Source organism: Exiguobacterium sp. KKT215, assembly GCF_055635335.1.
The window spans coordinates 2,876,613-2,971,152 of the sequence record NZ_CM145756.1; the positions used below are offsets into that span (position 1 = coordinate 2,876,613).

Genomic DNA, 94,540 nt, shown 5'->3' on the forward strand with positions numbered 1-94,540 from the left:
TGCTGCGCCAATTCTCCGCTCGTTTGACCGACGTGTTGCGCAACCAAGATGTGATCGCCCGCTTCGGCGGTGACGAATTCTCAGTGCTCATCCGCTACACAGAAGCAGACGCACCAAAACGGGTGGCCGAAAAACTGATCACCGCCCTACAACACCCATGGCAACTAGAAAACCATTCGTTCGTCACGACTTCAAGCATCGGTGTGGCCCCGTACCGTGCTGGCATGTCGACGAAATTGTTGCTTAAACAGGCAGACTTGGCCCTTTATCAGGCGAAAGCCAACGGGCGCAATCAATACGTTGTGTATGAAGACCGCTCTTAAAGCGGTCTTTTTTCACGTGAAACATTTTAAATTATCATCTAAACACGAACATTAAATACAATTAAACGAAAATCATAAAGAATTTTTACCTTCTATCACCATATTCCTTTGACATATATCTCGATTTAAGTTACATTACCGAATGGGCGAAGTATTTACCAATCAACAAATCAAATTGTTCGTAAATAGGGGTGTGACAACATGGATAAAGTATTTGATTATGAAGATATTCAATTAATTCCCGCAAAATGTGTCGTTGATAGCAGATCTGAATGTGATGCGAGCGTGACGCTCGGAGGCTTTACGTTCCGACTGCCGGTCGTTCCAGCCAACATGCAAACGATCATCGATGAGAAAGTGGCGTTATCACTCGCCGAGAACGGCTATTTCTATATCATGCATCGCTTTAACCCGGAGACGCGACTTCAGTTCATTGAAGATATGCATGGACGCGGTTTGTATGCATCGATCAGTGTCGGTGTGAAAGAGGACGAATATCGCTTCGTCGAGATGCTCGCGGAAGCCGGACATACGCCGGAATTCATCACAATCGATATCGCCCACGGCCACTCGAATGCGGTCATCCGGATGATTCAACATATCAAACACCATCTTCCAGGTTCGTTCGTGATCGCCGGGAATGTCGGGACACCAGAAGCGGTCCGAGAACTCGAACATGCCGGGGCGGATGCGACGAAGGTCGGCATCGGGCCAGGTAAAGTCTGTATCACGAAAATCAAGACGGGCTTCGGCACGGGCGGGTGGCAACTCGCCGCGCTCCGTTGGTGTGCCAAGGCGGCGACAAAGCCGATTATCGCGGATGGGGGCATCCGGACACATGGAGACATCGCCAAATCGATTCGCTTCGGGGCATCGATGGTCATGATCGGTTCGCTGTTCGCCGGACACGACGAGTCTCCGGGTGAGGCGTTCGAACAAGACGGAAAATTGCTCAAAGAATACTTCGGGTCGGCTTCTGAATTCCAAAAAGGGGAACGGAAAAACGTCGAAGGCAAGAAAGTGTTCGTCGAGCATAAAGGGGCGCTCCAAGACACGTTGACCGAGATGGAACAAGACCTCCAATCGGCCATCTCTTACTCGGGTGGGGACAATCTCGATGCATTGCGCACTGTCGATTACGTCATGGTGAAAAACTCCATCTTTAACGGGGATAAAGTATATTGAAAAAAGGCGACTCGCGCGAGTCGCCTTTTTTATAACCGTTTCGTCATCATATAGTAGTCCGAACCCGGCGGATAATCACGGAGCACACCGGCGACTTCATAGCCGAAGCGTTCATAAAATGCCTTCGCCTGAAACGAGAATGTCGTCAACTTGACGCGCGTCGCTCCGAGGTCACGGGCAAACCGCTCCCCTTCCTCGAGCAGACGGCTCCCTAGGCCGGTCCCCGTATGTTCTGACGCGACCCAGAGCCGGTCCAAGTCGAACCAGCCCCAATAGACGCTCCCGAACAATCCTGCGATCACGTCCCCGTCCTGTTCCACTTTCAGCTGGACGACCGGCACGTCCGCGTTGCGGATCTCACGATGGTGCACCGAGTGGGTGTCATTGAACATCCGCAATCGACTCGTCAAAAACTGTTGAAATGCTTCGGCCTCGTCGTGAATCCGTATGATGTCCATCACCGTCCCTCGCTCGAACCGTTCACGAAGAACGAGATCAGCTCTTGCACTTCCTCGTCGACGGCCCGACCTGTCAAACGCTCGTACTGAGCGGTTATCGCCTCTTTATTTCCCGGGAAATCGAGGGTGATTTGGGCCAAATGACGTAAAACATCTCGGTCTTTCTCATATTCCAGGCGGGTCACGACTTGACCGTGCGACCAGACGTACGCCTCGGCCTCGAACTGGTCGAGTACATCCAGGAGACGCAACGTCTGCGTCGGGCTCATCCGCCAAGACGGCGCGTACAAGTTTGCATAGAGCGCATCTCCTAAAAACAACACCTTTTCCTCTGGCACGTAAATCACGACTGCATCAGCGGCGTGATCGCCGCCGACGTGCTTCAAAATCACGTGCGCCCCGCCAAGGTCGAGGGTGAGCGTATCATCGAACGTCATCGTCGGTAAGACGACGCGCATCGATCGCTCCGCGCCGTATTCGAGTTGAATCGCTTCTGCGCAAAACGCAATCTCGCGTCCGTCCTCGACCCGTTCGGCTAACGAAGCATCATCCCACGCGTAGGGTAACAGTCGTTCCATCCCGGCTTTTGTTGCCGTGCTCGCGATGGAGACGGCGTCGGTCAGCGCCGACAAACCAAAGATGTGATCCCAATGCCAATGCGTCAACGCGACGAGCGTCGGCCGCTTGATGCCCCGTTCAGCCAAGGCGTCTAGAAATAAGTTCGTGTGCGCCTCAGAATTCCCTGCATCAATCATGAGCGTATGGGTGTCGCCGACGACAGCCCCTAAAATGGGACGATCGGTCTCCGCGACCGGGTCCATATACCAAAATCGGTCCGAATGCTGTTTAAGTGACTGCATGATTGGCCCCCTCCTTCATCTGTAATACTTTAAATGCCTCCGTATCAATTTTCTTGATGTGAGTCGTACACGTAATAGCCATCTCCCCCGCATTTTTTGGCGACATACATCGCCGCATCCGAGTGATGGATCATCGCATCGAGCGAAGCGTGGTCTTGTGAGCAAGCGACGCCGATACTGGCCGACAACCGCAAGGACAAGCCATCTCCGACGTTCATTTCCTGGGAAATGATAAGATTCAACTCCTCAAATCGGTCTGCTCCAACTATTTCTCGTTCCGCATCGATGACGATTAAAAACTCGTCGCCTGCGAAGCGATACGCCTTCCCGTCATACGTTTGACTGAACGAGCGAATCCGTCGTGCCGTCTCGATGAGCACTTCGTCCCCGATCAGATGACCGTAGGAATCGTTTACTTGTTTAAAATCATCCAAATCGATGAACAACAGCACGACCGACTGCTTCCGATTCATCTTTTGTCTCATGTCGGTCATGAACGAGTGCCGGTTCGCCAGTTTCGTCAAACTGTCTTGGGTGATGAGTTCGATGACTTCCTGATGCTTACGTTCGCGCCGAATCTCGTTCTCCATCCACCGGGTCACGAGCAATATCGTATCCGTCATCTCGTTGATCGTCGCTGCGTCGACGACGTCGTTCAAGCTGCCCTGTTCGGCCAAGAACACGACCCAACCGAACGTCTTGCCATCATTGGACAACGGCAGACTGATCATCGAGCTAAACTCGATTCCATCGATCACAAGTTCGGCACGACCTAATTTTTGGTGCCCGATTGTCGTCAAAGCATGAAGTTGTTGCAGGGCATCACTCGTCCAGTCGAGCTTGCCTTCCCCGTCCTCGGATAAGACGCGATGTTTCGACTCCGTCGAGAAGACGACGGCATGGGAATAGCCGATCCAGCCGCGGAGCACCGTCTGAATCCGTTTTAGTTTATTGCCGAACGGTTCATGAAGTGCCGTCACCTCATAAAGTGACTCGAGCGTCTGTTGACGTTGGGCCTGGGCCCGTGTCTGTTCCGTCAATTCGATTTCAGCCATGACCCAACGCGCGAAATCTTCAAGCGACTGCAACGCTGCCTCGTCAAACGTGCGAGCTCGTTCGTCCGTCACACAAAGCGTGCCGATGACATGTCCGCTTCGCGTCGTGAGCGGAACACCGGCATAAAAACCGAGGTTTTCAAGCAACGGATTGTTTGTCCCGGCCTCAGACGTCTGCACATCCTCGATGACAACCGACGATTGGCCAGTCACGACTCGATCACACAGCGTCCATTCCTGGTCCACGTGTGGGCTCTCAAGCAAGGGACCCGCACAGGACTTGAACCATTGTTGGTCTGTCGTCAAAATCGAGATGAGCGCGACCGGCATGTTCAGCGTGCGCGCGACAAGTCGCGTAATCCGATCATAGCGCTCCTCTCGCGGAGTGTTTAAAATCTCAAGGCGCAGAATCGTCTTCAATCGCTCAGCTTCTTGTTCATCAAGTACCGTCGACGGAGAAGTCGTGGCCAACTCGAGTTGCCGTAGCGCCGCATGTTGATAGACGAGCGCATCGAGTGCCTGTTGGAGCTCATTCAGCGGGAGCGGACGACTGAAGAAATACCCCTGAATCTCATCACACCCGAGCTGTTCCATCACCCGATACTGTGCTTCCGTCTCGACCCCCTCGGCCGTGACCTCTAAATTCAATTTTTTAGCGAGTGAGACAATCAATTTGACGATTTCATATTCTTTCAGGCCGTTGTCTTTATCTAATTGACTGATGAATGAGCGGTCGATTTTAATGCCGTCAATCTCAAACATCTTCAAGTAATTGAGGGAAGAGTAGCTGACGCCGAAGTCGTCAATCAACACGCGAAAGCCTTTCGTTTTCAAATAGTCGACCGTCTGAATGCCAAGGAGCGGTTCTTGCATAAGCGTATGTTCCGTGATCTCAAACTCGAACTGTTCTGGTCTCAACCCGTATGTCGCGAGCACCTGTAATAACTGTTTGATATAGTCTTGCCGAAACAACACCGGGGATACGTTGACCGCGACACGTCGCCCTGCAAACAGGTCCGGTTGCTCGATCATGTCACGACAGACGCGGTCGAAAACGAACCCGGTAATGTCTTCAATCAAGAGCGACGTTTCGGCAATCTTAATAAACGTTTCCGGTGAGACGTTACCGAGCGCCGCACTATGCCACCGCACGAGCGCCTCAAAATGAACCATCCCGTCCTGACAGCCAACTTTCGGTTGATAGACGACGCTCAGTTCATCTGCTTTCAGTCCCTTGATGAGTTCCATCTCAATCGTCATCTCATCGATATAATGTTGGACATAATCGTCCTTTTCGTACACTTTGATAATTTGCTTGCCCGCTTGTCTCGCTTCGAGGAGCGCCGTTGACGCATTCATGATGACCCGGTCGGCGTCCTCGCTCCCCGCGCTGATTCCGAGACAACCGGATAAAGCGAACTCGGTCTCGGCCACTTGGTACGTGTACGCTGCGATGGCCGCAAGCAATCGTTCCCCATGTATCGTCGCTGTCTCGATTGAGGTGTGGGGCAGCACAGCGATAAAATCTTCACCGTCTACGCGTCCGATAATCGATCCTTTCGGCAACAGGTCCGATAAGTGCCGCGTCATCTCTTTAATCAGGCGATGGGACTGTTCCACACCTTGAAGAGATAAGATGATTTTAAAGCGATTGATGTGCAAGCGCATGACACTCGTCGCTTCCGCCCCTTCTTGTTTCGTGAACAGCTTCTCGAGCTCGAGCTTCACTTTCATCAAGTTTGGCATCCCGGTCAAATAATCGATGTTCTCGATGCTACTCAATAGCTTCATTTCTGCCTCTTCCGACAAATCGGTCGTCAGCCCTAATACATAGCGCACGTTACCCGCCTCATCTTCAAGCGGCATGAGAACCGAGGAAGCAAAACGGGCGGTATTGGTCTCGATATTCATTTGTGACATGAAATAGACCGGTGCGTGCGTCGCGACGACTTCGTCATAATGCACGATTAACTCGTTGGCGACATCGACCGCATACATATCATGTAAATACAAGCCACTCACATCGTCCGGGAGCGAGGACGCCAGTTTCCCCTGTTCACTGACGCGTGCGTACCGATATCCCTCAGGCGTCACTTCCATCAAAAACACCATTCGATATAATTGAACGAATACGTCAAACAAATAGTGCGGGTCGATCTTCATCTGCTGCATACTGTACCTCCAGGCAATCTCCGTTTCTTCTAGTTTAGTGGTTTTAGCCGGTCTTGTTCACGAAACCGTTTAAAAAAAGGGGAAGACGTTTTTAACGAGCGGTCAATAATCGGGTATAGATAAGTAAAAGTCGCAAAAGTGAGGTGAACCATCATGCTCAGTCGAAACGTCTATCCACAAACACGGCCTGGAAAATGGTCGGTCCTCTTGTTGCTTGCGGTGTTCGTGCTCTTACTCGTGTCTGCTCTCATCGTCCAATCCGCTCAACCATTCAACTTCGACACGTTATTCGACAACACGTGGGCGGCTATCGTATCGATGTTGGCCATCGCCGCCGCACTCGGTGCGTTCGTCGTGGGGGTGTATACAATCTTACGCAATCACGAACGTTCGGTCGCCGTCTTCTTTACCGTCTCGCTCGGCGGGCTTGTCGCTTTGTTCGTGCTCATGCAACTGTTCCTCTAACTGACAAACGCACCTTTCCGTTAGGAATAGGTGCGTTTTCGTCATAGAAGTTCTTTGGCGAGCAACCGATAGACGTTCAAGCGGCTCTCTTGTGTATGCTGGATGCTGCAAATCATCGCCTCATCAAATCCATAATGGGCTGATTCTTCCTGCAGTTGCGTCGCAATCTGCTTCGGTGTCCCGACGAGATGGATTTTTCGGTTATTGGCGATTTGAATCTTGTCGATTTCGGTGAGCGGATAGTCGTGTGCCGCCTCCGGACTCATCAATTGGCGGAGCTGGCCTTTCATCAAGAACAGGCGCGATAGATCGGATGGACGTGCCAAATACTCGGCCTCTTCTTCCGTCTCGGCCGTCGTGACGAGATACGTGACGCTGATGTCCGGCTTCTCCATGAAAGCGGACGGGGTGAAGTGCTGACGATACGCGTCAAGCGCCGCGACACTCAGCTCCCCATTGAAGAATTGAGCGAAGGAATAGCCGAGCCCCATCCGTCCTGCTTGGATGGCGCTGTTCCCGCTCGACCCGAGGAGCCATGCCTCAGGGAGCTTCACACCCGTCGGCGCTGCCGGCGTATTCTTATACCATCGTTCTTCCGGCGCCTCATCGTTGATGAGTTGGAGTGTCGTCCCGAGTTTTTCATACAGGCCGTCCATCATCGGTTTTTGCCCTTGCGACATCGCGTAAATGGCGTTGGCGTCTCCACCCGGTGCCCGCCCGACTCCAAAGTCGATGCGGCCCGGTGCGAGCGCACTGAGCGTCTTGAATACTTCGGCCATTTTGAGCGGTGAATAGTGCATCATCATGATGCCACCTGACCCAAGACGAATTCGTTCTGTCTTGGCCGCAATATAAGCCGCGACGACTTCCGGTGCCGAGCTAGCGAACGACATGCCGCCGTGATGTTCGGCCATCCACATCCGGTAATAGCCGAGCTCTTCTGCCAATTGGGCCAGTTCGACCGCACTTTGTAACGCATGTTCTGACGTATGTCCGGATGTCACCGGCGCTTGATCCAATACACTTAATCTCATCTGTATCGCTCCGTTCCTAAAGTATATATGGTGAATATCTCGATTTTGTAAGACTCGCCGTCATCATACTAAAGTGAGCCGGAGAATACGAATAGTTCGCTCTTGAGAACGCTTTCTTTTTTCAGAAAATTACAACGGGTTGTTGCCTGCTGGATGTTCACTTCTCTATAATGAACGAGAAGAAGCTATTCCTTCATAGCAATTCACGTAACGCACGATGGGGACGTGCCAGTGAAGCGCACACTACACTTTCGGGGAAAAGGGGTAAATTGAATGAATCACACACCAAACCGGTCCGGTCATGACGGGCCCAGATTCACATCAGCAGATTACATGAAATTCATCATTCCATCGTTAATCGGGATTCTATTCTTCATCGTCCCAATCCCGTCTGGTGACGGGTTCACCATTCCCGTTGCCTTTTTATCGAACTGGCTGATTGATTTGATTGGCGACTTCGTACCGACGATTGCCGTCATCATGATGGGAATCTCGGTCGTCGGTTCACTCATCACGTACGCGGTCAAACCGGCGTTCATTTTAGAGCGTCCACACATGAACACGTTATTCAACGTCACACCGTTCTGGTTTGTAATGCGCGTCATCGGTTTCATCGCCGGCGTCATGACATTACTCGTCATCGGTCCCGAGGCGATCACGTCCGAGTTCACGGGTGGGTTGTTGTTATATGACTTAATCCCGATTTTGTTCGCGACGTTCCTGTTCGCCGGGATGTTATTGCCACTCCTGTTGAACTTCGGATTGCTCGAGTTCGTCGGCACGATGCTCATCAAAGTGATGCGCCCGCTGTTCCGTCTACCGGGTCGGGCCTCGCTTGACGCGCTCGCGTCTTGGGTCGGGGACGCCACAATCGGAATTTTATTGACGACAAGACAATATGAAGAAGGCTACTACACGAAACGGGAAGCCTCGATTATCGCCACGACGTTCTCTGTCGTCTCGATCACGTTCACAATCGTCATCTTGTCGTACATGAAACTCGACGCCTACTTCCCGCATTATTACGGAACTATTATCTTGTCTGGTATCGTCGCCGCGCTCATCATGCCGCGCATCTATCCGTTGTCCCGTAAGCCCGACACGGCATATGAAAAAACGGAATTGAAATCGGAAGAACCGGTGCCGGCGAATGTCCCAATGCGCGTCTGGGCACTACGTCAAGCGTTGCTCAAATCAAAATCGAGTAAAGGCGCCGGCGCCACGTTCAAAGACGGGTTCCAAAACGTGCTCGACATGTGGCTCGGCATTTTGCCGGTCGTCATGGCCGTCGGAACGATTGCGCTCGTCATCGCCGAGCACACGTCATTGTTCACGATTCTCGGCAAACCGTTCGAACCGATTCTCATGCTGTTGCAAGTGCCAGAAGCAGAGGCCGCGGCCCAAACGATGGTCGTCGGGTTCGCCGATATGTTCTTACCAGCCGTGCTCGGCAGCGGCATCGAGAGCGAGTTGACGCGATTCGTCATCGCCTGTGTGTCCGTCACCCAGCTCATCTTCATGTCTGAGGTCGGTGGATTGTTGCTCGGCTCAAAATTGCCAATCTCGTTCTTCGATCTCGTCCTCATCTTCTTGTTGCGGACGATCATCACGTTACCGATTATCGTCGGGATCGCCCATCTCATCTTTTGACGACGACACGCCCGTTCTCTCATTCCAGAGGACGGGCGTTGTTTGTATAATAAAGAAAAAGGGAGGTGCGTCATGGACGAACATTATGCCGGACAGCTCGAAGTAGCGAAGAAAGGCTATGCTGGAATCATCGACCCTAAGGCCTACGTGAACGACCGCTATCACGGCCATTGGACGGTCAAAAGCGAGAAGCGCATCAGCGGGGTTCCAGTGTTGCTTCAAAAAGCGTTCAGCGGGGGCAAGAACAATTGTACGCTCACCTCGATGACGGCCATTTTCCGCTATTACCATGACCTTGGCTATGAGCGCATCCCAGAGGACGTAATCGAGATTCAACGAGACGCGCGTGAGATTGCGCTCGCCCATCAGTTCAAAGACGAGAAAGGCACACCGCCGACTCGAATCAGTACGATCGTCACGAAACTATGGGCCCATTACGGCTACAAAGGGCACAGCAGCTCACGTTATCTATGGAAATGGTCGACATTCGAGCGTGAACTCGCGGCCGACCGCCCCTTCATCTTGAATATGGCGAACGGATTTTATAAAAATCACTCCGTGACCGGAATCGGGTACATCATCTTCCACAAGCCCGGCTTTCCAGACGTCATCTTGCTCGAGGTGCTCGATAACCGCTCCCGCGACATCCGCTATATCGATTTCAACGAGTTCAACTTTTGGGGCAGTATCACACGCGTCCAGCCGCCAAAGCTTGACGTTCAGCCAAAATAACGACGAGCGCTCGCTTCGATGGCCGCCCCGATTTGCATCAGATGCTCCCGTTTCGCATACGAGCCATGGTGAAGCCCGAACGCGTCTCGACCGTTCCCGAGACCGACGAACACTTCAGACGGTTTGAAATGTAACCCGATTATCGGGATACCGAGCGTCATGTGATAACCGAGTTCGAACCGGGCACTCGGATACGCGTCGAGCCGTTCACTGTGCGTGAACCCAGTAAATGCCGCACAGTTATCCCGCCCCAGGACGATCAAACGGGACGGGGTCACATAACGAATCGTCCGTTCGAGCAAATCGAGCGATGTCGGGTGCTCCATCCACTGGCGTCCCGTCTGCAATTGGCCCATCTGACGCGACGTCGCATATTTGAAGAAGTCGATATGGAGTGCCGACCCATCGTAGAATGAGCGTCCCATGCCCTCAAGCAGAGCCTCGAGCTTCGCCCCGCCCGGTTTGCCGAACCAACTCGTCGTCGCCCGTCCGCCCTCAAAGTAAGTCGCAGCATAGTCAAGCGTCGCTTCGAGCGCACTTTCATCTTGTAAGTAGGTATCGAGTGATTCGTCACGCCAATAGAACTTTTGCGATTCCCCACTTCTGACGGTGCCGTCCCGTTCGTAAAATTCGCCGCGCGACGGGTTCGTCCCGACGGTGAGCCACTGTTGCTCCGTCGGGCGCCCATACCATAAGACCGGCGAGGCGCCATCAATCAGTTCCGCCTGAAACGACGACGTCATGAGCGCTTGTTGAAATCGAATTGCGTCTTGCAATAGCACACATGCCTGATCCATCGTGCCACATCCTCTCTACTCGGTCGTTTCCCGCTTTCAGGCACATGTAAAATAAGTTATAGTGAGAGGACGAAGCCAAAAAAAGGACGTGGATCTATGCGTATCAACAAATTCATCAGTGAATCCGGCAAGGCGTCCCGCCGCCAAGCCGACCGTCTCGTCGAAGAAGGACGGGTCACCATCAACGGGAAGAAAGCGAAAATCGGCGACCAAGTGAACCCAGGAGACGAAGTGCTCGTCAACGGTTCGGCCGCCCGCGTCGCACGAAACAACGTCTATATCGCCGTCCATAAACCGGTCGGGATCACGAGCACGACCGAGAAGAAAGTCAAGGGCAACTTGGTCGACCTCGTCAACCACCCGCTACGCATCTTCAATATCGGCCGTCTCGATAAAGACTCGGAAGGGCTCATCTTGATGACGAACGACGGTGATATCGTCAACGAAATCCTTCGCGCCGAGGGCGAGCACGAGAAAGAATACATCGTCTCGGTCGATAAGCCAATTACCCCGGAGTTCGTCGAACAGATGGAAGCCGGCGTCAAAATCCTCGGCCAGAAGACGTTGCCGTGTAAAGTCCACCAACTGTCGAAGTTCGATTTCAACATCACGCTGACGCAAGGACTCAACCGCCAAATCCGTCGCATGTGTGAAGCGCTCGGCTACGAGGTGTACCGTCTTCAGCGCGTACGTGTCATGAACATCACGCTCGGCAAGCTCCCGCCCGGACAATGGCGCGACCTGTCGAAGAAAGAGCGCGAGCAGTTGTTCCGCGAATTGAATTACGAACCGAAAGAATGGTATTAAAACAAGCCCAGACGCTTTTGTCTGGGCTTGTCATCGTTCATAGAGCGATGCGACATGGTCGGTCTCTCGTCGGATAAAGCATTTGAGTTGGGCGCATAAGTCATCGAGTTGCCCCATCGTCGTCTTGAACTTGAAGGTCGCATGGAAGTGGTCGAACGGATCGTGTTGCCACTCGTCATGGATGAAGACGTCGACTTGAATCGTGCCTGTCCGATCAATCATCGTGAACGTGAGGCTGATTTTATGGTCATCCGCATCAGGGTCCAACAACTGCCAAATCACGGGTTCCTTGCCCCAGGTGTTGTTGAATCCAGCAATCGAGTCAATCAGTTCTTGCAGTGTCTCATCCTGCATATATACATCTTGATTGCTCGAACAGACAGATGCATGGAGCTGAAGCCTAATCTGATAGAACAGCTCCGTCTCGTCCATCCAAATCCGTTCCATCTCGAATTGAGTTTTCATTTTCTATACCCGCTTTCTCGTTTTGACCTAGCCACTTATTCCGGACGAAGCGATTCGACCAGGTCGGTTTCGCGCGCCAAGAAAACAGACAGTTGTCGCTGCAAATCATCCATCTGCCCCATCGTCGTCTCAAACGAGAACGTCACCTGCATGTCCCCGCCATCGCCTTTCATTTGCTCGACCACGGCGTTGACTCGAACGGTCCCTCGCCCATTCGCCAGTTCGAACGTCAAGGAGACATGAACGAGCGGGACATCGAGTGTCCACGTCTGGGGCGACTTCCCATTTCGTGCATTGAACGCGGATAAGGTGGAGATCAGCGTGTCGATGTCGGATGCGGGTACATACTCGTCCACCGTGACCTCGCACCATTTCCCTTTCAGGGTCAATACGACTTCCATTTCCAAACCGTCTTCCCACATCCGTTTCATGTTGAACTGTTCCACTGTTCCCATCCCTCGCTCTCTCATTTCGACTATATCATGTCGTTTCCACGAAATCCGCCAACTTTTCGTCAAAACGGGAATAGTTCTATGCAGATGATTTCGCAACGAAAAGAGGTGAATCGTCATGAATGGCGCCTTGTTCCCTCGTACCTCGGTCGGCAAGTGGTCGATCATCCTCATCGGCTTGTTCCTAGCCATGTACGTGCCGTTCCTCCTGCTCGATAACTTCGATACGACCTTCCACTCGGCGCTTTGGAGCGACAACGCCGCGAACATGCTCCGGCTCAGCTATATGACCACGTTCTCCGTCCTCGGGCTCGGAGCGTTCGTGACCGGATGGTGGGCCATCTTGAAACAAAAAGAGTACGCCGTGCTCGTCTTCTTCGCTGCCGCGCTCGGTTCCGGACTATTCGTTTTATTGGTCATGGAGCTCCTCGGCATCCTCGAGTAGAAAACAAAACAAGGAGTTCGCCGCGGCGAACTCCTTGTTGCTTGCGCACTTATTTGACGATGACTTGCTTCATCTGGCTGGCGCGGCCTTTCGCATCTTCAATATGAACCGAGAGACGCTCTCCTTTTTTGAGCGTGCGTGTCTTCGTGACGAACGATCCTGTGAGTCCAGTCGTCCCTTTCCCGATGACGCGGCGCTTCGCATCACGCACGATGACCGTCATTCCAGCATCGGCGCGACCCGTCACTTGCTTCGCGTTCGCACGCGGCGTCGTGACGACCGGCTGTTTCGGACGAGCTCCTTTCGTGACAAGGAGACGTTCGCTCGAAACGAGCTTGCCGTTGCGATAGACGACACGGAGTGTCGTGCCTGCTTTTTGTGCCCCGACGTTCAAGGCGACACGAGCCTGTTTCGATGTTCCTGTCGCAAGACGTTTCTCGCCGTTATAGACCGTCACGTTCGTCCCGCTCTGCACACTCGCGGAAAACACAGTCGAATTGTCACGGACGATCCCTGGCTTGGCGTAGAGACGTAGCATCGAAGCCGCATAATGCACGTTCACTTTGCCGTATCCGCTGATGTAATCGTAGTTGAACGGAAGCTCTTCTTCAGACTCATCCATGAAATAGCTGAGTCCATCTTCGTAGCTCATTCCGCCAGTCGCGTCGCCACCTGAGAACGCGACCGGTTGCGCTGTACGATGGAGCAATTGACGTACTTCTTCCACTTTGAGTGTCGGACGTGTCGATAACAACAAACCAACGACGGCCGAGACGTGCGGTGTCGCCATGCTCGTTCCGTCCATATAGACGACGTTACCGTTTGGCACGAGGCTCGCGACTTTCGTTCCCGGTGCCACGACGTCGACGCCGTATCCGTGGTTCGAGTAATCCGAGACGATGCCGAACGTGTTCGTCGCACCGACCGAGATCGTGTATTTCGATGAAGCTGGGTATGACACACTTGAATCGCCATCGTTCCCGGTTGCCGCCACGACGACAACACCGCGGTCATACGCGTACTTCAACATGTAACCGATTGTCCGGCTCTCGCTTCCGCCTAGGCTCATGTTGATGACTTTTGCTCCCGCATCGACAGCATACTTGATGCCGAGCGCGATTTGTTCTGTGTCTCCAGAACCGCTCGCATCGAGCACTTTGACCGGGAGAATCGAAACGGCCGGCATCATACCGCGCATCGATGTCCCGTTGTTTTGAATCGCACCGATGACGCCGGCGACATGTGTCCCGTGGCCGTGGTCATCGATGGCACTGCCTTCCCCGTTCGGGTCGACAAAGTTCTTCTCGTTGGCAATATCGACGCGTCCTTTGAAGTCAAGGAGGCGATAATCGACACCCGTATCAAGCACGGCCACTTTGACCGATCGTGCCGGCAAGTTGAGTGCCTCGTAAGCGTCAATGCCGATTCCAGCATCTTGGAACGGCGCCAATACCGATTTTGAATTGAGTGACCATTGATAGTCGTAACTCGTGTCGGCCATGAACGCTTGATACGTCTGGACCGGCTCGATGAATTCGACGTTCGCGTCACGCTCGAGCGTCGACTTGGCCGTCGCTTGCGTTTTCGTGTTCGCCGCTTCGATGTCGACGACCGCGAAGTGGTCACCCGGGCGACCGAGATCGACTTTCTCCGCTGAGACGTTCGACAATGCGTTCATCTTGCCGAGCGACTTGCTCGGTGACGACTTGTATTTGACGATATAACGCGGCGCGTCATCGACTTCAATCGATACCCCGAATTTACCCATTACATCTTGGAGCGGTGTTCCGGCAAGCGTACCCGTTCCAAGCTTAGCTGCTACCTTGTCGACTTCTGCTTGCAATGCTGTCGGCACGCTTGACGTCACGAGCGTCTGTAACCGTTCGATGGCCGCTTCATCCGCTTGCGTGAGCGTGTATGATTTCCGGTCGACGAGCGCGTTCATGAGTGGCTGTAATGCCTTCAAATCGTTGTACGCTTGTTGGCGTTTCGCGCCGTCTTTCACCATCGCTTTGATGAGGTATGGCGACGTCCGATAGTACAAGGCGGCCAAATCGTTGCCTGACTCCGATTGTGCCAACACTTCCGTCTGAATGCGACGGATGAGTTTCAACATCGAGTCGCGCTCTGGTGCCGGATTTAAAATCGATTCGACGGCACACATGCCCGCCTCCGTCTCAATGTTTTCATACTTGACCGGCAATTTGACCGGGTTGTAGACGAGTTTGATGTCTGAAGGCGACACCGTTTCTTCTTCCATCATCGGGAGATACTCCACTTTGATGTAGTACGGGCCTTCCCATGCATACGGGAAACGAATCGTCGCCGTTTGCTGTCCCTCTTCTTGTGTCGCGCTCGAACGATACTGCTCGAACGTTTCATCTTTTGCGGCCAAATCGGCGCTTGGATAGACCGAGATGTTCGCGAGTTTCGTCGAATCGAACTGAACTTCCATATGCGTCATCGCTGATGGAGTCCCCCGTTCCATTTTGAACCAGTATGTATTCGTGGCGTCTGTCCCGGTTTCGAACGTGACTTCTACCCCTGGGCTGAGCGTCTTCGCCTCTTGCATCCCCGCTCCAGCGTCCGCACTCGCTTGTGGTGGAATCAATGCCAATACGAGCATGAGCACCGTGACGAATGATAAAACCTGTTTCCATGTTGCTTTCATCTGTTCTCCTCATTTCTATATGTCCAAAGCTTCAACCGACGGATCCGTCAATTCATGTATACGTGATAATAGCTTGAAGGTTCCAACAATTAACTACAAAAAATCACTTAATTTCATTATTTTAGGAAACTCTCGATTTGTCTATCTCTAATATGGTTTTTTCGAAAAATAATTTAAAAAAAGGTCAGAGGAAAATTCCTCCGACCTGAACGAGTGGTATAGCTTATTTTGCTGTGACGCCCCCATCGACCGGAAGTTCGATTCCCGTGATGTGATTTGCTTCATCCGACGCGAGGAAGAGGACGGCCGTCGCCACTTCTTCAGCCCGACCGAGATTCGGCAAAGCGATTTGATTCAAGAAATGTTGTTTATAGTCCGGGTGCTCCATATGCGGCGCACTCATCGGTGTCACGATATAGCCCGGATGGACCGAGTTGACGCGAATGTTGTGCTTGCCGTAATCGACGGCCGCCGCTTTCGTGAGCGACCGGACGGCTCCTTTCGAGGCCGTATAGGCACCGGCACCGGCCATACCTGTGAGCGCTGAGATGGACGAGATGTTGACGATTGACCCGCCGCCGTTTTGCTCCATGAGCGGAATCGCATATTGCGTTCCGAGCATGACGCCATCGATATTGATTCGATACGTGCGCGCCCAGTCTTCCTCCGTCTGATCCAAGAACGGTTTTGCGAGCGCGATGCCCGCATTGTTGACGAGCACGTCGAGCTTGCCGCACACGGACTGGACTTCGTTATAAATGTTTTCCCAATCGTTGCGTGACGTGACGTCGTGTTGAAGCGCGATCGCTTCTCCTCCGTTTGACCGGATCATTTCCACGACGCGCGTCACCGCTTCAAGATTGATATCTGTCGCGACGACGGTCGCCCCTTCGCGTGCGAACAGCTTGGCCGTCTCCTCACCCATACCACTGCCTGCCCCCGTAATGACCGCTACTTTCCCCGTTAACCGCATAATTCCAGCTCCATCCCCTTAAATGTGATAGTCTAACTATCACTATAGTAGTCGATGCACATTCGATTCTCAACGAAACTGCCTCGACACGGTATAATAACGAGATACAAAGAGGTGATTTTATGAGTAAACGACAACAAAATAAAGAAGAACGTTTGAATCGTATCATCGAGCAAGCCGAGGTGCTCTTTTTACAAGACGGGTTTGAATGGGTGCAAATGCAGGATATCGCTGACGCGTCCGAGCTCGGGGTCGCGACGTTGTTCCGTTACTTTCCGAAAAAAGACCAATTGATCGTCGCTGCGGCCGTTCGCAATTTGGCACCGACGCTCGATGCGTTCAAACAACTGACGAACCGACCGGGAGATGCCTACTCGCGACTCGAGGCGATTCTCGACTATCTGCTCGACCAACAAGTGAAGCGGACGAGCCACTCTCGTTTCCGCGAGGCGTTCGAAAGCTATGCCTCATTCGTCGCAAGTCCCCTCCCTGGGATTGACGACTATATCGAGTTGCAGCGCGAGATCATGGAGACGCTCGAACCGCTCATCGCGGACGGGAAGACGGACGGTTCGCTCCGGAGCAATCTCGACGTGAAAGCAACCGTCGTCACCATCATCAACGCGTTCGGTACGTTCGGTAACAATATCATTTTGAAGTCTCACATCAGTTATTTAGAGGACGACATCGAGCCCCTCATCCAACAGCGGGTGTTGCGAGAGATGCTCTTGTCTTACGTGCGCCCATAACAAAAACCCCTTCGCTTGAAGGGGTTTATTCGTGCAGTTCGAATGGCAGACCGTCCGGGTCGAAGAAGAACGTCATCTTCTCGCCCGTGAACGTGTCAAACCGAATCAGTTCCGTCGTGACACCGTGCGTATTCAGTTCGGCGACGACCGACTCGATGTCGTCGACTTTAAAAGCGAGATGACGGAGTCCACACGCCTCCGGGAAGCTCGGCCGTTTCGGACTGTCCGGTTTGATGAACAGCTCGAGCTCGTACGCGCCGAGCCGCAGGTCGATCTTGTGATCGCCTTTGTCCGGACGATGATGCTCGCGGATGACGTCGAAACCGAGGATATCGATGTAGAACCGTTTCGCCTCGTCATAATTTGAGGCGATAATCGCCACGTGATGGATGGTATGTAGTTGCATCATAATCCCCCATATACAAAAAAATGAGCACCTCTCACTAGAGGTGCTCTCGAAAAGTCTACCGCGTCGAACCACGCTCCACAACGTGCTCCCGAAGGAATGTCCGCCGTCTTACATAGACCAGCTCATCGCATGTACTCAACTATAGGCGAATCCGAGCCCCGCGTCAATCTTTTGTTTGAATCGGGTTGACATCTTCCTAAAAATTAGGATAATCAATAGTGTTAGCACTCTTATGAATAGAGTGCCAAAAATGAACAAACAAAAAGGAGAACGATCATGACAAAGAAACAGTTTCAAGCCGAATCGAAACGAATTTTAGAGTTGATGGTCCACTCAATCTATAAGCATAAGGACATCTTCCTCCGTGAGCTCATCTCGAACGCGAGTGATGCCATCGACAAGATGTATTACCGGGCCCTGTCGGATGAGGCAATCGACTTCAACAAGGACGACTACTTCATTAAAGTCGAGCTCGACAAAGACGCCCGCACGATCACCATCCGCGACACCGGAATCGGGATGACGGCCGACGAGCTCGAATCGAACCTCGGGATTATCGCCAAGAGCGGCTCGCTCGCGATGAAGCAGGCGACGAAGATGGAAGAAGACCACAGCCTCATCGGCCAGTTCGGGGTCGGTTTCTACTCGGCGTTCATGGTCGCCGACCGCGTGACGGTCCGCACCCGCTCGGTCGACAGCGAACAAGGCTACTTGTGGGAATCGGAAGGTACGGATGGCTATACGATCGAGCCGACCGACAAGACCGACGTCGGGACCGAAATCACGTTACATGTGAAATCTGACACGGACGACGAGACGTACTCGACGTTCCTCGAAGAGTACGAGATTCGTTCGCTCATCAAGAAGCACTCGGACTTCATCCGCTATCCGATTAAGCTCGATGTGACGAAGCATCGTCAAAAAGACGGCTCGGAAGAATACGAGGACTATGTCGAAGAAGAGACAATCAACAGCATGGTGCCGATTTGGCGCAAACGGAAGAGCGAACTCTCGGACGAGGACTATAAGGCGTTCTATCATGAGAAACGTTACGGCTTCGACGAGCCGCTCAAGCACCTGCACTTGAACGTCGACGGCACGATCCGCTACCAGTCGATCCTCTACATCCCATCGACGGTCCCGTTCGACTATTACACGAAAGAGTTCGAGAAAGGGCTCGAGCTGTACTCGAACGGCGTCTTGATCATGGAGAAGTCGCCTGACCTGCTCCCGGACTATTTCGGTTTCGTCAAAGGGATGGTCGACTCGGAAGACCTCTCGCTCAACATTTCCCGGGAGATGCTACAACAGGACCGTCAACTCCGCGTCATCGCCAAAAACGTGAAGTCGAAAATAAAAGGCATGCTCGAGAAGATGCTCCAAAACGAGCGCGAGGACTACGAAAAATTCTTCGAATCGTTTGGCCGTCAGCTCAAGTTCGGCGTTTACGACCAGTTCGGCGCCGCCAAAGACGACTTGAAAGACTTGCTTTTGTTCCACTCATCGAACGAGAAGAAGCTCGTCACGCTGAAGGAATACGTCGAGCGCATGAAAGACGACCAGAAGTACATCTATTACGCGACGGGTGAATCGATTCACCGCATCGACCTCCTCCCTCAGGCGGAACGTTTGAAAGAAGAAGGCTTCGAGATTCTCTACTTCACTGAAGAAATCGACGAGTTCGCCATCAAGATGCTCCAGTCGTATGACGATAAAGAGTTCAAGTCGATTGCGAGCGGTGACCTCGGTCTCGATGATGAGGCGGCCGATTCGCTCAACGAGGACAACAAAGACTTGTTCGCCTTCATGAAACAAGAGCTCGGCGACCGCGTCAAAGAAGTGCGTGCTTCGACCCGCCTCAAGTCACATCCGGTCTGCTTGACAGTCGCGGGTGACGTCTCAATCGAGATGGAGAAAATTTTGAACGCGATGCCGAACGGCGGCGGCATGAAAGCGGAGAAAGTGCTCGAAGTGAACGCCGACCACGCCATCTTCCAGACGTTGCAACGCGTCTATACAGAAGATGAGGCGAAAGCGAAACAGTATACCGATTTGCTCTATCAGCAAGCGCTCCTCATCGAAGGGCTACCGATCGAAGACCCGGTCGCCTATTCGAATGCGGTGTGCGCGTTGATGGCAGAATGATTGAAAGGCAGAGGGCGACCTCTGTCTTTTTCATTTATTCGTATGAAGACGTGATACAATTTAACGTAGAAGAAATTCTTGGGATTGAGGTGTCATATGCTGTTCGAAAAAAATAAGTTGTATAAACGCTCTGAACTTCACGATCGTTACGGTGGAAGTCGACAACGAGGGATTAGTACCCCAAACAAACATAAACTCATCTTTATATTCGATAGTGGAATGGACGAAGAGTTTGGCTATAAAAATGGCTGGAATGAAGATGACGGTCTCTACTATTACAGCGGAGAAGGACAGGAAGGGAATCAATCGTTTTCTTTCGGAAATAAAGCTCTCCTCAACCATGTAGAAAATGGCGAAGACGTTTATTTATTCGAATCGCTTGGACGAGGGACTTACCGCTTTGTCGATCAACTCATTTTAATTGGTTTTGATATTCAATTTGGAATTGATAAATATCACAATCAACGAGAAGTGATCGTCTTTGCGTTTGAACCACTGCATGTAATTCAGGAAGAAGCCCATCAGTTCTCATCGACGATGCGCTATAAATCAATTGAAGAGTTAGAGGAAATTGCATCTCGCGATCCAAAACGAGCAACTGGTTTAAGTATGTCCGCTCGAAAGTTACAAGTTCGCGAACAAACAGCAGCACTTCATTATTATGTGCTGGCTCGTGCCAATAACTGTTGCGAAGCTTGTGAGCAACCAGCTCCGTTTGAAACGGAAAACGGACCTTATCTCGAGCTCCACTCGCTCTACAAAGAATCCGATGATGGCTTGTCGCAACCTGACCAAGTTGTAGCAGTTTGTCCGAACTGTCACGCTCGCCTCCATAAAGGCATAGATCGAGTAGAATTTAATCAAGACATCATCCATAAGATTCAGCAACCTTGATCTGCCTTCAGATTAAGGTTTTTTTATTTGTAATTGATAATCTAGTGATTTATGACGAGAATCAAGGATTCATTTCTTCATCGAACCTATGTCTCTGAATTAGGTTTTATTTTTTTTGCATAGGTTATTGAAAACAAAAGCACATTTATTTTGTAATCGTTTTCTTTCCTTTCATCAAGCGATTTATCCATTTAACGTTGATATATCAACATTTTACCAGACATGCAAACGCCTTGACATTTTTGGCGGGTTATATGAAGTTAGTATTACATTATAATTATTCTAGTAGAGACGAAAGTCCACTAGAGTAAAAAAACCAAGGAGGACATATCCCATGTCATTAATCGGCAAAGAAATCTTACCTTTCAAAGCACAAGCATTCCAAACAGGTGAATTCCTCGAAGTATCGGACAACGACTTCAAAGGTCAATGGAGCGTCGTTTGCTTCTACCCAGCTGACTTCACATTCGTCTGCCCGACTGAACTTGAAGACCTTCAAAACGAATACGCGACACTTAAAAACCTCGGCGTCGAAGTCTACTCAGTATCGACTGACACACACTTCACGCACAAAGCATGGCACGAAACGTCTGAGAAAATCGGCAAAATCGAGTACATCATGATTGGTGACCCATCACACACAATCTCACGTAACTTCGACGTCTTGAACGAAGAAGATGGCCTTGCTGACCGCGGTACGTTCATCATCGACCCAGACGGCGTCATCCAAACAGTTGAAATCAACGCAGGCGGCATCGGCCGTGATGCGAGCACACTCGTTAACAAAGTCAAAGCGGCACAATACGTCCGCAACAACCCAGGCGAAGTTTGCCCGGCTAAATGGGAAGAAGGATCTGCAACACTTCGCCCAAGCCTCGACCTCGTCGGCAAGTTGTAAGGAGCGGATTTCATGTTAGAAGCAGATATTAAACAACAGTTGGACCAATATCTCCAGCTCATGGAGGGCGATGTCGTCCTTCGTGTCAGCGCTGGAGACGACGCGGTCTCAAAAGAGATGCTCGACCTCGTGAACGAACTCGCGAGCATGTCGTCACGCATCTCGGTCGAGAACGTCACGCTCGAACGCACACCGAGCTTCAGCGTGAGCCGTCCGTCTGAAGAGACAGGAATCGTCTTCGCGGGCATCCCGCTCGGTCACGAGTTCACGTCACTCGTCCTCGCGTTGCTCCAAGTGAGCGGCCGGGCGCCGAAAGTGGACGCAGATGCGATCAAACAGATTCAAAACATTCAAGGCACGTACCACTTCGAATCGTATATCAGCCTCAGCTGTCATAACTGCCCGGACGTCGTCCAGGCACTCAACGTCATGAGCGTCCTCAACCCGAACATCTCACACACGATGATTGACGGTGGCGCGTTCAAGGCAGAAGTGGAAGCGAAAGAGATCATGGCTGTCCCGACCGTCTTCTTGAACGGTGAGGCGTTCGGCAACGGACGCATGTCACTTGAAGAGATTTTGGCGAAACTCGGAACTGGTCCTGACGCTTCGGCATTTGACAACAAAGAACCGTATGACGTCCTCGTCATCGGTGGCGGCCCGGCTGGTTCGAGCGCAGCGGTTTACGCGGCTCGTAAAGGTATCCGGACCGGCATCGTCGCGGAACGCTTCGGTGGACAAGTGATGGACACGATGGGGATTGAGAACTTCATCGGCACATCTTACACGGAAGGCCCGAAACTCGTCGCGAGCTTGGAAGAGCACGTGAAAGAGTACGGCATCGACGTCATGAACCTCCAGCGCGCGAAGCGCCTCGAGAAGAAAGACCTCGTCGAAGTCGAACTTGAGAACGGTGCCGTCTTGAAGAGTAAGAGTGTCATCCTGTCGACTGGTGCACGCTGGCGCAACGTCAACGTCCCAGGTGAAGCTGAGTTCAAAAACAAAGGTGTGGCCTACTGCCCGCACTGTGACGGCCCGCTCTTCGAAGGCAAGCGCGTCGCAGTCATCGGTGGCGGTAACTCTGGAATTGAAGCAGCCATCGACCTCGCTGGAATCGTCAAACATGTGACGGTGCTCGAGTTCGCTGCCGAACTCAAAGCCGATCAAGTGCTTCAAGACCGTCTCCACAGCCTCCCGAACGTGACCGTCGTCACGAACGCACAGACGACAGAAATCACGGGTACGGATAAAGTGAACGGCATCTCGTACTTGTCGCGTGAGACGAACGAGACGCATCACGTCGAACTCGAAGGCGTCTTCGTCCAAATCGGCCTCGTCCCGAACACGGACTGGCTCGACTCGGTCGAACGCAACAACTTCGGTGAAATCGTCGTCGACCGTCATGGCGCGACGAACGTCCCAGGTGTGTTCGCAGCAGGTGACTGCACGAACAGCGCCTACAAACAAATCATCATCTCGATGGGATCTGGTGCGACTGCCGCACTCGGTGCTTTCGATTATATGATTCGCAACTAATCAGAAACGCGTCCTCACATTGGAGGACGCGTTTTTATAATGTCTCCTGAATCGGGTAAAAACAAGACTCGGTCCCCTGAATCGATTTCAAATAAATAGACACGGTTTGGTTGAAACGGATTCCAGCCTTCGTTCACCACCCCGACATCATTCACATAGTTCACGTTCTTATGTACTTGTTTCAGGTTATGTTCTGCCTCAGCGACCGAATAATTCGGCAACCCGAAGTAAATTGCTCCAGCAATCAATAATGAAAAGATGACTCCCATTCTTATCCGATATCGGTTTTCTAAACTCTTTAGGCCAATCAACGTCACGATAATCATACTGGTCGCCGTTCCAAACGCCGCCGAGTTTCCATACCAAGCCTCATTTACGACCATCATTCCTCCAATGGCCAATATCCCGAACATCCACCACCACTTCATCCCCATCACCTCTCTTCAATTATCCCAAAAACAGGAAAATAGGCAACTTCATTTTGGTTTACTCCAACCGATTCAAACGTTTGATTCCCCGGGAAAGTGGAATATCGGACAAGAGAACGGATTTTGAATGAGGAGGCATTTTATGAACATCCCAACCATTAAACTACATGATGGCTACGAGATTCCGGCCATCGGGCTCGGCACCGTCTATTTACGAGGTGAACCGGGCGTCGACGCCATCACGAGCGCCATCCGCAACGGCTATCGTCTCATCGACTCGGCGATTCGCTATGACAATGAAGGTGCCGTCGGCGAAGCCGTCCGCCAATCTGGCATCCCGCGCGAGCAGCTGTTTTTGACGTCGAAGCTGCGGGCTCAATATTTTAATTATGATGATGCACTCGAGATGATTCGTGAGTCACTCTATCGGGCGAACCTCGACTATTGGGACTTGTTCCTGTTGCATTGGCCGAACCCGAAACAAGACAAATACGTGGAGGCGTGGCGCGCACTCATCCAAGCGAAAGAGAACGGGTGGATCCGCTCAATCGGCGTCTCGAACTTTATGCCTGAGCACCTCGACCGTTTGATTGAGGAGACGGGTGAGACACCGGTCATCAACCAAATCGAGCTCCACCCATACTTCTCCCAAGTGGAACAGCGTCAAGCTGACAAAGAGCGCGGCATCATCACTGAGGCATGGAGTCCGTTGAGCCGAGCCCGGACCGTCACGCATGACGAGACGATTGCGGAACTAGCAAGACAAAAAGGCAAGACCGTGTCTCAAGTCATTCTGCGTTGGCACGTCCAACTCGGTGTCATCCCGCTCCCCCGTTCGTCGAGCGAGTTGCACCAAAAAGAGAACCTCGACGTCTTCAACTTCGAATTGACCGAGGACGAGATGGAGACGCTCAACGCACTGACGAAGCCGGACGGCCGTATCGATAATCAAGACCCGAGAGAATACGAGGAATACTAAAAAAAAGATTGAGCCGTCTGGGCTCAATCTTTTCTCGTTAAAACGCCGGAATCGCCGTTTCTTCGTAATTCTCTTCCAAGAACGCGCGGACTTCGTCACTTGTGAGTGCTTCTCCGAGTTTCTGGATCGCTTCTTCATCTTTGTTGTCTTCACGAGCAACAAGCGTGATGGCGAAGTCGTTCTCGACACCTTCCGTCAAGAGAGCATCGCTCTTCGGCGTCAAGCCGAGTGGAGCCGCGTAAGCCGGCGTCATGAGGACCGCATCGACGTCATCATACGCACGCGCGAGCATGAGCAAATCGACTTCCTCGAACTTGAGATTCTTCGGGTTTTCGGTGATATCGGCTTGCGTGTAATACGAACCGTTCTTCTCACCGAGCTCGATCACATCATGCTGTGCGAGCAACGAGAGCGAGCGGTCGATGTTCGACACGTCGTTCGCGATGGCAATCGTCGCGCCTTCCGGGATATCGTCCATGTTGTCATACTCTTTCGAGTAGACACCGTAGTTGGCGAAGTAAATCGGTTCGATTGGGACGAGGTTGGCGTCATTGCTGCGGTTGAACTCTTCCATGTACGGGACGTGTTGGAAGAAGTTCGCGTCGACTTCTTTTGCTGCGAGCGCCGTGTTCGGTTGGACGTTGTCACCGAGGACGACGATTTCGAGCTCGATGTTGTCTTCTGCGAGTTGCTCTTTCGCGATTTCAAGCATATCCGTCATCGGTGGGATGAGCGATGCGACTTTGAGCGTCTGCGGCTCGTTTGACGGGGCTTCCGTCGTGTTCGTTTCTGAATCGTTCCCACACGCCGCGAGGACGAGTGTGAGTGAGGCGAAAAGCGCCAATAATTTTTTCATAAGTTCTCCTTCTTTCTTTAGGTAATTAGCGTTTGTCGATGAGCCGAGCCACCGTCGTACCGGTGAACTGAATCATCTGAACGAAGACGAGCATGATGAGAATCATGTACATCATCAGCTCCGTCTTGAACTGTTGATAGCCGTAGCGGATGGCAAAGTCGCCGATGCCACCGCCCCCGACCACCCCCATGATGGTCGAGTACGAGATGAAGCTAATGATTGACGTCGTAAGCCCGAGGACGAGACCGGAACGGGCCTCGACGTACAAGAACTTGAAGATGACGTCTTTGATGGACGCCCCCATCGACACGGCCGCCTCGACGACGCCGCGCGGGACGTCAAGGAGTGACTGCTCGACGAGTCGCGAGTAATGGGCGATGGCGATGATGGCGAGCGGAACGGTTGCCGCCGCCGTCCCGATGGCCGTTCCGATGATGAGCCGCGTAAATGGAATCAAAAACACGACGAGTAACAGGAACGGGAACGAGCGGACGATATTGACGATCAAGTTGAGCACGGAGAAGACGGCCCGATTCTCTAACAGCTGCCCTTTCCGTGACAAATAGAGCCACGTCCCGAGCGGCAGACCGAGCAGGACGGCCGCGAGAATCGAGACGCCGACCATGATGAACGTCTCCCCGATTGATTGCCAAATCTCAGTCTGATATTGCTGGAGCACCTCAGGCATGTGGTTCACCCGCCTTCTTCAGTTGGTCGACGAACCAGGACGGGTTGTCGTCGATGTCTGCGACCCCGCTCGGAATGACGTCAATCGTCTCATACACCGAACCGTCCGTCATGACGGTCACGCGGTCGCACACTTGTTTGATGACGTCCATCTCATGCGTCACGATGACGATGGTAACGCCGAGCCGCTCGTTAATCGACTTCAACACGCCGAGCACTTCGGCCGTCGTGTTCGGGTCGAGCGACGACGTCGGCTCATCACATAACAAGACGTGCGGTTCGTTCGCGAGCGCCCGCGCGATGGCGACGCGCTGCTTTTGACCACCGCTTAGTTGTGCCGGGTATTTGTCTTTGAATGACTCGAGCCCGACGAAACGCAGGCACTCGAGCACCCGGGCCTCATGCGTCGCCCGTGGTCGACCGGCCAGCTTCAACGAGGCGGCCACGTTGTCAAAGACGGTCTTGTTCGCGACGAGATTAAACTGTTGGAAAATCATGCCGATGACGTGACGCTTCTCGCGTAGTTGTCGACTCGACAGGCCCGTCAACTCATCGCCATCAATCGTGACTTGCCCTGTATCCGGTGTCTCGAGCAGGTTCATCAGTCGGAGCAACGTCGATTTGCCGGCTCCGCTCGCGCCGATGATGCCATATACCTCGCCACGCTCGATTTGAAGCGAGACGTCACGGACGGCTGCGTCGCGGCCGAACTGTTTGCTGACATTCGTTAACGTGATCATAGATGGTTCCTTTCTCTCATGGGAAAACTGGGTCAACCTCGTAACCCATTTTAGCGAACTAAAGCAGACTTGTCAGGTGAGGTGCTTCACAAAAAAAGAACCGCACGTGGCGGTTCACTTTAACGGGTGCTGTTTGAAATGCTCAGCGATGTGGCGCCGCATCGATTCACGATTCTCGGCAAAGATTCGATGTCGATGGCCGTTCCCCCCTGATGGATGTGGAAATCCGCTCACGACGCGTTCTGGCGCGATAATGCCCTTGTCGACGAGCGTCTCGACGGCACGACGGACGTTAATCCCCATCGGCAAGATGAGTGCGTCCTCGAGGACGGCCATCTCGTCGGCGAACCCTCCTTCGACATAAGACCGAAATAAATCCGTCTTCAACATGTCTGGACTCGACCCGTTGTAGTTCTTCCCTTTATAAAAGACCGGATACGGCAGCACCGCCGTATTCTGCACGAGATGGTTCGCCTCGCCGAACAAGTCGAGCGTCGTCGGAATCCCAAGGTGGTGATGCAACTCCAAGTCGTCGAGCATCGTCACCAAGTTCTTGCGAATCGGTCCGGAGAAGCTGCCTCGTTGTTTGACAGCTCGGAGCGCCTCCTCGTCGGGTGCGTCCGCCAAATCACGAATCGCCTCGAACGATTGCCGCATTTGATACAGTCCCGGCGTAATCCCTGCGATGACGACTTTGGCGTTCGGGTTGATGTATTCGAACGGCGCATAATAAATCGTGAGTTGCTTGTTCGGGTCCTCCTCGAGCAGGAACGGTTCACTCTTCAGTGTCGTCTCCTCCAGGTCGGGCAGTTCGAGAATATGTTGTTTATAGCGTTGAAATAAATCGGTACGTGTCGGCATGATTGTCCCTCCTCTGTTTCTGTTCTTTCCCCAAACCGCCAAATCCTATCAGAGGATGGCGAACTCATTTCGCGCATTGACGCGGCACATCCGCTTTTGTATAGTTAGGAACGACAAAACGAATAGGAGTGACCAATTTGACTCCAACAGAACCGACGACACGACTCCTCGACCTCCTCAGTGAGCGACATGACCAAATCCGTCGCATTAGCGAGCGGGCTTGGAACGAGCAACACGATATCTACATCTCCAACTCCGAATGGTACGTGCTCGCCCGGATTTATCAAACAAAACCGACCATTGCCGAAGTGACGCGCAACGTCCACATCTCCCGTCAAGCGATCCATAAGCTCATCAAGAACTTGAAAGCGAAAGAACTCGTCACGGTGACCGATCATCCGACGAGTCGAAAAGATAAATGTATCGAGCTGACCGAGCTCGGGGTCCGTTGCTACGAACAGAACGAGTCACTGAAAGCCGAACTCGAACAAAAAATAGCCGATTCACTCGGTGATGACGCGTTCCGACAACTGAAAATGTTGTTGAAAGCCGACTGGAATTTGTAATCTCTCCTAACGATTGGGAGGGATTTTTTTGTGTCATATCTCACCTCAAATGTCAACCGAGTTGACATTTCGTGTCATGAACTACTATACTTGATGAAAGGAAGAGGTGATCGATTTGTTCAAAACTGGTGATTTAATCATCTATTCGACCCACGGAGTTTGCCGCATTGACGACATTTCCGACATGACGGTCGCGGGTGAGACGAAGTCGTACTACACGCTCCATCCCATCAATAACGCACAGAAGTTGCAAATCAGTATCCCCGTCGATAGTGATAAAGTGATGATGTTGACGCTCCTTGAAGCGAAAGAAGCAAAAGAGATCCTCGAATCGTTCCGCTCGCCGGGTGTCGAATGGAATCCCCATCCGAACAACCGCAATCGCGAATTCTTGAACGTCGTGCACTCGGGTAACCGTCACGAGATCGCTCAAGTCATCAACACGCTTGCTCGCCGCCAAAGCGAAGCTCTCTTGTTGAACAAAAAGTTATATGAACAGGACCGTAAGATTCTAGAGAACGCTAAAACGATCCTCGTGAAAGAACTTTCGCTCGCGCTTGAATTATCGGAAGAAATTATCGATCAACAAATTGCTGCTTATTTGAGCGAAGAACCTGTCGCCACTACTTGATTGGCCCCTTCCGTGCGAAGAGGTCTTTTTTTATTGTTTAAAGACGGCCAGCACCTGTTCTTTCAGCGGCTGGAAGCTTTGTCCCACATGTCCGTGATACATAAAGTGCTTGGAGCAAAAAATCGTTCCGCTTGTTCCATCTTTATATGTGAAAGTGATTGGCCCGGCTGCAATCCAATCCACCAATCGTACTTTAGGATTGAAGGTTACAGAGGGGTTCAGCTTTTCTGTTTCCAATAACGCCAGCAATTCGCCCAGTGCTTGCTTGCTGTGGACGATTATTGCTTTTGGTTGGTAGGCGACTAATAGCTCACGGAAAATTTGCCTGCCATGTCGGGTCAAATCAGGGTCCACTTGACGCAATTCTTTTGCTCGCCTCGTCGGGTATGCATTCATGTTCGTCTCAATGACATCAATCTTTCCTATAGACTTTTCCTCTAAATCATTCACAAATTGATTCAAACCAACCCGCGTACGGGATAGTGGACTTTTTCCTTGAGACAACCGAATCGTCTTTATTTGCTCAATGAAGCGTTCACGGTCGCAAAACGTTTTAATGTAGTCCTCGACACTTGAAAACGCATCTTTTGAAATCGGTGTGGCCGGATTGATCCCCACTATAAAAACATTCCCTTTTGAATCAAATGATTTACTGACGAATGGACGAAAATAGATGTCGTGGGAAGGTACTTCGACCCATGCCTGTAGCTGTTCATGTGTTTGCACAATCATATCCCCCTTTATTCACTCTCGACAATGACATCTTCCGCGAGCCCTGTGTTATTGATTTTCTTATACTGATCATACACATCCGCCACATCAACGAGCTCTTCGGGATCCACAAGCAATGTCTTCAATCCTTTTTCAATCAAGAGAAGTGGATGGTCTTTGAATTTGATTTGTTCAATCACATCATTCGCGTGTGAGATTAGAAGCGTCTCTGTTGTCGGTCTCATGCAACGCACTTCCCAGCGGTCAAGCCATTCTAACACTTGTCTCGTTTCCCATTCGACATCGAACAGGATGGCAACAAGGATATAGTGATCCGCATGCCTCATCAAGACTGCGAAACAATCGCCCAACTGGATACATTCCGTCTGTGCGATCTCCATATGGTCTTCGTAGTTGGGAACCACACAATACTCGAAACAGTCCGGGTACTCTCGAAGTTTGTCGACATAATCACCGTATTTCATACGCTCCCATTCAGAAAGAATGATTTTATTCATGCAGCACCTCCTATTTTTATGTAGACACCTACTTACTTTTAACCAATATATGGATTAATTGTCTTACAATCACAAAGAAAAAGCGAGAATATGAACATATCCTCGCTTGTACTCGCTTAATTGTGGACGACGCCTTTCTCTTTCAGGCCGAGCGCCATCGCTGTCGATTCGTGAATCGTCTTGAACAGTTCCGGGTGATCGGAGAGTGATACGCCATAAGACGGCACCATCTCTTTGATTTTCGGTTCCCATTCCGGCATCCGGCTTGGGAAGCACTGCTCGAGTACTTTTAACATGACGTGCACGGCCGTCGATGCGCCCGGTGACGCACCGAGAAGTGCTGCGACCGATCCATCTTCGGCGCTGACGACTTCCGTTCCGAACTGGAGTGTCCCTTTACCGTCCGGCGTGTCTTTGATGACTTGGACGCGTTGTCCGGCGACGACAATTTCCCAGTCCTCATTCTTCGCGGTCGGAATGAATTCGCGGAGCTCGTCCATCCGTTTGTTGTGCGACAAGAGCACCTGCTCAATCAAATATTTCGTGAGCGGCATCTCTTTCGCCCCAGCCGCGAGCATCGTCACGACGTTGTATGGTTTGACCGATTGGAGGAGATCGAGGTTCGAGCCCGTCTTCAAGAACTTCGGCGTAAAGCCGGCGAACGGTCCGAACAACAATTCTTTGCGCCCTTCGATGAAGCGCGTGTCGAGGTGCGGCACCGACATCGGCGGTGCGCCGACTTTCGCTTTGCCGTATACTTTCGCGTTGTGCTGTTCGATGACGTCACGGTTCTTACAGACGAGGAACAGACCACTCACCGGGAATCCGCCGATGTGCTTCGACTCCGGGATGCCCGTCTTTTGAAGGAGCGGTAGGCTACCGCCACCGCCGCCGATAAACAGGAACGGCGCCGTGTGCGTCTCAATCGTGTTCGCCTCGATGTCTTTCACTTTCACTTCCCACAAACCGTTCGCCAACCGTTTCACGTCCTCGACGCTATGCTTGTAATTGACCTCGACGCCTTGGCCGGTCAAATGGTCAAACAGCATCCGTGTAAGCGCACCGAAGTTGACGTCGGTACCTGAATCGATTTTCGTCGCCGCGATCGGCTCATCGACGGAACGTCCTTCCATGACAATCGGCATCCAGTCACGGAGTTGTTCCGGGTCATCCGATAAAACCATCCCTTCAAACAACGGATTATTTGTTAGCGCTTCCAAACGTTTCTTCAAGAAGCGGACATCATTCTCGCCTTGGACCATACTCATATGTGGAATCGAACGGATGAACGCTTCCGGGTTTCGAATCAAGCCTTTGTTGACGAGATGCGCCCAAAACTGACGCGAGATTTGGAACTGCTCATTGACGTTGATCGCTTTCGAGATGTCGAGCGTACCATCCGGCTTCTCGGTCGTATAGTTCAACTCGCAGAGGGCGGCATGTCCCGTCCCGGCGTTGTTCCATTCGTTCGAACTCTCTTCCCCTGCACTTTCGAGCTTCTCAAACACTTTGACTTCCCACTCTGGTACGAGCTCTTTAAAGAGCGACCCGAGCGTCGCACTCATGATGCCTGCACCAATCAAAATGACGTCTGTTCTCTTTTGAACACTGCTCATGAAAACCCCATCCTTCTCCCCTGGATTTGTGTATGAGACGATTCGGTAAATCCCCATTCGCCGACTCGCCCCGTTTATAATTGTTATATTGATTATAACGCTTTTGTGATGTTTGATAAGGGTTAAGTACGGATTTCATCCATGAAACTTTTGAAGGGGGGAATGCAATCCTTGAAGCGCGGCATCCGTTTTAAAATCCCGAATACATATGGACGCTTTCTGGCCGACATGTTGAGTCCCATCGATATCACCTCTTACAGCTGGTTCGTCGGTGGTGAGGAATCGTATCGTGTGAAGAACGGCGACCTCCATCAACCGTTGTTTCCTGGAGAGACCGAGGTAGATGGAGAAACGTTTTCTCATTTGATTCATCAGGATGAGCACTATCTCATCTTCGCGAATTTAAAGGCCTTTTCGAAAGGACCGGTGAAAGACATTGAGACGTATGAGGCGTTTCGTGATAGCCATTGTGACCTTGCCCTGCTCATCGTCGACTCCACGTTCGTCGATATGTACTGCAAAGATCAACAAATGATTGAATCACTCTATACGCACGCCCTATCCCGTTCCTTTGAGGACGTCGCCTATTTGACCGACGCCAACGATACGAGGACGAGTTTGACCGTCTGGTAAGAACCCAACCCTATAACGAAGGAGGATTCATCATGTCTACGTTCTATCTCATCCGTCATTGCTCGGCGACTGGCCAAGAGCCGGACGCCCCACTCACCGAAGCCGGCGAACAACAAGCACTCGCCCTCGCTGACTTCTTTCGAGACATTCCCGTCGACCGCATCATCTCGAGCGACTATACGCGAGCTACTGCCTCGATCGCACCGCTCGCCACATCCAAGCAGCTGACCATCGAGACGAATCCGAAGTTGCGCGAACGCATCCTCTCGCTTGAACCGCGCGACGATTGGTTCGAACTGCTCCGCCATTCGTTCACCGACACCTCGTTCCGTTTGCCGGGCGCCGAGTCGGGTCAAGATGCGACGGACCGGATTTTGAGCGTCATCGATCCACTCGACGACATAAACGGTGCGACCGTCCTCGTGACGCACGGCAACCTGCTCGCGTTGCTTCTTCAACATGTGGATAACCGCTATGACTTCGACACGTGGCGCAATCTCAGCAATCCCGACGTCTATCGCCTTAAAATTGTGGATAACTCTTGGTCTGTGGAACGTGCCTGGCCCGTCCCTGCCTGTGGATAACGTTATCCACAGAAAAAGCCGTCTCATTCCCGAGACGGCTTTCGTTTTTTATTTCTCCACAAAGAACATCGAGATGGCACCAAGACCGACGTGCGTTCCGACCGAAACGCCCATCTGCATGAGGTAAATCTCGCCTTTGAAGTCGGATTCGGCTTGAATCTTCGCCTTCAAGTTCTCAGCAATCTTTTGATCCGACGTATAGCCGATGATGACGAAATTGGTGATATCCTTGTCGCAGCGTTTGATGAACTCGTCCGTATAGTGCTTGAGCACTTTACGCGTTCCCCGTTCTTTCGCGACGATGGCCCCTTTGCCATTCTTCATGCTCATGATTGGCTTGACCATCAACAGCTTGCCGATGATGGCGCTCGCATTCGAGATGCGGCCGCTCTTAATCAAGTGGTCCAAGTCGTCGACCGACAAGAAGTGCTTCACTTTCAGCTTATACTTCTCGTTGAAATCTACGAGCTCCTCGAACGTCGCCCCAGCTTCACGCATCTGGGCGCTCTTCATTAACAACCAGCCGCTCCCGTGGCTCATCGAACGTGAGTCGACGATATGAATCTTCACCGTCGAATCCGGATGCGCCTCTTCGAAGTATTCTTTTCCGAGCACGGCCGATTGATACGACCCGCTCGTCCCGCTCGACATACAGATACATAGAATCTCATCATGTCCGCTCTCGACGGCCTCTTCCATCAACTTCATAAATGTCGCCGGGCTCGGCATCCCCGTCGTCGGGAATTCCGGTAGCGCTTCCAACATTCCGTAAAACTCATCGGGCTGGATGTCGACACGGTCCTCATACGATTTATTGTCAATCGTAATGATGAGCGGCGCGACGCCAATCTCATATTTTGCTAAAATCTCATCGGATAAATCACAAGTTGAATCTGCTAGTAATTTTATCATGGTACCCTCCAAATAATCGCCCCTAAATGACGAGAATCGTCCTAGACCACTACGTCGATTCAGACGTCACGATAGGACTTCTCCATTGTATCAGATATGGAGGGGTAGATGTTTTTTTGCCAGGCCCGAATATGCGTTTGTTTGCTCGTGTCGAAGCAGCCATTCCTTTCGCCAGAGGCCGCCCGCATAGCCCGTCAACGTCCCGTTCGATCCGATGACGCGATGGCACGGGATGACGATGCTCAACCGATTGCGCCCGTTGGCACTGCCGACGGCCCGCACGGCGCGGTCCCGGCCGAGTGTCACGGCCAGTTCGCGATACGAGGTCGTCTCGGCGTATGGAATCATGACCAGCGCCTGCCACACGTCCTGTTGAAACACCGTCCCCTCGACTTCAAACGGGAACGTGAACGATTGGCGACGTCCGTTGAAGTACTCCTCGATTTCTCGGTAGCACGTCTTCAACACGTCCGGCGTCGTCTCATCCGCTTCAAAGCGGACATCATTCCGTTCGACGAACAGGATGGAGCAGATGGCCGTCTCTGTCCCGACAATCTCTAGAATTCCAATCGGACTCACATAGTCCAGTCTATACGTCTCCATACAACGACCTCCATAAATAGAATGTGGCGTACGCTTCCCATCCGGCAAAGCGTTCCCCGTACTGCCTCACTTCGTCTGTCGTCAACTTGTCGCTTCGCCCAAGATGATGCTTCAACGCCTGATGCAGACCAGCGTCCGCAACCGGGAACGCCGTCGGATCTTGGAAACACTTCATCCGGACATACGCGGCCGTCCACTCCCCGACACCGCGTAAGCTTAACAACCGTTCATGCATCACGTCGGGTGGCTCGCTGCGTAACTGCTGTTTCGACAATCGTCCGTCCGTCATTTCCTGGGCGATGCCGATGATATATTCTGCTTTTCGGGTGCTGAATTGGAGCGGTCTCAGTTCACTCGGGTCGAGCAGCGCAATCGTCTCAGGATTTGGGAACGCCCAGTACGTCACGCCGTCCACTTCCCGGGATGGTCCATACTGCTCGACGAACCGTCGTTTCAACGTATAGGCGAACGACAGCGTGATCTGTTGACCGATGACGGCCCACGCGAGCGCCTCGAACAAGTCCGGGAAGCCGATCAGGCGTAGCCCCTCGTACTCTCGGACGAGCGGACGCAACAGTTCATCCGTCTCGGCCATCCGCACAAACGCCGCGACGTCTTGGTCGAGGTCGAACCAGTCGCGGACGTAGCGCTCCACGTGTTCCTGTTCCGAGCTCGTGATGTCGTCTTCCGGGAACGTGATGACGAGGCCGTGAGCCGTCTCCTTGATGTCCCCTAGCAGCAATCGTCCGTCCACATCGAACAGCTTGGAGACGGACGTTTCACTGGCGACATGCATCACTTCATCGTTTGAGCGGCGCAAAAACTGCAGACATTGTTGAAAATCAAACGGAGCGGTGACGTGAATCTCGAACGATGAGCGACTCATCGGCTCCCCCCTTTCGATACATGCTCGGTGAACAACCCTTTAGCCGTCGGAAGACGCGATAAAAGTTGGATGGGGTTTGAAAGCCGACCTCATAACAGATGGCGAGATTGCTCATGTCCGTCGTCCGCAACAGATGGGCCGCCTTGTCGATGCGAACCTTTTCGAGCAGACGGCGCGGCGTCTCGCCCGTCGCTTGCGTGAACGTCCGCTCGACGTAGAACGGGCTCAAGCTGACGTGCTCGGCAATCTCCTCAAGCTTGAGCGGCCATTTGTAATGCGTGAGCACGAACGCCGTCACGTCATGGACGAGCGCGCTCGCCGGACTACGGTCGACCTCGGGCTGACATCGTTTGCACGGCCGAAAGCCAGACGACTCCGCTTCCGCTTTCGTCTCATAAAAATCGACATTCTCCCGCTTCGGCTTCCGCGAGCGGCACGAGGGCCGACAGTAAATCCCGGTCGTCTTGACCGCGGTATAAAACTGTCCGTCATATGTCGCGTCACAGGCGAGCACTTTCTCCCACTTCTCTTCAAACGTCAGCATCTCGTCACCCCCTTTGTTCCACTGTATCAGATTGATTTTCGTTCACTCGTCCTATTTCTTGCGTTTACAGTCTACATTCCCGCGATTCACGAATCTCATTTATTTTGAATCCGTCTTCCCGTCTGACTCGTACTATGATTACACGACTCAATTGAGTACACTTTAGCTAATCAAGATTTCGATAGTTTGTCAGAAGGAGCACATACGATGCAAAAGCGATTTTCCTGGAAACAACTGAAATGGTTGCTTCCATTCCTATTGATTGGATTGATTCTTTATCAGAGCGGTCAGGAGCTCCAAAACCTGTCGCTCGCCGCGGCGTTTCAAACGTTAGAGGCGTTGACGGGCTTCGAACAGATTGCCTTGATCGGACTCGGACTCGTCGCCGTTTTGACGATGACCGGATACGACTACTTTCTACTGCGCTCGCTCGACGTCCAGCTCCCGCTCTCGAAGCTGCTTCGCGCGGCATGGATCACTAACGCGATGAACGGCATGATCGGGTTTGGCGGCGTCATCGGCATCGCGCTCCGGACGTCGCTGTATCGACCGTATACGGATACGAAGCGTTTGCTCCGGGCCATCGGTTGGATGACCCCGACGCTCATCAGCGGCTTGTCGCTGCTTGCCGCAGGAGTGCTCATCGGACTTTTCCCGGCCGGCGTGCTCACCGGAACGAAACAATGGATTTGGCCCGTGCTCCTCGCGACACTCGCCGTCCTGCCGCTCTACATATACGTGACGCGGAAACGCTCGAACTTAGATTGGACGACATTGCTCGGCTATATCGCGACGTCGCTCGCCGAATGGGTGACGGCCGGACTCGTCGCCTTGTATGCCCTGCATTTGCTCGGAGGCGAAGCACCGCTCACAGCCATGATGGGTGTCTTCATCGTCGCGACTATCGTCGGGGTCGTCTCGCTCGTCCCGGGTGGTGTTGGTTCGTTTGATCTATTATACCTCGTCGGGATGACCCAGCTCGGCATCGACCAAGAGATTGTTTTGTCTTCTTTGATCGTCTATCGCTTTGTCTACTTCATCGTCCCGTTCATGATCGGCCTGTTCTTGGCGGCTCTCGTCTTCGGGGACCAGGTCGTCAAACAGATCGAGTATAAGCCGATCATCGGGTCGTCTTATGAAATCGGAACCGTCGTCTGGCGCATCGTGTCGCGCACACTCGCCAAGACCGGACGGCTCGCCGGAAGCCTGATTGCATTGATGACGAGCCTCGTCTTGTGGTTCCAGACGCTGTTACCGAGCGTGTCACCGCTCTATTCGACCGCCCTCTGGTTACAGTGGGTTGGCACGCTCGCGCTGTTCACGGCGGGTCTGTTGACGCTACTGACCACGTTCGGGATGTACATTCGGACGAAGCGTGTGCTCTGGCTCGTCGGGGTCGCAGTTTTCATTGCCAGTATCGGTGTCATCGCGCGCGGCTTCAATCTGTTTGAAGCGTTCGTCGTCGGTGGGTTCGCCTTGTTTGTCTGGTTGACCCGGACCCAGCACAAACGCTATCGCTCCATCGTGACCGTCAGCCGCTTCGTCCGCAACGTCGCCTATGTCGGCCTCTATGTCGGTACGCATGCGTTCCTGCTGCAGTCGTTCAGTCAGACCGACACGATTTTCTTCGATCCGGAAGCTGCCGCCGCGTTGAGCATCGCCGCCGTCGTTTTGTCCGGACTGCTGTTGATTGGCATCTTCACGCTGTTCAACCGGTTGAAACGTCCAAAGCTCGGCACGTCGTTTGAACCGTCCCGCTTCGCGGCGTTTCAAGCCACGCATGTGACGACGAGCGCGTTCGACTTGGCCTATATGAACGACAAACTCGTCTATTATGGGCCGGACGACGAGGCGTGTCTCTTGTTCGCCGTATCTGGCAATCACGCCATCGTCCTCGGGGATGTGCAAGGAGCGCGAGACGCCGCGTCACACCTATTGCTCGCCTTTATCGAAGAAACGGACCGGCTCGGCTATATCCCGCTCTTTTATCAAGTCACCCCGGACTGGATGCCGCGCCTGCACGACGCCGGGTTCACCTTCTTCAAGCTCGGTGAAGAGGCGACGGTTGATGTCGCCACGTTCTCGCTCACTGGCAAAAAGCGTGCCAACATGCGCTCGCTCCACAACCAATTTACGAAGCGAGGCTATACGGCTGACATCGTCATGAATCCGTCTTTCGAGCTGACTGCATCATTGCGCGGCATCTCGGAAGACTGGCTCGGTAATCGAAGTGAGAAAGGGTTCTCGCTCGGCTTTTTCAACGAGCAGGCCTTGTCCCACTATCCGGTCGCCCTCCTTCGTGACGAGACGGGACAAGTCGTCGCCTTCATCACGTTGCTCCGCGGCAGTGATACTGTCTCCATCGATTTGATGCGCTCTCACGGTGACGCCCTGCCCGGATCGATTGAGGTGCTGATTCTGCACGTGATCGAGTGGGCACGGGACAACGATTATGCCCACGTCGGCCTCGGCATGGCACCGCTCGCCTCGGTCGGTGAGCACACATTCGCGTACTGGCCAGAGCGGATTGCGGCCGACATCTTCGAGAACATCAGTTACATCTATCCGTTCAGCGGGCTCCGTCAATTCAAACGAAAGTTCACACCGACGTGGGAAGCCAGATATTTGGCCATCCGCAAGCGTCGGAAACTGCTCCCGTCCTTGCTCAGGACGGCACGGTTGATCAGCCGGAAACGAGAATCTTAAAACGTCAAAGAGCGCCTCGCATGCGAGGCGCTCTTGCTTTCGATTATTTTACGGTCACGCTGACGTTGTCGATCGTCACATCGTGCGCGCCGAGCGGCGAGCCTTCCGTGCGACCGAGCAAGAATTTCATAGCTGTCATGTCTGTCTGCCCCATCGTGAGTTCGAACTCGTACGACTTCGTCTCAGGAGTAACTTGGACGATTTCGCTCAAGTAACGCGTGTAGGCTGCGTTCTCGATCGTCACTTCCATGTTACGGGCTACTGTCGATTTGGCGTCAAAGCGCACGACATAAGTTTGACCTGCATGTAACTCGAGACCACCCTGCTCCATGAGCACGCTCCACGGCTCTTGTCCTTCTTGCGTGATTGACAATTGAGCCGCCTCGTTCACCGCTTCGACCGCCGCTTGAGCGTCAAAGTGGACGTACGAGCCCCAATGCGTCAATCCTTCAGTGAATGAACCGTTCTTGAGAGGTGATGGATCAACATCGATCGGTGTCACATCCAGTAATTGCACATCGTCGAGTGTGATTTCACCTTTAGCCGAACCAAGCACGAATTGGAGTTGGCTCAACAAATCCGACTCTTGTTCCATCGTGAACGGGATTTCAATTGATTGGAAGTCGCGCGTCAACGCCACGTCTTGGAGCGGGAGATACACTTGTCCGTCCAATCCATTCAAGCCGACTTGAAGCGATTTGATGCGTTCCGACTTCGCGTTGAACCGAAGCACGTACTCACGGCCTTCCGTCAATTGAATGCCGTTTTGGACGAGCGTTGCCGGTTGCCCTTTCTTCGCGTTCGTCACGAACTCGAAGTGACGAGCTTCCTCATCAACTGTGCCTGTGCCTTTCGTTGCGCCTGGGTCAAACTGCCAGTACGTCAAGCGGTCCATTGCCCCTTGATCGAACGTGCCGTTATAGACATGGTTGCCGTCTCCGAGCGCCGGTTTCGTCGCGTTCGGGTCGAGCGCTTCACGCGGTGTCTGTTCGACGCGCACGTTCCCGATTTGAACGCCTGCCGTGCTGAGGCCGACGTTGAACTCGAGGCGTGCCGCGAGGTCCGTGTCTTCTGTCATGTCGAACGTCATCGAGTACGTCTGGACGTCGGTCGTCAAATCGAACGAACCTTCATCCGAATATTTGGCGTAACCACGGTCTGGTCCACCGCCGACTTTGACAGCGATTGAGCGGGCCGAGTCTGCACTCGCGTCGAACGTCACTTTGTAGTGACCGCCTTTACCGAGGGATACGTTTTGAATCAATTGGTGCGAGTACGGCTGACTGCCTGCTTGCGTGATCGAGATATCCGCGAAGCGTGAACCTGCCTGCTCAATCACATCGATGGATCCGACCCCACCGAAGTCCGGTAGCGCCACATAGTTCCAATTCACTGGATCGAGCGCCTGCGAACCGTTTGTCACGGTCGTGATTGGCTCTGTGTAGTCTTGATCGTAGACGAGGTTTCCGTCTTCAGACGGTTGTTTCGCCCCGTCCGGAAGCACAATCGTTTCGTCGGTATACACCGGTTCGACCGCTTCGCGATAGTCGCGGTTCTTCAAATCGAAGACGCGAACGTAATCGACTTTCATATCGGCCGGGAATGGTGTCGTCGCATCGACGTCTCCATCAAACCAGCCGCCGACGGCCAAGTTCATAATCAAATAGAAGTTTTGGTCGAACGGTGCCGGATAGCTGTATTTCGTCGCTTGGTTCAACCCTTTCGAGTACCAATCGTTTTGAGTCTGATACAATTTCCCGTCGACGTACCAACGCAACTCGCCTGGCTCCCACTCGACCGCATATGTATGCCATTTGTCGATGCCGTCGCCTTCTTCGAAGTGATAGTCTTTGCCGGTATATTTATTGTTCGGCCAGTTCTCGCCATAATGGATTGTTCCAGCGACCTTGTCAGGCTGGCTGCCCCACGATTCCATGATGTCGATTTCGCCAGACGCGGCCCAGGCGCCGTAGCGGTCTTGTTCCGGCAACATCCAGAACGCCGGCCATAGCCCTTTTCCAGTCGGGAGCTTCGCACGCATCTCATAACGGCCATACGTTTGACTGAACTTGCCTTTGGTCGTCAACTTCGCTGACGTGAAATCGTATGACCCGAGTTCGTCCGTCACTTGTTCTTTTTTCGCACGGATGACGAGGTTCCCGTCTTCTACGAAAGCGTTTTCGTTTTTGTCCGTGTAAAATTGCTTCTCATTGTTTCCCCAACCTGGTGTGACCGGTGTGCCTTCGGCGTCTTTCAACCAATTCCCCGTGTCAAAGTTCCATTTGGTCTGGTCGATCTCTGATTTGTTGAACTCATCCGACCAGACGAGCTTCCATTTCGTGTTGTCTTTCTTCTCCGGCTTTTCGGCAGATGCGCCTTGTGCGGCAGATAAGACAAGCCCAGTCCCGAGTGCAAGTGCGACCCATTTCTTCATTACATTTCCTCCCTTGGCATGAATGAAGGCAGGGACGACGCGATCGACCTTGCCTCTTCTAGTGACGTACAGATTGAAACCGCTTTCCGAAAGCGCTTTCGGTAATGTCATTATAAATTTTTCCATGCCTCGATTCAACCATTTTCTTAAAGTGAAATGAAAATGACTTGAACTACCCCCACCTACGCTTCGCTTGGGGGTGGAGGATTCCTGAGTGATCCGACCTAACAGTCGAAACCTGATCAGGCTAGCCCCGTCGTCCTGACGGTTGAAGAGGCGAGGATGCGTTCGGCCTCTCGTTTGAGGTTCAGTCCTGCGTTCACATCGCGGTCGTGGTGGGTCCCGCAACCCGGGCATGTCCACTCACGCAGACCGAGATGCTTCACGTCTCTGTGTCGATGGCCGCAACTTGAACAGAGCTGGCTCGAGGCGAAGGTCTTCCCGACCTTCACGACGGTCTTGCCGTACCAGTCCGCCTTGTACTCGAGCATGTGGAAGAACGCCGACCAACTGACATCGGAGATGGCTTTGCTGAACTTGCGGTCCTGTTGCATGTCTTTCACCTGCAGAGTCTCGATGCCGATGACGTCGTGGTTTTTGACGATCTCGGTCGACACCTTGTGCAGGAAGTCGGTACGTTTGTTCGCGATCTTCTCATGGATGCGGGCGACCTTGCGTTTTTGTTTCTGGTAGTTCTTCGCCTCGGACAGCTTGATGTTCTTGTTCAGGGCGATGAGCTGACGACGGGAGAGTTTTCGTTGCTCGCGCGCCAGTTTCTTCTCGAGCGTGCGAAAATAGCGGTCGTTTTGGTACACCGTGCCGTCGGACAGGACGGCGAAATGCTTCAGTCCGACGTCGACGCCGACGGTTGAGCCGGTCTTTGGCAGTTCGTCGATCTCCTGCTCGACGCACAGGGAGACGAAGTATTTGCCCGTCGCGTTCCGTCGGATCGTGGCGCTGAGGATTCGGCCCTCGACTTGTTTCGAGTTGGCGAACCGGACCCACTTCAACTTCGGCAGCTTAAGCCGGTTGCCGACGATCGACACCTCAGGAAGTTGAGACTTGCCTTGGATGTTCGTCTTATAGGATTGGACGGGGTTCCGTTTCGATTTGAACCGGGGCCGTTCGTTCTGCTTCTTGAAGAAGCGGTCAAACGCTTCGGCGAGGTGTTTGACGCTGGTTTGGACAGATGTACTATCGACCTCCCTCAGCCAGTCGAACTCTTGCTTGAGTACAGGGATTTTTTTCGAACAGGAACCGTAGGACAGTCCTTTTCCTGTCGCCTCGTAGGTCTCTTCCCACTTCGTCAAGAAGTGGTTGAAGACGAAGCGTGAACAACCGATCGTCTTGGCAATCAGAATCTCCTGCTCCGTTGTCGGATAGATCCGGAATTTATACGCTTTATGCTTCAACAAGATGTTCACCTCCCTTAGGTATTTATACCCAAAAGAGAGGTTGGCGATTCATAGCCCACTTTCACTAGGGCTTCGCCCGCGACGTTTAGAAGCGGGAGCATTCTCGCCTAATTTTGATAAAAAGCATCGACTGATGACTCAAGTCGATGCTTCCGTAACGATCCAATCTGAAATCGTGACCGTGAATCCAGGCGCCTCCGGATCCGGACTACAAGCGTACGGTCCAACGCGTAACGTCGACACATCATGGAGATGAGCGATTCGCAACTGTTCACGCGCACCTCCCTCGTATTCGAAGAACACCTCGACATCACCATCGGTATAGACGAGTTCGAACGTCAACCGTCCGTGAATGTCCTTGTTGGGGAAATCACGCGTCGACCAATCCGAATAACCAAAGGACGTGACGACAGCCCCGAGGTGTGACGGTCCGTCCGGGATATACTCGACGGACGTCTTGAGCCAATGGTCGTCGTTGACGTACAGCAGGATGCCGGCTTGATCGTATGTATGGCTCGGCTCCATCTCAATCGTCGCCCGACACGTGAACTGCTTGGTCGACACGTCCGTCACCAAAGCGTGTGCCGTCATCCGGTTGAAGCCGTAATGGGTGTTCCGCCAAAAGTCGGTGTCTGGTGCTGTCTGGAACGTCAAGCGCTCACCGGCGCTCACTTCATTAGGTTCATTGATCCACGTGTATGGCTGCCACATGATTGATTCCTCCCCACTGCCCTCGCATCGCGAACAATAATGGAATCATCCCCTCGTGATACGGGATGAATTCGCCTGAACGAATCATGTCGAGAATCGTCGCCTCGTCCGCCCACTGTACGGCCTGCACTTCTGATTCCTGTAACGTCAATTCATCGAGATCTACCTCTGTCTCGACGAGGTAGATGTCGTCGAACCCCTCGTCAAAGTTGACTGTCAAATGCGGTCTTGTGTGTGATAAGTCGAGTTTTAGCCCGATTTCTTCTTCGAGCTCGCGCATCGCCGCCTGTTGGCTCGTATCGCCGACCGTGGCGCTGCCGCCGACGGTGATGTCCCACATGTTCGCCCAACCGTCTTTGAACGGTTGGCGTTGCTGAATCAACATCTGTCCGTCCTTGTTGAAAATACAGACGTGGATGACGAGATGATAATCGCCGTTCTCGAGGCGGGTGCCCCGCTGCCACGTCCGCCCTGTCTTCTTGCGGTCCACATCATACACATCCCAAAACTCCATCGTTCCATCCCCTTTATGTCGCCGCGCTCGCACCTGCGGCTTGGTCTGCCTTCGCACAATCGATGGCGACGACGATCGAGATGAGCATGTGCTCCATCGTCTCGTCCATCACTTGAATCTCGTAACTGTCGCCCCATGACAACCATTTCTTTTGGACGCTGCCGATGACTTGGCCGTTCTGCATCACTTGGAAGTCCATGTCCCACCAGTTGCCTTGCACATCGATTCCGGCCGCATCAATCGTATAACGCGGTTTGAATAACGTAAACTCTTTCGAAATCGTGACCGTCTCTTGGCCTTCCACATCGACATAGAACTTCGGCAAGAAACTGAACGTCTTTTTCGTGATTGTCGTAATCTCATGGCCGTCTTTGTCCGAAATCGTGAACGATTTCGGTAGCTTCATAAAGCTCCCTTCAACGAAGTACAAATCGTTCTCATCCGCATCTTTGATGGTGAAGCGGCCGCGCAGGCTGAAAACCTTCTGTTTCATATAGAGCGTGTTCATCGTCATCCCTCCGATTTGGTCGTGATACCATATATACGAGTATTTACCCAACTATGATTCACTTCATTGTATTTTCCTGTTTTGAACATCGAGAGGAGGCTTTATGAACCATCAACTTTCAATCGAGGTGGATCTCGATTCTTTAGCCTATGACACACATATCATCGGCAACATCGCCTTCGTCGTCGACTTTCATGATTATTTCCCGGGACAGGATTGGTCGGATTTCGTCGCCATCGTCTTGAACTGGTGGGTCGACAATTGCCGTGCCCTCGTATTCGCCCCGTGGCGGGAGACATACTCGTTTCAATTCATGGACGGCCCGATCCGGATAACCGCTGAAAAAGTGACCGCCACAGAAGTTGAGCTCACGTTCATAGAAGATGGCCATCTCCATACGCCTATGGGGACTGTATCACTTCAGGAATTGAAACATGCCCTCATCAAAGCGACACGTCAGTTCATCAATGCCGCGGACCGACACGGCTGGCGAAACGAAGACATCGAGGCGTTACGACACGCGGTCAAAGCGCTCGATGCCTCCTGAATCCAATCAAAGGGACCACGCGGCAACTATCCGCATGGTCCCTCTGTCCGTTTTCCTTATTTTATTTTCCCACGATTCTCCAACAACTCAAAAATGCGCGCGGCTTGATCCGTGTTGTCGATCATGCCCGTGAACTGCTCTTTTTGAGGACCGTATGCATAGACCGGCACGTCGTCCCCGGTGTGACCGTCCGTCGTCCAACCCGTCCCTGAGCGTGCATCAAAGATTTTTTCAATCGCATTGTCAATCTTCGTCACGTCTTTCGTTTCGGCAGCCTGTTGGACCGATTTGATTTCCGCATCCGTCAAGTCGAGGTCGATCCATTCGTTCAAGACGGCTTCGACGTCTTTTCCTGCCTCGATCTGTTTCGCCATGAAGTCCGGCGTACGTTTCGCCGCTTGGATTGGAGCCGCATCCCAGTTATAGTTGCCGTCCGAACCGATCGAGAAGCCACCTGTCGAGTGGTCGGCTGTGACGATGACCAACGTCTCTCCGTTCTCTTTCGCGAACTTCTCGACTTCCTTGAACGCATTTTCGAAGTCTTTCATCTCACTCATCGCGCCGACGACATCGTTGTCATGACCGGCCCAGTCGATTTGGCTGCCTTCGACCATCAAGAAGAAACCATCCTCGTCATCCTGTAAGCGGTCGAGCGCCGACGTCGTCATGTCCGCCAGGCTCGGCTGACTGTCGTCCCGGTCAATCATCTTGTCAAGTCCGACCTCGGCGAACAGACCGAGCACTTGTTCATTGTCGTCCTGCTTCATCTCTTCTGCCGATGTCACATAGCTATATCCGTCTTGTTGGAACTGTTTCGCGATATTGCGGTCCGAGCGTTCGAAGAAGTCGGTCCCGCCGCCTAGCATGACGTCGATTTTATGTTCCCCATTAATCAACTCATCATAATAATCGTTGGCGATCGCGTTCTCACTCTTGCGTTCTTCTTCGTGGGCACCGTACGAGGCCGGTGTCGCGTGTGTGATTTCCGACGTTGCGACGATCCCGGTCGACATGCCGTTCTCTTTCGCCTGCTCGAGGACCGTTTTCACGTCCGACTTGTCGTTGTCGACCGCGATGGCATTGTTGTACGTCTTGACACCGGCGCTCATCGCTGTGGCCGCTGCCGCTGAGTCCGTCACGTTCTCGGCCTCATCCTCTGGATACGTCGACTGCAAGCCGACCAAGTGTGGATCGAACGCCGTCTGTGGCATGTCCACTCCTTCTGTGTCGTTCATGTAGCGTAGCGCCGTCGTGTATGGAACGCCCATCCCGTCCCCAATCATGAAGATGACGTTTTTCGCTTTGCCGTTCTTGCCTTCCTTCGCCTGTACCTCTGTCTCGTTTTGTTGCATCCCGACAAGTCCGCCGATTGCGAGCGTCGACACGACGGCCAACGGAATCACTTTTTTCATCGATTTCTTCATTTCCTTAGTCCCTCCCGAATATTTACTGCTTGTGCTGACTTTTGTAGACTAAAGGATTTTTGTTAAGAAGCTTTTTCAACACCGAGTCAATCCTGTATAGGTTTTGTAAAGACGACAAAAAAGAATCGACGCATGGTCGATTCTCTGTTCACTCTTTCAACGCCGTTTCGACGAACGTCATCAAGGCGTCCAAATTGGTCATGTTCTCGTTGCATGAGGCACTGTCTGTACAAATATACGTCCCAATCGCTTTATAATAGTCAGGATTTTTCGCTTGTTTCGCTTTTGTGATGGTGACACAGTACGAGACTTCTGCAAACTGGTTACAGAAGGCGCAAATATTTTTCTTCGCGTTCGAGCTTGCCTTGAGCTCGATTCCCATGAGCTGATGATCCTTCTCGCAAACGATATATTTCCGATTGGAACGTAAGTCGTTCCAGCTCATGTAGGACATCCGATTCACATTAAAACTCGTTGCGTCCGGAAGCCTTAGCTTTTTCTGTTTGGGAAACATTTTTTTCACTTGCAGTTCCGTAACTTGAGGGAATGACCGGACATGAGGTCTTAACCCTTCTATGAAAACGTCATACGATTCATCTGTTTTTAAATTGGATACGTCCATCATCGCAAGCTGAGATGGCGTCGCATCTGGAAACAGATATGCGATTTTAGCATTAGCCAAATCGATGACGGCTTGTAACACGGAAGACGGTAAACTTTTCTTTCGACTATCTCGAATCGTCTCGACTTGTTCTCGAATGTAATTAAATTGGTGGTTCTCAATAAAACGCTCTTGCATATTCAGTCATCCTTTCTCAATCCTGACTTCTTTTAGTGTAAAGGATTTTACAAAACAAGATTGCACCGACTTCAAGTTAGAACTGTTTTATACAAAAACGGCACAATCGCAACTATGCGACGTGCCGTTGATTAATTTGAAGAGTAAACGATTTTCCGAATGGTCGTGACCGCCAAATGATAGTCAGCGGCCAACTGCTCGACCCGAGTCCCCTTCTCAAAGGATGTTCGAATCGCTTCATTCCGCTGTTCAAGCAACTGTTTGCCACCACTGACTGTTCCCCAGCGCTTCTTTTCTTGACCGGTCCGGGGCACATAAAGCGTCTCCCCTTGGACGTATCGTTGAACTTCTTGAAGCAACTCCTCTGGAAGGACACGTTGCGCATTTACGTACTTCATCTCTGCTCGCTCCTTATAAAAAATCCGACAATAAGGAAGCAAAGCCATTGTTGTAACGTACTAGATTGCGATCAAATTAACCGTTCTGCCCCATGCAAATGATCGCCTTTGTGACAACTGGCTTTGCATGAGTGATTGAAGACTTAGAAAATCTCAAACGATTTTCCACGTATATGCGCCCCCCTTTCAAATCACAAGATGTTGACCCCATTATACAAAACATCTCGTGATGTTTAAAAGGCAGGCGAACATATACAATGAAGAGCTCTTGTTGATCATCCGTTTTTCATGCTGAACGAGTCCGCGAGCGTGAACGTGATGTCTTTCACGTCGAGACCGCCGAGTGCGAAATAGAGTTGCAAGTAGTTATGTTGATTCAGGAAGAATACTTGCTTCGTCTGCGTCACCCATTCGCCGTCCGTTCCGTTGAACGTGAACGTCGGGCCCGGGATGTTGTTGGCGAACAGCGTGACCGGCATCTGGGCGAGTTCGCCCGCGTCCGATTTCGCCGTGATTGTCACGTCGTACGTGCCTGTCTCATCGACCGAAACAGCAAAGACGTGCGTGTTCCCTGTCGATGTGTCCGCATCACTCAAGCTGACGGCCTCACCGCTCTCAAGGTGGCGATACGTCACATCAAAGTCGATGGCCTGTCCGGCTTCCTCGTCGAGCCCGATCACCTCGACCGAACCGTCGTGGACACCGACGAGACGTTCCATCGCCGGGGCGTTCAAGACGAAGCGGCAGATGTTGGCCGCACTCCGTAACAGTTCTCCACGCGTCAATGTGCCCGCTTCGAGTGCCGTGCCCGTGTTATCGTCGAACGAGTTCGTGTCCGGACGATCGACGACCATGTACAAATCGTTCTGTGACTGGACCATCGCCGCCGTGTTCTGACGGTTCGCCGGCTCGTCTTCATGATGATTCACTTTCGCCCACCAATCGGTCATGACGATGCCTTCAAAGCCCCACTCATCCCGGAGGATACGTGTGTTCTGGTCATAGAGTCCGGCCGTCCACACACCGTTGACAGCGCCGTACGTCGTCATGATTGATGTCGCCTTGCCTTCTTTGACGGCCATCTCGAACCCTTTCAAGTAAATCTCACGCAGCGCCCGCTCCGAGACGATCGAGTCGATATCGTGACGATGCGCCTCTTGGTTGTTGGCGCTGAAGTGCTTGAGCGTCCCTGTCACGCCGACGCGATGCATCCCGTTCAATTGAGAGATTGCCATCTTGCCGGTCACGTGCGGGTCTTCTGAGAAGTACTCGAAGTTCCGACCGTTGAGCGGATTGCGGTGGATGTTCATCCCAGGTCCGAGGAGCGTATCGACGCGATTTTTCCGCATCTCGAGTCCGGTCATCTCGAACAGGTCTTCCACCAATTCGACGTTGAACGTCGACGCGAGCAGCGTCCCGTTCGGAAGGGCGAACGCCTTCGTCCCGATGTCCATCCGGATACCGGACGGGCCGTCCGCACAGCATACGGCCGGGATGCCGAGGTCGGTCAAGCGGTCCGATACGCCACCGAACGCGGCGGCCGTCCCCGGTGTCACGCGCGGTGAGTTCATCCCTTGTCCCCGGACGATGCAGGCGAGATCCTCATCCGTCAATTGATCGAGGAACGTCTCAAGCTCGGCCTTGCCGGCGTAAACGTCCTTCAGTGTGAAGCCGTTGTCACCGACGTAGTCGCGCGAGAGCGGACGTTCGGCGAGGTAACGTGCCTCGACATCGACCGCACGGAGCGGCGTCGGCACGTACTCGACCAAATAACCGTTCTCGCCGACGACCGGTTTGATGCGATCGAACGGAGTGACGGGAGCCATGTTCTCGCTGAGCCTTTCGACGACTTGAAGAGATGCCACTTCATACGTGAACACCGGTCGTGCCGAGCGCACGTCGGTCCCGAGGTGAAGCTCGTATGTGCCGGCCTCGAGAACGAAGCTTGACGCGTGCCCAGTCGCGCCGTTGTCGTCATAGCTCGCGAAGTCCGTGACCGGGACGCTGAGTGTGAGCGTCGTCCGTTCCCCCGGTGCGAGTATGTCCGTCTTATCGAAAGCGACGAGCGAACGCGCTGGATTCCCTAGCGCGCCTTGTGGCTTTTCGACGTACAGCTGGACAACTTCTTTTCCTTCAACAGCGCCTGTGTTCGTCACATCAACGGTCACCGTGATCACGCCGTCCTGTTCACTCGCCGTCGCGACGTCGGTCGTGAACGTCGTATACGACAAGCCGAACCCGAACGGATAGAGCACTGAATCCTTAGCGAACGTCTCGAAATAGCGGTAGCCAACGTAGATGTCTTCTTGATAGATGCCCTTGTCCGCATGACCGAAATTTTTCGTCGATGGGTAGTCCTCAATCGATTTGGCAATCGTATCGGTCAGCTTACCAGATGGTGTGACGACACCCGTCAAGACGTCGACGAGTCCAGTGCCACCTTCCATTCCGCCTTGCCACGTATAAAGAATCGCGCTCGGTTGGTGCGCCCAATCCATGTCGATGATATTGCCGACGTTCAAGACGACAGCCGTCTTCGTGAATGTTTTTGATACCTTCTCAATCAGCGACTGCTCGATGTCCGTCAACAAATAGCTACCCGGGTCGGCCGTGTTATCCCGGTCCTCACCGGCCGTGCGTCCGATGAAGATGAGCGCCAAATCAGAAGCCTCGGCCGCTTCCGCGACGAGCTCGTCCGTCACTTCCATCTCCGGCTGCGACCACGGTTCGCCGGCCCAACCGACACCTTGGTCGAACGGATTCGCCTCGACCCACGTCTCATACGTCTTAAGAAGCGATGCGTTCAATTGAATCCCTTCGGTCGCCTGGAGCGCCTCGAGCGGACTCGTCACATGCGAGACGTTGACCATCCCTCCTGACCCCGTGCCGCTCTTGTAGTAGTTGAATTGACTGCGTCCGAACACAGAAACGGTCGTCCCTGCTTGAATCGGAAGCGTCGCGTGCTCGTTCTTCAAGAGGACGGCCCCTTCTGCGACGGCTGTCCGCGCCAGTTGTTTATATGTATCCCAGTTCAATGTGTAAGTCTTCATCGTGTCATCTCCTTCATTCCATTTGCGATTTCAATCATGCAGTCTTCGGCTTGCGGAAAGTCACCGAGCTTATCCATAAAAGCGTGGTCCATCCCGCGGTATTGAATCAGTCGCGTCGGTACGCCGTCGCGTGCGAGTTTACGCGCGTACGCCTCGCCTTCGAGACGAAGGTAATCGTATTCGGCCGTGATGATCAAAGCGGGCGGTAAGCCGTTCACATCATCCGCGAACAACGGCGACACGAGCGGGTCGGTCAGCTCGGCCTTGCCTTGTAAATAGATTTGGTTCAACAAGTCTTCTGAATCTCCGAGCGCCATGACGACGCCACGGATTAAGTCGTGATGATGCTTGATTTCATAGCGGTCGAGCGCCCATTCGTAATCGTCTGTCGGAATCGACCCTAAATTGACGACCGGATAAATGAGCGCCTGGAAACGAATCATGTTCGTCTCATTCGATCGGTCGAGTAAGCAACAAGTGGTCGCCAAGTTGCCGCCGGCACTGTCGCCGGCGACCGCGATGTCGTCCCGTGACACCCCGAGCTCATCGGCACGCTCGTGCACCCATTCGAGCGCTCGGTAACAGTCGTTCAGTCCGGCTGGAAACGGATGCTCCGGCGCGAGCCGGTAATCGACCGAGACGACGAGGGCGTTCGCTTTCTCCGCCAGTAACTTACACGGGTTCTCGACCGTATCGAGCGTCCCTCCGAAGAAGCCACCGCCGTGAAAGAACAGAATGGCCGGTAACGTCTCTTCCGTGCGCGGTCGATACAGGCGCGCCGGGATGTCACCGTCAGCGCTCGGAATCATAACGTGGTCTGTCGTGATGTCCATCGTCGTCACGTCACGGTTGGGCCAACCCATGCTGGCACGGGCAGACGCCAAGTCGAATGACGTTTCCGGCTCGGATGCGGCATAGCCTTTGATGACGGCTAACACCCGTGGATCGAGGTCTCCGGTCACATCAGTGTCTGGGATAGGTTTGATGATGGTCTCGACACCGTCTATTGTGTGGGCTTGTCGAGCTGTCTCAAGCTTTGCTACCAATACACGATACGTCTCACGTGGATTCAACATGATATGTAGTCCCCTTTTCATAGGCAAAATTGACACGTAGATTCAATTCCCTGATTCCTTACTGTTTCGCCCTACTCAACAAGAAAAAATTGACAATTATCCAGCTTTTCCATACCATTCTACTAATACTCCAATAGAAAGGATCGATGTCCATATGTCACAACCAGTACGATATGACGTCGCTGTCATCGGCGCCGGCACGATGGGCATGTCAGCTGCCTCGTTTTTAACGGAACGCGGTGCCCATACGCTTGTCATCGATGCGTTCGACCCGCCTCATAACAAAGGCAGCCATCACGGGGACACCCGGATGATCCGCCATGCCTACGGGGAAGGTCGTGCGTATGTCTCACTCGTCAAACGGGCCCAAAAATTATGGGAAGATCTCGACCGTACGTCGCAGTATCCGATTTTCAAGAAAACGGGTGTCCTCGGTATCGGGCCACGCGATTCGCCGTTTCTCGATGAGACGATTGCCTCGGCCGAAAAGTATAACTTGCCGCTCCAGCTTTTGTCTAAACGAGACATCGAGACACGTTGGGCCGGACTCTCGATTCCAGACGACTATATCGGTTGTTATGAGACCGAGTCGGGACTGCTCTACAGCGAGAATGCGATTCGAGCGTATCGCGAGCGGGCCTCCGCAAATGGCGCCGAGCTCGTGATGAACACGCCCGTCAAGTCGCTTTCCTTCAATTCGGACGGGGTCACCATCGTCACGTCCGAGGCGACGTTTTACGCTAAGAAAGTGATTGTCACAGTCGGAGCCTGGGCGAAACAACTGCTCCCCGACCTATCGCTCCCGCTTCAACCGACCCGGAAAGTCGTCGGCTGGTTCGACGCGGACGAGACACTTTATTCGGATGCGACGTTCCCGTCGTTCTTCGTCGAGGACAGTGACCGGATGTTCTATGGATTTCCAAGTCTTGACGGGGCTGGACTCAAAGTCGGACGGACTGACGGCGGTCAGGCCATCGACCCGAACCTACATACACAAGACTTCGGTCGCTATGAAGCCGACGAGGGCGATTTGCGTCACTTCCTCGCGACGTATATGCCAGAAGCGAACGGCCACTTGAATCAAGGCAAAACGTGCCTGTACACGATGTCGGATGATCATGATTTCATCGTCGATTTTCATCCCGAGCATCCCAATGTTCTCATCGCCTGTGGCTTCTCCGGTCACGGTTTCAAGTTCGGCAGTGTCATAGGCGAAGTGTTGAGCCAACTCACGCTAGACGGACAGACACCGTTCGATTTGAGCGGCTTTCGTCTTGACCGTTTTCGTGCATGAACGACGAGCCGCTTCGTTTCGTGTATAATGAAGCGTAATCCAAATTGCTAATGAAAATTTCTCGAATAGAAGTTTCTTACACGAAAAAGAGGTAAACCTATGAATCAACCACGCTTTTCAGACTATCGCCTGAGCGAAGACATCCAACGCGCGCTCGGCATCATGAAATACGAATCACCGACCGAAGTCCAACAGAAAGTCATCCCGCTCGCCCTCGAGCGCCAAGACTTGGTCGTCAAAGCCCAAACCGGAAGCGGGAAGACCGCAGCGTTCGGCATCCCGGTCACAGAACTCATCGAATGGGAAGAGAACAAGCCGCAAGTGCTGATTCTCACACCGACGCGCGAACTCGCCGTCCAAGTCCGTGAGGATATGACAAACATCGGTCGTTTTAAACGCATCAAGGCGACTGCCGTTTACGGGAAAGAACCATTCTCGAAGCAACGTGAAGAATTGAAGCAGAAGACGCACGTCGTCGTCGGGACACCGGGACGCGTCATGGACCACATCGAACGGGAGACGCTCGTTTTAGATAAAATTGATTACTTGATTATCGATGAGGCCGACGAGATGTTGAACCGCGGCTTCCTCGCTGACGTCGAGGCGATTCTTCAAGAATTGCCGCGCGATCGCGTGACGATGGTATTCTCGGCGACGTTCCCGAACGATATCGAGCGCCTGTGCCAGAAGCACATGAACGAACCAATCCGTGTCGCCATCGAATCGAGCGGTGTCACCGCTTCGACGATCGAACACGGCTTGATTGAAGTACGCCGAGAAGACAAGCTCGCTGTGCTGAAAGATGTGACGGTCGTCGAGAATCCAGACAGCTGCCTCATCTTCTGTCGGACGAAAGAACATGTCGACACGGTGTACAGCGAACTCAATCAAGCCGGTTACTCGTGCGAACGCCTCCACGGTGGCCTCGAGCAAGAAGACCGCTTCGCCGTCATGGAAGGGTTCAAGATGGGTAACTTCCGTTATCTCGTCGCGACTGATGTCGCAGCACGTGGGATTGACGTCGATAACGTCAACCTCGTCATCAACTATGACGTGCCGATGGAAAAAGAGAGCTACGTGCACCGGACCGGGCGCACAGGCCGTGCCGGTAACGCCGGGAAAGCAATCACGCTCGCGACGCCTCACGAGGGCAAGTTCGTTCGCGCCATCGAAGCGTTCATCAAATTCGATATCCCGGAGATGGATGCCCCGACCGAAACACAAGTCGCGCGCAACAAAGCTGCGTTCGAAGAGAAGTTGAGCGGACGACGTGTCGTTCGCAACAACAAGACGGCCCGGATCAACCAAGACATCATGAAGCTACACTTCAGCGGCGGGAAGAAGAAAAAACTCCGCGCCGTCGACTTCGTCGGTACAATCGCCAAAATTCCTGGTGTGACAGCAGACGACATCGGCATCATCACAATTAATGATCAGATGACGTACGTCGACATTTTGAACGGCAAAGGCTCACTCGTCCTTCAGGCGATGGAATCGACACCGATTAAAGGTAAAAAACTAAAAGTTAGTAAAGCCCATAAATAAACAATCCAGGTTTCGGAGAGGAAGATCTCTCCGGGCCTTTTTTGTGTTTAATCAACATTAACGAAAGCGCTTTCGATAAACTTTAAAAAAATAAGACTCATCGAGAGAACGCTTTCAAGAGCATCATACCGATAACCGTTCCGAAATTCAACCATCCTCACGTGATTGACAAAAAAAGGCTCAGACGATTGTCTGAACCTCAGTCTTCCAAATGAAGAAAATCAATCTTGTCCTCTCGAATCGAACGATGTCTCGACAGGAGGACAGCAAGGGCGGTCATCCGCTCAACGATTTTTAACGGGTGAACCCGCTCGCCTCCGTCCGCTTAGCGTCAGTCGAGCAGTTCTTCCGAGATCAACTTGAATCCTTCGATTTCCGTGTCTTCTTCTAGTTCAATCAACAGGCAACGTTTCCCTTTCACGTTCACTTGTCTCACGTACTTCAAGTCTTGCGGGCTGATTGAGATATTGGCGACTTTCGTATTGATTTTAATCGATTTCGATGTGTATTTCGGGACGACGCTACTCGCCTTCATCTCATATTGGCGGTCGTCGACGACTTGTTGGAACGCCGCCTCGACTTTCTCCGTCGTCACGTCCTCGACCCCGCTCGCTTTCAAAACGATTTCGACGGTACGGGCATCAATCATCGGCACGCTCTCTTCCTCGTCCTCGCGCTCCGCTTCGGCGAGAATCATCTGGTTGATTTCATCGTAAACCGTAGCGAGTGTCCCGACGTTCACTTCTTCGCCGATGACGGTTTTGACGACTTCCTCGAACATCGCCTTCTCTTCGACCGCCGTCACAATCTCGGTCCCGTTCAAGACGTTCTCGATGAAGCCGAAGTCTGGTTGATGCGCTTTCTGAGCTGCATATAAGATATGGTTGACGTCGGCCGCGTTGTCCGTGAAGCACGGGAACATAAAACCACCGATTGGGGCATCGAGTTTGATGACCGGATTGATGAAGATATTCGACTTGAACTCCCGCTCTATATAATCGAACACGAGCGACTGTTTCGGGAGCTCGGTCTGGTTGATGCTACATAGGATGAATCGTGACGTCCATACCTCGTCACGCATATCGATTTCCGTCTCCTCCGAGTGACGGCGTGTCGGCTTATTGTATTTGAAGCGAATGAACGTGACGACCATATCTTTCTCAAACGGTGCCTCCTGGACCATCTTGAGCGCGATCCGCTGCATCATACCGGCCCACTCTTCGATCTCGTCGGTCCGAAGCGCCTCATACAACAACGTCTGCGTATGGTCGGTCTGGCCCGGCTCCGGATGTTGAAACTTCACTTCGAATAGCTTCTCGTCGATTTTGCCGCCGAGCACTTTCTTGAAGTTGGCGAGAAACAGCTCTTGGTGCTCCTGCTCGACAAACGGGAACGAGCGTAACTCCTCGTAAAAAATCTCGTTGCTGTCTTGGCGAATATAAATATTATAAATGTCAGCGATTTTGACCGCTTCCGCATTCAACTTGAAATGCTTGCGAATCGCCGCGATGTCTTTTTGATTCATTCATCCCAACTCCTTCGTCCTTTACTACAAACCGACTTCATTATACCAATAGTTGGTGCCTGCGCGTATGCCGGTAGTGCTAAAGCCGGGACGTCTGATGTCATGTATCATGTCCCTGACCTCAACTTTTATAATCTTTGGATTCATTTTTTGTAAATTTGCGTATTTCTCACTTCCTTGCCATGTATAGTCGATGTGCATCGTGCGTTTACGATGCGCGTCGTTCAGTCGTCATACATAATAGGAGGCACACACATGCTTAAAAAATGCATCAGTTCGTTATTCGCCATCATCTTGGTCGCCACGTCGCTCCACTTCACGACGCCGACCGCCTCGGCACTCCCGCCCAATATTCCATCGAAATCGAGTGCGCTCACGAAGTTGAACGCGTTGACCGTTAAAACTGAAGGAACGATGACCGGCTATAGCCGTGACCTGTTCCCGCATTGGAGCGGACAAGGGAACGGCTGCGACACGCGTCAAGTCGTCTTGAAACGCGACGCCGATTCGTACGTCGGTGACTGTCCGGTCACATCAGGGTCATGGTACAGTTACTATGACGGCATCACGTTCACGTCACCATCTGATTTGGATATCGACCACGTCGTACCGTTGGCCGAAGCGTGGCGTTCAGGTGCCAACAGCTGGACGACGACGAAACGTCAAAGCTTCGCCAATGATTTGACCGGACCACAGCTGATTGCCGTCTCGGCCAGCTCGAACCGTTCAAAAGGGGACCAAGACCCGTCAACATGGCAACCGACACGCACCGGTGCACGTTGCGCTTATGCGAAGATGTGGGTCGAGACGAAGAGCCGCTGGGGTCTCAGCCTCCAATCTACAGAAAAGACGGCCCTTCAAACGGCCATCAATGCTTGCGTCTATTGATTCAGAAAGGAGTCTACGATGAACCAGCAATCTTCAGTATTTAAAGCTACTCACGGCGTCATGACCGAGGAAGTCGGCGTCATCAGTGGAGATCTTGAATTACGGACGACATGCCAGGAAGACGGCACGCTCGAGCTCGCCATCACGTACGTCGGTGCGGCCGAGTGGTACACATTGCCCGGGAAAGACTACAAACTGCATGACGTGCGCGACCACGAGGTCGTGCATCGCTTGCTCGTGAACGTCCTCGAGCGGGCATAACAAATGAGCCGACACGGCATCGTGTCGGCTCATTGTTTGTACTTCTCTAATAACGTCTTCGGGATATGGCAGTAATCGTCCGGACATCGCTCAAGCCGGTCTTGATGCTCGTCCGCGCTTCGGACGTAGTTCGTGAGCGGCAATACCTCGACCGCGATTCGGTCCGCATCGCTTCGGTTGTCGATCAATGTGCGTGCGACTTCCAAATGGCGTGGGTCTGCACTATAGACGCCGGTCCGATACTTTTCGCCGACATCTTCGCCTTGGCGATTGACGCTATACGGGTCGATGATTTCAAATAAGTAATTCATCAACTCCTTCATCGTGACGACGCTCGGATCGAACGTCGTTTTGACGCATTCGGCGTAGCCGTCATATGCTCCGTCAAGCGTATCCGTCGCCCCGTTCGCCCGTCCGGCCTCTGTTTCGATGACACCGGGTAACGTCTTGATGAACGCTTGGACGCCCCAGAGGCAGCCACCTGCTAAATAAACGGTTTCGATCAGTCTCACTCCTTGTCTGTCAGGTTTAGGTAATTCTAGTTATACTATCGTTATACATGATTATATCCAAAAAGGAGCACCATTTTGAAAACAATCAGACTCGCTCTTCTTCTATCCGCAGCACTCCATGTGATTTATGTTGTCGCCACGTTCGGAATCGGCTTCATCCGCACGCTCAATTATGAACCCGACATCATCGCCGAGACGGATAACGTCACCATGCTTCAAAACGAGGTGACCCTCGGGACGACTGGGTCGCCATTGATCTACGTCTTCACATGGATTGGTCTTGCCGTCCTTCTGGCGCTTGGGATGTTCACCGCTCAACGGATTCGCCAAACGCGTTAACCAAGAATACATGCGTTACACGGTTACAGATGCCACTTTAGGAGGGATATCGTTTGAATCTTATTCAGCAAATCAGACAAATCTACGTACCGGTGCACGACTTGGATCGCGCGGTACGTTTCTACCGGGACACGCTTCAACTTCCGCTCTTATTCCAAACAGGCAGCCTCGCCTTTCTAGAATGCAACGGCGTTCGGCTCATGTTGTCGCGTCCCGAGAATGAAGATTTTGCAAAAGCGAGCTCCGTGCTATATCTCCAAGTGAACAACATCACTGAGGCGTATGAACAGCTTTTGGCGAAAGATGTTCAGTTTATCGACCAGCCGCACCTCGTCGCGAAAATGGAGAACCTCGAGACATGGATGGCTTTTTTCAAAGACTCCGAGGGTAACACGCATGCGTTGATGAACGAGATTGTTTCGTAATAGGAGCAATAATCGAGTAGGAGGGAGTGATTAACTCCCGACCTCTCACACCACCGTACGTACCGTTCGGTATACGGCGGTTCAATTAAGATGTATGACGCAAAGTTTCATAACGTGATACCAGACTTTTGAGCCCTCGGGAACTCCAGTAGGAGTTCCCGAGGGCTTTGTGCAGTATCGGACTTTTTGAAATCCGCCAGTAACCCTTCCGTGAGTTGCCCCATTCATGGGCCTTCCCTTTCGGGATGCCCAGTCCGGTGAGCTTTCTCACTTTTGTGCTCGGCTTCTTCCAACTCTTCCACACGCACATGCGTAGCCTTCTTCGAATCCACGACTCGAGGGTCTTGAACACACTCGGTGTGTCTGCCAACGCAAAGTATCCGCACCATCCCATCAGGTATTGGTTCAGCTTTTGGATACGGACCTCCATCGAGTATGGTCTCTTTCGCGATGTGATGTCGCGGATTTTATCTTTCATCCGGTTCACACTGGCTTTGGCAATCCGTATTTTCGGTTCTCTGTGCTTCGTGAAGCTGAACCCAAGGAACTTTCGTCTCCATGGGCGGTCTACGGCGGACTTGTTGCCGTTCACTTTCAGCTTCAGCTTCCCTTCGATATAGGAGGTCACCGACCTCATGACCCGATTTCCCGCTTTTGGTGTTTTCACATAGATGTTGCAGTCATCGGCGTAGCGGACGAACTGATGTCCACGCTTCTCGAGTTCCTTGTCCAGTTCGTCTAGGACGATGTTCGAGAGCAGTGGGCTGAGTGGGCCTCCTTGCGGAGTGCCTTCCTCGTTGTCCGTCACGACTCCGTTTATCATGATTCCGGTTTTCAGATACTTGTGGATGAGCTTGAGCAGACACTTGTCCTCGATTCGCTTCGCCAGAAGCCCCATGAGCTTGTCATGGTTCACCCGGTCGAAGAATTTCTCCGGGTCGATATCGACCACCCAGCGATTTCCCTCTGCGATGTACCCTTTTGCTTTCTTGACCGCCCCGTGGGCACTCCGATTCGGTCGGAATCCATAGCTGTGGTCAGAGAACGTGGGGTCGTAGATAGACGACAACACCTGGGCGATCGCCTGTTGAATGAAGCGATCCATCACGGTAGGGATGCCGAGCAGTCGCACACCGCCGTCAGGTTTCGGGATTTCGACCCTGCGGACCGGTTGCGGCTGGTAGGTTCCCGACAGAAGCTCCACCTTCATGGTGTCCCAGTGTTCGATGACATGCGCTCGCAGGTTTTGTACGGGCATTCCGTCGACACCGTGGCTTCCTTTGTTCCGAACCACTCGGTTCAGGGCACGTATTAAATTTTCCCGTGACAGAATCTGTTCCATTAACATTCGTTATGCCTCTTTCCGTGAACAACGCTTCTTCTTTATCCAGTCCCTGCTCCACCCTCTTGATGTCCCCAGTGGAATTCACCACGTCCTCCATTCAAGCAAGCCCTGACGGGTTGTCTGTGTTCATCACAGCGACTGCCTGCCAAGATGTTGTTCTCTCTTAATTGTTCGGCCCTTCCCACTCGTCTCGAGACAAGGTGGTACTATGGCCTCTGCTGACTTCTGATTGTTCAGCCGCCCATCACTGTGCGGGTTACCAAGGGTACTTGGCGTTCCAATCAGAGCTCCCCGGGTAAGGACGCAATCTTTCCCTCCATCTATCTGCTCCATTTACTGCATGCGACCTTCGGCAGAAAGGGCTTTGCCTTGTTCAGCAGGCTCACCCAGTCGCACATAGCCTCGTATGAAGTTCGTGTACCTCAGACCGGAGGTTTGCCGCCCGCTTCCTTCAGATTCCACGTCGCCGTGGACACCCTTGCGCTTGGCTAACTATTACTTCTGCCTTCACAGTTCGGGACTTGCACCCTATAGATTACGCCCATGCCGGGCACACTGAAAAAGGAAATCTACGCTGCTGTAGATTTCCTTTTCTTATAGATAGCCGAGCCGTTTCAAATCCTCATAGACGAGAGAAGATAGGAGCGTTCTCCCCTTCCCATTCAAATGGTCTGGATTATGAAAGTACTCACGCTGATGGATGAACCGTTCGTCATCCATATAGTTTAAGAACGGGACGTCCAACTCGAGCGAGGCCAGATGTTGATAAACGAGTCGGTCCATGACCGCTTGATCAAAATAGGCGTTGTAGGATGCGTGGACCGGCTCCATCGCCAACACGACACGATAGTCTTTCGCCTGACAATACGCGATGATTTCTTTCAATCTTTCCATATTCTGCTCGATGTCACGATTCTCCACAGCCTGTTTATACTGCGCTTCGACCATCTCGTATTTTCGTTCCGAATAATTCTGGCCATTGTTCACCCACGGCTTATGAGACTCCCATCTGAAATCGCGAATCTCTCGTGACAGCGCCGTATACACGCTCCCACTGTTCAATGCAGGAATTGACGTGTACGTATAATAATCAAACGTACTGACCGGTTCGATATCTTCCCGTTCCAACACCTGATAATAGTTTTCTTTCCGGGCAATCTCCGCATTGCTGAACGTGATTTGCGAGAGCGAGACGATGACGACCCCACCCGGACGCAGATGTTCGTCGTACTGTTTCAACATCTTCAAGTCGTATTCAATCGTTTGGCTCGGCAACGCTAAATCGAGATGCGACAGACCGAGCGGTTTGAACGCATAGCCGAACATCGCGTGAGACGTACCTAGGTTGATGATATCCAACGGGGACGGGTTGTCTTGGAACGCCAACACGCCGCGGTTGTTATTGTACGCCCACGACTGTTTGACAAAGTCGTTGAGCGGAATCAACAAGAGCGCAACGATGATCAACACCACTGAAATTTTCATCCATACACTTCTCATAGCCATTCCTTTCACTTAGAACCCACCATAAATGAACCCTTCACTCGACACGCCGAACACCAAGACCGACACAATCACGAACAGTTGAATCGCCATGTTCGTGAAGGCTGAACGTTCGGACAGCCAGTCCCAAGCCGAACCTTTCGTCCGTTCGATATACTGAAACACCTGAACGGTCGTAAAGAAGAAGAGGAACACGAGTAAATCGAGTAACGAGAATAATTCAAGTGCCTGCAGCATGTCGACCGGTGCCCATGACGAAGGTGTCACATACAACCGGGCATGGTGAAACGCTTGGGCGACCGAGTCAGATACGAAAAAGACGCGCGAGAAACAGACCAACTGGAACGTGACCGCAATCTTCAGCCATTTATGAAGCTCGGGCGTCCGGTCCAATCGAAAGAAGGACGCCATCTGTTCCCGCTGATGTTTCGTCGCGTCCCCGAACACGCGGTACAGGCCATGAATCAGACCCCATAAGACGAAACTCCAGGCGGCCCCGTGCCAGATGCCACTCACCAAAAATGTGATGATGATGGCGACATAGATTTGATGTCGTTTCTTTTTCCCTTTGCATAGCGGGATAAAGATATAATCTCGGAGCCACATGGAGAGCGAGATGTGCCATCGGTTCCAAAAGTCGGCGATTGATACCGCGAAATGAGGCTGTCGGAAATTCTCCGTCAACTTGATGCCAAATAGTCTCGCTGTCCCGATGGCGATATCACTGCAGGCTGAAAAGTCGGCATATAATTGAAGCGAGAACAGCATCGTCCCGAGCACGATTTCGGAGCCGGTCGGGTCTGGCTGACTGAACACGCTCGCGACCATCGGCGCCAACCGGTCGGCGATGAGCGTCTTCTTGAAGAAGCCCCAGGCAATCCGCTTCATTCCATAGCTGACATGTTCATAGTCGAACCGTTGCTCCGCTTTGAATTGAGGGAGCAATTTCTTGGCCCGCTCGATCGGCCCCGCCACGAGCTGCGGGAAGAAGGCGAAGTAAATCGAGAAATAGCCATAATGCCGCTCGGCCTTCAGCTTCCCGCGATACAAATCAACGAGATAGCTGATGGCCTGGAACGTATAAAACGAAATCGCCAGCGGCAAGACGACATCTCGATACGGGATGTCATAGTTCCACCCCATCGATGTCGCCATCGTGCGCAACGAGTCGTTCACGAAGTTAAAGTATTTGAACCAGCCGAGGAACAATACCAGGGTAGAGACGCCGATCATCATGAGGCGTTTCTTCTGTCGCTTCTCGTCTTGTCGTTCAATCAGGAGTCCCATGACGAACGTAAAGGCTGTGCTCACGAGCAACAACGGGATGAACTGGACGCTGAGTGTCGCATAAAACAAGTAGCTGGCCGCCAGTAACAGTACCCATCGGAAGCGATGCGGCACCACATAATATACCGCCACTAAAATGGCGAGAAACAGTAAAAACTCGATTGAAATAAACGTCATATCTTCACCTGATTATTCTAAACTTATACAGCTTTCAACAAAGGCTTCACTCACTTGCTTGTTCAGGTGGTGACGAGCTCTCGTTTCGGTAATGCGGCATACAGAATCTTTCCGGATTCGTTCCGGGGAATGGCATCGATTTGTAGAATCGTGACCCCTCTTGTATGCATCATGTCCTTGATGACTTGTTTGATGGCGGGACGGTCATCGTGCAACGTGTACACGTACAGCTCATCATCCGTCCCTGTACAGACACACTCATGTCCGTGTGCTCGTAACAGGTCCTCCACTTCATCGAGGCTAATCCGGTTCCCATGCATCTTAATCATCCGCTTGATGCGGCCGACGATAAAGAAATAGCCGTCTTCATCCATATACGCCAAATCACCCGTCTGCAGGACGCCCTCGTTCTCATCTCCGCTCGCGAGATCGGATAACGCCTCGGCATACCCGAGCGACACGTTTACTCCCTGATACATCAACTCTCCGACGATGTTCGGGGAAGAAATACGTTCACCTGCTTCATTTCGAAGTGTCAATTCACCGCCTGGGATGGTGATACCGATGCTACCCGCCTTCTCCCGATTCTGGTCAGGAGGCAAATACGACATGCGTGCCGTCGCTTCCGTTTGACCATACATCATGAAAAACTGAATGCCTTTTCGTTCGCAGATGTCGGTAAACGCACTCGCTAAATCCGGACTCAATCTTCCTCCGGCTTGCGTCAGTTTCGTCAAACTCGGCAGCTCCATTGTCTCGAACTTGAGCCGGTGTAGCATCTCGTAGACGAACGGCACACCGCCGAACGTCGTCACATGCTGATTGCGGCATAACTGCCAAAATTCTCTCTGCATGACGGACGCTTCCGTCACCACGATGGTCGCCCCGGACACGAGGTGGCTGTTGATAATCGACAGACCATACGAGTAGTTCATCGGCAACGTCGTGATTGGACGGTCGTCTTCAGTGATAGTTAAGTACGACACGATCGATGCTGCGTTGTGGAACAGGTTGTCGTAGCTGAGCCGTACCAGCTTCGGACTGCCCGTACTGCCGGACGTCGTCAACAGGAGCGCGAGCTCGTCATGAAGTTCATGCTCAATCACATGAGGACATTCAAATAGCGCATAGTCTCCATACTCGTAAGTCGTGTACATCTCCTGCGTTAATTGATTATGCTCCCGATTCGCCCAAATGTGCGTCGGTCGGTAGCGGTCAATTAAGTTCTGCAGCTGTTCCGAATGAATCGCTGCATCCAACAGGAGCGGCACGATGCGCCCGCGCAGGAACCCGACGTAGCCGAAGATTGACTCTTTATTGTTGGCACACAAACAAAAGACGAGCGTTCGATCGCCGACCTCAGCCGCAATTGAATCGGCCGTCTCGATCATCTCTTCGTAGGAATACGCACGATCCGCATAAATGGCGGTGCGTTCTCCATACTGACCAATCGTATCGAAGCGTTTCATTAACCGAAGTCCACACCCAAGCGTTTCAATAAGTCGATGCCAGACTGATACGTGTTGAAATCGGTGATCACATCGGAATCGAGATCGACGTCAAAAGCGTCCTCGAGCTCCGCAATCAATGTCATGTGGCCAATCGAATCCCACTCTTTCGTGACACCGAGCTTCATTTCCTCGAATGACGCGTCTGGCTCGACATCGAGTCCGTTGATAAAGGCTGTTTTATATAATTCGATATTGTTCATTGGATTAAATTCTCCCATTTCTTATTGATAATGATAATCATTTGCCATGTGATTTTATCACATCGGTTTTTTGACGGCAATACGACATCAAAGAATGGGGCTACTCATTGAGAAAAACCGGCTATCGAAATTCGATGGCCGGTCCTTTTTTATAAGAATCTCTAGATTAGAATGGAGTGTAATTACGCCTGCAGTCACGTTCAATTTTATCCCCTGTTAGCAACTTCAATCATTTTTAATCTGCTTGAATCACTTCAGCCAACCTTACTACTTGAAGCTCCGTTTTCACTTCATTGATGGATGAAATCGTTTCTTTTGATCGCTCGGCCATTTCCTCAGGCAGATCTTTCAGACGCTCCTTCGAATCCGCAAGTTCTTTTTCAATTCGATCAAATTCATCTTGATCAATTTTATTTTCGTTTTTTTCTTCTTTCCAGAATTGAAGTGTCTCGAAGGCTTTCCCGCTCGCATTTTTGACCTTTTGGTAAATAGAGATGGTATTGTTCGTCGCCATTACTACACCAGCAGATGATTCTAGTACTTCCCTAGCTTCAATCGTTGCCGTTCGAACATCCTCAATTTGATATACAAGTTCCGTATCCAATTCGTGCTCCATTTCTAATAGTAATGCCGGATCATTCTTAGTTTGATATTTCTCATACAATTCACTGATCTGTTTGCGCGTCTCACCCATCTCTTGTTTGACACTCGACAAGTGCTCTAACCGGAATAGAAAGGCGTCTACTTCATTCAACGTGCTGTTGGCAGAACTTAAAGAGGAACTCATTTTACCTAACATCGGGTTACTGACTACAATGTTGACTCCCGAAATAACAAGTGTCGCCCCATTGATATAGTCCAGTCCTTTACGAACAGGGACCATATTTTGATTTAATAAATCGACTTGTTGAACGAGCTGGGCTAAATCCTGATCGTATTCATCTAAATCTTCGATAATTTGTGGTATCTCTTTTTCAATGATAGTGACAGACTCTTCTTGCATATCGTCGACACGAGATTGCATCTCCGCTTGAGCAAACGATTCTTTCGTGTTGAAGTGGCTGACAAAGTACCCGACTGTACCAGATACAACTACAGACGAAACGATTGTGATTGGGATTAAATATCTTTGAAAAAATGATGTTCGTCGTGTCGTTCGCTCTCGTTTTGATTCCATTATGGAAGGCTCCTCTACGTTTAAAAATGATTTATTATAAAAAATACCATTTATTGATGATTTTTATCTATATTGTAAATTCGAAACTAATTATCTACAATCCTTTTTAAATTGGATACAAGAAATAAGTCTGTATTAGAATCTTAATCTCTATTTAAAAGTGTCTTAAGAACAAAATAAAAGGTTGATAAGCATTAGCTCATCAACCTTTTATTAGACTTCATTTATTTATGGTAAGGCTCATTCCTGTTGATCCGATACGCCCGATAAATCTGCTCGCACAAGACGAGCTTCATCAATTGATGCGGGAACGTCATCTTCGAGAAGGAAATCGTATCATCTGAGCGTTTCATGACATCGTCCGACAAACCGAGCGAGCCGCCGATGACGAAGGCGATTTTGCTCTTCCCGTACGTCGCCAAGTTGTCGAGCTCGCGGGCGAACTCTTCGCTCGTTCGTTGTTTGGCATCGATGGCCAAGGCAATCACATGCGTGTCCGGACTGATTTTCGCCAAAATCCGCTCGCCTTCTTTTTGTTTTACTAGAATCATGTCCGCCTCACTCAAATGCTCGGGCGCTTTCTCGTCTGCGACCTCGATTTCCTGCACTTTCGCGTAGGCCGACAAGCGTTTTGTGTACTCGGCAATCCCTAGTTTCAAATACTTCTCTTTTAGTTTGCCGACCGTGATAATTGAAATATTCATCCAATTCTTCCTTTTTCCACAGTTTTTTTGGAGTTATCCATAGGGTTATCCACAGAGTTATCCACAAATCCACATGTTGATAATCATTTTTTGCTTGACACAACATATGTTGCGTCGGCATCGCAGAACTCACATGTCACTTGTCCACTTATGGATAGTTCTTCGAGCAACGGGTATTCCCCCGTCTCATCGACAATAATATCTAAAGCGATTTCAACATGTTCCTTGCATACTTTTTTTTCCACAATGTTTCCTCCTTAAAAAAGAAGCGTCGCCGCTCCTTTAGGTTGCTTCAGTTAATGTGGCCTCGGTCTTGCCTGCCTTGCCGCGTCGCGTATATTCAATCGTGACCTTATCCCCAACCGTGGCGTCTCGGTACAGGGCGTCTCGCAAATCGACGTAACGTTTGATGTCGCGGTCGCCGATTTTGACGATGACGTCACCGACGCGGAGGCCCGCCTCTTCGGCTGGACTGCCGGGCGTGATTGCCTCGACGAACACCCCGTCTTCGTTATCAAAACTAATCCCATGCTCTTCCCTGACGTTACCCGGTACGGCGATGACTTCTTGAATCGTGACACCGAGCTGGGCCCGCGTCACTTCCCCATCACGCTCGAGCATATCGATGACCGGCAACGCGACGTTGACGGGAATCGAGAAGCCGACCCCTTCGACGCTCGCCTCGGCGATTTTCATCGAGTTGATGCCGACGAGCTCGCCGCGGATGTTGATGAGTGCCCCGCCGGAGTTACCCGGGTTGATGGCTGCATCGGTCTGGATGACCTCGGCGTTATAATCCATGAGGCCGTCACTGTTCGTATCGACCGGCACGGTGCGTTCGACACCACTGACGATACCACGGGTGACCGAGTTTGAAAAGACGCCGAGCGGATTCCCAATCGCCATGACGGTCTCGCCTGCCTGGAGCACGGTCGAGTCCCCGAGGGCAATCGGGGCGACGTCGATATTGGCCGGCAGTTTGACCGATGCGACAGCCAAATCGTTGAGCGGGTCTTCTCCGAGAATCGTCGCCGAAGCGACTTGTCCATCAGAAAACGCGACGTTGATCTCATCCGCTTCTTCGATGACATGGAAGTTTGTGACGATATACGCCGTGTCGCCGTCGACCTTATAGATGACACCAGAGCCCGCTCCGGCCTCCCACTGCGAGTCCGAGGTGAACGCCCGCTGGATGTTCGTAATGCTGACGACGGACGTCTTCGCGCCCGTCACAGCGCTCGTGATGTCAGATTCCGTTACAGTGACGGCTTGTTCCGTCCGAATCAGTTCATTCGTCACAAAACGAGAGGTTGGGGAATCCCAGAGCATCATCGCCAAAAAGAACAAAGCCGCTCCTAAGAATCCGCCAACCCCTCCGAGTAACAACGGTTTTAAATTCACTCGTGGCTTATGGCGCACATGTTCTTCTTGCTTCGGGCGCCACTCGCTACGAGATGGGTACGTCGGTTTTACATCGTTCATTGTATCTGCTTCGTGCTCTAAAGGTTCGACGTCTTGAGGTTCATACTCATGGTGTCTCTCTTCATTCACGACGCGTCCCCCCTTCAAGACAGTGTGTTATCTGTCTTTTCCCAAGTTCGCTTATAAAGAAACGAGCGAAGTGGGGGTCGATGGGTCGGTATCGCACAATTTGATGCGACCGAGGTCGACATCACGTGTCCCGAGTGTTTGCGAGACGCTCATTTGAGCGAGCTCTTTCATGTTGTTATCTTTACTGAGGTGAGCCAAATAAATCCGTTTCGTCTGATCCCCAATGACCTCGCTCATCGCGATGGCCGCGTCTTCGTTCGAGACGTGACCGTAGTCCCCGAGTATCCGGCGCTTGACGCTCCACGGGTAACGTCCCATCTGGAGCATCGAGACGTCGTGGTTCGATTCGAAAATAAAGTCATCGGCCCCGCGGATAACACCTTTCATCCGATCGGACACATAACCCGTGTCGGTGATATGGGCGAGGCGTCTGCCGTCATGGGCGAACTGGTAGAACATCGGGTCGGCCGCGTCATGGCTGACGTTGAACGACTCGATCTCGATATCCCCGAACTGTTTAATCTCGCCTACCTCAAAGTGAAACTTCAAGGCCGGGTCGACCTTCCCAATCAAGGATTCCATCGCGTCCCACGTCTTCGCGTTCGCGTAAATCGGTAAATTGTACTTTCGAGCGAGAATCCCGACACCTTTAATATGGTCGGAGTGCTCATGCGTGACGAGCAGTGCATCGATACCGTCAAACGATCGGCCGATTTCGGTGATGCGTTGTTGCATCGCCTTCCCGGTCAATCCGGCGTCGACGAGCAATTTCGCCCGTTCCGTCTCAATGTAGAGGGCGTTTCCGGTCGAACCGCTCGCAAGCACACTATAGCGTAAAGTCACTCGATCACTCCTTTCATTCTTCTGAATCAAATTCGACCCGTTCGACGGTCCCGTCGATCGCATTGACGAAGTAGGCGTCCTCGTCAATCGTGATCGCCCAGAGCGGCGGCATGATAATCAGGCTGCCGGAACTGTCGAGCGGCAGGCTATAGAAGCCTGTATTGATGGCTCGCATCTCTTGATTCGGCTGGAAGTATTTCCGGGCCGCGAGTTGCGAGATCGCCTCGCTCGCCGTCAAAACGAGATCGTCTTGCGACTTCGAGGACAAGTTCGTCAAATGACGTTGTTTATAGTCGGTCACTTCGAACGCTTCGTTCAGTTGAAGCAATAAAAGCGACGGACCGATGTACTGTTCCGTCTCCCCGTTGATTTCGGGGTTCGAGAAAATTTTATTGTTTTCATACGTCTGCACGAAAGCGACTTGACGCGTCTCGGCGTCATATCGCCAGTACGCATATTCGGAACCGAACGGGACGTACTCTGAGACGAACGTCGCCGCGGTCGTCCGCAAATCGTTTTGATCGAGCGGGACAGGTTGCTTGAGCTCGACTTCGAGCTGCATGTTGTCGACTGTCGTCGCCAGTTGGGCTTCCCGATTCTGCGTGATCATCGAGGCCGACATCTGTTCCGACGATCCCGTCAAATAGCCGATATCCCGACCCATCCGTGGCAACTTCGACGCATCGACGTTGCGCTGGTCCAAGATTTGCGCGATGGATGTATTGTCGTTCGTCACGACCTCCGTCGCCCACGTTTCCGTCAAGAGCTGGAACAACAGGTAGATGTTCAGCGCGAGGAAGGCGAAGAGGAGAATCGTTTTCGCTTTACTCCAGTCCACGATACATCATCCTTTCTGTCCAGTCCTCCGGTTGATCGAATGGAATCCATCTTCCGGCTTCCCGAACGAACCAGTTCGGGGAGAACGTGACGTAACGGCTCGTGTCTTCATTGTATTCAATCTCATAGCCGAGACGAATCTCGGTCACGTTTTCAAATCGTCCTGCGTTGACGAGCGTATCAACCACATCTTGTCCATCCGCGAGCTGCGTCGTCCCGACCGAGATCAAACGATCGATTTCGAGATGGTGCCGGGTGATCGACCGGACTTGCGTCCCGTCGTTCTCGACACGCAGCGTCGACAAATCGACGGCGTCGTTGTTGATGAACGCCTCCCGTTGACTGAACACCGGGAAACCGTTCACGTGAAACCGGAACACGGTCGTCTCAAACCCTTGATTGGCCGGGGTAATCGCATCGAAGCGAAGCGACAACCCTTGGCTCTCCGACGTCTCATCGACCCAACCTCCGTGGAAGTTGACGAACTCGACGATCGTGTCGAGCCCGATGACCGACTCTTGTTCCGTGCTATTGCGCGACAAGTTACGGTAGCGGCTCGCGTTCAGGTTCGCATCGTACTCGGCGACGCTAATCCCGTTCGTGAGGGCGCCGACAGAGCTGGCCGGATCGACTTCCTGCACGTTCGGGTCACCCGGGAAGAACGTATCGCGCATCCAGTCGAGGCGCGCTGAGATTTGAATTTGAGATACGTCATAGGCGAACAGCTCATTCATCTCCGGTCCGACGACCGGGATATAGTTGACGCGTTCATCCGTGTACGTGACACGTCGCATCGCCCGGTCCGAATCTTTCAAGAACAGGCTGTTGACGTCCCCTTGGCCGACTTTCGACAAGCGGCCTTCCCAGAGTGACTGGTCGCTCATGATGGTACGGATGCGCCACGTGTCGTCCTTCATGAAGATGAGGGCGCGCTGCGGCACTTTCCCGGACAGGCTGTATGAGCCCGGGAGCATGTAGCTGAGCGTGTCCGCATAATACGCTTCCGGTAAAATCAGTTCGACGGCCTCGTCGACACCCGCATACAAACTCGGGACGTTCTTGACGGCGAGTGGTTTGAACTCGCTCGCTTCGAACGATTCCCGGATGACGCGCATGATCTGCTTCGGCGTGTTCTTCGTGGCAAAGACGGCGTTGTTCTCATGGACGACCGTTTGGGCCGGCACGATGACTTGACGCGCCTGGCGCTGCAACGACTCATCCACCGTCGCGACTTGCGTCTCCGATTGGACCGACTGATACTTCGGATGGTAATCCCAGAGGATGACCGTTTGGACGATGGACGTGACGATCAAGGTGAGCAAGACGAGCGATTTCACTAGTTCTGGCTTCGCCAAGAAGCGTGGTCGTTCCATCAGTCATTCACCTCCACGATCGTATCGAACGGGATGGTGAAGTAAATCGTCGTCCCACGTCCGAACTCACTCTCGGCCCAGATGTCGCCGCCATGGGCAGAAACGACTTCTTTGGCGATTGATAGACCGAGTCCGGTCCCGCCGATATTGCGGGCCCGGGCCTTGTCGACCCGATAGAACCGTTCAAAGATTTTTTTCAAGTTCGATTTCGGGATACCGACTCCTTCATCTTTAATGCCGATGACGAGCCGCTTGGCACGTAGCATCGTCCGGAACGTAATCGTCCCGCCTTCCGGCGAGAACTTGACGGCGTTCGTGATGATGTTATCGATGACCTGCGTCATCTTGTCTTGATCGGCATGGACGTACACGCGACGCTTCATGAGCTTACGGCGGAACTGAATCGTCTCGCCTTTCGTCATCTCATGTCGCTCGATGATATCGTTGAAGAACTGGATAAAATCGAATTTCACTTTTTGCATCGTATACTCTTTGCTGTCCATCTTCGACAGTTGCAACAAGTCATTGACGAGGCGGATCATCCGCTCCGTCTCGTTTTGTGTCGTCTCGAGGAAGCGCGGGGCGAGCTCGTCGTCCTTATATGCGCCTTCCGCGAGCACTTCGAGGTAACTCCGCATCGTCGTGAGCGGCGTCCGTAGCTCGTGGCTGACGTTCGCGACGAACTCACGGCGGTCTTGCTCGACTTGTTCTTGCTCGGTCACGTCGTGCAAGACGACGATCAGACCGGTGATCGGTCCGCTATGCTTTTGAATCGGCGAGAAGTAGGCGCGGACGAGGAACAGCTCTTCGTCCGTACTGAGGTCGATCAGTTTCGGCGGCATCGTCCCGTCTTCCGGGATGACGATCTCATCGTCAAACTCGAGCAGGTTCTGTAGGTTCGCACCCATCGCCTCTTCTTCGGCGAGCCCAATCATGTCACGGGCCTGGTCGTTCATCAAGATGACCCGGAGCGAGCGGTCCGTCGCGACGACCCCATCTGACATGTTCTCGAGGACGCTCGTCAAGCGGCGTCGCTCAGCCTCGGTCGTGGCATTCGCTTCCATCAGCTCATCGGTCAATTCGTTGAACGAATAGGCGAGTTGACCGACCTCGTCGTCGGAATAGACTTTAACTTTCCGCGAGAAGTTCCCTTTTCGCATCTCGACGGCTTGACGACGCATATCCGCAATCGGTCGCGTAATCGTCCGTGACAGCAAAATCCCAAGAATCGACGTGATGATGAGGGCGATGAGCGTCCCGGTCGCGAGGATGCGGGTCACTTGTTCCATCTGGTTGTAGATGGACTGCATCGACGCCTCGATATAAATCATACCGGTCGTCGTCCCATCGACTTCTGATTTGACCGGAACGGCGACGACGCGCATGCGTTCGTTCGAGTCTTCATAGACGAGCGTCTCTTGCGCCCCGCTCGTCGCGAATGATTTTTGAATGAACGAGTTCGCCGTCCGTTGTCCGACGAGACTCTGGTTGTTCGGGTTCGACGTCGCCCGGACGACACTGTTCGTGTCGATAATCTGGACTTCGCGAATGTCGTCAGCTAGCGTCGTGCTCTCCGTAAACTCAGACAGCAGTTGATCCAGTACCTGGTTCAACTGCTGGTCCGAGGTCGAGTCACCACCGTTCGATGCGATCCCTTCACTGACGTTATAGCTCAGAAGGTTGGCTCGATCGACGAGCGACTGCGAGAAGTTGTTGATGTATTGTCGTTCGAGGGAGCGTACGAAGTACACTCCGATGACTTGCATCGCAACAAGAATGAGCAGCGCATAGATGACGACGAGCTTCCACTGGATAGATTTAAAGAAGTTCGTCCGTTTCATCGTTTAGTCTTCTTCTCCTGCTTTTAAATAGTACCCGACACCACGGCGCGTGATGATATACGTCGGCGTCGATGGATTGTCTTCGACTTTCTCACGCAACCGGCGGACTGTCACGTCGACCGTACGGACATCGCCGAAGTAGTCATAGCCCCACACCGTCTGAAGCAAATGCTCCCGCGTCATGACTTGCCCGATGTTTTGGGCGAGGTAATGGATGAGCTCGAACTCACGGTGTGTCAATTCGATTTTCTCTTCCCGTTTCGTGACCATGTACGAATCCGGATGAATCGTCAAATCACCGATCACGATATCGTTGTCATTGGCACCTTTCGTTTCTGGGGCCGGAGCCGTTGCATGACGGCGCATGTTCGCCTTGACGCGGGCCAAAAGCTCGCGTGAGCTGAACGGCTTCGTGACGTAATCGTCGGCACCGAGCTCAAGTCCGAGCACTTTATCGATTTCAGAGTCTTTCGCCGTCAACATGATGATCGGCATGTCGTACTTCTTACGGACTTCCCGGCACACTTCCATGCCGTCTTTGAGCGGCAACATGATGTCGAGCAAAATCAAATCCGGTTTGACTTCTTCGACTTTCACGAGCGCCTCTTCCCCGTCATACGCGACGTGGACTTGGTATCCCTCTTTTTCAAGCTTAAACTTCAATATATCTGCGATTGGTTGTTCGTCATCTACCACTAAAATCGTACGATCCATTCAGTGAGTCCTCCTCTTATCGTTAAACGTACATGTCTACATTGTAACTCTTTTTCTATAGGTTAGAAAGCGTGGTCCATTTCCGTGGAAATAGGCGACGGCTCATTAAAAAAGTACATCAAATGATTTGATGTACTCCACTAAAACTCAGATGTCGTTACTTTTGATCACTCGGAATCATGACAGGTTGTTCATGTGAACATTCCCAAGTGATTAACGTCGTGCTGTCTCGCACGCCTTTATTTTGAATCGTTTCTAAGATGGAATAAAGAGATTCGGTGCTGTCACCTGAAAATGCACGATGTAACGTCGAAGAATCAACGAACGGATCACCTGGGCATTCTAGTACGCCGTCCGTCACTAACAAGATTCGACTTCTCCCAGATCGAATTTCCCGTATCCCGCTGCTATAGCATGGAACCTGCTGACTGAACGTATTTACTTTCCCAATCCATTCATAGAATTGCCTCTGATTCAACTGATATTGATTCAAGTGTACAAGCTCATCATGAAATAAAAAGCAGACACAGTCCCCAATGGAAAGCCACCATACGTATTTGCCTTTACGGACTACAAGTAAACAGGCAGTCTCCCCCATTAATGTTTCACACTTTATTAGAAATTCAGGTGATTGTAACAGTTGTAAAATGTAATCTTCAATCTTTGAAAAGTAGCTTTTTGTAATCGGTTGATTCAACAAACTGATCAGCGAATCTTCGTTGGCATTCAATAAATTAATTAATGCTTCGGCACTATCTGCTGATTGATGTGCATCCAATATCATTGCTAATTCCCAATCTTGCTCTTCGTTCGTCCAAACCAAGCAGCCATCTTCATTTTTGTATTGTCCTTCAATAGAGTTGCCACCAAATCGGCCCACATGTACGTGATTGATTGACATGACATCAATTTGATCCACGTAATGAGCTTGAGCACCTGTCCAATGAAATTGATTCGAAATCGATTTCATAGACGTACCAACTTTAAGCCTTGCCTCATTTGGTTACAAAATTCAATGAGTGGCTCTGATTGAAGCAGCGGGGCATCATCCCAACCATAGACATCCATCGGTCCCCAATATGCTTCTGGGGTCCCCGGATAACGAGCAACCACGTGCATATGTAAATGTGGGACAGAATTCCCGGACACAAGCGTATAGACGTGTTCTGCTCCTGCTACGTCTTTCAGGACTCGACTTAATTGCATTGTCATCACACCCCACGCTTGGGCTTCTTGAACAGTCATATCAGCTAAAGAAGAAACATGCCTTTTCAAATCAATCATGAGATGACCTTTATAATTCGGTTTTCCTTTCCGATCAATGTGGCCAACATATAGCAAGTCATCTTCATAGATAGCTTGACCATCAGTTTGAATGAGACCTCGATGTTTCTCGCATATGAAGCAGTTATGCACATGTCTCGCCTCCTTTTGTGTATTTCATTATGAGGGATATTATCCACATTTACCCAAATAAAAAGGAGAGGTTGTTCAACGTTTTGAACAACCTCTCCTTTAGTTTTTATACTGCGTAAATATCACGCAAGATGACCGTCTGCTCACGTGCCGGTCCGACCGAGAACGTCAACAATTCGATACCTGTCAACGCTTCGATGCGCTTGACGTAGTTCTGCGCGTTCACCGGCAAGTCTTCGAACTTGCGGATGCCTGTGATGTCTTCTGTCCAGCCTGGGAGCTCTTCGAACACCGGCTTGCACTGTTCGAGCACGCGGAAGTTCGGTGGGTACTCGTCGAGGAGCTTGCCTTCGAACTCATATGCCGTACAAATCTTGAGCGTCTCAAGACCTGTCAACACGTCAATCGAGTTGAGGCAAAGGTCTGTGATGCCGCTGACGCGGCGCGAGTGGCGGACGACAACCGAGTCGAACCAACCGACGCGACGCGGACGTCCTGTCGTCGTACCGTACTCTTTTCCGACTTCACGGATCGTGTGACCGATCTCATCGTCAAGTTGGGTCGGGAACGGGCCGTCTCCGACACGTGACGTGTACGCCTTACAGACGCCGACGACGTGATGGATCTTCGATGGACCGATACCGGCACCGCTCGATACGCCGCCTGAAGCCGCGTTCGATGATGTGACGAACGGGTACGTTCCGTGGTCGATGTCTAGCAACACACCTTGCGCGCCTTCGAAGAGCACTTTCTGTTCTTCGTCGAGCGCGTTGTTCAACACGACCGATGTATCACATACGTACTTGGCGAACTGTTGGCCGTACGCGTAGTATTCTTCGAAGATGTCATCGAATTCAATCGCATCGACTTCGTACATCTTCACGAACATGCGGTTTTTAATCGCGAGGACGGTCTTGAGCTTCTCGGCGAACACTTCTTTGTCGAGAAGGTCAGCGATGCGAATCCCGATACGCGCCGCTTTGTCCATGTAGCAAGGACCGATCCCTTTGAGCGTCGTCCCAACTTTGGCGTCGCCTTTCGCGTCCTCTTCGAGCTTGTCTTGCAACTGATGATACGGCAAAATGACGTGGGCCCGGTTCGAGATGCGGAGGTTATCCGTGCTCACACCGCGCTCGTGCAAATACGCGAGCTCCGTGACGAGTGATTTCGGATTGACGACCATCCCGTTCCCGATGACACATGTTTTGTCCGAGTAGAAGATCCCCGATGGAATCAAGTGAAGTTTATACTTCGTATCGTTGAAGACGATTGTATGACCAGCGTTGTCTCCCCCTTGATAACGCGCGACGACCTCGGCCTGCTTCGATAAGAAGTCCGTGATTTTCCCTTTACCTTCATCGCCCCACTGCGTTCCCACTACGACTACTGATGACATAATGAATCCTCCTTGTAGATAAACGTTCTATTCAAACCATCCGTAAGTGTACACTTGCTCTTGTTGAAAGTCAACCTAATACCGAACGATATTTTTAAGTTGTAACCTTTCGTTCGTTATTGACGTGTCATTTCTCGTTCAATGATGGAATTCATCAAAATCAAGATACGTTTAAGTCTAAAGACCGACCAAAAAGGCGACGTCATGAGACGTCGCCTTTGGCAGAATCATTCGTCCTACATCGGTGGCGCAAAGGCTTGCGTCTCCATGTTGACGAATTTATTGTATTCTTTTCGGAATGAGAGTTTGACCGTCCCCGTCGGACCGTTACGCTGCTTGGCGATGATGATCTCGATCGTGTTGGCGTCTTCACTCTCTTTGTCGTAATAGTCATCCCGGTACAAGAACGCGACGATATCGGCATCTTGCTCAATCGCCCCGGATTCCCGGATATCCGACATCATCGGCCGCTTGTCTTGACGGCTCTCAACACCACGTGAGAGCTGTGACAAGGCGATGACCGGCACTTGAAGCTCACGTGCGATCGCTTTGAGCGTACGCGAGATTTCCGAGACTTCTTGTTGCCGGTTCTCGCCTGGCTTACCGTTCCCGACGATGAGCTGCAAGTAGTCAATCATGATCATGCCGAGGCCGTGCTCTTGTTTCAAGCGGCGGCACTTGGCCCGAATCTCGTTGACGCGAAGACCCGGCGTATCATCGATATAGATACCGGCTTGTGACAGTGACGACATGGCGAGCGAGAGTCGCCCCCAGTCCTCGGCCTCGAGCCGTCCCGTCCGTAGACGCTGGGCATCGATATTGCCTTCCGCACAGAGCATCCGCATGACGAGCTGCTCGGCACCCATCTCCAAACTGAAGATGGCGACGTTCTCGCCGGTACGGACGGCCACGTTTTGCGAGATGTTCAAGGCGAAGGCCGTCTTCCCGACGGAAGGACGGGCCGCGACGATGATGAGGTCGTTGCGCTGGAAGCCGGCCGTCATCTTGTCGAGATCGCTGAACCCGGTCGCGATACCGGTGATTTCGCCGCTCGATTGGTGCAGTTTTTCAATCGTCGAGTAGGCGTCCGATAAGACCGATCCGATCGGATGGAAGCTTGACTGCCCTTTACGTTGCGAGACTTTTAAAATGTTCCGCTCGGCGTCTGACAGGACGGCATCGACCTCATCTTGGCGTTCATAGCCGTCCGAGACGATATTCGTCGCAGTCCGAATCAAGCGGCGAAGCGCCGCCTTTTGGTCGACGACGTTCAAATAATAACCGATGTTGCCGATGGCCGGAACTGCTTCGGCGATTTCCGCCAAATAGTTCAACCCACCGATTTCATCGAGAATGCCTTGGGCTTGAAGCTCCGAACTGAGCGTGACCAAATCGACGAGTTCGCCGCGGTCGTTAATCTTCAGCATCGCCTCAAAAATCCGTTGATGGCTGACACGATAAAAGTCGTCCGGGTCGACCCGTTCCGAGGCCGTAATCAGCCGATCAGAATCGAGGATGACGGCCCCAAGGACAGCTTGTTCCGCTTCGACGCTATGTGGCGGGGTGTTGACTTGAATCGCATCACTCATACGTTGTCTACCTCACCTTCACGCTTCTTGAACATGAACGTTTAACGAAGCCGTGACGTCATGATGCAACTTCACCGGCACTTTCGTGAACCCGAGCGCTTTGATTGGATGCTCAAGCTCGATTTTACGCTTGTCAATCTTGTAGCCCATCCCTTTCAACGCTTCACCGATTTGTTTGCTCGTGACCGATCCGAAGACGCGACCGCCTTCGCCCGACTTCGTCTTGACGACGATCGTCTCTTTTTCAAGCTTGTCCTTCAACTGTTGGGCTTGCTTCAATTCCTCTTCGGCCGCTTCTTCAGCGCGTCGCTCCTTCGCGGCGAAAGCCTTCAAGTTGCCCGGTGTCGCTTCGACTGCCAAGTTCTTTTTGAAGAGTACGTTCTTCGCATACGCATCCGCGACGTCTTTGACGTCACCAGCTTTACCTTGACCTTTTACATCTACTTTTAAAATGACTTTCATTCAGAATCCTCTCCCTCTGTTTCATCTGTCATATAATGATCAATCGCTTCTTGTAATAACGTCTTCGCCTGTTCCCGGCTCACATCCAATTGCGTCGCCGCGTTCGTCAAATGGCCGCCCCCGTCGAGCATCTCCATGATGACTTGAACGTTGACGTCGCCGAGCGAACGGGCACTGATACCGGTCCGGCCGTCTGGCAAGATCGCGATGACGAACGACGCTTTGACGCCCTCCATGTTGAGGAGCTGATCGGCCGATTGGGCAATCAACACTTGATGATGCGCCTCGTCGTCCGTAGCGACGGCGATGGCCATGCCATCGGAATAGATGTCTGTATTTTCAAGAATATGAGACTGCTCGATATACGAATCGAGGTCTTGACGCATGAAATGCTGGACGAGCACGGTGTCGGCCCCTTGAATCCGAAGGAAGGAAGCAGCGTCGAACGTCCGTGACCCCGTCCTCAAGGTAAACCCTTTCGTATCGACCATGATGCCCGCGAGGAGCGACGTCGCCTCTAAAATCGACAGTTTGCGCGTGCCGGCTTGATACTCGATCAGCTCGGTCACGAGTTCACACGTCGAAGATGCGTACGGCTCCATGTAAACGAGGACCGGATCCTCGATGAACTCTTCCCCGCGACGATGATGGTCGATGACGACGACCCGTTCCGCCCGGTCCAAAATGTCCCGTGAGATGACGAGCGACGGTCGGTGCGTATCGACGACGACGAGGAGCGTCTGTTCGTCGATGAGCGGTTGAGCCTCGAACTCTGTCAAAAAACGGCTATATAGGTCTTCGTCGTTTTCGACTTCATTGACGAGACGTTGGATGCCGACACTCGTCTCGCCGGCCGGGATGACGACGTACGCCTCGCGACCGACAAATTCAGCCAGTTTCATGATGCCAATCGAAGCCCCAAGTGAATCCATATCGGGGTTTTTATGCCCCATAATCAGGACACGGCTCGACTCGCGAATCAAATCGCGCATCGAGTTCGAGATGACGCGGGCTCGAACCCGGGTCCGTTTCTCGGTCGGGTTCGTCTTGCCGCCGAAAAAGCGGACTTTCCCGTTATGACGCTTGACGACGACCTGATCACCGCCACGTCCGAGCCCTAAATCGAGACTCGATTGCGACAAGTTGCCGAGTTCCGTCAACGTCGTCTCTCCGCAGCCAATCCCGATGGAGAGTGTGAGCGGAATCTTATGCTCTTTCGTCGCCTCACGGACCTCATCGAGAATCGAGAAGCGGTTGTTCTCGAGTTCAGAGAGCGTCCGTTCGTTCATGACGAGAAAGAAGCGGTCGGCTGCCGTCCGGCGCATATAGATGTGGTATTTTTGAGCCCATTGGTTCAAGAGGACGGTCACACGTCGATTGATTTCACTCCGGACCTGTTCATCCACAGCGGTCGACATCTCGTCATAGTTGTCTAAGTATAAGACGCCGATTACCGTCTGTGTTTCCGAGTATTTTTGTTCAATCTCTGCCTCGTCCGTCATATCGAACAAGTAAAGTGTCTGATACTCCCTATTGTAGAGGACCCGATAAACGCGGTCTCCGACTTCGATGGTCGCCTCGTCCTCTTCTTCCTCAATCAATTCGGTGAACGCCGAGTGAATCGAGTCAATCGAGATTCCGAGTTCCATCTCGAGCTCAAAGATGAGTCGAGACTGTTCATTGAACCAGCTGATGCGACGAGCTTCGTCAAAGACGAGAATCCCGATCGGCATGCCGGTGAGCGCTTCTTTCCCAACATCTTCAATCCGATGCGACAAGGAATGAACGTATTGTTCCCATGCCTTGCGCTCTCGTCGAATCGTCACTTGCTGATAGATGAAAAAAATCAGCGTGCCCACGAACAGGGTGATTGCCGCCACAATGCTGTAGAACGCCAATCCTAACGCGACCAACATTCCAATCACATATGGAACGGCGTGACGCGCGTACTGGTTCTTCACTGATGTTATTGCTTCACCACTGTGCATGTGTGCCTCCTAAAATGAGTGGTGTTCCACCCATGATGTCTAAATGGTTTCTGCTCTATCATACCATATCCGCCCGTTTCACTTACACTCCTACATCGGCTCAGAAAACAAAAAACGACCTATCCCGAGGGATAAGCCGTGTGTCAAAAATTACTCTGCAACGTATGGAAGCAAAGCCATTTGACGTGAGCGCTTGATAGCGACAGTAAGTGGACGTTGGTATTTCGCTGAAGTACCAGTCACACGACGTGGAAGAATTTTACCACGCTCCGAAACGAAGCGTTTGAGCAATTCTACGTCTTTATAATCGATATGGGTGATGTTGTTCGACGTAAAGAAACATACTTTACGACGACGACGACCTCCTGGACGACGTGCCATGTGAAGACCTCCTTTTTAGTTTAGTTTTCGAATCGACGCGATCAAAATGGCAGATCGTCATCCGATAAGTCGATTTTTCCGCCACCCGAGAACGGGTCAGCTTCAAAACCTTTGTTTGAGTTCGAGGACTGAGATGAAGTCGAAGAAGCGGCTGCGCCCCATCCTGACCCACTTGACTCACCACCACCGAAGACATCTCCAGCCGGTGCTGTATCACGTTGCCCTGAGGCACCGCGTGGTTCAAGGAAGCGTACGCTATCGGCTACGACTTCTGCCCGGTAACGACGTTGGCCATCTTGACCTTCGTAACTACTGATTTGAAGGCGACCGTCTACGCCGGCCATGCTGCCTTTTTTCAAATATTGTGCCACGTTCTCTGCTTGTTTGCGCCAAACGACACAATCAATAAAGTCCGCCTCGCGCTTCCCATCTTGTCCAGTGAATGGACGATCGCAAGCGAGAGTAAAGCGAGTTACGGCAATCCCGCTCTGCGTGTAACGCATTTCTGGATCGCGTGTCAATCGACCAACTAACACAACTCGGTTAATCATCTCAAAGCTCCCCTTTCGCAATATGAAGCGTTAAGAATTAACGCTCGTCTTTAGTTGTCATTTGACGGACAACGTCATCAGAGATCTTCATGAGACGCTCTGTTTCTTGAATCGCTTTAGGCTCAGCAGTGATGTTGAGAAGAACGTAGTGTCCTTCGCGCATCTTGTTGATTTCGTAAGCGAGACGACGTTTACCCATGTCTGTTGTTTTATCAACAGTACCACCGTTTTCAGTGATGACGTTGTTGAAGCGTTCGATTAAAGCTTTCTTAGCTTCCTCATCAACTGATGGACGGATAATGTAAAGAAGTTCGTATTTACGCATTATCTTTCACCTCCTCTTGGACTAACGGCTCCTACCGGTTGTAGGAGCAAGGAGCAAACAAATGTTTTACTCACGTCATAATATACTATCAAACTTCTGTTCGTTTTACAATACGTTTCCGTAAAATGGCTTAAACGTTGAAACGGAACGTGACGACGTCGCCATCTTGGAAGACATATTCTTTTCCTTCTGAGCGAAGTTTCCCTTGTTCTTTGACCGTCGTCATATTGCCGGCAGCTGACAAGTCTTCATACGAGACGACTTCGGCCCGGATGAATCCACGCTCGAAGTCCGAGTGGATGACGCCCGCACATTGTGGGGCTTTCATGCCTTGCTTGAACGTCCAGGCGCGTACTTCTTTCTCACCGGCCGTGAAGTAAGTCGCGAGACCGAGCGTCGAGTAAGCGGCACGAATCAATTGATCGAGACCTGATTCTTCGATGCCGAGGTCTTGCAAGAACTCAAGGCGCTCTTCTGGTTCGAGCTCTGAGATTTCTTCTTCGATGCGGGCACAGATGACGATTACTTTCGCCTCTTCTGTCGCCGCGTGTTCACGAACTGCTTGGACGTATGGGTTTTGATCGGCATCCGCCACTTCGTCTTCACTGACGTTCGCGACGTAAAGCATCGGCTTCATCGTGAGCAATTGGAAGTGTTTGACGATCGCAAGCTGGTCTTCTGTCAACTCGGCAACGCGAGCCGGGCGCTCCGATTCGAGGACGGCTTGAACGATTTCAAGTACCTCGAGTTCTTGAGGTGCACCCTTATCTTTCGACTTGACCATTTTTTGAACGCGCGTGATGCGTTTCTCGACCAACTCAAGGTCGGCCAAAATCAATTCGAGGTTGATGGTCGTGATGTCATCAATCGGTGAGACTTTTCCTGCTACGTGCGTGATGTTGTCGTCTTCAAAGCAACGGACGACTTGGCAAATCGCGTCGACTTCACGGATGTTGGCGAGGAATTTGTTTCCAAGACCTTCTCCTTTTGACGCACCTTTCACGATTCCGGCGATATCTGTAAACTCAAATGCGGTCGGTACGGTCTTCTTCGGTTTGACGAGTTCTGTCAACCGATCGAGACGTGCGTCCGGCACTTCGACGACCCCAACGTTCGGGTCGATTGTCGCGAACGGATAGTTGGCTGCTTCTACACCGGCTTGCGTGATGGCGTTAAATAATGTCGATTTCCCGACGTTCGGTAATCCGACGATTCCTGCTGTTAATCCCACTTGTATTTCCTCCTCATCCGGCTTTCCCGGGAAATGTTGATCCGTCTGTGGAGTGGGTACGTTCAGTACACCACACCGTCACATCCTTCACAATTATAGTTAGTCCTCGATTAAACCGCAACTCACGGTTGTAACATAGAGAAGAACGCCACTTATTCAGCGGCGTTCTCTTGTGGAAGCACTTTTTTCAATCGCTTATCAAAGTCGCGGCGCGGCATGAGTACACTCGCCCCGCAGCCTTGACACTTGATACGAATGTCCATCCCGACCCGAGTCACCTGCCAACGGTTCGTCTGACAGGCATGCGGTTTCTTCATTTCTACAAAATCGTTCAACTCATACGATTTAGCCTGCATTTTCCGGCGCTCCTTTAGTCGTTGTGGTTGGCGGCATCATGACGGTACGCGGATACGGGATTTCGATTCCGCGCTCATCTAGCCCGGCCTTCAACTCTTTATGCAAAATCCGACCGGCCGCGAAGTGTTGTGTCGGTGGAACTTCGGCCATGAGACGATAGACGACTTCCGACGGTCCGAGCGACTGCACACCAGCGAGCGTAATTGGTTCGATGAACAAGTCGTGATACTTCTCCTCGACCGTATGGGCAATTTCTTTCAACGCCTTCTCAACTTTAGCCATGTCTTCTTCATACGCGACACCGATATCGACGACTGCGACGCTGTTCTCGAGTGAGTAGTTCGTCACTTGCATGATTTGTCCGTTCGGGATGATCGTCACTTGTCCGTTCAACCCTTTCAACTTCGTCGTCCGAATTCCGACTTCGATGACGGTACCGTCGACTTGTTGATTTAAATTGACGTAATCCCCGTTCTTATACTGGTTCTCGAAGATGATGAACGCACCTGTGATGACGTCCTTCACCAAGTTTTGCGCGCCAAACGAGATGGCCAGACCGGCGACCCCGGCCGATGCGATTAAACCGGCGATATTGACGCCGAACTGCCCGAGCACCGTCAAAATCATGATCAGGCCGAGCACATAGCGAATCGTGTTTTGGGCCAATTTCGATAGCGTCTCGTTTTGCCGTTGCGTCACAATATCGTGCTCTTTAATTTTACGCAGTGCGAACACGCGTTGGACCATCGACGTCAAAATGCGTGACGCCACATAAAGTGCCAAGATGATGAGTGCGACACCAGTCAATTTGATACCGAGACCGATCCACATCTCCGTGTCTTGGAAATAGGCGACGAACCGATTGACACTATCCATCGTTTCGTCGGCTACCGTGCTTAAGTTTGTATCTGTATTTTGTGAAGCCATGTTGTCACCTCTAGCGTTATAGATTCTAACCCATCAAACCATAATTAACGACTTTTCTCAAACCCTACATCCGGACGTTATAAGTTTCGGTGTTCCGGGAATGGGATAATACGGTTTCATTCCGCAATTGCAACTAGACGCAGGCAGCTTAGAAGAGAGGATGAGATTCATGCCGTTTCGCCTAAAACCTCATAAACCATACTCTTTCTTCATCGAACATACCGAACGGAGTGGATCCAAGCTCTTTGCCGATCAACTGCATGATCAGTTGGCAAAGGAGACGCATCGTCCGATTGTCCTCGTTTGTATCGGCTCCGACCGTTCCACCGGTGACTCGCTCGGACCGCTCGTCGGCACGTTCCTTGAGGAGCGCTTTGTCCGCAATATCCATGTGTACGGCACGTTGACAAAACCGGTCCATGCGCTGAACCTTGTCGAGACGCTCCATGAGATTCAGACACGGTTCCATCGCCCCCTCATCATCGCCATCGACGCTTGCCTCGGTCGCTTGTCGAGTGTCGGTTATATCTTCTTCTCAGAAGGACCGCTCGCCCCAGGTGCCGGTGTTCAAAAAGAACTCCCTTCGGTCGGCGAATACAACATTAAAGCCGTCGTCAACGTAAGTGGCTTCATGGAAATGATGATTTTGCAAAACACGCGCCTCCACCTCGTCTATGAGCTGGCCCGTTTCATCACCGACGGGTTCGTCGAGTTCGACTCACGCATCGGACGGCTTCATCAAGAAGAGGCGGCCATCACCCGACTTCGTCAGTCTCGTGACGAATCGAAATCTTGAGGCGATAACAACGTCAATAGATGTTCCAAATCGTCTTGCGAGAAATACTTCAGCTCGAGGACGCCCCCTTTTCGACGCGGGCGAATCGATACATCCATTTGAAGACGTTCCGCTAGCACCGCCTCGACGGCTTCCACGTCGGCGTCCGAGCGTTTGAGCGTCTTTTTTTCAATGCGCTCCTTTTGTAAATAGCGCTCGAGTCGGCGGACCGTCCATTGCTCGGCGATGACGCGACGGGCAATCTGTTCCATCGCCTGAACCGATTTCATGCCGGTGATGGCCCGGGCGTGGCCCATCGTCAACTCACCGACCATGACCGCATGCTGGACCGCGCTCGGTAACCGAAGCAGTCTCAAGCTGTTCGTCACATGGCTCCGACTCTTGCCGACGCGTTCGGCCAGTTGTTGCTGGGTCAATCCGAGCGTTTGCATCAACTGTTCGTAGGCGAGCGCCTCTTCGATCGCGTTCAAGTCGGCACGTTGAATATTCTCAATCAAGGCGAGTTCCATGACGCGGTCCGAGTCGGCCGTGACAATCAACGCCGGGATATCCGTCTTGCCGGCCAATTGAGCAGCCTGAAACCGCCGCTCGCCGGCGATGATTTCATAAAACCCACTCGCTTTACGGACGACGATTGGTTGCAACACGCCATAACGTTCAATCGATTGCCTGAGCTCGTCTAGCTTTTCTGGTTCGAACTGCTTACGGGGCTGGTTCGGGTTGGGACGAATGTGTTTAATCGGTAACCGTTCCATCATGATTCCTCCATTCCTTCTGACTGATAGCTATAAAAAAAGCACAGGCTCACTTTTGTGGCCGTGCTTTCGGGATTCGAATTCGAATTTCAACAAATTCGTCTTCTTCGACTTCCTCGGTCTGGACTTCAATCCCGGTCTTTCCGATCAAACTGACCGAGTCCCGGATTGTATTGAGGGCGATTCGCGTGTCACGTGCGAAACTTTTCGTCCGACGGCGTTGCTTTTTCGGTTTCCGCTTCTCTTCTTCAATCGGTGTCGTCAAGAAGGCGACGCGTTCTTCCGTCTCTTTGACGTTAAAGTCCTGCTCTATAATCTCCATGAGCACTTGGAGCTGGAGTCCTTCCTCTTTGAGCGGCAAGAGCGCCCGAGCGTGACGTTCATTGATTTGGCGGTCGCGCAAACATTGCTTGACGTCGTTCGGCAATTTCAACAAGCGTAGTTTATTGGCAATCGTCGACTGGCTCTTGCCGAGACTCTTCGCGAGCGCGTCTTGTGTCAGACCTTTCATGGCGAGCAGACGATCGTACGCCTCTGCTTCCTCAATCGGACTGAGCTGTTCGCGTTGCAAGTTCTCAATCAATGCCAGAGCGGCGGTCGTATCGTCATCCATCTCCCGGACGATGGCCGGAATGACCGACCAGCCGAGCGATTTAACGGCGCGGAAGCGGCGTTCCCCAGCGATAATCTCGTAGCGTCCCTCTTCTGCTTTTCGGACGACGATTGGCTGCAGGAGACCATGTTCATCGATTGTGACAGCGAGCTCTTCGATTTTAGCCGGCTCGAATACTTTACGCGGTTGATAACGGTTCGGGAGAAGCAACGATAACGCGATGTCTTGAACCGCGTCATTCGGTTTGACTTCTGCGATTTCTGTAACCGCCACTTCTGGACGACTTCCGAACAGTTTAGCAAATGTTTTCTTCAACGTCGGCACCCCTCTATGTAAAAAATAAGCAGATTCCACTACCGGAATCTGCTTTTAGTTTCACGTGAAACACTATTGCTCAGATTAGCGGCTCTTTCGCTGGGGTACCCGCTTTACGTGGATATTTCCCAGGCGTTTTTCGTAATTTATCTACAATTACGATATTACGCTCACTCATCTCTCCTGGCAATAGGAACTGGTGTGTCGTTTTTACTTTCCCACCGAGCACGGCCAAGGCGTTTTTCGCATCGACAAGCTCGTCGGAAACCTTCGCTGCTTTGAGCGCTACGAACGTTCCGCCGACTTTTGCGAGCGGTAAACAGTACTCGGCGAGCACCGTCATCCGGGCAACCGCACGGGCGGTTACGACATCAAATTGCTCACGAAATTTTTTATTTTTTCCAAACTCTTCGGCGCGTCCATGATGGAACGCGACACCTTCTAACCCGAGCGCGAGCGCGAGTTCGTTCAAGAACGTGATTCGCTTGTTAAGCGAGTCGATAATCGTCACGTGAAGGTGCGGGAATAAAATTTTGAGCGGCAAACTCGGAAAACCGGCCCCGGCACCGACGTCACATACGGTATCCACGTTTGCGAAATCGAAATGGAACGCCGCACTGAGTGAGTCATAGAAATGCTTCAAATACACTTCTTCCTTGTCCGTGATCGCCGTCAAATTCATCTTCTCATTCCACTCCACGAGCATCTCGAAATACAGTTCGAACTGAGCGAGTTGTTTCTCGCTCAATTCAAACCCTTCTGCCTGCAGCGCCTCAATAAATTGGGATTGGTTCATCGTTTCACTCCACTGTCGCGTATTGTCCTTGCTCGATATAGACAAGAAGAATCGAAACGTCCGCCGGGTTTACCCCGGAAATACGTGACGCTTGTCCAATCGAGAGCGGACGCACTTGTTTTAGTTTTTGTTTCGCTTCCGTCGCAAGACCACCGATTGCATCGTAATCGAGTTTCTCCGGAATCCGTTTTTCTTCCATCCGCCGCATCTTCTCGACTTGCTCGAGCTGCTTCGAGATGTAGCCTTCGTATTTCACTTGAATCTCGACTTGCTCCGCCACTTCAAACGGCACTTCGATCGGTGCCGGTGCAAAGCGCATGAGCGTCGCGTACGTCACTTCTGGCCGCTTCAACAAAATGCTGGCATGCGTCGCTTCTTTGAGCGGGTTCGCGCCAACTTCTTCGAGCACGGCGTTCACGTCAGCGGACGGTTTGATGACGAGTCCGTTGAGACGCTTCACTTCTGCCGCGATGGCGACTCGTTTGTCTTCAAGGTGGGCATGACGCTCTGGTGACAATAGACCGACCTCGTGGCCGATGTCGCTCAAACGAAGGTCCGCATTGTCGTGGCGCAAAAGCAACCGATACTCGGCGCGGGATGTGAGCAGACGGTATGGCTCGTTCGTCCCTTTCGTCACGAGATCATCAATCAAGACGCCGATATACGCCTGTGAGCGGTCCAAGATGACTGGCTCTTTGCCGAGAACTTGGCATGCGGCGTTGATTCCGGCCATGATGCCTTGTCCGGCCGCTTCTTCATAGCCGCTCGTCCCATTGATTTGACCTGCCGTGAACAATCCGCCAACCGTCTTCGTCTCGAGTGTCGGCCAAAGTTGCGTCGGTACGACTGCATCGTACTCAATCGCGTATCCAGGGCGCATCATCTCTGAGTTCTCAAGCCCTGGAATCGTCCGGAGCATTTGATGCTGAACGTCTTCCGGCATACTCGTCGAGAAGCCTTGCACGTAAATTTCTTCCGTATCGCGACCTTCTGGCTCGAGGAAGATTTGGTGACGCGGTTTATCGTTGAACCGGACGACTTTATCTTCAATCGATGGGCAGTAACGTGGGCCCGTCCCTTTGATGGCACCTGAGTACATTGGCGAACGATGCAAGTTCTCGTCAATCAACTGGTGCGTCCGCTCGCTCGTGTAGGTGAGCCAGCACGGGATTTGCTCGATCGGGTCGAGGTCTTTCGACGTGTAGGAGAAGAGCGACGGATTGTCGTCCCCTGGTTGAATCTCCGTCTTCGAGTAATCGATCGTCTTGCCGTCGATGCGTGGCGGTGTCCCCGTTTTGAAACGAACGAGTTCGAGCCCGAGCTCTTCTAAATGCTTCGACAATTCGACCGAAGGCATCTGGTTGTTCGGACCGCTCTCATACGACAATTCGCCGATGATGATTTGACCGCGCATGAACGTACCCGTTGTGACGATGACCGCTTTCGAGCGGTACTCCGAACCAGTATTCGTGACGACGCCGGCGACTTTCCCGTCTTCGATGAGAAGTCGTTCGACGAGCGCTTGACGAAGCAATAGGTTCGGTTCGTCTTCAAGCACTTTCTTCATATGATTTTGGTATTGGAATTTGTCCGCTTGCGCCCGTAATGCGCGCACTGCTGGACCTTTTGATGTGTTGAGCATCTTCATTTGAATGTACGTCGCATCGATCGCCTTCGCCATTTCGCCACCAAGGGCATCGATTTCGCGAACGACAATCCCTTTCGCGGGACCACCGATCGATGGATTGCAGTACATGAATCCGACCATATCCGGATTCATCGTGAGCATCGCCGTTTTCGCGCCCATGCGCGCCGAAGCCAGTGCTGCCTCGATTCCCGCATGACCGGCTCCGATGACGATGACATCAAACTCGCCTGCCGTGTAAGCCATAGTTGTTCCTCCTTATTATTTCCCAAGACAAAACTGTGAAAAGAGTTGATCAATCAAACTTTCTTGAACGGTGTCCCCGTTGATTTCGCCGAGCGTATCCCACGCCCGCCGTAAATCGATTTGGACCATATCAATCGGCAAATTCATGGCGGCGCTTCCGAGCGCCTCATCGATTTGTTCGATCGTCCGTTTGATGAGCTGAATGTGTCGTGCGTTCGAGATATATGTCATATCCTGTGATTCGACGCCTTTGGCGAAGAACAAGTTCGAGATCGCCTTCTCCAATGCATCGATTCCCTCTTCTAATAAGAGAGACGTCGCCACAATCGGGCGACCTGCCGCTAGTTTCTCCAGCTTAGAAGAATCCATACTTTGTGGCAAGTCCGTCTTATTGATGATGATGATGGCATTCATACCAGCAATCGCCTCAAACAAGGCCTCATCCTCGACAGTCAGACCTTCGTGCCCGTTCAAGACGAGCAAAATCAAGTCCGCCCCGGCGAGCGCCTTGCGCGATTTCTCGACACCGATCCGCTCGACGATATCTTCCGTCTCCCGAATCCCTGCCGTATCAATCAATTTGAGCGGAACGCCTTTGACGTTCACATACTCTTCAATCGTATCGCGCGTCGTTCCTGCGATTTCCGTGACGATCGCTTTCGTCTCTTGTACGAGCGTGTTCATGAGCGATGACTTGCCGACGTTCGGTCGACCGATAATCGCTGTCGCGAGCCCTTCTCGTAAAATCTTGCCTTGTCGCGCCGTCTCAAGTAGCTGCTCGAGCACGCGCTTCACTTCGCCCGCCTTGTCTTCGACGATGGCCTGGGTCATCTCTTCGGCGTCGTATTCCGGATAGTCGATATTGACCTCGACCGCCGCAATCGTCTCAAGCAACAGTTGACGCAACTCGCGGACGAGCCGTGACAAGCGTCCTTCCATTTGTGACATGGCGACGTTCATAGCCCGATCCGTTTTGGCACGAATCAAATCCATGACGGCCTCGGCTTGCGACAAATCGATCCGTCCATTCAAAAAGGCGCGTTTCGTGAACTCGCCCGGTTCTGCCAAGCGGATGTCCGGTTGTTCAAGAATCAGTTCGAGGACACGATTGACCGCGACGATTCCTCCATGGCAATTGATTTCAACGACGTCTTCTCGCGTGAACGTCTTCGGTGCGCGCATGATGCTCACCATGACTTCATCGACGACCTCGTCCGTGCCAGGACGTTTCAATTTTCCGTAATGGATCGTATGTGACTCCACTTTCGTCAAATCCTTTCCAGAAAACACACGGCCCACCGTCTCGACGGCGCGGTCACCGGACAAGCGGACGATTCCGATTGCCCCTTCACCCATCGGCGTCGAAATCGCCGTAATCGTGTCAAACTCTAGCATCATCTTTCCCTCCCATACTTCTTACTACTTCCTCTATCTTATGCATAACGCACCTACTATACACGATATTTGTCTCGAACGAAAGAGTCCGACCTCTCGAGCAACGGTTGCATTTCAGTGAATTACTTTAGTACAATAAAGGAATATATTTCCATGGAGGACGTGATGAAATGCGACAGCAAGATGCCATCGCCACATTGACCGACAGCCTCATCTCCGATACGGACGTGCAGGCCATTTTCTTGAAAGGATCGTTCGGGCGTGGTGAAGCGGACGAACATTCCGATGTCGACTTGTACGTCATGGTCGCCCCTGACAGCCTGAATGAGTTCTTGTCGCGCCGCCGCGACCATCTGGCCACATATCGCCCGATTCTGCTCGAGGACGAAATCGATATCGTAGCCCCGCAACTGATCGTCGTCTATGATGATTTCTTGCATCTCGACTTCTTCACGGTGACGGCGGACACGTTGAACCATCAAGACACAATCACGGTGCTGTATGATCCGGAACATCGACTGCAACATCACTCGAGTTCGCTCACCTTGTCGGATGAAGACTTAAGCGGACACGTGTTTGATGCGATTTGGTTCTTTTTCCAATATACGAAAGCCCGTGACCGCGGCAACGATGTCTGGGCCGTCGAGATGCTTCGGCAAGGCATGAGTCATTTCGCCTATGTGCTCGCCGCTCATTACGAACCCGAACGGGCCGCACTCGGGTTGAAAGACGTGGCCGCCCGACAGCGGATTGAAATCCGGACCTTTTATGAAGCGTTGACACCCGACCATCATGCGACAGCCGCTCGATGGTATATCTCCCGTCTCGAAGTCGAGCGTCCCTTCTTCGAGACGACCGTTGCGTTCGAAGTGATTCGTCCGTTTTTCGACCGACTCGTCATCCGTGAAAAAAGCCGCTCCTAATGTGAGCGGCTTTCGTTTATGCTTGCTGGCGTCTCGAGGAGCGGAGTGTGAAATAGAGCACCCATTCGATCACCCCGACGGCGATGAGAAAACCGCCGAACAATTGGAACAAAACGAGCAGGCTGTCAAACGGGTTCGCCAACATGAGTAGGCCAATCCCAATCCACAATAGACTGCTGAGCATGAAGTACATCCACCGATTGGCGATGGTCCGGCGAAATCCGACGGCTTGAATCAACCGGATGATGCCACCAAACAAGAATAAGGCGCCGATAAAAATCGGGAGCAGACTTGCCAACGTTTCAGCGAAGAAAAAGACGATTAAAGCGATCAATAAATAAATGATTCCCATAAAAAAACCGGCTGGGAGCCCGTCCCGTTTGTGCCGCAACCCTTGAATGATGGCGACGAGACCGATGATGGCAAAGTAAGCCGCAACCAAATAGACGATCGCATCAAAAAAGATGCGCGGATACAAGATGATGAGTAACCCGATTACCACGTAAAGCGCCGCTTGAATGAACGTCGACCGTTCCAACCGTTTGATGAGCGTCTCCATATGAAAGACCCCTTTCTGATTCGACGATTTCGACCACTGCTTTGTTTATTCCCGGATTTAAGGTTGATCTATCCCGAACGACAAAAAAGGCTGTGGATTGGTTATCCACAGCCTTAGCGTTTATTTACGTTTTTTCTTTTTTGCCTTTTTTTCTTCTTCTGCGAGTACGGCACGTTCTGCTTCTTTCGCAGCGATTTTCGCTTCAGCTTGAACTTTCATCTTCTCACGCATCGGGAGCATGATTGCCATCGTCACGATAATCGAGATGATGTAACCGACGACCCAGTACATCGAAAGGGCGGCTGGAAGCGTGATCGACATGACGAAGATCATCACTGGGAAGATGTAGAGCATCATTTTCAATTGTGGGTTTTGTTCTTGGCCCGCCATTGAGATTTTTTGCTGTACAAACGTCAAAATCGCTGCCAGAATCGGCAAGATGAACGTTGGATCTGGTGCCCCGAGGTCGAACCAGAGGAACTGTGCTTCAAAGATTTCAGGTGTCCGACGGATCGCATCATAGAACGCGAACAAAATCGGCATTTGAATCAAGATTGGCAAGCAGCCCGCGAGCGGGTTGATTTGGTACTCTTGATACATTTTCATCATTTCTTCTTGCAGTTTACGTTGCGTCTCTTGGTCTTTCGAGCTGTACTTCTCACGCAGCTTGAGCATTTCCGGCTGCAACACTTGCATCGCACCCATACTCTTCGTCTGCTTGATCATAAGCGGTAAAATCAAGAGGCGGACGATAATCGTCGCGACGATGATCGAGTAACCGTACTGCCACGTCCCACCAATTAAGTAAGCCGCTTCTTTCAACAACCATGCTAGTGGCCAAACAAAGTATTGCGACCAGAAGCCTTCCGTCTCAGCCGTAATCGGCTCTCCTTGGATCGTCGATGGGTCGACACAGCCAGCCATCAACATGATGACGCCGGTCATGACAGCCAACAATCCTAATTTTAGCTTTTTGCTCATAGTTCCCCCTACGCTTTCTTTATCGATTCTTTTGTTTCATCACACGTCTATCGGTCAATCCTAATTAGTTCGCGTTATATATGAAAGAACGAGCTCGGATTGTTATGATCGATCGACTTGTCTCTGCTTCCAAACTTTAGCCCGTTTGAATGCGTGTTTCAAGCTTTCTGTCACTTCATCTTGCGTAAGCGACGTCGCTGGTTTGCGCGCAATGATGACATAATTGTGCGGAGCCACGTTCGGTTCGAGCAAGCGAAGCGATTCACGCATCAATCGTTTCATCCGGTTCCGTTCCACGGCATTTCCCAGCTTTTTGCTGACCGAAAGTCCGACCCGGAAGTGCGCTTGATCCGCTTTCTGCGTGTAGACGACAAACTGACGATTGGCCACGGAGCGTCCTTCACGAAACACCGCTTGGAACTCTTCATTCTTTTGCAGGCGGTATTCTTTTTTCAAAATTCTCACTCCATCCTTCGCTTCAAAAATCGTCAACTAACATCATACCATATCCCATTCATTTCAACGAGAGTGAATCAGCTTTTTCCGTCCGTTTGTGTGAGTTCTGTGACGATACAAAAAAAGATTGCCCAAGGAGGATTCCTCGGGCAATCTCATGATCTGTATTAGACAGTCAAGGCTTTGCGGCCTTTACGACGGCGAGCTGCAAGAATGTTGCGGCCGTTTTTAGTCGCCATGCGTGCACGGAATCCGTGGACTTTCTTACGCTTACGGTTGTTAGGGTTGAAAGTTGGTTTCATTGTTAAAGCACCTCCTCAAGGTTAACGCTCTATTAGCAAGTTATAGTTTCATTTAAGGCAGTCTTTAAGATTATATAAACTGTTGTCTAGATTGTCAATGAGTTTTCGCCAGGTTTTCAATTAGGATGAAATCCTTCGGACGGGAAGGGGACAATCACCTCCGGATGGCATGATCTAGAAGAAACGGAAGCAATGAATCACATGGAGAATTAACAATCCGCCAGTGACTTTTTTACAAATAGCTGTCTAAAGCCATTTTATCCACATATCCCAAAAGTTATCCACACTTATATGTGAATAACTCCTCTTCTTTCAACAATTTTACGATTCCATTTTTTAATTTTTCATTTTCTTCTCTTGAAAAAATATTCTCCATAATCCCTTCTTCCTCTTTTGTGTATAACTTTTCTGTCGCTATCTTACCTCACTTCAGATTATCCACAACATATCCACAGTTTATCCACACTATACACAGCATGTGGATAACTACCTGTGGATTCTTTTTGCAGTCTGTGGATAAATATCAAAAACCGTTGCCACGTCTATTTTATTTTGATAAACTGAATGTGCACAAACTTGTGGATGAACTTTTAGCAATTCCAAGATATACACAGGCTGTGGATAACTGTTATCCCCAACATCAACACCATGTGGATAACGTTATCCACAGTTTTTGTTCTCTGGGGATAAACCTATTATCTACTATAGAATAGTGTATGTGTATATCGTGTGAATAAGTTTCGCCAACATGTGAGTAAAGGAGGTCTTTCA

96 protein-coding genes (1 of these 96 running past the window's edge) are annotated in these 94,540 nt (G+C 51.9%); 27 read left to right on the forward strand and 69 right to left on the reverse strand.

Translation table 11 applies throughout. The features are described 5' to 3' along the window. A protein-coding gene (locus ACZ2GZ_RS15045; protein ID WP_029596385.1) for a PAS domain S-box protein crosses the window boundary here: on the forward strand, nucleotides 1-323 show its 3' portion. The gene continues 1,735 nt to the left of window position 1, outside the view; the window shows 323 of its 2,058 coding nt (coding positions 1,736-2,058); the start codon falls outside the window, past its left edge; it ends in the stop codon at nucleotides 321-323. Nucleotides 324-524: 201 nt separating this feature from the next. Next, the gene (gene guaC, locus ACZ2GZ_RS15050) at nucleotides 525-1,508 is read left to right on the forward strand and encodes a GMP reductase (protein ID WP_029596386.1); all 984 of its coding nucleotides are present in this window, start codon (nucleotides 525-527) and stop codon (nucleotides 1,506-1,508) included. A gap of 29 nt (nucleotides 1,509-1,537) precedes the next feature. On the opposite strand, the gene ACZ2GZ_RS15055 is transcribed toward guaC, so the two are convergent. The 3 genes from ACZ2GZ_RS15055 to ACZ2GZ_RS15065 are packed head-to-tail and all read right to left on the reverse strand — an operon-like array spanning nucleotide 1,538 to nucleotide 6,053. Further along, the gene (locus ACZ2GZ_RS15055; protein ID WP_051627766.1) at nucleotides 1,538-1,966 is read right to left on the reverse strand and encodes a GNAT family N-acetyltransferase; all 429 of its coding nucleotides are present in this window, start codon (nucleotides 1,964-1,966) and stop codon (nucleotides 1,538-1,540) included. Next, nucleotides 1,966-2,826 carry an MBL fold metallo-hydrolase gene (locus tag ACZ2GZ_RS15060; protein WP_029596388.1) on the reverse strand — a complete coding sequence of 287 codons (861 nt, stop codon included), beginning with the start codon at nucleotides 2,824-2,826 and terminating at the stop codon, nucleotides 1,966-1,968. The genes ACZ2GZ_RS15055 and ACZ2GZ_RS15060 overlap by 1 nt, the downstream gene beginning before the upstream one ends. Nucleotides 2,827-2,870: 44 nt before the next feature. After that, nucleotides 2,871-6,053, reverse strand: coding sequence for an EAL domain-containing protein (locus tag ACZ2GZ_RS15065; RefSeq protein ID WP_470295378.1), 3,183 nt, complete (start codon nucleotides 6,051-6,053; stop codon nucleotides 2,871-2,873). A gap of 153 nt (nucleotides 6,054-6,206) precedes the next feature. On the opposite strand from ACZ2GZ_RS15065, the gene ACZ2GZ_RS15070 reads away from it, so the two are divergent. Further along, nucleotides 6,207-6,518 (forward strand): hypothetical protein, encoded by a 312-nt coding sequence (locus tag ACZ2GZ_RS15070; RefSeq protein ID WP_021067931.1) that lies wholly within the window; start codon nucleotides 6,207-6,209, stop codon nucleotides 6,516-6,518. Nucleotides 6,519-6,559: 41 nt separating this feature from the next. Here ACZ2GZ_RS15070 and ACZ2GZ_RS15075 read toward each other — a convergent pair whose 3' ends face one another. Continuing rightward, a complete protein-coding gene (locus tag ACZ2GZ_RS15075) occupies nucleotides 6,560-7,552 on the reverse strand; it encodes an LLM class flavin-dependent oxidoreductase (RefSeq protein WP_029596391.1) in 993 nt (330 codons plus the stop codon). 273 nt (nucleotides 7,553-7,825) lie between these two features. Between ACZ2GZ_RS15075 and ACZ2GZ_RS15080 the strand changes: the two genes are divergently transcribed. Next, complete coding sequence (locus ACZ2GZ_RS15080) at nucleotides 7,826-9,202, forward strand: YjiH family protein (RefSeq protein ID WP_214715282.1); 1,377 nt, start codon at nucleotides 7,826-7,828, stop codon at nucleotides 9,200-9,202. Nucleotides 9,203-9,274: 72 nt separating this feature from the next. Beyond that, nucleotides 9,275-9,934 (forward strand): C39 family peptidase, encoded by a 660-nt coding sequence (locus ACZ2GZ_RS15085; RefSeq protein ID WP_029596392.1) that lies wholly within the window; start codon nucleotides 9,275-9,277, stop codon nucleotides 9,932-9,934. On the opposite strand, the gene ACZ2GZ_RS15090 is transcribed toward ACZ2GZ_RS15085, so the two are convergent. Next, on the reverse strand, nucleotides 9,922-10,731 hold the full coding sequence (locus ACZ2GZ_RS15090; RefSeq protein ID WP_214715290.1) for a hypothetical protein: 810 nt from the start codon (nucleotides 10,729-10,731) through the stop codon (nucleotides 9,922-9,924). The genes ACZ2GZ_RS15085 and ACZ2GZ_RS15090 overlap by 13 nt on opposite strands. A gap of 96 nt (nucleotides 10,732-10,827) precedes the next feature. Here ACZ2GZ_RS15090 and rluF point away from each other — a divergent pair, with 96 nt between their 5' ends. Continuing rightward, nucleotides 10,828-11,538, forward strand: coding sequence for a 23S rRNA pseudouridine(2604) synthase RluF (gene rluF, locus ACZ2GZ_RS15095; protein WP_021067926.1), 711 nt, complete (start codon nucleotides 10,828-10,830; stop codon nucleotides 11,536-11,538). A gap of 30 nt (nucleotides 11,539-11,568) precedes the next feature. On the opposite strand, the gene ACZ2GZ_RS15100 is transcribed toward rluF, so the two are convergent. Then, nucleotides 11,569-12,003, reverse strand: a complete 435-nt coding sequence (locus tag ACZ2GZ_RS15100; RefSeq protein WP_214715292.1) for a hypothetical protein — start codon at nucleotides 12,001-12,003, stop codon at nucleotides 11,569-11,571. Between the two features lie 35 nt (nucleotides 12,004-12,038). Beyond that, complete coding sequence (locus ACZ2GZ_RS15105; RefSeq protein ID WP_214715294.1) at nucleotides 12,039-12,458, reverse strand: hypothetical protein; 420 nt, start codon at nucleotides 12,456-12,458, stop codon at nucleotides 12,039-12,041. 115 nt (nucleotides 12,459-12,573) lie between these two features. Between ACZ2GZ_RS15105 and ACZ2GZ_RS15110 the strand changes: the two genes are divergently transcribed. Beyond that, on the forward strand, nucleotides 12,574-12,900 hold the full coding sequence (locus ACZ2GZ_RS15110) for a hypothetical protein (protein WP_214715296.1): 327 nt from the start codon (nucleotides 12,574-12,576) through the stop codon (nucleotides 12,898-12,900). A gap of 49 nt (nucleotides 12,901-12,949) precedes the next feature. Here the strand turns inward: ACZ2GZ_RS15110 and ACZ2GZ_RS15115 are convergent, their stop codons facing one another. Together ACZ2GZ_RS15115 and ACZ2GZ_RS15120 are read right to left on the reverse strand one after the other, a co-directional pair. Then, a complete protein-coding gene (locus ACZ2GZ_RS15115) occupies nucleotides 12,950-15,571 on the reverse strand; it encodes a S8 family peptidase (protein WP_214715298.1) in 2,622 nt (873 codons plus the stop codon). 223 nt (nucleotides 15,572-15,794) lie between these two features. Next, nucleotides 15,795-16,544: an SDR family NAD(P)-dependent oxidoreductase gene (locus tag ACZ2GZ_RS15120; protein ID WP_058765259.1), complete on the reverse strand. Its 750-nt coding sequence runs from the start codon at nucleotides 16,542-16,544 to the stop codon at nucleotides 15,795-15,797. 122 nt (nucleotides 16,545-16,666) lie between these two features. On the opposite strand from ACZ2GZ_RS15120, the gene ACZ2GZ_RS15125 reads away from it, so the two are divergent. Continuing rightward, the gene (locus ACZ2GZ_RS15125; protein ID WP_214715300.1) at nucleotides 16,667-17,293 is read left to right on the forward strand and encodes a TetR/AcrR family transcriptional regulator; all 627 of its coding nucleotides are present in this window, start codon (nucleotides 16,667-16,669) and stop codon (nucleotides 17,291-17,293) included. 25 nt (nucleotides 17,294-17,318) lie between these two features. Here the strand turns inward: ACZ2GZ_RS15125 and gloA2 are convergent, their stop codons facing one another. Beyond that, nucleotides 17,319-17,699 (reverse strand): SMU1112c/YaeR family gloxylase I-like metalloprotein, encoded by a 381-nt coding sequence (gene gloA2 / locus ACZ2GZ_RS15130; protein WP_214715302.1) that lies wholly within the window; start codon nucleotides 17,697-17,699, stop codon nucleotides 17,319-17,321. A 279-nt stretch (nucleotides 17,700-17,978) separates the two neighbouring features. Here gloA2 and htpG point away from each other — a divergent pair, with 279 nt between their 5' ends. From htpG to ahpF, 4 genes are all read left to right on the forward strand, one after another. After that, on the forward strand, nucleotides 17,979-19,847 hold the full coding sequence (htpG, locus tag ACZ2GZ_RS15135) for a molecular chaperone HtpG (RefSeq protein ID WP_470295379.1): 1,869 nt from the start codon (nucleotides 17,979-17,981) through the stop codon (nucleotides 19,845-19,847). A gap of 96 nt (nucleotides 19,848-19,943) precedes the next feature. Beyond that, a complete protein-coding gene (locus ACZ2GZ_RS15140) occupies nucleotides 19,944-20,741 on the forward strand; it encodes an SRA domain-containing endonuclease (RefSeq protein WP_021067919.1) in 798 nt (265 codons plus the stop codon). A gap of 334 nt (nucleotides 20,742-21,075) precedes the next feature. Continuing rightward, nucleotides 21,076-21,639, forward strand: coding sequence for an alkyl hydroperoxide reductase subunit C (ahpC, locus tag ACZ2GZ_RS15145; RefSeq protein WP_021067918.1), 564 nt, complete (start codon nucleotides 21,076-21,078; stop codon nucleotides 21,637-21,639). A gap of 12 nt (nucleotides 21,640-21,651) precedes the next feature. Beyond that, on the forward strand, nucleotides 21,652-23,175 hold the full coding sequence (ahpF, locus tag ACZ2GZ_RS15150) for an alkyl hydroperoxide reductase subunit F (RefSeq protein WP_058765242.1): 1,524 nt from the start codon (nucleotides 21,652-21,654) through the stop codon (nucleotides 23,173-23,175). A 14-nt stretch (nucleotides 23,176-23,189) separates the two neighbouring features. Here the strand turns inward: ahpF and ACZ2GZ_RS15155 are convergent, their stop codons facing one another. Beyond that, entirely contained in the window at nucleotides 23,190-23,603 is a 414-nt protein-coding gene (locus ACZ2GZ_RS15155) for a hypothetical protein (RefSeq protein ID WP_131472010.1), read from the reverse strand. Nucleotides 23,604-23,745: 142 nt separating this feature from the next. On the opposite strand from ACZ2GZ_RS15155, the gene ACZ2GZ_RS15160 reads away from it, so the two are divergent. Continuing rightward, nucleotides 23,746-24,582 carry an aldo/keto reductase gene (locus ACZ2GZ_RS15160; protein ID WP_021067915.1) on the forward strand — a complete coding sequence of 279 codons (837 nt, stop codon included), beginning with the start codon at nucleotides 23,746-23,748 and terminating at the stop codon, nucleotides 24,580-24,582. 37 nt (nucleotides 24,583-24,619) lie between these two features. Here the strand turns inward: ACZ2GZ_RS15160 and ACZ2GZ_RS15165 are convergent, their stop codons facing one another. The 4 genes from ACZ2GZ_RS15165 to ACZ2GZ_RS15180 all read right to left on the reverse strand — a co-directional run bounded on the left by ACZ2GZ_RS15165 (nucleotide 24,620) and on the right by ACZ2GZ_RS15180 (nucleotide 27,726). Beyond that, nucleotides 24,620-25,438 (reverse strand): MetQ/NlpA family ABC transporter substrate-binding protein, encoded by an 819-nt coding sequence (locus tag ACZ2GZ_RS15165; protein ID WP_021067914.1) that lies wholly within the window; start codon nucleotides 25,436-25,438, stop codon nucleotides 24,620-24,622. A 25-nt stretch (nucleotides 25,439-25,463) separates the two neighbouring features. Then, the gene (locus tag ACZ2GZ_RS15170; RefSeq protein WP_214715311.1) at nucleotides 25,464-26,126 is read right to left on the reverse strand and encodes a methionine ABC transporter permease; all 663 of its coding nucleotides are present in this window, start codon (nucleotides 26,124-26,126) and stop codon (nucleotides 25,464-25,466) included. Beyond that, complete coding sequence (locus tag ACZ2GZ_RS15175; protein ID WP_214715323.1) at nucleotides 26,119-26,865, reverse strand: methionine ABC transporter ATP-binding protein; 747 nt, start codon at nucleotides 26,863-26,865, stop codon at nucleotides 26,119-26,121. Before ACZ2GZ_RS15175 ends, ACZ2GZ_RS15170 begins: the two co-directional genes overlap by 8 nt. Nucleotides 26,866-26,979: 114 nt before the next feature. Then, nucleotides 26,980-27,726, reverse strand: coding sequence for a hypothetical protein (locus ACZ2GZ_RS15180; RefSeq protein ID WP_021067911.1), 747 nt, complete (start codon nucleotides 27,724-27,726; stop codon nucleotides 26,980-26,982). A 137-nt stretch (nucleotides 27,727-27,863) separates the two neighbouring features. Here ACZ2GZ_RS15180 and ACZ2GZ_RS15185 point away from each other — a divergent pair, with 137 nt between their 5' ends. Together ACZ2GZ_RS15185 and ACZ2GZ_RS15190 are read left to right on the forward strand one after the other, a co-directional pair. Beyond that, nucleotides 27,864-28,292 (forward strand): MarR family winged helix-turn-helix transcriptional regulator, encoded by a 429-nt coding sequence (locus ACZ2GZ_RS15185; RefSeq protein WP_021067910.1) that lies wholly within the window; start codon nucleotides 27,864-27,866, stop codon nucleotides 28,290-28,292. Nucleotides 28,293-28,398: 106 nt separating this feature from the next. Then, complete coding sequence (locus ACZ2GZ_RS15190; protein ID WP_029596405.1) at nucleotides 28,399-28,923, forward strand: CarD family transcriptional regulator; 525 nt, start codon at nucleotides 28,399-28,401, stop codon at nucleotides 28,921-28,923. Nucleotides 28,924-28,953: 30 nt separating this feature from the next. Here the strand turns inward: ACZ2GZ_RS15190 and ACZ2GZ_RS15195 are convergent, their stop codons facing one another. From ACZ2GZ_RS15195 to mqo, 3 genes are all read right to left on the reverse strand, one after another. Next, on the reverse strand, nucleotides 28,954-29,649 hold the full coding sequence (locus ACZ2GZ_RS15195; protein ID WP_214715325.1) for a uracil-DNA glycosylase family protein: 696 nt from the start codon (nucleotides 29,647-29,649) through the stop codon (nucleotides 28,954-28,956). 14 nt (nucleotides 29,650-29,663) lie between these two features. Next, nucleotides 29,664-30,152 carry a hypothetical protein gene (locus tag ACZ2GZ_RS15200; RefSeq protein ID WP_214715327.1) on the reverse strand — a complete coding sequence of 163 codons (489 nt, stop codon included), beginning with the start codon at nucleotides 30,150-30,152 and terminating at the stop codon, nucleotides 29,664-29,666. Nucleotides 30,153-30,268: 116 nt separating this feature from the next. Continuing rightward, the gene (gene mqo, locus ACZ2GZ_RS15205; protein ID WP_029596406.1) at nucleotides 30,269-31,768 is read right to left on the reverse strand and encodes a malate dehydrogenase (quinone); all 1,500 of its coding nucleotides are present in this window, start codon (nucleotides 31,766-31,768) and stop codon (nucleotides 30,269-30,271) included. A gap of 162 nt (nucleotides 31,769-31,930) precedes the next feature. Here mqo and ACZ2GZ_RS15210 point away from each other — a divergent pair, with 162 nt between their 5' ends. Then, complete coding sequence (locus ACZ2GZ_RS15210) at nucleotides 31,931-32,401, forward strand: DUF2691 family protein (RefSeq protein WP_251135293.1); 471 nt, start codon at nucleotides 31,931-31,933, stop codon at nucleotides 32,399-32,401. A gap of 32 nt (nucleotides 32,402-32,433) precedes the next feature. Continuing rightward, nucleotides 32,434-32,985 carry a histidine phosphatase family protein gene (locus tag ACZ2GZ_RS15215; protein ID WP_214715329.1) on the forward strand — a complete coding sequence of 184 codons (552 nt, stop codon included), beginning with the start codon at nucleotides 32,434-32,436 and terminating at the stop codon, nucleotides 32,983-32,985. Nucleotides 32,986-33,033: 48 nt separating this feature from the next. On the opposite strand, the gene ACZ2GZ_RS15220 is transcribed toward ACZ2GZ_RS15215, so the two are convergent. The 4 genes from ACZ2GZ_RS15220 to ACZ2GZ_RS15235 form a co-directional block, all read right to left on the reverse strand. Further along, the gene (locus ACZ2GZ_RS15220; RefSeq protein WP_029596408.1) at nucleotides 33,034-33,897 is read right to left on the reverse strand and encodes a DegV family protein; all 864 of its coding nucleotides are present in this window, start codon (nucleotides 33,895-33,897) and stop codon (nucleotides 33,034-33,036) included. Between the two features lie 90 nt (nucleotides 33,898-33,987). Then, nucleotides 33,988-34,500 (reverse strand): methylated-DNA--[protein]-cysteine S-methyltransferase, encoded by a 513-nt coding sequence (locus tag ACZ2GZ_RS15225; protein WP_214715331.1) that lies wholly within the window; start codon nucleotides 34,498-34,500, stop codon nucleotides 33,988-33,990. Then, the gene (locus ACZ2GZ_RS15230) at nucleotides 34,487-35,386 is read right to left on the reverse strand and encodes a DNA-3-methyladenine glycosylase family protein (protein WP_214715333.1); all 900 of its coding nucleotides are present in this window, start codon (nucleotides 35,384-35,386) and stop codon (nucleotides 34,487-34,489) included. The genes ACZ2GZ_RS15225 and ACZ2GZ_RS15230 overlap by 14 nt, the downstream gene beginning before the upstream one ends. Further along, nucleotides 35,343-35,930 carry a bifunctional transcriptional activator/DNA repair enzyme AdaA gene (locus tag ACZ2GZ_RS15235; protein ID WP_021067899.1) on the reverse strand — a complete coding sequence of 196 codons (588 nt, stop codon included), beginning with the start codon at nucleotides 35,928-35,930 and terminating at the stop codon, nucleotides 35,343-35,345. The genes ACZ2GZ_RS15230 and ACZ2GZ_RS15235 overlap by 44 nt, the downstream gene beginning before the upstream one ends. A gap of 207 nt (nucleotides 35,931-36,137) precedes the next feature. Between ACZ2GZ_RS15235 and mprF the strand changes: the two genes are divergently transcribed. Beyond that, complete coding sequence (mprF, locus tag ACZ2GZ_RS15240) at nucleotides 36,138-38,636, forward strand: bifunctional lysylphosphatidylglycerol flippase/synthetase MprF (RefSeq protein WP_214715335.1); 2,499 nt, start codon at nucleotides 36,138-36,140, stop codon at nucleotides 38,634-38,636. Nucleotides 38,637-38,679: 43 nt separating this feature from the next. On the opposite strand, the gene ACZ2GZ_RS15245 is transcribed toward mprF, so the two are convergent. The 5 genes from ACZ2GZ_RS15245 to ACZ2GZ_RS15265 all read right to left on the reverse strand — a co-directional run bounded on the left by ACZ2GZ_RS15245 (nucleotide 38,680) and on the right by ACZ2GZ_RS15265 (nucleotide 44,218). Beyond that, entirely contained in the window at nucleotides 38,680-41,070 is a 2,391-nt protein-coding gene (locus ACZ2GZ_RS15245; protein ID WP_214715337.1) for a carbohydrate binding domain-containing protein, read from the reverse strand. 242 nt (nucleotides 41,071-41,312) lie between these two features. Beyond that, on the reverse strand, nucleotides 41,313-42,485 hold the full coding sequence (gene tnpB / locus ACZ2GZ_RS15250) for an IS200/IS605 family element RNA-guided endonuclease TnpB (RefSeq protein ID WP_214715345.1): 1,173 nt from the start codon (nucleotides 42,483-42,485) through the stop codon (nucleotides 41,313-41,315). Nucleotides 42,486-42,623: 138 nt separating this feature from the next. Continuing rightward, on the reverse strand, nucleotides 42,624-43,196 hold the full coding sequence (locus ACZ2GZ_RS15255) for a DUF1349 domain-containing protein (RefSeq protein ID WP_058765221.1): 573 nt from the start codon (nucleotides 43,194-43,196) through the stop codon (nucleotides 42,624-42,626). Further along, entirely contained in the window at nucleotides 43,168-43,710 is a 543-nt protein-coding gene (locus ACZ2GZ_RS15260; protein ID WP_029596416.1) for an NUDIX hydrolase, read from the reverse strand. The genes ACZ2GZ_RS15255 and ACZ2GZ_RS15260 overlap by 29 nt, the downstream gene beginning before the upstream one ends. 13 nt (nucleotides 43,711-43,723) lie before the next feature. Continuing rightward, a complete protein-coding gene (locus tag ACZ2GZ_RS15265) occupies nucleotides 43,724-44,218 on the reverse strand; it encodes an LURP-one-related/scramblase family protein (RefSeq protein ID WP_029596417.1) in 495 nt (164 codons plus the stop codon). A 103-nt stretch (nucleotides 44,219-44,321) separates the two neighbouring features. On the opposite strand from ACZ2GZ_RS15265, the gene ACZ2GZ_RS15270 reads away from it, so the two are divergent. Then, a complete protein-coding gene (locus tag ACZ2GZ_RS15270) occupies nucleotides 44,322-44,765 on the forward strand; it encodes a hypothetical protein (RefSeq protein WP_214715347.1) in 444 nt (147 codons plus the stop codon). Between the two features lie 56 nt (nucleotides 44,766-44,821). Here ACZ2GZ_RS15270 and ACZ2GZ_RS15275 read toward each other — a convergent pair whose 3' ends face one another. From ACZ2GZ_RS15275 to ACZ2GZ_RS15295, 5 genes are all read right to left on the reverse strand, one after another. Beyond that, nucleotides 44,822-46,189: an alkaline phosphatase gene (locus tag ACZ2GZ_RS15275; RefSeq protein WP_214715349.1), complete on the reverse strand. Its 1,368-nt coding sequence runs from the start codon at nucleotides 46,187-46,189 to the stop codon at nucleotides 44,822-44,824. Nucleotides 46,190-46,337: 148 nt separating this feature from the next. Next, on the reverse strand, nucleotides 46,338-46,988 hold the full coding sequence (locus tag ACZ2GZ_RS15280; RefSeq protein ID WP_470295380.1) for a FusB/FusC family EF-G-binding protein: 651 nt from the start codon (nucleotides 46,986-46,988) through the stop codon (nucleotides 46,338-46,340). Between the two features lie 131 nt (nucleotides 46,989-47,119). Next, complete coding sequence (locus ACZ2GZ_RS15285; RefSeq protein ID WP_470295381.1) at nucleotides 47,120-47,386, reverse strand: CD3324 family protein; 267 nt, start codon at nucleotides 47,384-47,386, stop codon at nucleotides 47,120-47,122. 275 nt (nucleotides 47,387-47,661) lie between these two features. Beyond that, nucleotides 47,662-50,436, reverse strand: a complete 2,775-nt coding sequence (locus ACZ2GZ_RS15290; RefSeq protein ID WP_470295382.1) for a glycoside hydrolase family 3 C-terminal domain-containing protein — start codon at nucleotides 50,434-50,436, stop codon at nucleotides 47,662-47,664. After that, nucleotides 50,433-51,512: an alpha/beta hydrolase gene (locus ACZ2GZ_RS15295; protein ID WP_470295383.1), complete on the reverse strand. Its 1,080-nt coding sequence runs from the start codon at nucleotides 51,510-51,512 to the stop codon at nucleotides 50,433-50,435. The genes ACZ2GZ_RS15290 and ACZ2GZ_RS15295 overlap by 4 nt, the downstream gene beginning before the upstream one ends. A gap of 154 nt (nucleotides 51,513-51,666) precedes the next feature. Here ACZ2GZ_RS15295 and solA point away from each other — a divergent pair, with 154 nt between their 5' ends. Then, nucleotides 51,667-52,806 (forward strand): N-methyl-L-tryptophan oxidase, encoded by a 1,140-nt coding sequence (gene solA / locus ACZ2GZ_RS15300; protein WP_470295384.1) that lies wholly within the window; start codon nucleotides 51,667-51,669, stop codon nucleotides 52,804-52,806. Nucleotides 52,807-52,905: 99 nt separating this feature from the next. Further along, nucleotides 52,906-54,351: a DEAD/DEAH box helicase gene (locus tag ACZ2GZ_RS15305; RefSeq protein ID WP_470295385.1), complete on the forward strand. Its 1,446-nt coding sequence runs from the start codon at nucleotides 52,906-52,908 to the stop codon at nucleotides 54,349-54,351. 331 nt (nucleotides 54,352-54,682) lie between these two features. On the opposite strand, the gene ACZ2GZ_RS15310 is transcribed toward ACZ2GZ_RS15305, so the two are convergent. Continuing rightward, nucleotides 54,683-55,876: a DUF4317 domain-containing protein gene (locus tag ACZ2GZ_RS15310; protein ID WP_470295386.1), complete on the reverse strand. Its 1,194-nt coding sequence runs from the start codon at nucleotides 55,874-55,876 to the stop codon at nucleotides 54,683-54,685. Nucleotides 55,877-56,131: 255 nt separating this feature from the next. Between ACZ2GZ_RS15310 and ACZ2GZ_RS15315 the strand changes: the two genes are divergently transcribed. Then, nucleotides 56,132-56,764, forward strand: coding sequence for an HNH endonuclease family protein (locus ACZ2GZ_RS15315; RefSeq protein ID WP_021067884.1), 633 nt, complete (start codon nucleotides 56,132-56,134; stop codon nucleotides 56,762-56,764). An 18-nt stretch (nucleotides 56,765-56,782) separates the two neighbouring features. Further along, nucleotides 56,783-57,025 carry a hypothetical protein gene (locus ACZ2GZ_RS15320; protein WP_021067883.1) on the forward strand — a complete coding sequence of 81 codons (243 nt, stop codon included), beginning with the start codon at nucleotides 56,783-56,785 and terminating at the stop codon, nucleotides 57,023-57,025. Nucleotides 57,026-57,054: 29 nt separating this feature from the next. Here the strand turns inward: ACZ2GZ_RS15320 and ACZ2GZ_RS15325 are convergent, their stop codons facing one another. Continuing rightward, the gene (locus ACZ2GZ_RS15325; RefSeq protein ID WP_131472104.1) at nucleotides 57,055-57,528 is read right to left on the reverse strand and encodes a peptide-methionine (S)-S-oxide reductase; all 474 of its coding nucleotides are present in this window, start codon (nucleotides 57,526-57,528) and stop codon (nucleotides 57,055-57,057) included. Nucleotides 57,529-57,612: 84 nt separating this feature from the next. On the opposite strand from ACZ2GZ_RS15325, the gene ACZ2GZ_RS15330 reads away from it, so the two are divergent. Then, nucleotides 57,613-57,876 (forward strand): hypothetical protein, encoded by a 264-nt coding sequence (locus ACZ2GZ_RS15330; protein ID WP_470295387.1) that lies wholly within the window; start codon nucleotides 57,613-57,615, stop codon nucleotides 57,874-57,876. 53 nt (nucleotides 57,877-57,929) lie between these two features. After that, a complete protein-coding gene (locus tag ACZ2GZ_RS15335) occupies nucleotides 57,930-58,301 on the forward strand; it encodes a VOC family protein (protein WP_214801887.1) in 372 nt (123 codons plus the stop codon). Nucleotides 58,302-58,386: 85 nt separating this feature from the next. Here the strand turns inward: ACZ2GZ_RS15335 and ltrA are convergent, their stop codons facing one another. From ltrA to ACZ2GZ_RS15465, 26 genes are all read right to left on the reverse strand, one after another. Further along, entirely contained in the window at nucleotides 58,387-59,649 is a 1,263-nt protein-coding gene (gene ltrA / locus ACZ2GZ_RS15340; protein ID WP_470295388.1) for a group II intron reverse transcriptase/maturase, read from the reverse strand. A gap of 591 nt (nucleotides 59,650-60,240) precedes the next feature. Next, the gene (locus ACZ2GZ_RS15345; RefSeq protein ID WP_251131508.1) at nucleotides 60,241-61,131 is read right to left on the reverse strand and encodes a hypothetical protein; all 891 of its coding nucleotides are present in this window, start codon (nucleotides 61,129-61,131) and stop codon (nucleotides 60,241-60,243) included. 30 nt (nucleotides 61,132-61,161) lie between these two features. Then, complete coding sequence (locus ACZ2GZ_RS15350; RefSeq protein ID WP_470295389.1) at nucleotides 61,162-62,613, reverse strand: MBOAT family O-acyltransferase; 1,452 nt, start codon at nucleotides 62,611-62,613, stop codon at nucleotides 61,162-61,164. A 62-nt stretch (nucleotides 62,614-62,675) separates the two neighbouring features. Then, on the reverse strand, nucleotides 62,676-64,082 hold the full coding sequence (locus ACZ2GZ_RS15355) for an AMP-binding protein (protein ID WP_470295390.1): 1,407 nt from the start codon (nucleotides 64,080-64,082) through the stop codon (nucleotides 62,676-62,678). Further along, nucleotides 64,082-64,324: an acyl carrier protein gene (locus ACZ2GZ_RS15360; protein ID WP_021067876.1), complete on the reverse strand. Its 243-nt coding sequence runs from the start codon at nucleotides 64,322-64,324 to the stop codon at nucleotides 64,082-64,084. The genes ACZ2GZ_RS15355 and ACZ2GZ_RS15360 overlap by 1 nt, the downstream gene beginning before the upstream one ends. A gap of 235 nt (nucleotides 64,325-64,559) precedes the next feature. Continuing rightward, nucleotides 64,560-65,501 carry a hypothetical protein gene (locus ACZ2GZ_RS15365; protein ID WP_214715388.1) on the reverse strand — a complete coding sequence of 314 codons (942 nt, stop codon included), beginning with the start codon at nucleotides 65,499-65,501 and terminating at the stop codon, nucleotides 64,560-64,562. 224 nt (nucleotides 65,502-65,725) lie between these two features. Continuing rightward, a complete protein-coding gene (gene rlmH / locus ACZ2GZ_RS15370; protein WP_058765186.1) occupies nucleotides 65,726-66,205 on the reverse strand; it encodes a 23S rRNA (pseudouridine(1915)-N(3))-methyltransferase RlmH in 480 nt (159 codons plus the stop codon). An 83-nt stretch (nucleotides 66,206-66,288) separates the two neighbouring features. Then, nucleotides 66,289-66,450 carry a CxxH/CxxC protein gene (locus ACZ2GZ_RS15375; RefSeq protein WP_470295391.1) on the reverse strand — a complete coding sequence of 54 codons (162 nt, stop codon included), beginning with the start codon at nucleotides 66,448-66,450 and terminating at the stop codon, nucleotides 66,289-66,291. 37 nt (nucleotides 66,451-66,487) lie between these two features. Then, on the reverse strand, nucleotides 66,488-67,756 hold the full coding sequence (locus ACZ2GZ_RS15380) for a S1C family serine protease (protein WP_214716351.1): 1,269 nt from the start codon (nucleotides 67,754-67,756) through the stop codon (nucleotides 66,488-66,490). Between the two features lie 51 nt (nucleotides 67,757-67,807). After that, nucleotides 67,808-68,599, reverse strand: a complete 792-nt coding sequence (locus ACZ2GZ_RS15385) for an MBL fold metallo-hydrolase (protein WP_021067871.1) — start codon at nucleotides 68,597-68,599, stop codon at nucleotides 67,808-67,810. 13 nt (nucleotides 68,600-68,612) lie between these two features. After that, a complete protein-coding gene (locus tag ACZ2GZ_RS15390; protein WP_214716349.1) occupies nucleotides 68,613-69,437 on the reverse strand; it encodes a two-component system regulatory protein YycI in 825 nt (274 codons plus the stop codon). Beyond that, nucleotides 69,424-70,809, reverse strand: a complete 1,386-nt coding sequence (gene yycH / locus ACZ2GZ_RS15395; protein ID WP_214716347.1) for a two-component system activity regulator YycH — start codon at nucleotides 70,807-70,809, stop codon at nucleotides 69,424-69,426. Before yycH ends, ACZ2GZ_RS15390 begins: the two co-directional genes overlap by 14 nt. Next, nucleotides 70,809-72,650, reverse strand: a complete 1,842-nt coding sequence (gene walK / locus ACZ2GZ_RS15400; RefSeq protein WP_021067868.1) for a cell wall metabolism sensor histidine kinase WalK — start codon at nucleotides 72,648-72,650, stop codon at nucleotides 70,809-70,811. The genes yycH and walK overlap by 1 nt, the downstream gene beginning before the upstream one ends. Nucleotides 72,651-72,653: 3 nt before the next feature. Continuing rightward, nucleotides 72,654-73,364, reverse strand: coding sequence for a response regulator YycF (gene yycF, locus ACZ2GZ_RS15405; RefSeq protein WP_021067867.1), 711 nt, complete (start codon nucleotides 73,362-73,364; stop codon nucleotides 72,654-72,656). 157 nt (nucleotides 73,365-73,521) lie between these two features. Continuing rightward, nucleotides 73,522-74,334 (reverse strand): PP2C family serine/threonine-protein phosphatase, encoded by an 813-nt coding sequence (locus ACZ2GZ_RS15410; RefSeq protein WP_214716343.1) that lies wholly within the window; start codon nucleotides 74,332-74,334, stop codon nucleotides 73,522-73,524. Further along, the gene (locus ACZ2GZ_RS15415; RefSeq protein ID WP_214716341.1) at nucleotides 74,331-74,780 is read right to left on the reverse strand and encodes an HIT family protein; all 450 of its coding nucleotides are present in this window, start codon (nucleotides 74,778-74,780) and stop codon (nucleotides 74,331-74,333) included. Before ACZ2GZ_RS15415 ends, ACZ2GZ_RS15410 begins: the two co-directional genes overlap by 4 nt. Before the next feature lie 106 nt (nucleotides 74,781-74,886). Then, a complete protein-coding gene (locus tag ACZ2GZ_RS15420; protein ID WP_214716339.1) occupies nucleotides 74,887-76,176 on the reverse strand; it encodes an adenylosuccinate synthase in 1,290 nt (429 codons plus the stop codon). 236 nt (nucleotides 76,177-76,412) lie between these two features. Then, nucleotides 76,413-77,765, reverse strand: coding sequence for a replicative DNA helicase (gene dnaB / locus ACZ2GZ_RS15425; protein ID WP_021067865.1), 1,353 nt, complete (start codon nucleotides 77,763-77,765; stop codon nucleotides 76,413-76,415). 18 nt (nucleotides 77,766-77,783) lie between these two features. Continuing rightward, nucleotides 77,784-78,227 carry a 50S ribosomal protein L9 gene (gene rplI / locus ACZ2GZ_RS15430; protein ID WP_021067864.1) on the reverse strand — a complete coding sequence of 148 codons (444 nt, stop codon included), beginning with the start codon at nucleotides 78,225-78,227 and terminating at the stop codon, nucleotides 77,784-77,786. Continuing rightward, nucleotides 78,224-80,215 (reverse strand): DHH family phosphoesterase, encoded by a 1,992-nt coding sequence (locus ACZ2GZ_RS15435; RefSeq protein WP_214716337.1) that lies wholly within the window; start codon nucleotides 80,213-80,215, stop codon nucleotides 78,224-78,226. The genes rplI and ACZ2GZ_RS15435 overlap by 4 nt, the downstream gene beginning before the upstream one ends. Before the next feature lie 150 nt (nucleotides 80,216-80,365). Continuing rightward, complete coding sequence (rpsR, locus tag ACZ2GZ_RS15440) at nucleotides 80,366-80,596, reverse strand: 30S ribosomal protein S18 (protein ID WP_015880232.1); 231 nt, start codon at nucleotides 80,594-80,596, stop codon at nucleotides 80,366-80,368. Between the two features lie 41 nt (nucleotides 80,597-80,637). After that, entirely contained in the window at nucleotides 80,638-81,147 is a 510-nt protein-coding gene (ssb, locus tag ACZ2GZ_RS15445) for a single-stranded DNA-binding protein (RefSeq protein WP_021067862.1), read from the reverse strand. A 37-nt stretch (nucleotides 81,148-81,184) separates the two neighbouring features. Continuing rightward, complete coding sequence (gene rpsF, locus ACZ2GZ_RS15450) at nucleotides 81,185-81,472, reverse strand: 30S ribosomal protein S6 (RefSeq protein ID WP_021067861.1); 288 nt, start codon at nucleotides 81,470-81,472, stop codon at nucleotides 81,185-81,187. 130 nt (nucleotides 81,473-81,602) lie between these two features. Continuing rightward, complete coding sequence (gene ychF / locus ACZ2GZ_RS15455) at nucleotides 81,603-82,703, reverse strand: redox-regulated ATPase YchF (protein ID WP_214716335.1); 1,101 nt, start codon at nucleotides 82,701-82,703, stop codon at nucleotides 81,603-81,605. Nucleotides 82,704-82,855: 152 nt separating this feature from the next. After that, on the reverse strand, nucleotides 82,856-83,059 hold the full coding sequence (locus ACZ2GZ_RS15460) for a DUF951 domain-containing protein (RefSeq protein WP_034780313.1): 204 nt from the start codon (nucleotides 83,057-83,059) through the stop codon (nucleotides 82,856-82,858). After that, nucleotides 83,049-83,987, reverse strand: a complete 939-nt coding sequence (locus tag ACZ2GZ_RS15465; protein WP_021067859.1) for a mechanosensitive ion channel family protein — start codon at nucleotides 83,985-83,987, stop codon at nucleotides 83,049-83,051. The genes ACZ2GZ_RS15460 and ACZ2GZ_RS15465 overlap by 11 nt, the downstream gene beginning before the upstream one ends. Before the next feature lie 169 nt (nucleotides 83,988-84,156). Here ACZ2GZ_RS15465 and yyaC point away from each other — a divergent pair, with 169 nt between their 5' ends. After that, the gene (yyaC, locus tag ACZ2GZ_RS15470; RefSeq protein ID WP_021067858.1) at nucleotides 84,157-84,783 is read left to right on the forward strand and encodes a spore protease YyaC; all 627 of its coding nucleotides are present in this window, start codon (nucleotides 84,157-84,159) and stop codon (nucleotides 84,781-84,783) included. Here the strand turns inward: yyaC and ACZ2GZ_RS15475 are convergent. From ACZ2GZ_RS15475 to mnmE, 5 genes are all read right to left on the reverse strand, one after another. Then, nucleotides 84,756-85,538 carry a ParB/RepB/Spo0J family partition protein gene (locus tag ACZ2GZ_RS15475; RefSeq protein WP_029596439.1) on the reverse strand — a complete coding sequence of 261 codons (783 nt, stop codon included), beginning with the start codon at nucleotides 85,536-85,538 and terminating at the stop codon, nucleotides 84,756-84,758. The genes yyaC and ACZ2GZ_RS15475 overlap by 28 nt on opposite strands. A gap of 49 nt (nucleotides 85,539-85,587) precedes the next feature. Further along, the gene (noc, locus tag ACZ2GZ_RS15480) at nucleotides 85,588-86,466 is read right to left on the reverse strand and encodes a nucleoid occlusion protein (RefSeq protein ID WP_021067856.1); all 879 of its coding nucleotides are present in this window, start codon (nucleotides 86,464-86,466) and stop codon (nucleotides 85,588-85,590) included. 79 nt (nucleotides 86,467-86,545) lie between these two features. After that, nucleotides 86,546-87,262 carry a 16S rRNA (guanine(527)-N(7))-methyltransferase RsmG gene (gene rsmG / locus ACZ2GZ_RS15485; RefSeq protein ID WP_021067855.1) on the reverse strand — a complete coding sequence of 239 codons (717 nt, stop codon included), beginning with the start codon at nucleotides 87,260-87,262 and terminating at the stop codon, nucleotides 86,546-86,548. A gap of 4 nt (nucleotides 87,263-87,266) precedes the next feature. Beyond that, nucleotides 87,267-89,153, reverse strand: coding sequence for a tRNA uridine-5-carboxymethylaminomethyl(34) synthesis enzyme MnmG (gene mnmG, locus ACZ2GZ_RS15490; protein WP_021067854.1), 1,887 nt, complete (start codon nucleotides 89,151-89,153; stop codon nucleotides 87,267-87,269). Nucleotides 89,154-89,168: 15 nt separating this feature from the next. Further along, entirely contained in the window at nucleotides 89,169-90,548 is a 1,380-nt protein-coding gene (gene mnmE / locus ACZ2GZ_RS15495; RefSeq protein ID WP_021067853.1) for a tRNA uridine-5-carboxymethylaminomethyl(34) synthesis GTPase MnmE, read from the reverse strand. A gap of 170 nt (nucleotides 90,549-90,718) precedes the next feature. On the opposite strand from mnmE, the gene ACZ2GZ_RS15500 reads away from it, so the two are divergent. Then, nucleotides 90,719-91,471 carry a nucleotidyltransferase domain-containing protein gene (locus tag ACZ2GZ_RS15500; protein WP_214716327.1) on the forward strand — a complete coding sequence of 251 codons (753 nt, stop codon included), beginning with the start codon at nucleotides 90,719-90,721 and terminating at the stop codon, nucleotides 91,469-91,471. 16 nt (nucleotides 91,472-91,487) lie between these two features. Here ACZ2GZ_RS15500 and ACZ2GZ_RS15505 read toward each other — a convergent pair whose 3' ends face one another. The 4 genes from ACZ2GZ_RS15505 to rpmH form a co-directional block, all read right to left on the reverse strand. Beyond that, complete coding sequence (locus tag ACZ2GZ_RS15505) at nucleotides 91,488-92,030, reverse strand: HdeD family acid-resistance protein (RefSeq protein WP_131472089.1); 543 nt, start codon at nucleotides 92,028-92,030, stop codon at nucleotides 91,488-91,490. 120 nt (nucleotides 92,031-92,150) lie between these two features. After that, nucleotides 92,151-93,011: a membrane protein insertase YidC gene (gene yidC / locus ACZ2GZ_RS15510; protein ID WP_021067849.1), complete on the reverse strand. Its 861-nt coding sequence runs from the start codon at nucleotides 93,009-93,011 to the stop codon at nucleotides 92,151-92,153. Between the two features lie 102 nt (nucleotides 93,012-93,113). Next, nucleotides 93,114-93,467, reverse strand: a complete 354-nt coding sequence (gene rnpA / locus ACZ2GZ_RS15515; RefSeq protein ID WP_021067848.1) for a ribonuclease P protein component — start codon at nucleotides 93,465-93,467, stop codon at nucleotides 93,114-93,116. Nucleotides 93,468-93,634: 167 nt separating this feature from the next. Further along, nucleotides 93,635-93,769, reverse strand: a complete 135-nt coding sequence (gene rpmH / locus ACZ2GZ_RS15520) for a 50S ribosomal protein L34 (protein ID WP_015880216.1) — start codon at nucleotides 93,767-93,769, stop codon at nucleotides 93,635-93,637. Between the last annotated feature and the right edge of the window lie 771 nt (nucleotides 93,770-94,540).

Excerpts from the sequence above, each read along its gene's own strand:
- rlmH (WP_058765186.1), bottom strand. The coding sequence starts at position 66,205 with ATGAATATTTCAATTATCACGGTCGGCAAACTAAAAGAGAAGTATTTG.
- guaC (WP_029596386.1), top strand. The coding sequence starts at position 525 with ATGGATAAAGTATTTGATTATGAAGATATTCAATTAATTCCCGCAAAA.
- rplI (WP_021067864.1), bottom strand. The coding sequence starts at position 78,227 with ATGAAAGTCATTTTAAAAGTAGATGTAAAAGGTCAAGGTAAAGCTGGT.
- ACZ2GZ_RS15100 (WP_214715292.1), bottom strand. The coding sequence starts at position 12,003 with ATGAAAACTCAATTCGAGATGGAACGGATTTGGATGGACGAGACGGAG.
- ACZ2GZ_RS15355 (WP_470295390.1), bottom strand. The coding sequence starts at position 64,082 with ATGAAACGCTTCGATACGATTGGTCAGTATGGAGAACGCACCGCCATT.
- mqo (WP_029596406.1), bottom strand. The coding sequence starts at position 31,768 with ATGAGCAGTGTTCAAAAGAGAACAGACGTCATTTTGATTGGTGCAGGC.
- ACZ2GZ_RS15285 (WP_470295381.1), bottom strand. The coding sequence starts at position 47,386 with ATGAAGTACGTAAATGCGCAACGTGTCCTTCCAGAGGAGTTGCTTCAA.
- rpmH (WP_015880216.1), bottom strand. The coding sequence starts at position 93,769 with ATGAAACCAACTTTCAACCCTAACAACCGTAAGCGTAAGAAAGTCCAC.
- rpsF (WP_021067861.1), bottom strand. The coding sequence starts at position 81,472 with ATGCGTAAATACGAACTTCTTTACATTATCCGTCCATCAGTTGATGAG.
- ACZ2GZ_RS15475 (WP_029596439.1), bottom strand. The coding sequence starts at position 85,538 with ATGGAACGGTTACCGATTAAACACATTCGTCCCAACCCGAACCAGCCC.
- ahpF (WP_058765242.1), top strand. The coding sequence starts at position 21,652 with ATGTTAGAAGCAGATATTAAACAACAGTTGGACCAATATCTCCAGCTC.
- ACZ2GZ_RS15275 (WP_214715349.1), bottom strand. The coding sequence starts at position 46,189 with ATGAAGAAATCGATGAAAAAAGTGATTCCGTTGGCCGTCGTGTCGACG.
- rsmG (WP_021067855.1), bottom strand. The coding sequence starts at position 87,262 with ATGAACCAATCCCAATTTATTGAGGCGCTGCAGGCAGAAGGGTTTGAA.
- yidC (WP_021067849.1), bottom strand. The coding sequence starts at position 93,011 with ATGAGCAAAAAGCTAAAATTAGGATTGTTGGCTGTCATGACCGGCGTC.
- ACZ2GZ_RS15055 (WP_051627766.1), bottom strand. The coding sequence starts at position 1,966 with ATGGACATCATACGGATTCACGACGAGGCCGAAGCATTTCAACAGTTT.
- ACZ2GZ_RS15115 (WP_214715298.1), bottom strand. The coding sequence starts at position 15,571 with ATGAAAGCAACATGGAAACAGGTTTTATCATTCGTCACGGTGCTCATG.
- ACZ2GZ_RS15080 (WP_214715282.1), top strand. The coding sequence starts at position 7,826 with ATGAATCACACACCAAACCGGTCCGGTCATGACGGGCCCAGATTCACA.
- ACZ2GZ_RS15280 (WP_470295380.1), bottom strand. The coding sequence starts at position 46,988 with ATGCAAGAGCGTTTTATTGAGAACCACCAATTTAATTACATTCGAGAA.
- ACZ2GZ_RS15350 (WP_470295389.1), bottom strand. The coding sequence starts at position 62,613 with ATGACGTTTATTTCAATCGAGTTTTTACTGTTTCTCGCCATTTTAGTG.
- yycH (WP_214716347.1), bottom strand. The coding sequence starts at position 70,809 with ATGGAACGACCACGCTTCTTGGCGAAGCCAGAACTAGTGAAATCGCTC.
- ACZ2GZ_RS15215 (WP_214715329.1), top strand. The coding sequence starts at position 32,434 with ATGTCTACGTTCTATCTCATCCGTCATTGCTCGGCGACTGGCCAAGAG.
- ACZ2GZ_RS15420 (WP_214716339.1), bottom strand. The coding sequence starts at position 76,176 with ATGTCATCAGTAGTCGTAGTGGGAACGCAGTGGGGCGATGAAGGTAAA.
- ACZ2GZ_RS15225 (WP_214715331.1), bottom strand. The coding sequence starts at position 34,500 with ATGGAGACGTATAGACTGGACTATGTGAGTCCGATTGGAATTCTAGAG.
- mprF (WP_214715335.1), top strand. The coding sequence starts at position 36,138 with ATGCAAAAGCGATTTTCCTGGAAACAACTGAAATGGTTGCTTCCATTC.
- ACZ2GZ_RS15090 (WP_214715290.1), bottom strand. The coding sequence starts at position 10,731 with ATGGATCAGGCATGTGTGCTATTGCAAGACGCAATTCGATTTCAACAA.
- ACZ2GZ_RS15255 (WP_058765221.1), bottom strand. The coding sequence starts at position 43,196 with ATGTGGCAGCCATACACGTGGATCAATGAACCTAATGAAGTGAGCGCC.
- ACZ2GZ_RS15170 (WP_214715311.1), bottom strand. The coding sequence starts at position 26,126 with ATGCCTGAGGTGCTCCAGCAATATCAGACTGAGATTTGGCAATCAATC.
- ACZ2GZ_RS15295 (WP_470295383.1), bottom strand. The coding sequence starts at position 51,512 with ATGTTGAATCCACGTGAGACGTATCGTGTATTGGTAGCAAAGCTTGAG.
- ACZ2GZ_RS15360 (WP_021067876.1), bottom strand. The coding sequence starts at position 64,324 with ATGAACAATATCGAATTATATAAAACAGCCTTTATCAACGGACTCGAT.
- ACZ2GZ_RS15125 (WP_214715300.1), top strand. The coding sequence starts at position 16,667 with ATGAGTAAACGACAACAAAATAAAGAAGAACGTTTGAATCGTATCATC.
- ACZ2GZ_RS15235 (WP_021067899.1), bottom strand. The coding sequence starts at position 35,930 with ATGCTGACGTTTGAAGAGAAGTGGGAGAAAGTGCTCGCCTGTGACGCG.
- solA (WP_470295384.1), top strand. The coding sequence starts at position 51,667 with ATGTCACAACCAGTACGATATGACGTCGCTGTCATCGGCGCCGGCACG.
- ACZ2GZ_RS15265 (WP_029596417.1), bottom strand. The coding sequence starts at position 44,218 with ATGAACACGCTCTATATGAAACAGAAGGTTTTCAGCCTGCGCGGCCGC.
- yyaC (WP_021067858.1), top strand. The coding sequence starts at position 84,157 with ATGCCGTTTCGCCTAAAACCTCATAAACCATACTCTTTCTTCATCGAA.
- ACZ2GZ_RS15220 (WP_029596408.1), bottom strand. The coding sequence starts at position 33,897 with ATGATAAAATTACTAGCAGATTCAACTTGTGATTTATCCGATGAGATT.
- mnmG (WP_021067854.1), bottom strand. The coding sequence starts at position 89,153 with ATGGCTTACACGGCAGGCGAGTTTGATGTCATCGTCATCGGAGCCGGT.
- ACZ2GZ_RS15260 (WP_029596416.1), bottom strand. The coding sequence starts at position 43,710 with ATGGAGTTTTGGGATGTGTATGATGTGGACCGCAAGAAGACAGGGCGG.
- ACZ2GZ_RS15175 (WP_214715323.1), bottom strand. The coding sequence starts at position 26,865 with ATGATCACGTTAACGAATGTCAGCAAACAGTTCGGCCGCGACGCAGCC.
- ACZ2GZ_RS15505 (WP_131472089.1), bottom strand. The coding sequence starts at position 92,030 with ATGGAGACGCTCATCAAACGGTTGGAACGGTCGACGTTCATTCAAGCG.
- ACZ2GZ_RS15315 (WP_021067884.1), top strand. The coding sequence starts at position 56,132 with ATGCTTAAAAAATGCATCAGTTCGTTATTCGCCATCATCTTGGTCGCC.
- ACZ2GZ_RS15140 (WP_021067919.1), top strand. The coding sequence starts at position 19,944 with ATGCTGTTCGAAAAAAATAAGTTGTATAAACGCTCTGAACTTCACGAT.
- ltrA (WP_470295388.1), bottom strand. The coding sequence starts at position 59,649 with ATGTTAATGGAACAGATTCTGTCACGGGAAAATTTAATACGTGCCCTG.
- ACZ2GZ_RS15210 (WP_251135293.1), top strand. The coding sequence starts at position 31,931 with ATGCAATCCTTGAAGCGCGGCATCCGTTTTAAAATCCCGAATACATAT.
- yycF (WP_021067867.1), bottom strand. The coding sequence starts at position 73,364 with ATGGATCGTACGATTTTAGTGGTAGATGACGAACAACCAATCGCAGAT.
- mnmE (WP_021067853.1), bottom strand. The coding sequence starts at position 90,548 with ATGCTAGAGTTTGACACGATTACGGCGATTTCGACGCCGATGGGTGAA.
- ACZ2GZ_RS15165 (WP_021067914.1), bottom strand. The coding sequence starts at position 25,438 with ATGAAAAAATTATTGGCGCTTTTCGCCTCACTCACACTCGTCCTCGCG.
- ACZ2GZ_RS15110 (WP_214715296.1), top strand. The coding sequence starts at position 12,574 with ATGAATGGCGCCTTGTTCCCTCGTACCTCGGTCGGCAAGTGGTCGATC.
- ACZ2GZ_RS15345 (WP_251131508.1), bottom strand. The coding sequence starts at position 61,131 with ATGAAAATTTCAGTGGTGTTGATCATCGTTGCGCTCTTGTTGATTCCG.
- ACZ2GZ_RS15075 (WP_029596391.1), bottom strand. The coding sequence starts at position 7,552 with ATGAGATTAAGTGTATTGGATCAAGCGCCGGTGACATCCGGACATACG.
- ACZ2GZ_RS15230 (WP_214715333.1), bottom strand. The coding sequence starts at position 35,386 with ATGAGTCGCTCATCGTTCGAGATTCACGTCACCGCTCCGTTTGATTTT.
- htpG (WP_470295379.1), top strand. The coding sequence starts at position 17,979 with ATGACAAAGAAACAGTTTCAAGCCGAATCGAAACGAATTTTAGAGTTG.
- ACZ2GZ_RS15465 (WP_021067859.1), bottom strand. The coding sequence starts at position 83,987 with ATGGCTTCACAAAATACAGATACAAACTTAAGCACGGTAGCCGACGAA.
- ACZ2GZ_RS15120 (WP_058765259.1), bottom strand. The coding sequence starts at position 16,544 with ATGCGGTTAACGGGGAAAGTAGCGGTCATTACGGGGGCAGGCAGTGGT.
- dnaB (WP_021067865.1), bottom strand. The coding sequence starts at position 77,765 with ATGAGTGATGCGATTCAAGTCAACACCCCGCCACATAGCGTCGAAGCG.
- ACZ2GZ_RS15365 (WP_214715388.1), bottom strand. The coding sequence starts at position 65,501 with ATGGAATCAAAACGAGAGCGAACGACACGACGAACATCATTTTTTCAA.
- ACZ2GZ_RS15305 (WP_470295385.1), top strand. The coding sequence starts at position 52,906 with ATGAATCAACCACGCTTTTCAGACTATCGCCTGAGCGAAGACATCCAA.
- ACZ2GZ_RS15460 (WP_034780313.1), bottom strand. The coding sequence starts at position 83,059 with ATGCAGGCTAAATCGTATGAGTTGAACGATTTTGTAGAAATGAAGAAA.
- ACZ2GZ_RS15500 (WP_214716327.1), top strand. The coding sequence starts at position 90,719 with ATGCGACAGCAAGATGCCATCGCCACATTGACCGACAGCCTCATCTCC.
- ACZ2GZ_RS15155 (WP_131472010.1), bottom strand. The coding sequence starts at position 23,603 with ATGAAGTGGTGGTGGATGTTCGGGATATTGGCCATTGGAGGAATGATG.
- ahpC (WP_021067918.1), top strand. The coding sequence starts at position 21,076 with ATGTCATTAATCGGCAAAGAAATCTTACCTTTCAAAGCACAAGCATTC.
- ACZ2GZ_RS15320 (WP_021067883.1), top strand. The coding sequence starts at position 56,783 with ATGAACCAGCAATCTTCAGTATTTAAAGCTACTCACGGCGTCATGACC.
- ACZ2GZ_RS15270 (WP_214715347.1), top strand. The coding sequence starts at position 44,322 with ATGAACCATCAACTTTCAATCGAGGTGGATCTCGATTCTTTAGCCTAT.
- ACZ2GZ_RS15410 (WP_214716343.1), bottom strand. The coding sequence starts at position 74,334 with ATGAAATCGATTTCGAATCAATTTCATTGGACAGGTGCTCAAGCTCAT.
- ACZ2GZ_RS15310 (WP_470295386.1), bottom strand. The coding sequence starts at position 55,876 with ATGAATCAAAAAGACATCGCGGCGATTCGCAAGCATTTCAAGTTGAAT.
- rluF (WP_021067926.1), top strand. The coding sequence starts at position 10,828 with ATGCGTATCAACAAATTCATCAGTGAATCCGGCAAGGCGTCCCGCCGC.
- ssb (WP_021067862.1), bottom strand. The coding sequence starts at position 81,147 with ATGATTAACCGAGTTGTGTTAGTTGGTCGATTGACACGCGATCCAGAA.
- ACZ2GZ_RS15105 (WP_214715294.1), bottom strand. The coding sequence starts at position 12,458 with ATGGGAACAGTGGAACAGTTCAACATGAAACGGATGTGGGAAGACGGT.
- ACZ2GZ_RS15070 (WP_021067931.1), top strand. The coding sequence starts at position 6,207 with ATGCTCAGTCGAAACGTCTATCCACAAACACGGCCTGGAAAATGGTCG.
- gloA2 (WP_214715302.1), bottom strand. The coding sequence starts at position 17,699 with ATGCAACTACATACCATCCATCACGTGGCGATTATCGCCTCAAATTAT.
- ACZ2GZ_RS15180 (WP_021067911.1), bottom strand. The coding sequence starts at position 27,726 with ATGCCGACACGTACCGATTTATTTCAACGCTATAAACAACATATTCTC.
- ACZ2GZ_RS15290 (WP_470295382.1), bottom strand. The coding sequence starts at position 50,436 with ATGAAGACTTACACATTGAACTGGGATACATATAAACAACTGGCGCGG.
- ACZ2GZ_RS15060 (WP_029596388.1), bottom strand. The coding sequence starts at position 2,826 with ATGCAGTCACTTAAACAGCATTCGGACCGATTTTGGTATATGGACCCG.
- ACZ2GZ_RS15435 (WP_214716337.1), bottom strand. The coding sequence starts at position 80,215 with ATGCACAGTGGTGAAGCAATAACATCAGTGAAGAACCAGTACGCGCGT.
- walK (WP_021067868.1), bottom strand. The coding sequence starts at position 72,650 with ATGAAACGGACGAACTTCTTTAAATCTATCCAGTGGAAGCTCGTCGTC.
- rpsR (WP_015880232.1), bottom strand. The coding sequence starts at position 80,596 with ATGGCACGTCGTCCAGGAGGTCGTCGTCGTCGTAAAGTATGTTTCTTT.
- ACZ2GZ_RS15065 (WP_470295378.1), bottom strand. The coding sequence starts at position 6,053 with ATGCAGCAGATGAAGATCGACCCGCACTATTTGTTTGACGTATTCGTT.
- ACZ2GZ_RS15085 (WP_029596392.1), top strand. The coding sequence starts at position 9,275 with ATGGACGAACATTATGCCGGACAGCTCGAAGTAGCGAAGAAAGGCTAT.
- ACZ2GZ_RS15160 (WP_021067915.1), top strand. The coding sequence starts at position 23,746 with ATGAACATCCCAACCATTAAACTACATGATGGCTACGAGATTCCGGCC.
- ACZ2GZ_RS15200 (WP_214715327.1), bottom strand. The coding sequence starts at position 30,152 with ATGAATAAAATCATTCTTTCTGAATGGGAGCGTATGAAATACGGTGAT.
- ACZ2GZ_RS15245 (WP_214715337.1), bottom strand. The coding sequence starts at position 41,070 with ATGAAGAAATGGGTCGCACTTGCACTCGGGACTGGGCTTGTCTTATCT.